We start from the raw sequence: 115,343 nt of genomic DNA, 5'->3' as shown, positions 1-115,343 counted from the left end.
TGTACATTATGTTTCAGGTGGCGCTGGTATTTTTGGTGTACCAGAATATGCCGAAACATTAGTAGAGGTATTAAAGAAATTCAAAATCATTACACATTTTAATTCAAATGTTACTGCTATAAACGGTGATACAAAAACGGTAGAATACGAAACCAAAGCAACTGATGAGACAATTAAACAGAGTCTTTCAACATTAGACGCATCTTGCTACTCTATTGCAACGCATGATGCATCTGCTGAGACAAAAAGAGTTTCTATGCAATTTGATCTTTGTCATGCCGTTCCGCCACAATCGGCACCAGATTTCATTAAAAAAAGTCCGCTTGCAGATACTAATAGTCCTTATGGTTATGTAGAAATCAACAAATACACACTTCAACATTCACGGTTTCCTAATGTATTTGCTTTAGGTGACTGTACAAATGCACCATGTAGTAAGACAGGTGCAGCTATTCGCAAACAAGCTCCAGTAGTGGTTGCTAATTTATTATCAGTGCTAGAGCATCAAAAGCCAGCAGCTACTTATGACGGTTACAGCGCCTGCCCTATTCCTACCCAATACGGTAAACTAATGCTAGCCGAATTTGATTATGACAACAAACCAAAAATGACTTTCCCATTTGATCAGGCAAAACCGAGATGGACAATGTGGAAATTAAAAACTAAAATTTTACCTTGGTTGTATTGGAACAAAATATTAAAAGGAACTGCCTAATTCGTTCATAAGTGAGAAAAAAACTCCCTTGTAACAACATTTGTTTACGAGGGAATTTTCTATCTGCTCTATTCCTTAATTTAATGCTCTCCATATCCTACATCATCCATTTTTCCACTAAAAACTTTATATTGAATGATAAAATAAGTAATTACTAAAACTAACGCAATTGCAAACCAATATACTCCTACCGATAACCCATAATTATCTGCTGCCACATTATAAATAGTTAATGAGGGATTAACAGTATTTGTTGAAGGTAAGACGTTAGGGAAAATCGAAGCGGCTGTCGCTGCAAAACCACCCACGAGAAACAGACTCGAAAACAAAAAGCCTAAACCCTCTTTTTTAAAAGTTCTCACTCTAAATAAGCCAAAAATCCCAGTAAAGCATAATAATGGAAATATCCAAAGTAAAGGGTTTTCAATAAAGTTATGAAAAGGTTCAGGCTCAATTCTATTCCAAATCAATAATGAAATAATAACTAAACCTGATAATACAAAATTAAGTTTAAATACTAACGTTCTTAACTTTGGATTCAAATCTGAATTGGTTTTATATATAATCCAATTTGCACCATGAATCATTAAAGCTATAACACTCACTACGCCTAAAAACAAGGTAAACCAGTCAATAATTCCCAATTGATTTGCTTGTGGGCTAAAAGTGGGGTTCCATAAAGGCAAGAAGAAAAAATGTGCTTCTTGTGTAGAAACACCATTTGTTACCATCCCAAGATTTACGCCCCGAACCACATTTCCTAATGCTACGCCAAAAAATAATGCCAATAGTAAACTCGCTATCCCGAAAGCTTTATCCCAAACAGCTTCCCACATCGGATGATGTATTTGCCCACGCAATTCTAATCCAATTGCCCTAAAAATAAGCAACCATAAAATCATCATTAAAGGCAGATAAAAACCGCTAAAAGAAGAGGCATAAAGTGTGGGAAAAGCAAAAAACAAAACCCCTCCTGCGGCTATTAACCAAACTTCATTAGCATCCCAAAAAGGGCCAATCGCATTAGTTATAGCTTTTTTATCTTTTTCTGTTTTTGCAAAAAACAAATGAATAATTCCTGCTCCAAAATCATAACCGTCTAAAACAATATAAACAGCTAAAATTCCCATTAAAACAACATACCAAAAGAATTCCATACTCATTTATTTTTTTACGGTTTCAGGACCATTTTTAATTATTTTTCCAACCAAAAGCAGAAATAACAAACCTAACAATAGATATAAACCAACAAACCCCAACAAAGTAAATAAAGTATTTCCTGAAGAAACAGTTGGTGAAGCACCTTCTGATGTGCGCAATAGGTTATAAACTAACCAAGGCTGTCTTCCTAATTCTGAGGTGTACCATCCCGTTGTATTAGCTATATAAGGAAATGGCATCATAAAAAATAAGGCCCACAAAATCCATTTGGTTACAAAGAGTTTTTTTCTAAATAACTGAAAAACCGCCAAAGACATTAATCCAATAAAAAGGGTTCCTAAACCTACCATAATATGATAGGCGTAGTACAAGCCAGAAATATTAGTAGGATGTGTTTTTTCGTCAAATTGGTCCAATCCCTTTACAGTTGTATCCCAACTGCCATAAGTCAAAAAACTTAAAACATTAGGAACAGCAATTTTATTATCCAGCTTTTTATCCTTGACATCCGGTTGACCAATTAAGACAATTTCAGCTCCTTTTTCTTCAGTATGAAAAATTCCTTCCATAGCTGCAAAAGTTACAGGTTGGTGTTTAACTACATTCTTAGCTAACAAATCTCCCGTAGGAACGGCAACTATTATACTAGATATTAAACCAAAAATGACTCCTGTTTTTAAAAATAGCCTCCCATAAGATTCATTTCTTTTACTCAAAACATAAAAGGCGCCAATTCCTGCTACCACAAAGGAACTTGTAACTAATGAAGCTGCTTGATTGTGAAGATAAGAAGGCCATAACCAAGGATTGGTAAATAGAGCTCCAAAATTATTGAGAACAAACTTACCGTTAGCCATAATCTCATAGCCTACTGGATTTTGCATCCACGAGTGTGTGGCAATAATTAGGAAGCCACTAGCCCAAGATCCTAAAAAGATAAGCAAGGCGGTCACGAAATGCCATTTATGACCTATTATCTTTTCGCCAAAAAGAAACATTCCCAAAAATGATGATTCTAAAAAGAAGGAAAACATTCCTTCCATGGCCAGTGTCTGTCCAATAATACCTCCTGTCAACTCTGAAAACTTAGCCCAATTAGTTCCAAACTGAAACTCCATTGGAATTCCAGTTACTACTCCCATAGCAAAATTAAGCGCAAATATTCTCATCCAAAAATGAATCGCTTTGTTATATTGTATGTCGTCTGTTTTTAGGAATTTCCATTTAAAGTAAACAATAATTAAGGACAAGCCCATTGTCAATTGTGGAAAAAGATAGTGAAAGGTAATCGTGAATGCGAACTGCATTCTATCATAAAAAAGCATTTCTTCCATACTACTGTAATTTTTTGTAAAGCTATTCGTAAATTTAGCCTATTTAAGTAACCTAGGTCATATATAAACCATTTTATATCCTGATCAATATCATAGTTTATCACAATAATTTGTAATAGCTTTGTTCTTAGTCATTTCTGTGATGAAGCAGTATTTATGTAACAATAGTCACTGTGTAATAGAAATACAAGAATTACCTTTGTGTAAGAATAAAAAAAAACAATGCCATGCAAATAGAACAAATATATACCGGATGTTTAGCACAAGGTGCTTATTATATAACTTCAAACGGGGAGGCTGCCATAATTGACCCACTTCGCGAGACACAACCTTACTTAGATAGATTAGAACGTGATAATGTAAAATTGAAATATATTTTTGAAACCCATTTTCATGCTGATTTCGTTTCAGGTCACGTTGATTTAAGTAAAAATACGGGAGCACCGATTGTTTATGGACCAAATGCAAACCCTGAGTTTGAAGCAATAATTGCGACTGACGGTCAGGAATTTACCATTGGTAAGATTACCATTAGAGCTTTGCATACGCCAGGACATACAATGGAAAGCACCACCTATTTATTGATTGAAGAGAACGGCAAAGAGCACGCTATTTTCTCTGGTGACACTTTATTCATCGGCGATGTAGGAAGACCTGATTTAGCTCAAAAAGCTGCCTCGATGACACAAGAACAATTAGCAGCAATATTATTCCATTCGTTAAGAGATAAAATAATGACTTTATCAGATGACGTCATCGTATATCCAGCTCACGGTGCCGGTAGTGCTTGTGGTAAAAACATGAGTAAGGAAACTGTAGGAACTATTGGTAACCAAAAAGAAACCAATTATGCCTTAAGAGCAAACATGACGGAAGCAGAATTCATCAAAGAAGTGACAGACGGACTATTGCCTCCGCCCGCTTACTTTGGAATGAATGTAGCTATGAATAAACAAGGATATGAAAGCTTCGAAACCGTTTTGAACAATGGTATGAGAGCCATAGATGTAAAAGCTTTTGAAACCGTTGCTGAGGACACAGGAGCTTTAATCTTGGACACTAGAAAAAACGGTGAATTTGCGAAAGGATTTATTCCCCAATCTATAAATATTGGAATAGAAGGCGATTTTGCCCCATGGGTAGGCGCATTGATTGCTGATGTAAAACAACCTATTATTCTTGTTACCGAACTAGGTCAGGAAGAAGAATCCGTTACTCGTTTAAGTCGTGTGGGATTTGATAATCTAATTGGCCATTTGGAAGGTGGATTTGAATCTTGGAAAAAAGCGGGAAAAGAAATTGATACCGTAAATAGAATAACTGCAGATGAATTTGCCACCGAAGTAAAGATTGGCGAAAGCAGAGTGATAGACATTCGCAAAGACAGTGAATATGCTGCAGAACATGTAGACGAAGCCTATAGCAGACCTTTAGCGAACATTAATGAATGGATAAAAGATATAGACCCTAAACAGCCCTTTTTTATTCATTGTGCGGGCGGATACCGAAGTATGATTGCAGCTTCTATATTACAGGCACGTGGTTTTAGAAATTTTTCAGAAATTGAAGGTGGATTTAATGCAATTGCAAAAACTGCCACACCAAAAACAAATTTTGTCTGTCAGAGTAAAACACTCTAATTTACTATAAAAACATTGATATTCAGTTATTTATAACTTAAATTTATGATTCATCAGTCCACTTATTTTTAAATTTTATATTCTTATTATGAAAAAAAACATGGGTTTATTAGATAAGTCAATTAGAGGAATTCTGGCTGCTATCGTCGCGATATTGTATTTTTCAAATGTTATTAGCGGGACTGCTGCTTTAGTATTGGGAGCACTTGCGATTATTTTTTTAATCACAAGTTTTATTAGTTTTTGTCCTTTGTATGCGCCCTTTGGGATAAGCACTCGCAATAAGAAATTAGAGGACAATTAGAAACAATTAACATATGAGTGAAATAGTAAACAAAAATTTAATTTTAAGAGAGAGTCTGGCTTTACAAAGAACCACTTTGGCAAATCAAACTACATTTTTATCTTTTCTACGTACGGCCATGTATTTTGCAGTAGCAGGATTAAGCACTCGAAATGTTTTTCAAATTGAAAATAGTTTATTGATTGAAATTTCGTTCTACACCATCTCCCTTTTTATTTTAATTTTAGGAATCGTGAACTTTTTTAAACATAAAAAGATGATCATTAAAAATAAAAAACACATTGGAGATTATAAATTAGACTATTATGAATAACGAACAATGTTGCGTGGTTTCCTGCGATAAACCATTAGACCAAGACTATTGGGATGCACAATACAAAGCCAAATCTACAGGATGGGATTTAGGACAAGTATCACCCCCAATTAAAGCCTATATTGACACATTAAATAATAAAGGCTGTTGCATACTGATTCCTGGTTGTGGGAATACTTATGAGGCAGAATACCTATTGCAAGAAGGTTTTACAAATATCACTGTTATAGACATTGCACCAACATTGGTCGAAGACATCAAGCAAAAGTTTGCCGCTAATCCAAATATAAAAATAATTCAAGGTGACTTTTTTGAGCACCAAGGAAAATACGATTTGATTATTGAACAGACTTTTTTCTGTGCTTTACCTCCTACGATGCGTCAAAAGTATGTATGGAAAATGCATCAACTTTTAGCCGAAGAAGGAGTTCTTTCAGGACTACTATTCAATAGAACCTTTGAAGTAAGCCCACCTTTTGGCGGAAACAAAGAAGAATACGAAACCCTTTTCAAAGCTGCCTTTAACTTTTTAAAAATGGATGTAGCGCCAAATTCGATAGCTCCAAGAGCGAATTCCGAATTGTTTTTTGAATTTAGGAAAAATTGCAACGTAAAAGTGAATCTATATCAATTTGAAGGCATAACATGTACTGGTTGCATGAATACTGTTTCAGCGAAGTTTGAAGCTTTAAACGATGTCCTAAATGCAAGTATGAATACGAATTTTGCCGAAGTTTTGATAGTAGCAACAAAAGAAATCCCACTAGAAGAATTACAGACTATTGTATCCTATGATGAAAAATATAAAATAAACAAAATATAAAGACAGTCCAAACATGAAAAAAGTACTTTTTACAAATTGGCATGCCATGCGCTGGATTCGTCTAATAATTGGTCTCTTTTTTATACAGCAAGCCATTCAATTTCATGAATTTCTATTAGGTTTTGTGGCTGCATTTTTCTTATTTCAAGCCCTTTTCAACACGGGTTGTGGTCTAAATGGATGTCAAATACCAACATTAAAAAAAAGTAAAAATGAATAGTAGTTTTGATAATATCATAAATTCAGAAAAACCGGTATTGGTTGATTTTTTTGCAAGCTGGTGTGGTCCATGCAAAATGCTAGGTCCCATTTTGAAAGAAGTAAAAGACAATTTGGGAGACCGAATTTCAATCATTAAAATTGATGTGGATAAAAACCAACAAGTGGCTTCTCAGTATCAAGTTCGCGGCGTACCAACCATGATTTTATTCCAAAACGGAAAACAACTATGGAGACAATCTGGCGTATTGCAAAAAGGCGATATCATAAAAGTAATTTTGGAGAAAAGCAATCAATGACAAAAAAAGCAAGAATCATCACAGGATTGGGAATAACTGTAGGCCCGTCGCAGTCTACCTCTATTATCATTTTGTAGGTTGTGCCTTTGGCAGCTGTGCCATAACATCCAAACCGCTAGATGCTACCTTGTACGGAAGTCTTATGTGCGGATTGATCTTAAATATGTTTGTGAAAAAAGTAATCTCAATTACTTTTTTTTTCATCGCATATTAACCAGATGGTTAAACTAAAAAGTTAATTGTAAATGAATACAGAAGAAAAAATATTTAATGCAGCCAGAATCGTATTCCAAAAAAAGGGATTTGCAGGGACTCGCATGCAAGAAATTGCAGACGAAGCAGGCATTAATAAAGCCATGTTGCATTATTGTTTTAAAAACAAGCAACTCCTTTTTGAAGCAGTATTTATGAATGCTTTCAGTCAATTAGCCCCACAAATTAATGCTATTTTTAATTCTGATGAAACTGTTTTTGAGAAGATAACACGATTCACACACAGTTACATTTCATTTGTACTACTCAACCCTTTTTTACCTCCATTTGTGATTCAGGAAATGAATAACAATCCTGAATTTGTAAAAACATTTTTTAAAAATAAAAATACACCCGACCCATCTCAACTTATTGATCAAATAAAAAAAGAGATTGCACTTGGAATAATTAAGCCAGTTAATCCCAAACAGTTGGTTCTGGATATATTCGCTATGACCGTTTTTCCGTTTGCTGCTCAAATGATGGTAAAAGGAATATTACACGTTTCTGATTCTGAATTTAATCAAATGATGGAAGAAAGAAAAACTACAATAGCAGAACAAATTATTAATTCTATAAAAAAATGAAAAAAATAATTCTACTGTTACTTTTAGCATCACCACTATTTTCTGTGGCACAGCAAACTTTGACTCTCGAAGAGTGCTACGCTTTGGCCAATAAGAATTACCCACTAGCCAAACAGAATGAACTATTACAACAAAAATCTAATTTGGATACCGAAGTGCTCAACAAAGCAAAACTACCTAAAATTGATTTGAATGCACAGGCTACTTATCAATCTGATGTAACGGCATTACCTATTAGCTTGCCAAACGTTACTGTCAACCCTCCCAACAAAGATCAGTACCGAGCCACTTTAGACTTCAATCAATTATTGTATAACGGAGGATTGATAGATGCCAGTGCCAAAATCAAAGAAGTACAAACCAAAACCCAACAACAACAAGTAGAAGTGAGTTTATACCAACTAAAAACTAGAATTAATCAACTGTATTTTTCTACTTTATTATTACAAGAGCATGCTAATTTACTTCTGTCCAAAGACGAGCAACTAGATTCTAAAATTAAAGAAGTGAAAGTTGGTGTCAAGTATGGTGCCATTCTTCCTGCTTCTGAAAAAGTATTGGAAGCAGAGAAATTAAAAATAAAACAACAACTTACTGAAATTCGCTTTGATAAAAAAAGAGCAGTCGAAAGTTTGTCTACACTTACCTATTCGACAATCAATGAAAAGGTGATTTTTATAAAACCAACAACAGCAACTGATTTTAATACTGAAAATAATCGTCCCGAATTGAAACTGTTTGACTTACAAAACGAACAAATTAACCTTTCAAAAAATATACTTTCAAAAAACAATTTACCGAAAGTGAATGCCTTTGGCCAAGCCGGTTATGGAAATCCCGGACTCAATATGCTTGACAATTCATTTCAACCTTTCTATGTTGTGGGAGTAAAAGCCAATTGGAATGTTTTTGATTGGAATAAAACCAAAACGGAGCAGCATGCATTATCTATCTCAGAATCGATAGTTTCGACTGAAAAAGAAACTTTTGAACTCAACACTAATTTGCAAATACAGGAAATGGCAAACGAAATCAAGAAAATGGAGGAAGTTATCACTACGGATGCGGAGATAATTGAACTAAGAGAATATGTCGTCAAATCATCTGATTCCCAACTAAAAAATGGAGTTATCACCGCGTCGGAATATTTGGTAGAACTGACAAATTTATTTGAGGCAAAAACAAATGAAAAACTACATCAAATTCAATTGGCTTTAGCCAAGGTAAATTATCAAGTTGTAAAGGGTTTATGACTTGAAAATTCTGTCCTTTTCGGGGCAAATTATCAAGTTGTAAAAGGAGTTTAATGAATTATAAATTTTGAATGTTCCAACTATTGAACTTTCTTAATTCAAATATAAAACAAACATGAAAAAAACACTCTCATTATTAATTCTCTCAAGTTTGTTCTCTTGTAACAACAACGATGACAAAGCAGACGGATATGGTAACTTTGAAGCTCCTGAAATTACGATTTCGGCGGAAGCCAATGGAAAATTAACCTCTTTCCCTATCGAAGAAGGTGCAATTTTAGAGCCAAATACACAAGTTGGATTGGTTGACACCATTCAATTGTATTTGAACAAGCAACAGCTAATCGCTTCACGAAACACGATTTTTTCAAAATCTAAAAATGTATTGTCACAAGATCAGGTTTTACAAGAACAACTGAAAACGACTTTAATTGAGAAAAAAAGAATTGAAAATATGTTTGCCGAAAATGCAGCTACGAAACGACAAGTAGATGAAGTTACTGGGAAAGTAAATGTATTAAAAGAGCAAATAAAAAGTGTAGGAACACAAAATGCCCCTATTACAAATGAGGCAAAATCAATTGATGTTCAAATCGAAAAAATTGAGGATCAAATCTCAAAAAGCAAAATTATCAATCCAATTAAAGGGACTGTGCTGGCCAAATATGCTGAACCAAATGAAATAACAGCCTTTGGAAAACCCTTATACAAAATAGCCGATATATCCGAAATGACATTGCGGGTTTATGTAAGTGAAACCCAATTACCCAAAATAAAAATAGGACAAAACGTTACTGTAAAAATTGATTCTGGAACAAAAATGACAAACTATACGGGAACTATTTCTTGGATATCATCTTCGGCTGAATTTACCCCGAAAATCATTCAAACCAAAGAAGAACGGGTAAACTTAGTTTATGCAGTAAAAGTGAAAGTAAAAAATGACGGCAGTCTTAAAATAGGAATGCCAGCAGAAATGTGGATCAATAAATAAAACAATCAAAATGAATTTAAAAAACAATCATTCAGAAAATAAAGCAGTCCAAACACAACTCCTTTTTTCTACCACAGAAGGGAAAGTAATTTCATTGCAAATCGCCGCAGGAGAACAATTGAAAGAACATCTAAGTAAAGTACCAGCATTACTTGTTTGTGTTTCAGGTAACGCCATTTATAAAGACGAAAAAGAAGCAGTTATCAATTTGAAATCAGGTGATTATGTGAATATAGAACCAGATGTAAAACATAGAATTGACGCCATTGAGGAAAGTAATTTTTTATTGATTAAATAATGAGTATCCAAGTCCAAAATATTTCAAAATCCTATCAAAACAACCTTGCAGTTGACTCCATTACTTTTGAAGTAAAGGAAGGAGAATTATTTGGACTTATAGGTCCTGATGGGGCAGGAAAAACAACATTATTCAGAATACTGACTACGCTCCTACTTGCTAATGAAGGAAACGCAACTGTAGCTGGTTTTGATGTCGTCAAAGATTATAAATCTATTAGAAAAGAAGTGGGGTACATGCCCGGAAAATTCTCCTTGTACCAAGACCTAACCATAGAAGAAAACCTAAATTTTTTCGCTACGATATTTGGCACCACTCTAGAAGAAAATTATGAACTCATCAAAGAAATTTATGTTCAAATTGAGCCTTTTAAAAATCGACGTGCAGGAAAACTTTCGGGTGGAATGAAACAAAAACTAGCATTATGTTGTGCGTTAATTCATAAACCAAAAGTATTATTTCTCGATGAACCTACTACCGGTGTAGACCCCGTTTCTAGAAAAGAATTTTGGGAAATGTTGAAACGCTTGCAACAAAAAGGAATCACCATTCTGGTTTCTACCCCATACATGGACGAAGCCGCTTTGTGCGACAGAATTGCTTTGATACAAAAAGGAAGTATCTTAAAAATTGATAGTCCACAAAAAATCATTGACGACTATGAAAAAACAATTTATGATGTTCAGGCAAAAAACACCTACCAACTTATCGAAGATTTAAAAAATTATTCGACTCAGTATAGTGTTTTTGCCTTTGGGGAATACATTCATTACATCGATAAAAAAACCGATTTTAATCCGATGGAATTAGAAAAATATTTACAAGAAAATGGTCATCAAGATATTGTAATTAAAATTTCAAAAACGACAATTGAGGACGTATTTATGGATTTAACCAACCTAAAACAATAAGTTTTGAACCAAGAAAAAATCATATCTGTAAAAAACCTCAGTAAAGTATTTGGTGATTTCACTGCCGTCAACAAGATCTCATTTGAAGTGAATAAAGGTGAAATTTTTGGTTTTTTAGGAGCCAATGGTGCAGGAAAAACAACCGCCATGAAAATGCTTATTGGGATTTCAAAACCCAGTTCGGGAGAGGCAACTGTGGCAGGTTTTGATGTAAAAACCAATTCGGAAATGGTCAAAAAAAGCATTGGTTATATGAGTCAAAAATTTTCAATGTATGACGATTTAACCATCAAGGAAAACATCACTTTTTTTGGAGGAATATACGGTTTAAGTAAAACACAAATCAAAGAGAAAACTAAGCAATTGATTCAAAAACTACAATTGGAAACAGTGGCGGATAAACTGGTTGGTTCACTGCCTTTAGGTTGGAAGCAAAAACTAGCTTTTTCAGTGGCATTATTACATGAGCCTAAAATCGTTTTTCTGGACGAACCCACCGGAGGTGTTGATCCTATAACCCGAAGACAATTCTGGGAAATGATTTATGCCGAAGCACACAAAGGAACTACATTATTTGTAACCACACATTACATGGATGAAGCTGAGTATTGCGATCGAGTTTCCATTATGGTTGAAGGACATATTGAAGCGCTGGATACACCTGCAAATTTAAAAAAACAGTATAATGTGGACTCTATGAATGAAGTGTTTTTAAAACTAGCGCGGAATATTGAATAAGAACAAAGAAGAAATATTAAAGAGAAGAGAAATAGAAAGTAAAACAAAAAAATGAAACGATTTATCGGTTTTGTAACCAAAGAATTTTACCATATTTTTAGAGATAAACGATCTATGTTTATTCTTTTCGGGATGCCTATTGCCCAAATTATGCTGTTTGGTTTTGCAATTACAAACGAAATAAACAATGTCAATATTGCCATTCTGGACCATTCCAAAGATACCGAAACACAAAAAATAATAAATAAAATCAGCGCTTCCCCCTATTTTCATATCGAACAGGAAATCAGTAGTGAAACGCAAATAGAATCCATATTCAAAAAAGGAAAAGTAAAAGCTGTGTTAGTTTTTCAAAACCATTTCATCAAAGATTTACAGACTAAAAAACAAGCAAAAGTACAAGTAATAACGGATGCTACAGATCCGAACATTGCCAATACAATAACTAACTACATTAATGCCATTTTGCAAAATCACCTACAAGAAGTCAATAGAAACAACCTGCCAACCTACCAAATACAAACTCAAACCCAATTGTATTATAATCCGGAACTAAAGAGTGTTTTTACTTTTGTACCAGGAGTAATGACGGTAATTTTAATGTTGGTTTCGGCCATGATGACTTCCATTTCCATCACACGCGAGAAAGAACTTGGCACCATGGAAGTACTACTGGTCTCTCCGCTAAATCCTTTGCAGGTCATACTAGGAAAAGTATTCCCATATATATTCCTTTCCGTTATTAATGCAATCGTTATTTTGACGTTAGGCGTTTTTGTATTCGGAATGCCTATTCAAGGCAGTCTATTTCTATTGGCATTTGAAAGTATTTTATTCATCATCACAGCATTATCATTAGGAATACTCATTTCAACGGTTTCAGATTCTCAACAAACTGCAATGATGTTGTCTTTAATGGGACTTATGTTGCCCGTTATCATTTTATCAGGGTTTATTTTTCCCATTTCTAGTATGCCCTTGCCCCTGCAAATCATCAGTAATATTATACCTGCTAAGTGGTTTATCATCATTATAAAAGCCATAATGCTTAAAGGAGCATCCATACAAATCATCTGGAAAGAAACATTAATTCTAATAGGAATGACAGTATTTTTCATTGGATTAAGCATCAAAAAATATAAAATAAGATTAGAATAATTTTTAGGAGCTATTTCCTGCTTTACGCTTCAATATTTTCTCTCGTAAAAAAACGAGAGAAAAGGATTTTTACTTCAAACGAAGTTCACTGAACTCCTATAAAAATTACGTGAAGTAATCAGGGCTAAAAAATAAAAAATGAGAACCATATTATTCATCATACAAAAAGAGTTCAGACAAATCTTTAGAAATAAAGCGATGCTGCCTATTATATTTGTTTTGCCGTTTATCCAATTATTGATTTTATCTAATGCGGCTAGCTTTGAGGTGAAAAATATAAAATTTTCCTATGTCGACAGTGACCATTCTGGAGCTTCAAGGGAACTAATTAGTAAATTTCAATCCTCAGACTATTTCGTTATTGTGGATCATTTTCTTTCAAAAAAAGAAGCCAACCTACAAATGCAGAAGGGTAAAGTAGATGTCATATTGGAAATCCCCAATCACTTTGAACGGAATTTATTAACAGACAAAAAATCGACACTTTCAGTAAGTATCAACGCCATTGATGGTGCCGCCGCCGGAATAACAAATGTCTATATCTCACAAATCATAGCTAGTTATAGTCAAAAACTACAAAGCCAATTGTATCAATACAATGAAGGTTCATTTGTACAGCCTCAAAATATCATTACGATTCCTTCTTTCTGGTTTAATAATACTTTAAATTACAAAACCCTTATGGTTCCTGGGATTTTGGTTTTATTAGTTACAATGCTTACTCTTTTCTTATCAGCAATGAATATTGTTCGTGAAAAAGAAATTGGCACCTTGGAACAAATCAATGTTACACCTATCAAGAAGCATCAATTTATCATTGGAAAATTGTTCCCATTTTGGGTTCTGGGCTTACTTATTTTGACCGTAGGATTAATCATTGCCCGATTAGTATTCCATATTCCGATAATTGGGAATATTGGTCTAATCTACTTGTTCACCTCAGTTTATCTGCTGGTCATTTTAGGTATTGGTCTATTCATTTCTAACTATACTGAAACCCAACAACAAGCGATGTTCATAGCTTGGTTTTTTACTGTTATTTTTATTTTAATGAGTGGCTTGTTTACCCCTGTAGAAAGCATGCCTAATTGGGCACAACAAATCACGCTGTTCAACCCAATACGTTATTTTGTTGAAATTATTAGGATGGTGATGCTCAAAGGGGCTGCTTTTTCAGATATTTCAACTCCCTTTTTTATTATTTGTTTTTATGCGGTTGTTATCAATGGATTTGCGGTTTGGAGTTATAAAAAAACCAACTAACAGAAATACTAAATTCCATATAACAGTTTGCTTTGTCTCCAATAATAGCGCTAAAGTAAGTGCTTAGTTTCAACCTGTTTCTTATTCCACTTATGTAAAATTCGTACTAAATCAGCAATTATAATTGGCTTTGGCATATAATCATCCATTCCCACTTCGAAACATTTTTCCTTCTCACCTGTTAATATTCCGGCTGTCATGGCGATAATAGGGATCTTTTCGGCTCCCTTTAACTTTCTAATATCAGATGCGGCATCATAGCCGTTTTTATTTGGCATCTGAATGTCCATCAACACAATGTCTGGTTGCTCCTTGGTGTATTTCTCAATGCCATCATTTCCATCAACCGCTTCTATAATATCACAGTTAGGAATAATTCTTTTTAGCAGTGTTTTGGCTAGAAACATATTAATCTTGTTGTCCTCAACCACTAAAATTTTATTATAGTTTAAAGGAGACAAAGTACTCCAGCTATCGTTATTCCCAGAGCTCCCATTCTCACTTGCTTTGGTTGCTGATTGATTCGATTTTTTGAATTGAACAGTAAAGAAAAAATTACTGCCTTCTCCAAATTTACTTTCCACATTCAGTTTACTTCCCATTAGATCCAAAAGTTGATTTGAAATGGTTAAACCCAATCCGGTGCCGCCAAACTGTCTGCATGTAGAGCTGTCACATTGCATAAAAGATTTAAATATTTTTTCATTATTTGCCTCTTCAATTCCTATACCTGTGTCTCGTACCGAAAAATTTATTGTTGAGTAATATTTATTTGATGTAGGAGTTTCAGTTACATCTAAGGTAATAGTTCCTGAGTAAGTGAATTTTACTGCGTTGCTTATTAAGTTTACCAATACTTGCTTTAACCTAGTGACATCTGCCTGAACAAACTGCGGAATTTGTGGATCTATGTTTAATATCAAATCTATCTTCTTTTCGAGTGTTTGATATTTGAAAAGATCAATTACCTGATTCGATAATTCAAAAAGATCTGTTTCAGAAATCTCTAATTCTAACTTACCTGCCTCAATCTTAGAAAAATCTAAAACTTCATTGACTATATGAATTAATGTATTAGCCGATTCATTGATAGTGGACATATATTCCTCTTGACTTTTATCCAGATTGGAGCCCATTAATAAACCCGTAAAACCAATTATCCCATTTAATGGTGTTCGAATTTCGTGACTCATGTTAGCTAAAAAATCAGTTTTAGCCTTACTTGCGGCCATCGCTTGCTCTTTAGCTTTAATTAATTCCATTTCGATCAATTTCCTTTCCGTAAAATCAACCATTATTATGTGGCATTCCTTAGGATCTTCAGAAATAATTCCCGTAAGCAGTACATAAGTAGGTCTGGTATCTTTAACATTTAGAACTACTTCGCATGATTCCTTAACCCTATCTTTAAAAATTTTATTTAAAAAAATATTGAAAACCGGTTTTGTCTCATCTGAAATAAAAAAACCGAGCCTACTATTGATTAACTTAATTCGTTGTTTACCCAATAATTGCGAACCAGATAAATTTACCGCTATTACATTTCCTTCTTTCGTAAGATTAAAATAGGCTGATGGCAAAAAATCAAACAACTCAATATATTTTTCAGTAGCCATTTCCTTTTGCTCCATGGCAGACAAAAGTTCCTCATTTTGCATTTCCAATTCAATCTGATGTACTTGCAACTCATGAATGAGCTTAACCGCTCTAACCTCAGTTATATTCAACGTCATTCCTAAAGCCTTTTCTTTAAGTCTTTCTTCTGCTTTCTCACGAAGTAGTCGAGCTGCTTTTAATTTGTCTTCTGAATTTTTCATGATTCTGACTGTTATTAAAGTACTATTTGATCATTTTGGGAACTCGATAAAAAACGAACTATTTCTTGCTTTCATCAATCATTACTTTAGCCACTTTAGGTTTATCAACCTGATGAATAAAACATTGTATAATCTTATTGTAATCTGTAAAATAGATATTACTAGTAAAATCAATATAAATTTCAGTCCCATTGGCTATTTTAATGGGAACATTTTCATAGTGAATAAATTCCCGCTGCTGTAATTCTAGGAATTTATTCTTATTAGGCACAATGGCCTTAAAAAATTCTTTATCCCAAATTCGATGTTCATGAAAGTATTCCTTTGGGTAGCCCAAGAGGTCAATCAAATACTTGTTGATGTCTATTATTTTACCAGCATCAGCATCAATAAATAACACCCCTTCATCTATCGATTCAAAAAGCTGGCGGTAGTGCGGCTCTGGAGTAGCTAATAATGCCGCTTTTGATTTTTTCTTATCAGCTATCTCTCTTACTATGCATTGAATAATCTTATTGTTATTTACGGTAAATACATTGCTTACAAACTCGACATTTACAATTTCTCCAGTCGCTGTTTCAAGTGGTAAATTTTCATAACGGATGGAATTCTCTTTCTGCAATTCTAAAAACTTAGCTTTATTAGCCTTTATATCTTTAGACATTCCGATTTCCCAAATTGTTTTTTCCATAAATTGCTCATATGAATAGCCCAGTTTCACAATCAAAAATGGATTAACATCAATAATTTTTCCGTTTTCAGCATTGAGAATAATTATTCCGTCCTTGGCTGATTCAAACAAGCGTAGGTAGCGGTTTTCATAATTAAGAGTCTCTTCTGCCTTTTTAGCTAAGGAAATGTCAATAAATGTGATCACAAGTCCATCTATGCGATCATCCAAAGTACGATAAGGCATGATTTTTACATAAAACCATTTGCCACCTTTAGTTGTAACTTTGGTTTGTATCGAGGTCAAATTCTTAATCACCTCTTGTGCATGCAATTTCAATTCAGGATATTCTAATTCAGTTACCAAATCCGTAAAAGGTCTTCCTACGTCTGAGCTTCTTAGCTTAAAAATTTTGCAAACGGGCTCTGTAAATCTACGAATATTCAAATTCATATCCAAAAACAGAGTGGCTATATCAGTGCTATTAAGCAAATTTTTCATGTCATTATTTGCCAGCTCAAAATCAATTAATTTACTTTGTAGTTCGGCATTTATCGTCTGTAATTCTTCATTTAAGCTCTGCATTTCTTCTTTGGAAGTAGTCAGTTCTTCATTGGTGGATTGCAATTCTTCATTAGTAGATTGCAACTCTTCGTTAGAGGATTTGAGTTCTTCTTGCGAAGTTTGCATTTCTTCGCGGACGATTTGAAGGTCAATATTACTTTGCTTTAGTTCTGCTTCTAATTCTTTTACTTCATCATTTCCTGATTGAATATTTGATTTAATATTTGATATATTGTTTCCAACTGTTTTGGGCAATTCATTAAAAACAATCATAATCATCCCTTTTACCTCAGCGGGGCTTTCGATACATTGAAGTGTAACGTCAACATAAGTAAAACTACCATCGCTACCAATTTTTATCTTAGATAAGACAACTGGTTCAAAAGTTTTTTTAGCTTTTCGAAAAGCACTCGGAAGAACATTCCGCAACCCTTCTCTGGCCATGGCATGAATATTCCAATTTGCCTTTCCTGCAACAGGTTCTAAGTATTTACCAGTTCGGCCCGTAATATATAAAATATCTCCGTTTTCATTGACCATAACGCTAGCAGGTGCAAAGCGTTGAAGTAAAATCTGGTCTGCAAATGTTTGTATATTTTCGGTTATCTTCGGAGTAGGCTCAGTCATAGTTGATTTTCTTTTGCCTCCTGTAAAAGAGCTAGGGAAATCTATAAATTCCCTTAATTTAGAAGTTTTCGTTTTTTTAAAAAATTTCAACCTAGAGTCAATTATCTCAAAATCAGAATTATTTTGTCCTAATGTTTCTGCAGTACCGAGCACCATAATACCACCCGGATTCAAACTATAATTAAACAAAGCCATCATTTTTTTTTGCAATGGCGGCTCCATATATATAAGCATATTACGGCAAGTCAGTATATCTAGTTTAGTAAAAGGAGGATCCTTAATCAAATCATGTGGGGCAAAAATTAACATTTCTCTTATATCAGAATTCACACGAAACCCTCCAACCTCAGATTTGAAATTCTTGTTGATGCGCTCCTCTGATACATCTGCAACAATATTACTTGAAAACAGCCCCTTACGCGCTTTCTCGATAGCGTGTACATCAAGATCAGATGCAAATATTTGTAATGATAATCCCCTGTCATTTTGCATATCGTTCATAATCTCCCTAAACAGGATTGCTAAAGAATAAGCCTCTTCTCCCGTTGAACAAGCAGTCACCCATGCTCTTAGCACATAATTGTCTGGCAATGATTTTATGTATTCAGGAAATATTTCCCCTTTAAGTTTTTGCCAAACCTCCGTGTCCCGAAAAAAACTAGTTACTCCAATCAGCAATTCATTAAAAAGCAGTTCCACCTCACTAGGGTTATTCTGTAAAAACCGAACATATTTATCTAAATCCTCAATTCCATAAATCCCTATGCGTCTCTCTATTCGACGCATTAAAGTGCTTTTTTTGTACATCGAAAAATCATGCCCTGATTGATCTCGTAGCAATATTATAATTTTATCAATGCTACTTTTACTTTTGCTTTCAATTTTTATTTTTTCGGCTGGCAAAAATTTCAAAAAATTAATAAGTTTAGCTGGTAATTCTTCAACCGTAGCGATGATGTCTGCGCTAACTGCACGGATAGCATTAGAAGGCATACTGTCAAATTTAGCTGATGAGGGATCTTGCACCATGACTAACCCATTCTGTTCCTTAATAGCCCTTATACCAAGGGAACCATCAGAGCCCATACCAGAAAGGATAATCCCAACACTATTCTCTTTACGATCTGCAGCAAGGGAACGGAAGAAAATATCTATTGGCAACCGTAGCCCTCTCGTTTCCAAGGGATCAAATAGATGTAATGTGCCATTTAATATGGACAAACTCTTATTTGGAGGAATTACATAAACATGATTTGGTTTCACTTTCAATCGATCACTTGCTTGCAATACTATCATGCCCGTTTTTCGTTGAATCAATTCAGGTAAGACACCTTCATGTGTAGGATCGAGATGCTGGATAATCACAAAAGCCATCCCAGTGTCAATGGGCAAATTTTTAAAAAACAATTCAAATGATTCCAATCCACCTGCAGAAGCTCCAATACCCACAATAGGAAATTTTTCATCTTCTAAATTGGGAACATTACTTTTTGAATGTTCTTTAGAGATCTGATCGTGTTTATTGTTTGTGCTATCTTTTGTAACTATTTTCATACTGTAACTTTGCTTTTGCCCCCTTAATTCATGTAATACGCTTGATTACTAAATGTTTATATCTTAAATGTATTAAAAAAAAAACATATAAATACAAATTTTTTAAAATTACTATAATTTATAAATTACAATATTAGCATTTTTTTATTATTAACTAAAGTACCATTACAACTTTGTAACTAATTAAACATTTCGAAATAGAAGTGATTCAAAATACGATTGCCCTATTAGCTCACGATAAAATGCGGCAGTTTATACTTAGTCTATTATTATTTAAAACTGCACTTTAATTGCATAAAAAACGCCTACTTTTCCAGCCATTTAAACAACATTTTCTCTAATTCAGATTCAATAATAGGCTTAGACAAATAGTCATTCAGTCCCGCCTTTAAACATTTTTCTTTATCATCTGCCATTATACCTGCAGTAATTGCTATAATAGGGATTTCAGCAGAATCCTTTAATTGCCTGATTTCCTGAGTCGCCTCATATCCGTTTTTGTTTGGCATCTGAATATCCATTAAAATAATATCTGGCATCTCTTTTTTATATTGTTCAATAGCCTCGTTACCATCCTTAGCTTCATAGATAATACAATCAGGAACTAGCCTTTTAAGCAGTGTTTTTGCTAAAAGCATATTTATCCTATTGTCCTCAACTATCAGCACCTTTTTATGCCCAAAAACTTGCAAAGTCGTAATCAAATCAGCTCCAAAGCTGTCTGTTTTTGACGTTAAATTTTTATTTACTCTCAGCTTCTTAAAATCAATTTCGAAGAAAAAATCACTTCCTTCACCGTATTTACTGACCAAGTTTAGCTTGCTGTTCATTAATGCCAACAGTTGATTTGAAATGGCTAAGCCCAATCCTGTTCCTCCAAATTTTCGATTGGTTGAATTATCCTCCTGTACAAAAGATTGAAATATTTTAGTGTTGTTACTCCCTTTAATTCCAATGCCGGTATCTTTTACAGAGAATTTTATTTTTGATAATTTATTGTTTTTGTTCGGCAATGCATCGATATCCAATCGTACTATTCCAGTATTTGTAAACTTTAAAGCATTACTTAAAAGATTTACCAAAATTTGTTTTAATCTAACGGAATCCGCGAGGATGAATTGTGGAACAGCTTTATCTAGATGAAGTTCTAGGTCTAGACTTTTTTGCTCTGCTTGATATTTAAACAAATCGATAACCTGATAAGTCAATTTATATAAATCCAGCTCTTCAATATTTAACTCCAATTTACCCGATTCAATTTTTGAAAAGTCTAAAACATCATTTACAATTTCCAATAATGAAGTTGCTGATTCATTAATTGTAGACATATATTCAGATTGGTTTTTTTCTAAGTTTGATTTCATCAACAGATGGGTAAACCCAATAATACCATTAAGTGGAGTTCTAATCTCGTGGCTCATGTTAGCCAGAAAGTCTGTTTTGGCTCTATTAGCTGATTCAGCTTGTTTCCTGCCATCAATAATTTCAATTTCCATCAATTTTCTTTCAGTGATGTCAATAAAACTGATTACGATTTCGGCTAATTCACCTTTCGCATTAAAAAACGGATACCCATTGACCAAAAGCCAGGCAATATCATTGCTTATCGGACGATTTACGCCAACTACGCTATTTTTAATTGATTCCTTTGTGCTGACTATTTTATTTACTGGAAACCTTTCAAGTTCCATCGTAGCGCCATCTTCATTCAAAAACTTCCACTCTGGATCAATAGCTGTTTTGCCTAACATTTGCTCAACTTTTAACCCCAGTAAATCAGCAGCTTTTTGGTTGGTCATGATGATAGAACTATCATAAGAATGAACAACTACTCCAGCATCCAAGTTATTTAATAAACCGCGATATCGTTCTTCACTTTTAAGTAATGCTTCGTCTCCTTTTTTAGCATCGGTTATTTCCCTTGATAAGCAGATAAAATGTGTATCATGGTCCTCGCTTTCTTGCATGGGTGCTATTGATAGCTCAAACCAATGTGTACCTGTTGGTAATTCAATAGTATATTGCCTTCCGGTTGAAAACCCATTTTCTTTTGCTTCACCTATTGCTAATAGGGCCAAATTAGCTGCTTCAGCTGGTAAAATATCAAAAAACGTTTTGCCTATTATATTATTAGAATATATTTCAGGCAGATTATTAAGTCGAGAGTGAAAATTATAAATATGCCCGTCAATTCCAACTTCAAATAATAAATCCGGAATTGCATCAAGAATAGCTTCCATTTTTTCATGAATTTTTTTGAACTCTTCTTCCGCTACTTTCCTTTCTGTAAGATCTAGACCCATACCAAACACACATTTTTTACCTTCATAATCTATGGCGAGTGAATTGATAAAATATGGGGTTTTCTTTTTGTTTTTAGTGTAAAACTGAACTTCAATGCCAGGGAGTTTATTTTCGATACCCGACAATTTATTATTAAAGACACTTTTTATCCTTGTCCTAATTCTTTCTTTTTCTTCAATATCAAAAAGATCTTCGGGATGTATTTTCGCAATTTCAGAACTAGTATAACCAATCATTCGTTCGAAATTTTCATTCCATTTCACAAATTTTCCAGATCCGTCATAGAGGTAGAAAATTCCCGGTAAATTATTTATTATGGTTTCAGAGAGTTGCTTTTCCCTTATAATTTTAGTCTCGGCATTTTTACGGTCCGTAATGTCCGTTATAGTTCCAATATAACCTATTATCTCATTATCTAAATTTTTCTCAGGAATGGCTTGCCCCATTACCCAAGCTATGGTACCATCAGGCCTTATAAAACGGTATTCAGACATTGACTTTTCATTATTGACAGTTGCGTCTTTCCAACCATCGAGAATTATCTCTCTATCTTCATTATGGACCGCATCTAGCCATCCGTTGCCTAAAGCACTATCATATGAAATTCCTGAAATTTGTGTCCAACTAGGATTAACATAGGTCGTATAACCCAAAGGATCTGTGCGAAAAATACCAACAGGTGAAAATTCCGATAGCGTATGATATCTTTTTTCACTTTGAGAAACAGCCTCTTCTGCTTTTTTACTTTGAATCTCCTTTTCAAAAACTTCGAGGGCAAACCCCACATCATTAGTCGCTTCTTCGAGTAAGGCAATTTCTTGATTATCAAAAAAGTTCTTTTCACCCGAATAAAAAGTAAAAATACCGACTAACTTTCCGAACTTTTTTATCGGCAATGACATAAGAGAATGAAATCCAGACGCTAAAGCCGGATCCCTCCATGTTTTCATTAAAATATCATTTTCAATATCATTGCAAACCACATACTTTTCATCTTTGAATACTAAAGCCCCCGGACCATTACCGTTAACTACATCTTGTAAAGACATTGATCTAATAATATCAAAATATCCTGTATCCTTTCCAGCAATCATTACCGGAGTTAATTTTTTAGGATTCCCCGAAATCAAAGCGATCCAGGCCATCTTAAATTCACCTATATTGACTGCTATATTGCAAGCTTCACGATAGAGCGTTTCCTCATCGGTAGTACGAACAATCATTTGATTTATTTGGCTAATAAAAAGATAAAGTCTGTTTGCCTTCCCAATTTTTTCTTCCGCAACTACTCTTTCTGTAATATCACTTATTATACCATGGCAAATAACAGTGCCTTCTGGTTCAACTACGGGCAGTGAATTCACTTCATGCCACACTAATCCTTTAGTAGGATGAAAATAGCGATACCTTCCTTTTAAAGGCACTAAAGTTCTTTTAGTTTTTATGATTTTAGTGGTCACTTCCTCAAGATCATCGGGGTGTATCAATTTAAAAATGATAGTCGCATCTTTTTTTACATCTTCAAAACTAAGACCATAAACTTCTTTTATTGCCTCACTTGCATATGGGTAACAAAGTGATCCGTCCTTATTTTGCCTCATGGAATAAATGAGCCCTGGAGAAGTAGCAGCAATTTTAGCAAACTTGTTTCTTTCATTTATTAACAGTTCATTCGCTAATTTACTTTCTGTTACGTCTCTAAGGTTTGAAATCAAACCATTAAGGTTTTTATCATGAAACATATTTTTTACACTGCCTTCGAGCCACACATAATTACCGTTTTTACACTTCACTTGAAAAAGAAGAGGAATCAGTACTCCTGGAGAAGCAACTATTTTTTGTTTAAGCTCTCGAATATATTCGAAAAAATCTGGATGAAAAAAATCTTTTTCATCTAATTGATCAAATTCTTCGTTCGTCCACCCTGTTAATCTTTCTGACGAAGAGCTCCTAAACAAACTGTTCTTGCTTTCATCCACTAGTGAAATAATACCATCCGTATTTTCTATTAATGCATAAAACCTCTTTTCTCTTTGTTCTAATAAATCTTTTGCTACTTTGCTCTCTGTAACATCTTTTAAATTGACTATTATACCATTAACACTGCTATCATGCAGGAGATTATTCAAGACACCCTCAAGCCAAATATAATTTCCGTTTTTGTGTTTCACTTGGAACAAAATGGGTATCGGCTTGCCTGGATTATCCAATACGACTTGCCTTTTTTGTTGGATATATTCTAAATAATCAGGATGGAAATACTCATCATCCTGAATTACATCAAACTCTTCGTCTGTATATCCGGTCACGCGGAATGAAGAAGCACTGCGAAATATGGCTTTTAGTTTATCATCAACAACCGTAATAATACCATCATTATTTGCAACCAATGCACGAAAGCGCTTCTCGCTCTGTTCCAGTAATTCTTGGGCAAGTTTACTCTCGGTGACATCCCGTAGATTGGCTACTATACCATTCATATTGATATCAGTAAGCAAATTATTCAACATTCCTTTTAACCAGATATAGTTTCCGTTCTTATGTTTTATCTGAAACAAAACTGGGTTTTGGGTGCCGGGATTGTTCAATGTTTTTTGAATAATATCCTGCATGTAGCCCACATAATCCGGATGAAAATATTCTTTATCAGTAATTTTACTAAAATCGATTTCGCTATATCCAGTTATCCTTTCTGACGAGGGGCTGCGAAATAAAGTGTTCAAGTTTTCATCAAGTACTGTAATAATATCTTCGTTGTTTTCAACCAAGGCCCGAAAATATTTTTCATTATGAGTAATAGAATCAAGTACTTTTTTAGTTTCGGTTATATCTTTTACAAAGGCTACATAGTGATTCTCCAAAAGTTTTACAGCTTCAATAGAGCACCATTTCAGCTCTCCTTTTTTTGTAGTAATTTTAAGTTCTTTCTTCCCTACTCCTTTTTGTATTAGATTATAGAATTCTTTAATAGAATCTTTATCTAGCTCGCCTCCTGATAAATCGCCAAATTTCATCTTTAAAATTTCATCCTTTGAATACCCCGTCATAAAAACTGCTGCAGGATTAGCATCTAAATAGTTTCCTTCTTTATCTACAACGAATATGCCATCAGGCGCATTTTCAATATAGTTTTTAAACTTACGATTACTTTCTTCTTCAATTAATTTTAGTTTTAATTCTATTTCTGTTTGTCTTCTTAAATTAAGCTCCTCGTTAATTTGCCTTTTTTCAGTGATATCTTGCGTATTCCCTCTTAATGCAATTACAATTCCTTTTTCATTAACAATTGGATAAACGAGCGCATGAACCCATTTTAATTTATTCTTACCAATTATAGCGTATCCCTCTACCTCGAATGGCTTTTTATCATTTTTACACTCTCTAATTTTATTCAAGAATAAATCTATATCTGTTTTTGAAAACCGTTTTATATATTCTTTAAATAAGTCCTTATTATCCTTTTTCTTTACTTCATAAATCGCATACAATTCATTGGACCAAATCATTTTATGATCAGCAATATTATATTCCCAACTGCCTGTTTTTGATATTTTTTGCGCATTTTCGAGTAGTTCTTCACTTTCTAATAAATCAGCCTCTACCTTTCTAATTTTGCTAATATCTCGTCCTATTGCATAAATAATTTCTTTTGAAGGATCCGCACTTGTTGTCCATTGTATACAAACACTTTCTCCGTTTTTTTTGAGAAATCTGTTTTCAAAATGTAAAGATGAAATTCCTTGACCTAATTGTTTTAGTTCAGCATTTGATTTTGCTACATCATCAGGATGAACTAATTCTATGAAAGGCATGCCCAACAATTCTTGTTTAGTATAACCCAATATTTCTATAAAAGCAGGATTTATTTCTTTAAAAAAACCATCAGTCCCAGCTAAACAGATCAAGTCTAAAGATTCTTTGAAGTAGAAATCTAAATTTGTTGCCGATAGTTCTTTTCTACATAAACGATCGATTTCTAACTCTTGGTCTTTTACAATCTTGAGAAGTTCTTCGTAGCTAGGTTTGGCAAAATTCTTACTCATAAAAACAAACTAATTATTAATAAAATTTTTATGCAACTTAGTATGGTAATGCATAAACTTTTTTTATGATCTGACCTATATAAAGGAAATGTAAATTAAACAAAAGTGGTATTATAAACTTAGCGGTTAATTAATAAAAATGGCACATTCTAAAAATAGAATGAAAAATACAATTTAATTCCCTATTAATCCGCAGATATAAACATAATTAATGAAATTCATAGAGTAAATAAAAATCCTAACTGTTATTGCAGCGATAAATATCCGTTTAAATCAAAAATAAACGATAGACCAATATTCTGATTAAATAATTTCTCACATAAAAAAAATGCTTTCAGTGTTTAATCTCTATTTACATACTTTTAATCGATTAATTGTAAACCTTTGATTTATAATGTATTATAAATATTAAATTTAAAAGAAGAAACACATTCTTTAAGCTAAAAGAAATTTACAAATATTTTATTTACTGATAATCATAATATTTCATTATTATTTCAAATCCTAATTTTACTTTAAAATTCTTAAATAAACACGACATGAAAAAGATTATATTAACATAAGTTTCAGCAATTATAGGAAGTACAACAGGATTTGCTCAGGATCTTGAACAAGACAAAGATCAGGATTGTGACCGCGATCGTTTAATGCATGTCGACGGCGAGGTCATACAAATTAGAGACTGCAATCAAATAAGGTTCAAGAAAAAGCAAGAGGGAAATAGCTTTTAATATTTATGCCGGTTCTCAATATTTCTATCAGGAATATTACAAGTACAATCGTATAGGAAATTAAGAAGGAAAATGGTAACGGACAAAACTAAGAAATAGGTACTACCATTATAGGAATTAATGAAATGAACAAGTTCAAACAGTAGATGTAGAGTTCAGCTTACCTATCAATTACGATTATTTATTTATTTCGAACCTGACCTTCGCTCAAAGCAATTATGGTGGCGAGCATAAAAAACATCTACAGTAATAATAACAATAATAGCTTCCGCGATTTCCAGTGATAATGCATCAGCTAATTTGACGCATAAGCTTTTAAAGGAATTCAACTAATTGTAATTTATCTAAATAGAAAATGTAAAACCTCAGTAAACAATTTTATCAATATTTTAAAATAGACTTCAGAATATAAAAAATTGTTGCTATCGTGCCTGCTACTACCAAAAAGTAAAAATTCATTTCAAATTTAATTTTTATCCTTATACCTTAACTATAAGTATTTTATACAAAAATTTTAAGGTCGTTTACCGTTTGTAGCCCAAGTGTGACATTTGTTACTGTGTAGCCCTTATTGCGAAATTATCTTTGCCTAATAATTAGAAACCTATATTATGAAGAAAATAAATTTAATAGTCCTATTTGGGATAATTTTCATGTCATCAATTAGTTATGGTCAAGATACATTGGCTATTTCTAAAACTGATCTTTGGCAGAAAGTGGCCGATAAAAATTTACAAATTAAGATTGCAGATCAGGAGTTTAAATCGGCACAGGCAGATTACAGACAATCCAACTCTTTATTTTTGCCCAATATTACCGCTTCACACACGGCTATTGCTACTACTAATCCTTTGATGGCTTTTGGATCTAAATTGAATCAGGCTATTTTGACGGCCTCTGATTTTAATCCTGCACTATTAAATAATCCAGATCGAACTACAAACTTTGCCACTAAAATTGAAATTCTGCAACCCATCATCAACATAGACGGATTGTATGGAAGACAGGCAGCAAGAGCAAAGATGAATGCTTTTTCGCTACAAACGGAACGCACCAAAGAGTACTTAGAATTAGAAGTCAATAAATCTTTTATGGAATTGCAACTTGCCTATAAAGCTGTTGCCGTTTTAGAAAAAGCGAATGTAACTGCTGCCGAAAACTTGAAATTAATAGAAAACTATTTTAAACAAGGGATACTTCAAAAAACAGATTTGCTATCTGTACAGGTTCGTGTGAGTGAAATAAAAAACCAATTGCAATATGCAAAAAGTAATGTGCAAAATGCCTCTGATTACTTGGCTTTTTTATTGAATGAAGATCTTGGAGACAAAGTATACAAACCTGCGGAAGCATTAGAAAACACAATTAGCATACAAACAATTAACACTTCCCTTTCAGCAAACAGAAAAGATATTCAAGCGATGGATAAATCTACTGAAGCTTATCAAAAAATGTTGTTATCTAGCAAAATGACTTTCTTGCCTCGTTTAAATGCTTTTGGAAGTTATGAATTGTACGATGACACGCTTTTTGGGACTAACGCAAAAGGATATGTGGTAGGAGCTCAATTATCATGGAATGTATTTGACGGTTATAAATCAATTGGAAAAATGGAAAAAGCGAAAGCGGATTTCCAAAAAGCGGAGATTGAAACACAACAATACAAAGCGAAAAGCCAACTGGAATTGAATAAAGCAAATCGCCAGCTGAATGATGCCGAGAATAAGGTCAATCTTTCTAAGTTGGATTTGGAACAATCACAGGAAGCATACAGAATCAGAAGCAATCGTTTTACACAAGGTTTAGAAAAAACAACAGACTTATTACAAGCTGAAACTCAAATGTTCAAAAAAGAATTGGAATACTTACAAGCTGTTTTTGAATACAATTATACACAACAGTACTTGCAATTTTTAACGAAGTAGGAATTAAGAAGATAGAGTAAAGAATATAGATTAAAGAGCATCGAATAAAGACAAAAAATAATCAAACGAAAAACCATGAAAAAAATAATAACACTAATTTCAATTTCCCTTTTTATTTTAACATCCTGTAATGGAGAGAAAAAAGAAGCGGTTGCTGAATCTCCTGCAATTGCCGTTAAAGTAAGTGGCGTTTCTGAAAATGACAACAGCCCATTTGTAAGTGCAAGCGGAAAAATCGAAGCAGAAAACAGTGCCGATTTGAGTACTAGAATGATGGGGTATGTAACGAAAGTATATGTTCAGATAGGACAAAAAGTAAATGCAGGACAAACATTAGTAAGTATTAACAACTCTGATTTACTGGCCAAAAAAGCGCAAGCAGATGCTAATATTCTTCAAGCAACTGCAGGGTACAATAGCGCTAAAAAAGATTACGATCGTTTTGTTGCTTTGTTCAAACAACAAAGTGCTTCACAAAAAGAATTAGATGACATGACTGCTCGTTATGAAATGGCCAAAGCGGGACTTGAAGGAGCAAAACAAATGCGAAATGAAGTTTTGGCACAGTTTAATTATTCGAATATTACGGCTCCATTCTCTGGTGTTGTGACTAATACTTTTGTAAAAGAAGGTGATATGGCTAATCCTGGAATGCCATTAGTAAGTATTGAAGGTGCATCTAAATTAGAGGTAAGCGCCATGGTTTCTGAAACTGATATTACTAGTATAAAAAAGGGAATGCCTGTTAGCATTTTAGTAAAATCATCTAATGAAAAATTGACGGGTAAAGTAAGTGAAGTGAGTTTGTCTGCAAAAAACACAGGTGGACAATATCTGGTAAAAATAAATTTAGATAAAACGGACAGTTCAGTCTTGTCAGGAATGTTTGTTAATGTACAGTTTCCTGTTGAAAACAAATCGAATACTTCCAAAAGTGATGTGATTTTAGTTCCAGAAAGTGCCCTAGTAAGACAAGGTCAACTTACCGGAATATACACTATAGGAAATGGAAATGTAGCGATCTTAAGATGGTTGCGTACTGGAAAAACTTATGGTAATCAAGTGGAAGTATTGTCTGGATTATCAGCTGATGAAAACTATATTATCTCTGCTGAAGGTAAATTGTTCAACGGAGCGAAGGTAAGTGTTCAGTAAAAAAAGTTTAAAGTTTAAAAGTTCAAAAAAGCAGAACACCTAAACTGAAAATGAATAAAAAAATAGTCCTTAATTCTGCGTGAGGGATAGATGTGAAAATCCTTTATGTTTTTTCTTTAAAAACATAAAGATTGAAACGAATAGCCCGACCCTTGTGGTCACGCCCAAATAAATAAAAAATTATGCAAGAAGGAATTTCAGGTAAAATTGCCAATTTTTTCATCAATTCAAAACTAACTATTTTGATGATGATCGGTTTGATGATCATTGGTGTGTACAGTTCTTTTCTTATTCCAAGAGAAGAAGAGCCACAAATTAATGTTCCGATGGCTGACGTCATGGTGGGTTATCCGGGAGCGAGCCCTACTGAGGTAGAAAGCCGTGTGGCAAAACCGCTAGAGAAAATCATCTCAAATATCAAGGGGGTGGAACATGTGCATACAATGGCAATGAATGGTCAGGCGATGCTTATCGTTCAATTTTATGTAGGTCAGGATGTAGAACGTTCGTATGTGAAGTTATACGACGAACTGGCAAAACACGAAGATATGTTCCCAAAAGGAGTGTACAAACCAATGGTAAAAACACGTTCTATTGATGATGTTCCCATGCTTGGAATCACGCTTTGGAGCGACAAAATGGACGATTTTCAATTGCGCCAAATTGCTGAAGAAGTAACATCTGAAGTAGAAAAAGTAAAAGATGTTGCGATTACCAAAGAAATTGGTGGAAGAAGCCGAGTTTTAAAAGTGATTTTGGACAAAGATAAAATGGCAGAAAATGGCATCGACCCTATGGGTATTATGCAAATGATTCAAGCGAATAACAGCAGTTCTCAATCCGGGAGTTTTGTCAATAACGATGAGGAATATTTGATTACGACAGGGAAGTTCTTAACCTCAGCAGACGATGTAGAAAATCTGGTTGTAGGTGTGAATAAAAACATGCCTGTGTACTTAAAACAAGTGGCAACGGTTCAAGATGGCCCGTCTACCGCAAAAAGTTATGTGTCCTTTGGGTACAGTAAATCAAACGAAAAATACAAAGACGCAAAGTCTGAATATCCTGCCGTAACCATATCTGTAGGGAAGGTAAAAGGTGCAGATGCGATGAAAATATCAGAAAAAATCATTGACAAAGTAGACCATTTAAAAACTACAATGATTCCTAATGATGTACATGTTGAAGTAACCCGTAATTACGGTGAAACGGCATCAGATAAAGTGGGTGAATTATTACTTCACTTGGGTATTGCTATTTTGGCGGTAACGTTCTTAGTGATGCTTGCCATGGGTTGGAGAGGTGGACTAGTTGTTTTCTTCTCAGTTCCTTTGACTTTTGCATTGACATTATTCAGTTATTATATGCTGGATTATACATTGAACCGAATCACACTTTTCGCTTTGGTATTCGTAGTGGGAATTGTCGTCGATGATAGTATTATTATCGCAGAGAATATGCACAGGCATTTCAAGATGAAGCGACTACCATTTAAACAAGCTGCTATTTACGCTATAAATGAAGTAGGAAATCCAACGATTTTAGCAACATTTACGGTTATTGCCGCTATATTACCCATGGCGTTTGTATCTGGAATGATGGGACCTTACATGAGTCCGATGCCTATTGGTGCTTCGATTGCCATGATACTATCACTGTTTGTTGCATTGACTGTTACGCCTTATTTAGGATATCATTTATTACAAGAAAAAGATACGCAAGAACATAAAGAGCATGAAGGACTAGAAACTAGTTTCATCTATAGAATGTACAGCAAGCTAGAGCGTCCTTTACTGGAAAGCAGCATGAAGCGAAGAGTACTTGTGGGAGTGACTGTTTTATTATTGTTTGGTTCTGTTGGTATGTTTTTTACCAAATCCGTATTAGTAAAAATGTTGCCTTTTGATAATAAAAATGAATTTCAAGTAGTGATTGATATGCCTGAAGGAGCCACTCTGGAAAGAACATCAGCCGTTACTAAAGAAATTGCACAGTATTTAACCACAATTCCAGAGGTTGTTGATTATCAAAACTACATTGGAACATCGGCACCAATCACTTTTAACGGATTAGTTCGTCATTATGATTTGCGTGGTGGAAGTAATATGGCTGATATTCAAGTGAATTTATTACACAAAGAAGATCGAAAATTACAAAGTCACGACATTGCTAAAAATGTACGTCCGCAAATTCAGAAAATCGCTAAAAAATATGGTGCGAATGTTAAGATTATCGAAGTCCCGCCAGGACCTCCTGTATTATCTACACTGGTTGCTGAGGTTTACGGTCCAAATTACAAAGACCAAATTAAAGTAGCGCAACAAGTAAAAGATATTCTTCATAAAACGGATGGTATTGTAGATATCGACTGGACTGTAGAGGACAATCAAACAGAATACAAACTAGAAGTTGATAAAGAAAAAGCAATGCTGAACGGGATTGCACCACAACAAATAGTCGGGAATTTGACTTATTTATTGAAAGAATATCCTATTTCTAATTTGTATGCTGAGAATTCTAATGACAATGTAGGTATTGTTCTTTCGCTTGACGATAAAGACAAAACCAGCTTGCAAGACATTCAGAATCTAAAAATAAAAGGAAGCCAAGGGAATATGATTCCGATAAGTGATTTAGTAAAAGTAAAAACAGATACGTTACAAAAAACCATTTATAGAAAAGATCAAAAACGTGTGGTTTATGTTACCGCTGATATGGCTGGAGCATTAGAAAGTCCTGTATATGCCATTCTGGGAATGACGGAGAAATTAGACAAAATGAAAATCCCAAAAGGATACAAAGTCAATGAATTATACATGGACCAACCAACGGATGAAAGTGATTTTACTGTAAAATGGGACGGGGAATGGCAAATTACATTAGAAGTATTCCGTGACTTAGGTGTTGCCTTTCTAGTAGCTATCGTGATCATTTACATGTTGATTGTGGGGTGGTTCCAGAACTTTAAAACACCAATGGTGATGATGTTAGCAATTCCTCTTTCGTTAATCGGGATTGTGTTTGGACACTGGTTGTTAGGTGCTTATTTCACAGCAACTTCTTTCATTGGTATGATTGCCTTGGCAGGAGTTATGGTTAGAAACTCGGTTTTACTAATTGATTTTATCGAAATACGATTGAATGACGGGGTGCAGTTAAAACAAGCGATTATTGAGGCTGGAGCTGTGAGAACCTCTCCTATCCTATTGACAACTGGAGCGGTAGTTATTGGAGCTTCCATTATCTTATTTGATCCACTATTTCAAGGATTGGCGATTTCATTAGTATTTGGAGCCATCGTTTCTACTATTCTAACATTGATTGTAGTGCCGTTGATTTATTATGTGACGGAGAGAAAAAAATGGGAAAAATAAAAATTATTCAAAGTTTAAGGTTTAAAGTTACAGCACTAAAACCTTAAACTTCAAACCTTAAACAAAAAAACAAATGAAACTACTTATCATAACAGCCATCGCGGCATTTGACCAAGACATCAAAAAAATGCTAAAACAGGCAGATGTAAAAACATTTACCTATAAGGAGGTAACTGGATTTAAAGACCTTTCTGAAGAAGCTATAGAAAGTAATTGGTTTGCAACTGACATGAGTTTAAATGAATCTATTTTATATTACGCTTTTGTAAAAACAGAAAATGTCGACCCATTCTTTGCATTAGTAAATGAATTTAATGCTAAACAAGAAAGCTTATCAAATATTCATATTGCAGTATTAAACATAGAAAAATACAATTAATAAAAATCATACAAAATGAAAAATAAAGTCTTTAGAATTGTAGTAGGCTCATTTATTTTAATTAGTTTGCTATTGGCAATATATGTAAATCAAAATTGGTTGTGGTTTACTGCTTTTATAGGAGTCAATTTGATTCAATCAGGATTTACCAAATGGTGTTTATTAGAGACTATTTTAACTAAAATAGGGTTGAAAGACTAATTCCAATTTTTATATAAAATTCAAAACCCGAGCTACTTTTGCAACTCGGGTTTTTTTATGGATTGGAGTGAAGCACAAAGTACAAATTAATTACTAAAGAAAAGGATTACAATCCCTAAACCGAAAAAAGTTGTATATATTTGATTATATATACAAGTTAGCGGTCAGTTGAAACCGAACCTACGCAGAAAAAACTTCGAAAGAGATTGATTTTGTTTAACGCAGGGAAACCGAAAATGTAATCGTGAAAAATATAAACTTGAAATTCAGATTTTTAAAACTTTACAGTATTAATCTGAAATATAAATATTGGAAGTTGAGAATTGAAACTTGAAAAGCAGAAGTTTGACAAAGTTTATGAATTTGAAAATGGAAAATTGAAACTTGGAAATAGGAAAACTTGCTGAAAAAGAAAATAAATGATAAAATTCAACCAAAGAATACTTTTAATCATCTTATCAATATTAGTATGTATTTTAGAATTGACATTACTAGTAAACTTATTTCCACAAACTGGTTTAAGTCGAATTGTCTATATTCCTTTTTGGATTATTATATTTTTGTTTATTACATTATGGCTGACAAAAAACAAAAAACCGCTAAAAAAAGTAGTAATCAATTTGATAATAGTTCACTTAATATTATTTCATCTTATGATTTGGAGTTGGCCTCAATCATCCGCAATACAGAAAAACTTGGTAAAAGAGTTTTATCAAATGGTTTCTACATAAACAACCGAACCGCTAACAGCCACTACAACGGATTTGGGTATTAGAGTTAATGGAAAAATGATTTTGTATTTGGAAGATTTGGCAAATCCGAAAAAAGGGCTTAATTTAATCCCAAACCCGCTGTAGTGGCGGGACGTTAAAGCCAATTTTAAGACACGAATGAATAACTCCAGAAAATCCTTTTATAAATATTTCACAATAAACCAGAATTTATTCAATTCAATAATTAATAATGAATTATTCTTTTCAAATCCGAGAAATTTTAATGACCCTTTTTGATTCTTTACCAAGATATAAATTATGTTCTGATATAGAAAACTGGAGAATTTCTATTTGTTTATTCAAACTCATATCAATGAAAAAATAGACGTAATCACAGGTTTAAAACACTTTGAAAAGAAGAAGTTAGATTTTGAAAGTTCTAAATAAATTTGATGAAAGTTACTATAGTGAAATTGGAAATTATGAATATAAATTAATAGAAATTTATACCTTTTATAATAACTTAGAATATTTCAAAGAAGCATAGAAAATCAACAGCATTGAACTTCAGAGCAAAATGTATGCTGATTATACATTTCTTTACATTGATATAAACAAATATGGAGTTGCATGCGGTTCTATGACAGAAACCTGCCCAGTAATGTGGGGCCATTACGGAAATAATCATTCTGGAGTTTGCTTGAAATTTGACTTTTACAATTAAAAACAAGAACAAAATATTTGTTTAGCAAAAGACGAAAAATTAGAAATTGTCGAAGTCAAGTATACTGATTTACTTTTGGACTTATTCAATTATAATTATGAAGAATTGAAAGGATTAATATTCACAATTTTTAAAATAAAATGCGAAAAATGGGCTTATGAAAAAGAAATTAGATTAGTCAATAATGCTCAAGGATTGCTAAAAATTAACAATAAGTGTATAAAGCAAATAATATTCGGTTGTAAAACTACACCGAAAGACAGATATTCAATTTTTAAGCTTTTAGCTTGTCTGGGTTAAAAGGTTGAGGAATTAATGATTGCCAAAATTCAACCTGATTCATACGAGTTAAAAATAGAAAAAATGACAATGGAAAATATAGCGGGAAGCGGTGTGTTTTTGGAAGAATTAAACGTTAAAAAACCTTTTTAAAAACTGGCTATAACAGCCGTTTCATGCAATTGCGAATTTTGTGGTAAGTTCACGTTTACGTTTCGCACGAAATTCAACCTTTTTTCACCATTAAGGAACGCAAACGCTCCTCATTATCATCTCCCCAATGACCCAAAACTGAAATAACCGGAATCAGTTTTTTTTCCAAAATCAGTGACGGATCAATCTTTAAAAATAACCGTTTAATTATTTTCCTAACAAAACAGAATAGACCTTAAAATAAAGAAAAGGCTACCTTTGTTGCTAGAATTTTTAATGATTAAAAATAAAATATGGCAGCAGAATTGAAAGAGATGTTTAATAAAAAATTCTATGAGCGTTTAGCAACAGCATTTAATACAGCAGATGTAAATTTTAACAGTACCAAATTCATTGATGAAGTAACCGCTGGCTTAGAAAGCAGGTCGTTAAATGAACGATTGCGTTTTACTTCCCTAACACTTAAAAATCACCTTCCGATAGATTTTAAAGAAGCGATACAAATATTAAACAGCGTAATCCCAAACAGTGCAACTGGTTATACTGCACTTGTTTTTCCTGATTATGTTGGGCAATTTGGTATTCATGATTTTGAAACTTCTATGGAAGCATTGGCCTATTACACACAATTTGGTTCCTCTGAATTTGCCATTCGTGAATTTTTGAAACACGATTTTGATAAAACCATCAAAGTGATGAAAGTATGGGCAAATTCTCCCAATCCTCACATAAGAAGACTAGCTTCTGAAGGTTGCAGACCCCGCTTGCCATGGGCAATGGCCATCCCTGAGCTTAAAAAAAATCCTAGCCCTATTCTACCGTTATTGACCAATCTTAAAGGAGATACATCAGAATATGTTAGAAGAAGCGTAGCAAACAATCTTAACGACATTGCCAAAGACAATCCAAAAATCGTTATTGAAATTGCCGCCAACTGGAAAGGACACAGCAAAGAAACAGATGCCATTATAAAACACGGTTGTAGAACATTGTTAAAGCAAGGAAACACTGAAATTTTAAAACACTTTGGACTTGACAGTTCAAATATAGAAATCGCCAATTTTGAAATAGCTACTCTAAAAGTAGCAATTGGAAACTATTTAGAGTTTTCGTTTTCCGTCCAAAATAACAATGAAGAACAACAAACGGTACGACTTGAATATGCGGTTTATTATCTTCGACAAAACGGCCAACTTTCAAAGAAAGTATTTAAAATAAGTGAACGTATTTTTAAAGCAAATCAATCTTCTGATATTAAAAGAAAGCAAAGTTTTAAACTAATTACGACTCGAAAATTTTATGCCGGAACACAGAAACTTTCAATTATCGTAAATGGAGAAGAAAAAAATAGCGCTGAATTTCAGCTTACAGACTAAAAACTCATCTACCTCGCAACTAAATATTAATTATATACGCTACCACCAAAACTAAACCAAGATGAACTTTTTACCTTTTCCAGAAATAAAAACAGAGCGTCTCCTTTTGCGAAAAATAGAAGCATCAGATGCTCCAGTTATCTTATACTTACGATCTGATGAAACTATTAATCAGTTCATCGAAAGACCCGAAAATAGAAAAACAAAAACGCTTGAACAAGCCTTACAATTTATTGCAGCTATAAATGAAGACTTCCAAAACAATAAATCGGTGACTTGGGGAATCGCATATAATAACCAACCCCATATTATTGGCACCATTTGTTTGTGGAGTTTCTCGGAGAATAATACAATTGCTGAAGTGGGTTATGGTTTAAATCCTGAATTTCAAAATAAAGGAATCATGACGGAAGTATTAAAATGTGTTATCGATTTTGGTTTTAATAAATTAAAGCTGAATAAGATAGAAGCATTCACCCATCATAAAAACGAAAATTCTAGAAAACTATTAGAAAAATGTGGTTTGCATTTTATACAAAACCGAAAAGATCAGGATAATGATTCTAACGTTATTTACGAGCTTCTAAATAACTAGAGTTAATCCTTTATCCTTACAATAAGTGATTTAACTCGCTTTTCTAACTCCAAGCAAATCAAAAAAAGTGGAGACAAAAAGAGTTTTACCCTACTTAAATCGCCTTTTAAAACTAATCTCAAGAGTTCTATTTCATACTAATTAAAAAATAGGGCTTTTTAGACTTAAGATTTATTCATTTAAAAAAAATACACAACCACTTTAAAATTAAATATTTACATATAAAAAACTGGGGTTAAATAAAATAATAACAAATAATTAACCAAACACTTGTATATACAAATTAAAAAAGTGTTACATTTGTACCAACAAATAAGAAAAGCTTATTATGAAAATTGAAGATGAAATTAAAAGCACCGTTCCATTAAAGGTTTCAAAAAAAATCATTTTGAATATTTTATATACGCAAAATGTAATTCATGAAAAATTTAATGAAATATTAAAACCCTATGACCTATCCGGAGAGCAATATAATGTGCTGCGAATATTAAGGGGTCAAAAAGGAAATCCAGCTAATATGTGTCTGATACAAGAGCGTATGGTTGCAAAAACTAGTAATACGACTCGATTAGTAGACAAACTACTACTAAAGAACTTAGTGACAAGAAATGTGTGTCCTGAAAACCGCAGAAAAATTGAAGTAGCTATAACACAGAAGGGATTAGACATTTTAACAGAATTAGACCCTAAGATCATTGAACATGAGAATAATTTCTCCAAGAATTTGAATTTCGACGAACTAGAACAATTAAATATATTATTAGAAAAATACAGAAATCAACAAATAAATTAAAATTATGAGTACCTTTTTAGATAACCAAAACTGGCGTTATGCCACAAAGAAATTTGATTCAGCAAAAAAAATATCAGAATCAGATTTAGATTTTCTTAAAGAAGCTGTGCGCTTAAGCGCCTCTTCGTATGGTTTACAACTTTATAAAGTGTTGATCATTGAAAGTTCAGAACTTAAGGCACAATTATTGCCTTCTGCATACGGACAAACACAAATTACAGATGCTTCACATTTATTTGTATTTGCAAGTCAAACTAATGTTGGTGACGCAGAAATTGATGCTTACTTGAAAAATGCAAGCGAAATAAGAGAGCTTCCTATTGAAGCACTTGCAGGTTATGGAAACTTTATGAAAGGAGCTATTAACCCAATGCCAGAAGACCTTAAAAGCATTTGGACTGCAAAACAAACGTATTTAGCTTTAGGAAACTTATTAAATGCAGCGGCTGAGTTAAATATTGATGCAACTCCAATGGAAGGTTTTAACGCAAGCGCTTTCAATGAAATTTTAGGACTAGACAAACTGAACCTAACTGCAGTTGTAATTGCACCAGTAGGATACCGTCATACTGAAGATGACACACAACATCACAAAAAAGTTAGAAAATCAAACGAAGATTTATTTATTACACTATAATTATTAATTAGAATCAATTTTAAAAACAAAAATTAAACAAATGAAAAATTTAAAATCAATTGCATTAGCATTAGTGGTAGTATTATCTACTGTATCGGTATCTGCTCAAACAAAAAAAATAGATGCATCAGCAAGTACAATCAACTGGGTTGGTAAAAAAGTAACGGGACAACATGAAGGTACAGTAAACATTAAAGACGGAGCTCTTGTTTTTAAAGGAGCAAAATTAGTAGGTGGAACTTTTACTGTTGATATGACGTCACTAACTTCAACTGATCTTTCAGGTGAATACCAAGGAAAATTAAACGGTCACTTGAAATCAGAAGATTTCTTCGGAACTGAAAAATTCCCAACGTCTACATTAGTTTTCAAAACTATTGCAACTAAAACAAAAGACGTTTATACTGTTACTGCAGATTTAACAATCAAAGGAAAAACAAATCCAGTTACATTTGATATCGCTGTAAAAGCAAACACTGCTACTACTAAATTTAATATAGACAGAACTAAATATGACATTAAATACGGTTCAGGTAGTTTCTTCGATAACTTAGGAGACAAAGCAATCTCTGATGAATTTGAATTAGCTGTAGCTTTGAAATTCTAATATTTTATAATACCATGTTTACTAATTCACCCAACAAGAAATTGTTGGGTTTTTTATTACTTACATTCAAATAATGTAACAAAAAAGATAAAAAAATTAGATTTTTTTTTAGTTTAATATGTATGAATAACCAAATTACATTTATATCTTTGTAAAATGAAAACAACAATAAACAATACTTGGTGGTGGAACAATTTACGTCAATAGTCGTGAACTAAGCTCCTATAGTATTATCATATATAAATATAAAAGGCTTGTCATGACGACAGGCCTTTTTTTTTATGTCAACATTTTTTGCTCTTCATATCAATAAAAATCTTAAAATTTATTCATTTTGAAACTATTTACACTAAATACAAAATACAAACAAATACTCGCAGACACTATTACTCCTGTCAGTGTTTATTTGAAAATACGTGATAAATTCCCCAATAGCTTATTACTTGAAAGTAGTGACTATCATGGAAGTGATAACAGTTTTTCATATATCTGTTGTAATCCTATAGCTTCGATAAAAATTGAAAATGAAACTATTTTCAAAACCTATCCTGACGGTACCTCAGAAAAAATTATAATTGATAAAAACACGAATGTGCCTGAAGTAATTCAAGAGTTTTCACATCAATTCAAATCAGAAAAAAACGATTTCAAATTTATCAATAATGGTTTGTTTGGATACATTTCTTACGATGCCGTTCGTTATTTTGAAAAAGTGACTGTTGCCAAAAAAGACAATAGCATTTCAATTCCTGATATGTATTATGCCGTGTATCAAAACATCATTGCCATCAACCATTTTAAAAATCAGGCGTATATATTTTGTCATAGTCTCGATGGGAAAAATAACATTTCTGAAATAGAGCAACTATTACAATCCAGAAATATTGCTTCCTATAAATTTACCAAAGAAGGAGAAGGTTTCTCCAACTTGACTGATGACGAATTTAAGCACAATGTGGCTTTGGCCAAAAAACATTGTTTCCGCGGTGATGTTTTCCAATTAGTTTTATCCAGAAGGTTTACTCAAGGATTCAAAGGAGATGAGTTCAACGTTTATAGAGCATTGAGAAGCATCAACCCTTCTCCTTACCTATTCTTCTTTGATTATGGTGATTTCAAAATATTTGGTTCTTCACCAGAAGCTCAAATTATCGTAAAAGACCGCAAAGCCGAAATCCATCCTATAGCAGGAACTTTCAAACGAACTGGTGATGATGAAAAAGATGCAATCCTTGCAAAACAACTATCTGAAGACAAGAAAGAGAATAGTGAACATGTTATGTTAGTCGATTTAGCTAGAAATGATTTGAGCCGAAATGGACATGATGTAAAGGTTGAAAAATACAGAGAAGTGCAATTCTTCTCTCATGTAATTCACTTGGTTTCAAAAGTCACGGGACATTTACATGAAACAGCGACAACCATGCAGGTGGTAGCTGATACTTTTCCTGCTGGAACACTCAGTGGTGCTCCAAAACACAGAGCCATGCAACTGATCGAGGAATATGAAAAAACAAACCGCAATTTTTATGGTGGCGCTATAGGTTTCATGGATTTTGAAGGGAACTTTAACCATGCTATTATGATCAGAACGTTCCTGAGTAAAAATCACCAATTACATTCACAAGCCGGTGCCGGAATCGTAGCCAGTTCAGATGAAGAAAGTGAAATGGAGGAAGTGTATAACAAATTAAGAGCGTTGAATACAGCCTTAGATTTGGCAGAAACAATATAAAAATAATTAAAAGATTTAATAATTTAAGTATTTAAAGATTACACAAAAACTACAACTTTTCCATCTTTAAATCTTTCAATTTTTCAACAAAATAATGAAAAAAATACTAGTCATAGACAATTACGATAGCTTCACATATAATCTAGTTCACTATCTGGAAGATTTAAACTGTGAAGTAACCGTATACAGAAACGATGAATTTGATATCGAAGAAATAGCCATTTTTGATAAGATATTGCTTTCTCCTGGACCAGGAATTCCTGAAGAAGCTGGTTTATTGAAAGAAGTGATTCGGAAATATGCCCCTAGCAAAAGTATCCTTGGTGTATGTCTAGGACAACAGGCCATTGGTGAAGTTTTTGGAGGTACACTTTCTAACCTAGATAAAGTCTATCACGGGGTAGCAACAATGGTAAAAACAGTGGTCGATGACGAATTGTTGTTTGAAGGATTGGGTAATGAATTTGAAGTGGGTCGTTATCATTCTTGGGTGGTAGATACTACTTTACCAGATGTCTTAGAAGCTACTTCTTTTGATGAAAATGGACAGGTGATGTCTTTGAGACACAAAACATTTGACGTTCGTGGAGTACAGTTTCATCCAGAAAGTGTATTAACACCAAACGGAAAGAAAATATTAGAGAACTGGGTTAAAAACTAGTCATAATGTCGAAACCCTTTAGGACCTTCGGCTTTAGACTTTAAGACAAATAATGAAATGAAAAATATATTAAATAGACTCATAAACCATGAAATGCTTTCGAAAGAAGAAGCAAAAAATGTATTGGTCAATATTTCAAACGGGAGCTATAATCCAAGTCAGATTTCAGCATTTTTGACTGTATACATGATGCGTAGCATTAGTATCGAAGAACTTGCCGGTTTTAGAGAAGCCTTATTGGAACTTTGTATTCGTGTCGATTTATCTGCTTACAATGCAATCGATTTATGTGGAACTGGTGGAGATGGAAAAGACACTTTCAACATATCAACTTTAGCTTCTTTTGTGGCGGCTGGAGCGGGAATAAAAGTGGCGAAGCACGGTAACTACGGTGTATCTTCTATCTCTGGTTCAAGCAATGTGATGGAAAAATTAGGGATCAAATTCAGCAATGAGAATGATTTTCTGGAAGAAAGCATTGATAAAGCGGGAATTTGCGTTTTGCATGCCCCCCTATTTCATCCAGCTATGAAAAACGTTGGCCCAATCCGAAAAGAATTAGCGGTAAAAACCTTCTTCAACATGTTAGGACCAATGGTAAATCCATCTTTTCCAAAAAATCAGTTGGTAGGTGTTTTTAATTTAGAAATGGCCAGAATGTATGCTTATTTGTACCAAAATACCGATGTGAATTTTACCATTTTACATTCGCTAGACGGTTATGATGAAATATCTCTCACTAGCCCTACAAAGATTATCACTAGCAGTGTGGAAGGAATGTTATCTCATGAAAGTTTTGATGTTCGCCTTTTATCGCAAAGTGAAATTCAAGGTGGAAAAACCATCGATGAATCGGCACAAATGTTTACTGATATCATTTCTGGAAAAGGAACCGAAGCCCAAAACAATGTGGTTTGTGCCAATGCCGCAATGGCCATCGCAACTGTGACAAAATGTTCTCCTCTAGAAGGATTCGAAAAAGCCAAAGAAAGCTTACTATCTAGAAAAGGATTGAAAGCTTTGAATAAGTTACAAGAGTTGAGCAGATAAATAGAAATTGAAAAATTAAATGATTTAAAAATTTAAAGATTATGACAAAGTCCTTTGAAGAATTTGAAGTTTATAAAAAAGGAAGTCAATTGGCTAAACTGATCTTTAAATTATTAGAGTGTAAAGCTTTTGAAAAAGAATTTGGTTTTCAAAATCAAATAAAAAGAGCTGTCATTTCAATTACAAATAACATTGCCGAAGGATCTGAATATAATAGTAACAAACAATTGATTAAATATTTAAATTCGAAGAATGTGAAATAAGCGCCATCAAAAGCCCATTTTTTAATCCTTTAATTTTTCAATCTTTTAATAAATTAACAATGAACATTTTAGACAAAATAATAGTTGACAAGAAACGAGAAGTCATTCTCAAGAAATCCATCATTCCTGTATCCCAATTGGAAGCTTCTGTTTTTTTCGGAAAAGAAAGCATTTCATTGAGCCAAAATTTAAAGAATAGCACTTCTGGAATTATTGCTGAACACAAACGCCGCTCACCTTCAAAATCTGTAATTAACCATAGTTTTACCGTCGAAGAAGTAGTGCAAGGATACGAAAGTGCCGGAGCTTGTGGCATCTCGGTTTTGACAGATGGGAAATATTTTGGCGGCTCTCTTGATGATTTACTATTGGCAAGAGCCTCAGTAAACATTCCGCTATTGCGAAAAGAGTTTATTGTTGATGAATACCAAATCCTCGAAGCCAAAGCATACGGTGCTGACTTGATTTTGCTTATTGCGGCGGTTTTAACCCGTGCAGAAATTAAATCACTTTCTGAATTTGCTAAAAATTTAGGATTAGAAGTTTTGTTAGAAGTACATAGTGCAGAGGAGCTGGAAAAATCAATTATGCCCACATTAGATATGATTGGTGTCAACAACAGAAACTTGAAAACCTTTGAGGTTAGTTTGGATTTTAGCAAGCAACTTGCGAGTCAAATACCAGACGACTTTGTGAAAATTTCCGAGAGCGGCATTAGTTCAATAGAAGCAATAACCCAATTAAAACCATACGGATACCAGGGTTTCCTTATAGGTGAAAACTTTATGAAAACCGATAATGCCGGCAAAGCGGCAACGGAATTTATTGAGCAGTTAACACATAATTAATTATAAAAAAAGTATTGCAAGCTTGGCGCTTCCGTTGGGTAGCACAAGGTAAAACCTTAAAAACATGAAATTAAAAATCTGCGGCATGAAATATCCCGACAATATAATCGAAGTAGCGGCCCTCCTACCCGATTATATGGGCTTCATCTTTTGGGAAAAATCAGCTCGATATTTTAATGGTGTTATTCCTAAATTGCCTAAATCGATTAAAAAAGTTGGAGTATTTGTAAACGAAAGCATCGACATTGTCGCCGATAAAGTGCAGCTACACGATTTGCAAGCAGTACAATTACACGGAAAAGAATCGGTTGCTTTTTGTGCAGAATTAAAAACCAGATTACCTAAAAAAGTTGAGATCATCAAAGTCTTTTCGATAATCGACAGTTTTGATTTTGAAATTTTAGAACCTTTCGAATCCCTTTGCGATTATTTCCTTTTTGATACAAAAGGAAAACTACCCGGAGGAAACGGAACCACTTTCGATTGGACCGTTTTAGAAAAGTATCCCTCTACTAAACCTTTTTTCCTGAGTGGCGGAATAGGACTAGAGGAAATGCCAGAAGTAAATGAAATTCTAAAAACTAATTTACCCATTTATGCCATTGATGTAAACAGTAAATTCGAAATAGAACCAGGATTAAAAAGCATACAATTATGTGGAGGTATGCAGCAATATATCTCTAAATCTAACAAAATAAAAAACAAATAAAATGTCATACAACGTAAACGAAAAAGGTTACTATGGCGAGTTTGGAGGCGCCTACATCCCAGAAATGTTATATCCTAATGTGGAAGAACTTCGCCAAAACTACCTAAAAATCACAGCTGAGCCTGAGTTTCAAGCTGAATTTGATGCATTGCTAAAAGACTATGTAGGTCGCCCTACTCCTCTTTATTTTGCAGAACGCCTATCAGAAAAATACAATACTAAAATCTATCTGAAAAGAGAAGATTTGTGCCATACCGGAGCGCATAAAATAAACAACACGATTGGACAAATTATATTGGCCAAACGTTTGGGTAAAACCCGTATTATAGCTGAAACGGGGGCCGGTCAACACGGTGTGGCAACAGCTACCGTCTGCGCGTTGATGGGACTGGAGTGTATCGTGTACATGGGAGAAGTGGACATTAAGCGTCAAGCACCAAATGTAGCCCGCATGAAAATGCTGGGCGCCGAGGTTCGTCCAGCGCTTTCTGGTTCGAAAACCTTAAAAGATGCTACGAACGAAGCTATTCGTGATTGGATCAATAATCCCGTGGACACCTATTATATTATTGGTTCTGTAGTAGGACCGCATCCCTATCCAGATATGGTAGCCCGTTTTCAAAGCGTTATTTCTAAGGAAATTAAAGAGCAATTATTGGAAAAAGAAGGACGTGAAAACCCAGATTACGTAATCGCTTGTGTAGGCGGTGGAAGCAATGCAGCAGGTACTTATTATCATTTTCTTGACAATGAAGATGTCAAAATTATAGCAGTGGAAGCCGCAGGAATGGGAGTTGATTCTGGTGAAAGTGCAGCGACTTCAGCCTTGGGAAAAGTGGGCGTTATTCACGGTAGTAAAACATTGTTAATGCAAACCACTGACGGTCAGATCACCGAACCGTATTCCATTTCGGCAGGATTAGATTATCCTGGTGTTGGCCCAATGCATGCTAATCTTTTCAAAACTGGAAGAGCACAATTCATCTCTATCACTGATGAACAAGCAATGAGTTGGGGACTTAAGCTTTCAAAAATGGAAGGCCTAATTCCTGCTATAGAAAGTGCCCATGCCTTTGCAGTTTTGGATGAAATGAAATTCAAACCAGAAGACATTGTAGTCATAAATCTTTCAGGACGTGGAGATAAGGATTTAAATACCTATATTGACTACTTCAAATTATAGAGGATTTTCCCTTTAATAATTTTTGAGGTTTTATCCTGAATTTATTTCAGGGCGTTCCCGATTTCCCTGAAAAAACCAGGGAAATCGGGCGGGCTGTACGCTAAATTCCCGATAAGAAAACGACGGCAAAAGCCTTGTTTTCTAAATCGGGAGATACCGCTTCCATCCCTAACGCAAGTCAAAACAAGAAATTCGGATTTTACAATAAATTTCAAAACAGAAAACATGGAAAAATTATTCGCCTACGGAAACTTAAGAGAGGAAGACATTCAAGAAACCGTTTTTGGAAGATTACTAACAGGAATTCCTGAAACTTTGATGGGATATGCAGTAAAACAGATAAAAATTGAGGAAGAATATGGAATAGAATCTTATCCAATTATTGAGTCAACCGAAAACAAACAAGACACTATCAGTGGAATGGTGTACGAGGTCAGCGTTGAAGAACTGCAACTAGCAGATCGATATGAAGGTAAGCATTACAAAAGAATACAAGTCCAATTGAAATCTAATCAAGCAGCTTGGGCTTTTACGGCAATCACATAAATCAGCAAAAATAAAACCATAAAAAGCAGATTTTAAATCTGATAAAAAATACCCTAATGAACAGAATAAATCAAAAACTTAAAGAGGGCAAAAAGATACTTTCAATCTATTTTTCTGCTGGTTACCCTAATCTTAACGACACGGTACAAATCATTCACGATCTAGAAAAAAATGGCGTTGATATGATTGAGATAGGATTGCCTTTCAGCGATCCATTAGCCGATGGACCAACTATTCAAGCTAGTTCAACTCAAGCCTTGCATAACGGAATGACAACGCAAGTTTTGTTTGACCAACTGAAAGACATTCGTAAAACAGTATCTATTCCTTTGATTATAATGGGCTACTTCAACCCGATGTTGCAATATGGAATAGAGAACTTCTGCAAGAAATGTGCAGAAATCGGTATCGACGGATTGATCATTCCTGACCTGCCAGTTGATGTATATGCCGAAGAATTCAAAGAAACTTTCGAAAAATACGGATTGAAAAACATATTCCTGATTACGCCACAAACTACTGACGAGCGTATCCATTTTATAGACAGCGTTTCTGATGGATTTATTTATATGGTTAGTTCGGCCAGTGTTACAGGCTCTCAATCTGGATTTGGAAGTATTCAGGAAGACTATTTCAAACGCATTGCTACTATGAATCTAAACAATCCACAAGTAATCGGTTTCGGAATCAACAACAAAGAAACTTTCAACCTAGCCACTCAATTTGCCAAAGGCGCCATTATAGGTAGTGCTTTCATCCAGTACTTAACCGAAAACGGAATAGGAAAAATAGAAAAGTTTGTGAAAGCGATTCGATAAACAAAAGTGTTACTGTATAAAAAAAAACGGCGTTTAAGTAATTTAAACGCCGTTTTTTTGTATCACAATTTATATAAAAAAATTAAAATATTGCTAATCATTTTTTCATACATTAGCAAGAGAAAGACAAACTATTTATCACGCAAAGTCAACGATATCAGGGTGCATCGCGGTAATTTTATCAAACGCCAAATCAACTTCCTTTTTGTAGCGAAAACCAATGTAGAATAATAAAAAAGATTGTTTTAAATGAATTATTTGAGAGACCTCATCACGGTTAACAATACAGTTAATTAATCGTTTCAACGATATATTATTTGATAAAAAAACGAAAAGCAAATAAAAATGAAAATACTAACGTCTCTCTTTCAGGCTCTCCTATCGGAGAGAACTCGTGTTAAAGTCGAAAAAACAATTCTCAATATAGCATTGTTGAGTTTTTTGATTCACTTAGTCATTATCTACCTACAGAAATTCAATATTATAGATATCGGGGGAAACTCAGAATTACTAAAAAACCCTATATCAGCAATATACACACCATTTTCCTTTATTCTTATTTATGAAGTTTACCTATTAATTTACTACTTGCCAAAGTCGTTTACAACCTACATAACTAAGCAATATGAAATTATTACCCTTATTATTATTCGAAAATTATTTAAAGATTTATCCTCTTTAGAACTTACTTCTAACTGGTTCGAAATTAAAGGTGACTTAAAGTTTACTTATGATATCGTGGCGTCTCTTTTACTTTTTTATTTAATCTTTCAATTTCAAAAGTATGGAAAGCAAAAATTTGAAGATAAAACAGAGGCAACAGATTTTATTCAACGATTTGTTAAAAAGAAAAAAATAATAGCGGTTCTTTTGTTGCCACTATTTTTCGTAATGGCTTCCTACACGCTTATAAATTGGTTAACCGGCACTCCTATTTCGTCCACCCAGCTACCTATATTAGAAAGTATTAACAATCTCTTTTTTGACCAATTTTTTACGGTATTAATTTTAGTAGATGTAGTTTTACTTTTAATTTCTTTCTTTTACACTGACGAATTTCATAAAATAATGAGGAACTCTGGGTTTATAATTTCAACAATTTTAATCCGAATGTCCTTTGGCGTCAGTGGATTAGTCAACGTAATTTTAATTGTTGCCGCAGTCCTTTTTGGACTAATGATAATTATTATCCACAATAAATATGAAAGAGATATTTTGTCTACCAATGAAAAAATGCAAAAGTTACACAACGACGAAAACGAAACTTAGTTTATAAAACTGCTGCTGCTTATATAGCTGCCAGTTACCGCGATCAATAAAGTGCTCCTCTACAAAATAAACTTGTTGTAAAAGGCCTGTATTCTATCATAAAAATAAATTATAATTATGAATTATCACTTTAGAAAAGCTCAAATGTCTGAAAAAGCTCAAATATGGGAGATTCTACAACAAGCCATACTGCGAAGAAAAGAAGATGGCAGCAATCAATGGCAAGACGGCTATCCAAATCCGGATGTCGTAGAAAATGACATTGAAAAAGGTATCGGTTTTGTTTTACTCGAAGAAAAAACGATCATCGGTTATAGTGCCGTGATCATGAATTACGAACCTGCTTATGGTGATATTGAGGGAAAATGGCTTACGAATAATGAATTTATAGTCATTCATCGTGTAGCAATTTCAGAAAAACACTTGGGTAAAGGTTTGGCAAAAATGATTATCCGTTATGTAGAAGAATTTGCATTACAAAATAACATATACAGCGTAAAAGCCGACACTAATTTCGACAATATCCCAATGATGAAAATTTTTGAAAACCTAGGATATACTTTATGTGGCGAAGTTTATTTTAGAGGAAGTCCTAGAAAAGCATACGAGAAAGTATTGGATAAGTCTTTGTAAATAGAACACGTTATAGCTTCAAAAATCCAATTTATAAAACTCTCGTCTGTCCAAAGTAATAATATGACTATTGCGGTGCAGTAATACTATTTGGTCATCTTTAGAAAAAACACTACTTTTAATTTTATAAAAAGAGAGTCCTATGAAATGGAAATTAAGCCTTTACCTACTTATTGCAATTAGTCTGACAGCGCAGAGCCAAAACAACAAGGAATCCGAATTGATAAAAAAACTGTTAGAAAAAGAATCAGCAACATGGAGAGCTCAGGACAGTAAAGGTCATAGTGAATGCTGGTACATTCAGCCGTATAGCAGGATATTAGTTTCTACACCAAAAGGCGAAACTTTTGATGTCCCCCCAACAGCAATGATTAACAGCAAACCGGAGGCGATGGGAAATGGTGGTTTTGCCATAAACACCAATTACAAAATAAGTATTAACGGAAAAAGTGCTTGGGTGAGTCATGACGAAGAATCAACGGCTACAGATGGTAAAAAAACATTCTCCTACGAAATCAGACTTTTAGAGAAAATAAAAAACAAATGGAAATTAGTAGGTCAATCCATTCATATTTACAAATCAGAATAAGAACGCAGTTTAGCGAAATTTTAAAAAATATCTCAAAAATGCTTTGTAAAACAACAGAAAAAATCTGAGGAGTATTTTCTATTCATAAAAAAAGAGGACTAAAAAGTCCTCTTTTTTATAGTATTACCATGCGTAATAATTTTATACAGTTGCCTCTTCAGCAGCAGGCTCAAATTCCATATGATCTTCAACTTCAGCAGCTACTTCAGGTTTTGAAGCTTTTAGTGCGTTGAATCTTTCCATTTGTTCTAATTCCCCTTCTTCACCAGAGAAATAAGGAAATACATCCATAATAGGTGATTCTGTTATAGCTGGAATACTATAATCTCCCATTGTTCCTTTCATCACGGTAGTTGTGTTATCAAACGCTTCTTTTACATCATTAGCTTGCAATAAGATATACATATTTGTCTTGCGTTCTTTACCACTCTCTTCATCATAAGCTAACAAAGATACTTTTGATTTAAACCAACGATCACAGTTTTCAAAAGGATGAATCTCAGCAAAATTTGCCACTTTTATGTTTGTGATTTTAAATTCTTCACTAATATATGCCGACATTTCTTCATTAATTCTGCTTTCAGCTTCTGTATAAGACAAAGCATCTACCAAATAAGGTTCTGTTGCCATCTTTTGTAGACCAGTATCATCCGTTTTTCTATATTTTATTTTGCATTCGTACCACATAGTCTAATTTGTTTTTAATTAAGGATGTCAAAGATAGATTTTAAAGAAAAAAAAATCCACTATTCATAAAATAGATATTCACAATTTCGAACTGATACCTGTATTGATTACTCATCCCCTTTTGGGGTTTATATTCCACAAACACCAAATATCTTTATCAATCAGACAACAAAGCCGTTACTTCTATTTTCAGGAAATGAAATATCCAAATTAAAAAAAACACTGAAAAAAAAAATCAAGTTATTGCTTTAATCTCTCCTCTGTCGAGATGACAATAAACACAGAAAAGTGATAAATTCAAAAGAGTACAACTTTTCCATTAGCCCTATTTTCTACTCTTTATAAAATTCACTATTTTTACAGTCTAAAATTTATCTGATGCCAAACAAGAAATATAAAATAGCAGTCATTCAATTGAATCTTAACGACGTTGCCGAAAACAACCTTAAAAAATGTATTAGTTGGGTGCGTGATGCAGCAAAACTAGGTGCAGAAGTTATTTCGCTACCTGAATTATATAGCAGTCATTATTTCTGCCAAAGTGAAGATGTTGACAATTTTGCCATTGCAGAACCATTATACAGTACCTCTTTCATTGCTTTTTCCGCCTTGGCAAAAGAACTAGGAGTGGTAATCATTGTTCCTTTCTTCGAAAAAAGGATGGCAGGAATTTATCACAACAGTGCTTACATAATTGACACAGATGGCTCAGAAGCAGGATTATACCGAAAAATGCACATTCCAGATGATCCACATTTTTACGAAAAATTCTATTTCACGCCAGGTGATTTAGGTTTTAAAACAATTCCAACCAAAAAAGGAAAAATAGGAACTTTAATCTGCTGGGATCAGTGGTATCCTGAAGCGGCACGTCTGACGGCACTTCAAGGAGCAGAAGTTTTATTTTACCCAACAGCTATTGGATGGCATCCAGGAGAAAAAGACGAATATGGTGAAAACCAACATGGCGCTTGGATGAGTGTTATGAAAGGGCACGCCGTTGCTAACGGAGTATATGTTGCTGCTGCCAATAGAATTGGACTAGAACAATACTTACCTGATACAGATGGAATTCAATTCTGGGGATCATCGTTTATCGCCGGACCACAAGGAGAAATTTTGGCGCAAGCCTCACACGACAAAGAAGAAATCCTAATTGCCGAAGTTGACTTAGATTTACAAGAAAATGTACGTCAGAACTGGCCGTTCTTTAGAGACAGAAGAATTGATGCTTTTGGTGATATTACTAAAAGAGCAATTGACTAAGTAAGCTGCATATTTAGCTTAGAATCTGTAGAAAAAGGAAAGAAGTTCACCTATATATTTAATGAAGTAGTACTGATTTTTTTTATCAGCGGACCGAATCTCCCTGTTTTAAATAAAAAATGGACTAAAGCGAATTGCTCTGGTCCATTTTTATTTTTTATTAACCCAAAGATTTTCTTAATTCAATTCGGGTTGGTATATTTTAATAGTTCCGTCTCCTTCGCTACTTACAATCACTAAACTTCTTTTCGTCGGACTCTTAGAAGCTGGAATAAATAACAGACCTTCAGGAGCATCAGCTGTCTTTATACTTTGCAAATATTGTGGTGCTGCTGGATTTGTAATATCATAAATCATAACCGTATCAGCTCTTTCAAGACCTACAAACAAAATATTTTTATTTCCCATCTTAGCAACTACAACTGATTCTGGCTCTGAACCTTTGTCATCACTACGACCATCATCATAAGTTCCAAAATCATTAGACCGTTTATCTAAATCATTTTTACTATCAAAAACTAAGCTCCCTGAATCTCCATTCCAAATCGTAAATGAACGACCTCCAAAAGCAAATAATTCTTCATACTTGCCATCATTATTTGCATCACCCATTGTAGTAATTATGTTCAATCTACCCATCTTAGCTTCGGCTTGTAATGTAGTCGCATCTGGAAAAGCAAGAGGATCTAAAGTTAATTTACTCAATCTTTTTACATCAGCATAATCACCATATTCCCTTGCGTCACCTTCGTTAGCTGTAATAAAATAATTAACCCCATTTACAGAATAATTGGCAATTGCATCTGGCATAAACAATCCTTTTACTTTCCATGGACTAAACGTAACTATAGCATCTTTGTCACTAACGTCAATGGCATTTTCAGCTTTACTATAATCTTTAAATCCTAATGGAAAAATTTTAGAAATAGTTTTTGAGACCAAATCTACTTTGGCTACCGCATTATTTTCTTGCAATGTTACCCAAGCTGTTTTTGAATCTGCTGAAATTGTAACATATTCTGGTTCAATATCGGCAGCAAAACTGGCGCCCACTTTCCCGATTCTGAATCCAGCTGTGGTTAAAGCACTTAGTTGTGAACTAAAACTAGTAAAATCTAATGTTGTAACACTATAATTATTAGCAACATCAATGATAGAAATACTTCCATTGGGATCAACAGTGTAGTCGCTATTTGGTTCCCCTTCATTAGCAGTCATAATGTACTTACCGTCAGGAGAAAAAGTGACCATATCAGGCAAAGAACCCACCGATATTTCTTTAATCACAGTATAAGTGGCGGTATCAAAAATAACTACTTTACCCAGACCTTGCTTATTTGGTGTTGCTTCTAATGCTACAGCGAGTTTCCCATTGTAGGTAGCCACACTATTTGACGCTCCATTAAAAGGAGTTAAATCAATGCTCGCAATAAGTTTTGGATTTGATGGATCTGATAGATCGATAACGTCAATTTTATTATTGTCACTATTATTTACTGTAAAAAGCTTTTTTGAAACTTCATCGTAAGCACTTATTTCAGCAGCTCCCTCACCGCCAATAGTTAAAGAGCCAATTTCTTTAAAGCTAGAAGGGTTTTCGTTACTGACTTCTTCAGCTGTTTCTTCCTTTTGCGGGTCTTCATTTGCGCAACTTGACAATAAAAAAATTGTTGCTAATAAAGTCAATCCATACTTTTTCATAATACTACTTTTTAGTTTTTTCAAAAATAATGGGATAGTATCAAAGCAACATTAAAACAGTATTATGGAATGATTAACAAAACTACTCGCGTTAAAAAAATAAAATGACTGAGATAATTTAGTATCAAGCTTTCAAAAACAATTTAAATTTAATCATGAATGTTTACCTTTGTTCTTTATAATCGAAATTAATTATGACTGAAAATAATAGAAGGTTTCCTGCAGAATGGGAAAAACAGCAAGGTATATTACTTTGTTTTCCGCATAACGGAAAAGACTGGCCGGGGAAATACGAAGCCATTCAATGGGCTTTTGTCGAATTTATAAAAAAAGTAGCGATTTATGAGACTGTATTTTTAGTTGTTGCCGATGAGAAACTAAAAGAAAAGGTTACTGAAATGCTAGAAAGAGCACGAGTAAACCTTAATAATCTTTCGTTTATCATTCAAAAAACAAATAGAAGCTGGATGCGTGACTCTGGTCCTATTGTAATTAAAAACGGTGAAATAAGAGAAGCATTAAATTTCAACTTCAATGGTTGGGCCAAATATAAAAATTACCAGCTTGATAAACATGTTCCAGATACCGTAGCTAATTTTCTAGATATACCACTCACTCAAGTGATATATAAAGGAAAACCCGTAATTGTTGAAGGTGGTGCTATTGATTCAAATGGAAAAGGAACTTTGCTTACCTCGGAAGAATGTTTGATGCATTCCGATATTCAGGTTCGTAACCCACATTTCACTAAGGCAGATTACGAAGCCGTTTTCAAGGAATACATGGGAATTACCAATGTAATTTGGTTAGGTGACGGTATTGAAGGCGATGATACGCATGGACACATCGACGATTTATGCCGTTTTATAAATGAAGACACTATCGTTACCATTGTAGAAACAGATCCAAAAGACAATAACTACGCTCCTTTGCAAGATAACTTAAAGCGTTTGCAAAATGCAAAATTGGAAAATGGTAAGTCACCCATTATTGTGGCTTTGCCAATGCCAAAACGCTTGGATTTTGAAGATTTAAGATTACCAGCAAGTTACGCTAATTTTCTTATTTTGAATAAATGTGTTTTGGTTCCCACTTTTAACGATCCTAACGATCGTAAGGCTCTAAATATTCTAGCGGAGTGTTTTCCGGATAGAGAAATTATCGGAATTAGTGCTATCGATTTGATATGGGGTTTTGGAACTTTGCATTGTTTAAGCCAACAAATTCCAGCTTAAAAAGACTAAATATTTTATATAAAAAAACACCAGTGTTGTACTGGTGTTTTTTGTTTATGGTACTGAAAGACCTATTTGTCCTTCGTAAAAGGTATTCTTTGACTATCATTGACAATCATCTCAAATCCATTTTGAACTTCATTAAATTGAAATTTAAGCCCCGCTCTTTTTGATTCGAAAAAGTCCTTACCTATTGGTTCAACACTAAATTTAGGGTAACCCGTTATTTCTACATTAAGAACGCTGTTAGTCTCGCTAAACACAATCTTTATCGGCGCTTTATCATTAGAATAGTTACCTAGATAACCGTCTAAAATAAGATCTTTTTCAATAACACCTTTCGCAGGAGTCCAAATATTATTTCCTTCATTATTATCTGGAAAAGCGTGATCTGGATCTAAGGTAATACTTTCAATTTCTTCAGTAGAGTCATGCTTAAACGACCATACCTTATTTCTTTGCCATACTTCAACCGGTAATTTTACGCGGCTTACTGTTCCACTTTTAGTTTTTACATCTAAAACTATTGGCATAGCCATTTTGTCGAAATTCTCTACAGTAATAATAACACCTTGTTTCGGATCATTTTTCACATATTTGATTGAGTTGATCCCTTGGTCCAATCTCCAGTTATTAACAAACCAACTTCTCCAAAACCAACTTAAATCCTCACCAGATACATTTTCCATTGTTCTAAAAAAGTCGTCCGGAGTAGGATGTTTAAAGGCCCATCGTTCTACATAAGTGCGAAAAGCTAAATCAAAACGATCTTCACCTAATACTTGCTCACGCAAAACAATCAGTGCTGAACTCGGTTTAAAATAACACAAAAGACCAATATTAGCCTCTTTCATATTATCTGGAGAACTCATCATAGTTTCCAATTCCGGTCTAGTGAATGCTTCCGCCATTTTATGAAAATCAACTGCTTCTGATTTGTATTCTCCATTGTTGAAGTCTACTGAACTTAATGAATTGATAAAAGTATTAAAACCTTCATCCATCCATCCAAATAAACGTTCGTTTGAACCCACAATCATAGGAAACCAGTTGTGACCAAACTCATGATCCGTAACTCCCCATAAATCTTCCCCTTTAGATTCCCATCCGCAAAAAACGATTCCCGGATATTCCATTCCGCCTTCATTTCCTGCAACATTTGTCGCAACGGGATAAGAATACTCAAACCATCTTTTTGAATAGTTCTCAATAGAAGCCTTAGTAAATTCTGTAGAACGTCCCCAAGCCCCATCACCAGCACTCTCCACTGGATACGCTGATAATGCTAAAGATTTTTTACCACTTGGTAAATTAATTTTGGCACCGTCTAAAATAAATGCTGCTGAGGAAGCCCAAGACATATCTCTGGCATTTTTTAGCTTATAATGCCACGTTTTAGTAGTAGAAACACTTGCATTTGCTGAAGCGGACACTTCGTCTGCTGTACGTATAAAAACCGTTTTATCACTTTTCTTTGATGCTGCTAATCTACTTTGCTCCAAAGTACTATAAACAACTGTTGGATTTACCAACTCTCCTGAACAAACAACAATATGATTCGATGGTGCGGTAATATTTACGTCAAAATCTCCGTATTCCAGATAAAATTCAGATGCTCCCAAGTAGGGATTAACATTCCATCCTTGTACATCGTCATAGACACACATACGTGGATACCATTGTGCAATGGTGAAAATCTTGCCGTTTTTAGTGTCAAGAACTCCTGTACGGTCTGAGCCTTCTAAAGGGGAAATATAAGAAAATTCTATTTTAATTTTTACAGAATCTCCTTTTGCCTTTAATTCTTGCGGAAGCATAACCTGCATTCTTGTATCCGTAATTACGTATTTAGCATCAACCTCAGTAATCTTACCTTTAGTTGCGCTAATAATCTTAACGGACTTTATTTTATTACCTCCGTCAAATTTTTGTCCTTGTGCTCCATTGCGACTTCCTGTCAAAGGAACGACCGCATTTCCACGTGAATCAGCTTTGAATAAATTTTGTTCTACATTCATCCACACAAAAGACATTTTATCTGGGCTATTATTAGTGTAGGTGATTATATCTGTACCAACAATCTCATTGTTTTGCACATTTAGCTTTGCGGTAAGTACATAATCAGCTCTATTCTGCCAGTATTCAGCACCTGGTTGACCGCTTGCTGACCTTGTAGTTGTACCATTTTTAGTGTAAAAGAACGGTCCAAAAGCATCATGATAATTGTATTTTGAAATTGGGATAGTTCCCGTTGTTGCTGGCGCTTGTTGCGACCAAAGGGATGAAACCCCTAATAATAAAGCCATTTGAAGAATGGCTTTGAACCTAATATTTTTCATGTGTTATTATTTTACAACCAAATTAATAAAAAATAATCGATACTAATATTAAATATGAAGCTTTTCGTTCAAATTTCAGCAAACCTTAATCTAACTCATATTTTCATATGTTTTTAACATGCCTAAACAAATTATAAAATACATTTACAGTTTTAATTTTATATTCAAAAATCATTCGTTTTGACAACAATAATAACTAACTCTCACTTAACCGCAGAAATTAATCACTCTGGAGCGGAACTATTTTCACTTAAAAGCAATAGCAATAATAAAGAATATATCTGGCAAGGAAATCCAGAATTTTGGGGTAAACACTCCCCTATTCTTTTCCCTATTGTGGGAACTTTAAAAGACAATAGCTACACATCTAATTCTATTCAATACCACTTATCCAGACATGGTTTTGCTAGAGATACAGCTTTTGAATTAATTAATAAAAATCAAAATAGTGCTACTTTTTCGATGCAATCAAATGAAGAGACTTTACAAGTATATCCCTTTCATTTTGAACTTCAAATCAGTTATATCCTTGAAAACAAAAATTTAAACATTAATTACAAAGTCATCAATAAGGCCGAATCCAAAATGCCATTTTCCATTGGAGCTCATCCCGCCTTTTCTTTGTCTAGAAATTTCGATAATTATAGTATACAGTTTGAAAAAGAGGAACCTCTTGTTTACAATCTGCTCGAAAATGATCTAATTTCTAATGAAACCAAAATTTTAGCAACGACGAATAGTGCAGTTCCATTAGACTATAAATTATTCGAAAATGATGCTTTAATATTCAAATCCTTACAATCTAATTATCTAACCATACTAGAGACTGGAAACCCACTTCTTAGAGTACGTTATAATAACTTTCCACACCTTGGTATTTGGACAAAAAAAGATGCACCATTTCTTTGTGTCGAACCCTGGTTTGGCTATTCTGATTCTGTTGAAAGTTCCGGAAACCTTATGGAAAAAGAAGGTATTCAAATATTGGACTCCTATAAAATTTTCGAATCAAAATTTAGTATCGAAATTATCTAATCTATATAAGATGTTACAGCTTAATTTTAATCCATTTCCTAATCTCGAAACGAAACGTTTGCTTTTAAGGCGTGTAACTGCTACTGATGTAAAAGAAATACTCGAATTGCGTTCGAATGCTGAAACCATGAAATATATTCCGAGGCCACTCCTAAAAACGGAGGAAGATGCTTTAGACCATATTGCAAATATTGATGCCAAAATAGAAACTCAAGAAGGGATTAATTGGGCCATTACTTTAATGGACAGTCCAAAACTAATTGGAGTAATAGGTCATTATAGAATCAGGCCAGAACATTACAGAGCCGAAGTGGGTTATATGTTACTACCGCAATTTCATGGCAAAGGTATTATTCCAGAAGCCATAAGGGAGGTGGTGAAATTTGGTTTTGAGCATATGAACCTACATTCTATCGAAGCCATTATAGAACCAGCAAATTTAGCCTCGGAAAAAGTACTATTAAAAACTGGTTTCACAAAAGAAGCTCATTTAAAAGAAAACGAGTTTTTTGAAGGCCGCTTTTTAGACACTATTATTTATTCATTATTAAATAGATCATAGCTTTTAATTATAATAAATATGATACAAATATGATACAAATATGATACAATTATAATAGCTGATACTTTATATTTGCACACAAATAAAACAAAAACAATTTTTATATCGATTCCCAATCTTATCATGAAAAAACTTTTCTTTTTACTTGCCATCTTATTTTCAATTCAATCGCAAAGCCAGACCTACATAAAAGTAAATGCTTTAACCACTCTATTGACTGTTCCCAATATAGGAATTGAAACTAGTATTGGTAAAAAATCAACATTTCAACTTGATATACTGGCATCACCATGGAAAACTATCAACGGAAAGCCTAAACAATTTTATACGTTTATACCAGAATACCGTTACCATTTTCATGAAAAAAATAATGGCTTTTATGTTGGAGCACATATTGGAGCCACCAAATTCAATTTCCAGAAATGGAATTATTTGAATACCGATAAATATGAAAAAGGTTTTGGCTATATAATGGGAGCGACGATTGGCTACCAAACTAAAATAAACGACAAGTTCATGTTAGATGTGTTTCTAGGAGGAGGAAATCAACAGGGATTTTACAAAGGGTACTATATTAGCACTGGAGAACGTTATGAAACTGCGAAAAATTATAATAAAAGCGGGGAATGGTTGCCTTATAGAGGCGGAGTTATGGTTTCTTATAAACTGAACTAATCCTAATTTTCAAACTTAGGTTCGGTATTTACATACAATTCTTCGACTTTTTTACGTGCCCATTCCGTTTTGCGTAAAAAAGTCAGACTCGATTTAACACTTGGATTTTCATTAAAACACTTGATATTTATTAATTCGCCCATGGTATCGAATCCATAATGGTTCACTAGTCTTTCCAAAATAACTTTAAGCGTAATTCCGTGAAGAGGGTTTTTTGATTTTGAGTTTTCCATTGTGCAAATATATAAAAATCGAGAAGCAACTAGTTTTTTAATTAATTAATCGAAAAAAAAGCGGATTTACATCCAAGCATATAAAATTTTAGATCGTGACAATTAATGAATAGTCCTTAAGCGATCAACGGTTGAAATTAGAGATAATAATTCGAAACCTATTTTTTCATCGTAATTTACTCTATAAAAAAAGCCATTACCTTTATGAGATAATGACTTTTCTATTTAGAATCTCAGTAATATTTTAGAATCTCATACCTAACCCCATTCCTAAAATTAATGGATTGATAGTAACATCCGCTGGAATACTTAAACCGGCAGCCAAATTAGATCCGTCTACAGTAACATCTGTTTTTAATAATAATTTTTTAGCATCAAGGTTGATGAAAAATTTATCGTTAAGCATCAAATCAAAACCTACTTGAAAAGCATATCCAATATTATTTTTATAAGACACATTTTTCACAGTCGCACCTTGGTCAACACTATAGAAAATAGTATAGTTTAATCCTGCACCAACATAAGGTTTGAAAACTTTTTCTGCAAAAGGATAAAAATGATATTGTGCTGTCAGCGTTGGAGGTAACAGCCATACACTTCCTAAATCCACATTGGCATTTGTTGGTCCACCAACAGCAGAAATATCAGATCCCATCGTATTAACATCGTGTTTCGTTGTAGCAAGAATTAATTCGGTTGCAAAATGCTTTGCAAAAAAATAAGTGAAGTCTAACTCTGGAACAAAGTTATTTGAAATAGCAACATCTCCTCCAATTGTCCCGACTTTTGCACTTTCATCAGGAATTACAGCAATTCCTCTAACACGAACTTGCCATTTTTTAAAATCTTGATTTTTAATACCTTCCTTGTTTTGCGCATTTAATGTCATAAAAGACACTGCCAAAAAGGCAAAAAGTACTTTTTTCATAATGTTTTGGATTTTTAATTATACAAACAAAAGTAGTCTGATACATCGCTTTAGAAGGTGATAAAAATCATGTTCCTAAATTATTTCAGTATAAAATAGCCTATTACTTTAAAACTTTGATTTTTGTTCCTACATTTGTAATCCTATGCTAAAAACAGTCAACATACTTAATAAAAGAGCCCGATACGATTATGAAATAATCGAAAAGTTTACTGCTGGAATTGTTTTAGCAGGAACTGAAATTAAATCAATCCGTTTAGGTAAAGCCAATATTACCGAAAGTTTTTGCGAGTTTAGCGGCACGGAACTTTTTGCTATCAATACCTATATTGAAGAATATACTTTTGGAAACCAATTCAATCATAAAGCAAGAAGCGAACGAAAACTTTTGCTGAACAAGAAAGAATTAAAGAGTTTGGCAAAAAGTGTTCAAGCCAAGGGATTAACAATTGTTCCTTTAAAGTTGTTCACCAATGAAAAAGGCTTGGCTAAGCTCGAAATTGGACTTTGTAGAGGAAAGAAAACGTACGACAAACGAGAATCACTCAAAGAACAAGACACTAAGCGAGATCTTGCTAGAATCAAAAAAGAGTTTTAAAATATAATCAAGGCCAAGATATTTGGCCTTTTTTTACGCCTAATTTAATGACTAAATTTGTCAAGACAATATAAATTCACTTATTTGAAATGAAAAGTTTACTTAAAACCGCCAGAGAAGAAAAAGGACTAAAAACAAGGGAAGTCGCTCAGCTCTTAAGCATTGATCAGGCTTTAGTAAGTAAATTTGAAAGTGGAACCAGAAAACCTACCAAAGAACAAATAACCAAGTTAGCAGCTCTCCTTGAGATTAATTTTGAAACATTAATGACCGTTTGGTTAAAAGAGAAAATAATTCATGAAATCGGTCAAGAGGAATTTGCTTTACAAGCACTCAAAGATGCCGAAGCCGAAATTATAGTGCTAAGAATCTCTTCAGCCAATAAAATTTCGCCTGAACTCCAAAAACTGTTAGATCAAATCGAAACCTTAAAGCTAAAACTGCAAAATTTAAACCCAAACAATTATTCTCAAATTACTCAAATCTTAGAATTAGAATATACATTTGAAAGTAATCGCTTAGAGGGAAATACTTTGACACTTTCAGAAACCGATTTGGTTGTCAATGAAGGCCAAACAATTTCAGGAAAAAACATGCGCGAACACATGGAAGCGCTAAATCATATTGAAGCAATCGCCTTTATCAAAAATATGATTCACAAAAACATTGTTCTTAACGAAAAAGAATTTATCGCCATTCATAGTCTTATTCTAAGAGGAATACTTCCCAAAGAAGCAGGACAATACCGAAAAATTCCATTTACTATAAAAGAAAATAGCTTTACACCCTCAGATCCTTCAATAATTCAAAAAGAAATAGAAGCTCTTTTTAACTGGTATGAAATAAATAAAAGCACTGTACACCCTATAGTTATAGCTACAGAGATGCAGCAACGTATATTAGCTATTTACCCATTCACAAATGCAAATGGCAAGGTTTCCCGATTAATTATGAATCTAGTTTTGATGCAAAATGGCTACGTAATCGCTAATATAAAAGGGGATTCTGAAAGTAGAATGCAATACTACCAAAAGCTGGAAAATGCGCTAATAGGAAAAGATAAAGAAGATATCATACTATTTATTGCCCAAATTGAGAAAGACAATATAGCACGGTATTTAACTCTCCTGTCCCAATAAAAAACCCATTCTTAAGTAGGAATGGGTTTGTATTTAATTTTTATCTTCCAATAGAGGAACGAATCGAAATTCGCCCAATTCGTGTTTCTCAAATTGTGTTTCGTTCTTCCGAATCAACAAAGTCATAATTTGTACATCATCTCCCAATGGGATCACGAGCCTACCTCCTATTTTTAATTGTGCCATCAGAGGTTTTGGTATAAAAGGGGCTCCAGCAGTTACAATAATACTATCAAAGGGAGCGTAACTTGGTAAACCTTTATATCCATCCCCAAAAGAAAGATGTTTAGGACGAATTCCCAACTTGGGCAATAATGACGAAGTCTGCTTAAATAATTCATTTTGACGCTCTACACTAAAAACTTTGGCCCCCATCAAACACAAAACAGCTGTTTGATAACCTGAACCCGTTCCTATTTCTAAAACTTTGTGTTCCTTTTTTATTTCCAATAATTGGGACTGGAAGGCAACAGTGTAGGGCTGCGAAATAGTCTGACCTGCACCAATGGGGAATGCTTTATCTTGATAAGCATAATCTTCAAAACTAGAGTTCAAAAACAAATGTCTCGGGATCTTTTTTATGGCATCTAAAACATTTACATCAGTAATTCCTTTTTGCTGTAAAACATTAACTAATTGATTACGAAGTCCTTGGTGTTTAGCTGTGTCTTTCAAAGTTTATTGTTTTATTTCCACAAAAATAGAAAACAAAATCTAATTTTGATTGTCAAATTTTAATTTTTAAATCATCAAATAATTGTCCCTTATCCTTAAGGGTTTAATCATTTAATTGCTATTTTTGTACAAAGAACATCATTATGCTAAAAATTGGAGTACTAGGTGCTGGTCATCTAGGGAAAATACATTTACGTTTATTACAACAATCTGAAAAATATGAATTAGTTGGCTTTTACGATCCCAATCAAGAGAACGCCGATAGAGTATCTAAGGAATTTGGATATAAACATTTTAGTACAATAGCTACCCTTATCCATGCAGTAGACGTCATAGATATTGTAACCCCTACACTTTCCCATTACAAATGCGCGAAAGTTGCCATCAAATCAGGCAAACATGTTTTTATAGAAAAACCTATTTCAAATACTTTGGCGGAAGCCGAGGAAATCATTGCTTTGGCTAATGAATATAATGTAAAAGGGCAAGTAGGACATGTGGAGCGCTTTAATCCAGCATTTATTGCCACCAAAAACATGATCGACAACCCCATGTTTATTGAAACACATCGTTTGGCAGAATTCAATCCTAGAGGTACGGATGTTCCTGTAGTATTAGATTTAATGATACATGATATTGACGTGATTTTAAGTGTAGTGAAATCTAAAGTAAAAAATATTAGCGCCAGTGGCGTTTCTGTTATCAGCGATACTCCGGATATTGCAAATGCCCGAATCGAATTTGAAAATGGTTGTGTAGCTAATTTAACAGCCAGCCGAATTTCGATGAAAAACATGCGCAAAACACGTTTCTTTCAAAAAGATGCCTACATATCTGTAGATTTCTTGGAAAAAAAATGTGAAGTGGTAAAAATGAAAGATGCGCCAGAAGTTCCTGGCGATTTTGACATGATTTTACAAAATGCAGAAGGTGTAAAAAAACAAATTTATTTTTCTAACCCTGATGTAGAACAAAACAATGCAATCCTTGAAGAATTAGACACTTTTGCTGATGCAATAAATACTAATTCCACTCCTATTGTGACATTGGAACAAGCAACAGAAGCCTTAAGAGTTGCCTACCAAATTATAGATTGTTTTAAAAAATAGAACAACGATTCGGATTTAAAAGTTAAACGAGAAGACTTTAAAATAAAAATACAAATTACATGAAAGTTATAGCAGTAATCGGAGCAGGAACAATGGGCAATGGAATAGCCCACACTTTTGCTCAAAGTGGTTTTACCGTAAAATTAATTGATTTATCAGAAAAGTCTTTGGACAAAGGCATGGCCACAATAGCTGCCAATCTAGATAGGATGGTAACAAAAGGAACCATTACACAAGAGGACAAAGCAAAAACAATAACAAATATTATAACCTATACTGACATCAAAGACGGTGTTGTTGGGGCTGATTTAGTCGTTGAAGCAGCTACAGAAAACATAGAGTTAAAACTTAGCATTTTCAAACAATTGAATGATGCCTGTTCGCATAACACTATTCTTGCTACAAACACTTCTTCGATTTCAATTACTCAAATTGGAGCAGTAGTTGCACATCCAGAACGGGTTATCGGGATGCACTTCATGAATCCGGTGCCTATTATGAAATTAGTAGAAATCATCCGTGGTTACAATACCAGTGACGTGGTGACAAAAACTATCATGGCGCTATCTGAAAAATTAGGAAAAACTCCTGTAGAAGTTAATGACTATCCCGGTTTTGTAGCCAATAGAATTTTGATGCCAATGATCAATGAAGCCATCGAAACTCTATACAATAAAGTAGCTGGCGTATATGAAATTGACACTGTGATGAAACTGGGTATGGGACACCCGATGGGACCTTTACAATTAGCTGATTTTATAGGACTTGATGTATGTTTAGCAATATTAAACGTGATGTATGACGGCTTTAAAAACCCAAAATACGCCCCTTGCCCGTTATTAGTAAATATGGTTCGCGCAGGTAAATTAGGTGTCAAATCTGGTGAAGGTTTCTATGATTATTCAGAAAGCAAAAAAGCAGAAAAGATTTCTAAACAATTTATATAAAAGAGATAGTATTTCGGTTGCAGTTTACGGCTAAAACAGCAACCGAATTCTGAATAATAAATAGTACTAAAATAGATGAATTCAATAATTAAATAAAGAATTTGATCGCTATAAAAAGTGAGTAACTCATCAATAATTAAAAAAGCTCTATCTTGAACAAAAAATTATTGTAAGCTTCAGAAAACATAAATTCAGAATATAACTTCGTAATGATTTTTATTTTTTAACCATAAGAAAACAATAACCACATTTTAAAACTCCTTTACAAAGTCTGACAGAGAGATTTTATATAAAACGGATACTATTATCTCTTTTAGCAACTGTAGATTTAAGTAATATTGAGTACCGTTTGTCTTTCTAGAAAGCATGCCTTTTTGAAACGGAAACAAATTATAGTTAAAGGCAAATTTAAAATAGGTATTATTCTTTTCTCACCTAACATCCATAAGACCAAAGATCAGGTAAATGCCAATTCTATATACACCGACAAATAACACCTAAATCGAACCCAATTCATTAGTGCACCCTCATTTATGAATTTTAAATTCGATACAACCATTCTAAAAAACAACAAATGTCAATAGCTCAAAATTTACTTTCGATAAAAAATAATTTGCCTGAACAAGTTACACTGGTTGCGGTTTCAAAAACAAAGCCCGTTCCTGATCTAATGGAAGCCTATGAGGCTGGTCAACGCATTTTTGGGGAAAACAAAATCCAAGAGATGGCGGAGAAATGGGAACAAATGCCAAAGGATATCCAATGGCATATGATTGGGCACGTTCAAACGAATAAAGTAAAATTTATGGCACCATTTGTGAGCTTAGTTCACGGGGTCGATAGTTTCAAATTATTAAAAGAAATAAATAAACAGGCTGCTAAAAATGAACGCGTTATCGATTGTTTGCTACAGATACATATCGCCGAAGAGGAAACGAAATTTGGTCTTGATGAACTAGAACTTGATTCGCTTATGGAATCAAATGAGTTTCAGGAAATGAAAAACATCCGAATTGTAGGGTTAATGGGAATGGCGACTTTTACGGATAATCAAAACCAAATCAAGAAAGAATTTACCCATCTTAAATCTGTCTTTAATAATCTAAGCAGCAAAAATGAACTGCAGCACTTCTCTACCTTGTCAATGGGGATGTCAGGAGATTTTAAACTCGCCATCGAATGTGGCAGTACCATGGTTAGGATAGGAAGCAGTATCTTTGGCACACGATAATGATTTTTGAACTCTGATCAACAATCGTTGATTAAAATTTAAAAACGGATTACTAAAAACAATAAACTGAATACAAAATTGTACGCAATACTCGACATAGAAACCACAGGAGGACAATTCAACGAAGAAGGAATCACCGAAATCGCCATTTATAAATTTGATGGGCATGAAATAGTGGATCAATTCATTAGTTTGGTCAATCCTGAAATTCCAATTCAACCTTTTGTTGTAAAGCTAACAGGTATTAATAACGCCATGTTAACTTCAGCACCTAAGTTTTTTGAAGTAGCCAAACGCATTATAGAAATGACCAATGATTGTGTTCTTGTTGCTCATAATGCCGATTTTGATTATCGAATATTACGCACTGAATTTAGACGTTTGGGATATGATTTCAACCAAAGAACACTTTGTACAGTTGAATTATCTAAAAGATTATTGCCGGAACAGCCTTCGCACAGTTTAGGAAAATTAGTGCGTGCGTTAGGTATCCCAATGGCGGACAGACATAGAGCCAGCGGCGACGCAATGGCAACTGTAAAATTATTTAAGATGCTTTTGGACAAAGACTTAGAAAAAGAAATTGTCAAAGATCTCATTAAAACAGAAATTCAAAAAGGAATAGCGCCAAAATTACAAGATATCATTGAAAACTTACCTTCTAGAATTGGCACTTATTACATTCATAATGAAGCAGGTAAAATAATTTTTATTGGTAAAAGTAGAAACATTAAAAAAAGGGTAAATCAACATTTCACAGGAATAACAACAAGTGCAAAAAAGATCCAAACTGAAGTTTTTACTGTCACCTATGAAGAAACAGGCACTGAACTAATAGCTCTTTTAAAAGAAACCGAAGAGATTAAAATTAATAGACCCTTATATAACAGAATGTCTCGCAAGAGCAACTATTCATGGGCTATTTATAGTGAAAAAGATGTTGATGGTTTTTTAAATCTAAAATTACAAAAAGCAGACGGCAGAAAAAAAGAGGTATTATCCTATGTAAATGCAATTGAAGGAAAAAATGCTTTGATTCAAATCACTTCTGAGTTTAATTTATGCCAGAAGTTAACTGGGTTGTCTCAATCAAAAACACATTGTTCGAAACATAACATTAACGAATGTGACGGGGCCTGTATAGGCAAAGTTTCAGTTTTAGAATACAATGAACGCGTTAAGTTATTCATTGATAAAAATAGTTTTGACAATACAAATATGGTCATTCTAGACAAAGGCCGTAACATCAATGAGCGTAGTGCCGTTTTGGTTGAAAACGGAGTCTATAAAGGCTACACATTTTATGATTTGAATTATCAGGTACACAATATAGAAATCCTGAAAAACATCATAATTCCTATGCAAAGTAACCGAGATACCCGTAATATAATTCAAGGGCACCTAAGAAAAAATAAAGGCTTTAAGATTATAAAGTTCTAGTGCTAATCAAAAAATTTATTTCTTGTGTATGCATAAAATCAAATCGAAATACAATATTTTCAAACAAAGGGCCCATATCATTATCTATGGTACAAGCACTAAAGCTGGGCGCTATTTTGACTTAATACTTTTAGGACTCATCTTACTGAGTGTACTTTTAGTAATGATGGAAACCGTCACTGAATTTGATTTAAAATACCATGACGAACTCGTTCTCTTGGAATGGATCATTACCGGATTCTTTACCATAGAATATTTTTTACGGATTATTTCAATCAATAGGCCTTGGAAATACATCTTTAGTTTCTATGGTAATATTGATTTACTGGCTATTTTGCCCATGTATTTATCCTTTTTCTTTATAGGTACCAGCATCTTAAGTGTAGTTCGATCACTTCGATTATTACGATTGTTCAAAATTTTGAATCATCCACAGTTTACCAGCCAATCTGTTCAACTAAAAAAGGCAATCAATGCCAGTCGAGGCAAAATTGTAGTTTTCATCTATTTTGTACTTATAATCACCATCATAATCGGTGCGCTAATGTACGTTGTAGAGGGCAAACAAAGCGGCTTTACCAGTATTCCGGCCAGCATATATTGGACCATCGTGACACTAACAACCGTGGGCTATGGAGATATTTCTCCAGTAACTCCCTTAGGACAGTTTATCGCCTCCTTTGTCATGATTTTAGGGTATGGTATCATAGCAGTACCTACAGGAATCGTCACTGCAGAAATAGCCAAAACGGTTCAAAACCTTTCACATCATTCTCAAACTCCGTGTAAAGATTGTGGCTCCGAAGACTATCCTAATAATGCAAACTTTTGCCCTAACTGCGGTAATTCTTTTTAATATAATCTGCTAAAGAAGCAACTTCCAGCTATACACTTCAACCCCTCCTCTTGCCAGTAGTATTTCTAAGACATAAAAGGAGCTTCTAAAAGGCGCTCTTTTATGTCAAGAAATAGTAACTTGCACTCGCCCGGGTTTTTTTTTCTATCTGGGCTAAAATAAATTATGAAATACCTAATTACCATTGTCGGCCCTACAGCCATCGGAAAAACTTCCTTGAGCATCATCGTGGCAAACCATTTCAAATGCGAAATTGTTTCCTGTGATAGTCGTCAGTTTTTCAAGGAAATGACTATTGGAACAGCAGTTCCAAGTACTACAGAACTAGCCGCTGCCCCACATCACTTTATCCAAAACAAATCTATTTTAGGGAATTATACAGTGGGCGATTTCGAAAAAGAGGCCATAGCAAAAATTGATGAACTCTTTCTAACTAATGACTATGTTGTCCTTGTTGGTGGTTCCGGACTGTATGTAAACGCCATCCTAGAAGGTTTTGATGAATTTCCAGAAATAGATCCTGCTGTTCGTGAAAGCGTTAACACTAATTATGAAAAATTAGGAATTACCTATTTACAAGAGCAATTACAAAAACTTGATTTTGACTATTTCAAAACTATAACAAATGAAAACCCACAAACTTTGCAGAACCCGCAACGTATGATGCGTTTTGTAGAAGTGAGTATTGGTTCTGGAAAGCCTTACTCCTCTTTCCTGAATCAGAAAAAAAACAACCGTAGCTTCACTCCTATACTCATTGGACTTGAAGCCGAAAGAAGTATCATGTACAACCGAATCAACCAACGTGTCGATATAATGATGAAAGAAGGACTTTTGGCGGAAGCCAAAGCCTTATATCCAAATAAGGAAATGAACGCCTTACAAACTGTTGGTTATCGAGAACTCTTCAGTTATTTAGACGGAGATCTTACATTAGAATTTGCTATCGAAGAAATCAAGAAAAACACAAGACGATTTGCTAAGCGCCAACTGACTTGGTTCAAAAGAGATGAAAACACAAAATGGTTTGACTTTGAAACTCCATACTTAACTGTTTTTACCTATATAAAATCAATAATTAATAATTCATAATTATTTATATGCCAATAGCCTCAAATTTCACTTCCGTTTTAAGCAAGGACTGGGAAATCAATTTTACACAATGTATGCCCAACGGCTATCTAAAATACACTGATCTCTGCAATATTTTGCAACTGACTGCAGCAGCACATTCTGATATGGGAGGCATTAGCTTTTCGGATATGCAGGAATTTAATCAAGCTTGGGTCTTGAGCAGAATGCGTGTTGAAATTGCGGCATTACCTAAATGGAGAGACATTGTAACGGTGAAAACTTGGATCAACACACTCGAGAACTCCCGATCAGTCCGAGCTTTAGAAATGTATGTAAATGGAGAGAAAATCGTTGGCTCTGAAACTTTTTGGGCAGTTTTTAACACTGAAAGAAGACGTCCAGAAGGATTAGCATTGCCATATGAGCATTTTGAACTGTATCCCGAGCTGAAAGCCACAAAGGAAAGTTTCTCAAAAATAAACATCAACTCCGAGAAGGAAGATGTATTTGAAAAATCAATCTATTTATCTGATTTGGATATCGTAAACCATGTCAACAATGTTAAGTACCTTGAATGGTGTTTGGATCATCTCGAAGTAGATTTGATTCTAAGCCAAAAAATAAGAAGTTTTGAAATGAATTTTTTAAAAGAGTTATCCCTATATGACAAAGTGATAATTCATGAAAACTATTCTGAAGACTCCATCCTTTTTAGCATCACAAAAGAAAATAAAAATTGCTATGCACTGCAGTTAAACCTTTAATAAATACCATAAAAAGAAAACTTGGTAAGCTAAGCTTCTTAAAAAAAAAATCAAAAAAAAGGCTCCGATTTCTCGAAGCCTTTTGTGTTTTTATTTTTCCACTTTGTTTTTAACAACAAGTCTAAATCCCTCACCGTGAATATTAAGAATTTCAACATCCTCATCCAATTTAAGATATTTTCTTAGCTTGGCGATGTATACATCCATACTTCTTGAGGTAAAATAGTTATCGTCTCTCCAAATTTTTGTTAATGCCAATTCTCTTGGCATTAAATCATTTTCATGAAGAATCAACATTTTCAACAATTCATTCTCTTTTGGAGATAACTTAATAGGCTCTTCATCATTAAATGTCAAGAATCTCAATTTTGAGTTAAGATGAAATTTCCCGATATTAAATTCGTGCTGAACCTGTTCCGTTTTAGTATCAGAAGATTTTCTTTGAATAATCGCTTTTATTTTCATCAGTAGAACTTCAGAATCAAAAGGCTTGTTCAAATAATCATCAGCACCAGCCTTATACCCTTTTAAAACATCCTCTTTCATCGATTTTGCAGTAAGAAAGATAATAGGCACTTCGCTATTTTTCTCTCTTATTTCCTTAGCTAGTGTGTATCCATCTTTGTACGGCATCATCACATCCAAGATGCAAAGATCATATGTGTCTTTTTTAAATTTTTCAAAACCTTCCATACCATTTTTTGCAAGAGTAACATCAAAATCATTTAGCATTAAATAATCTTTAAGCACTGCACCAAAATTAAGGTCATCTTCTACTAAAAGTATTTTTTTATTTATATTTTCCATATCTAATTTATTAGTGGTATTTTTATTATGAAGGTACTTCCTTTTCCCTTTTCACTTTCTACGTAAACCTGACCATTATGGTCTTCTACAATTCTTTTTACATAAGCTAAACCTAAACCGTGCCCCTTTACATTATGTATATTACCAGTGTGTTCTCTATAAAATTTTTCAAAAACTCTTTTCTGAGCAATTTTGCTCATTCCCAAGCCTCTGTCTGTAACTTTAATAAGAATCATATCTTTTACGTTTTCTGTAAAAACTTCAATTTCTGGAATGTCTGGAGAATATTTTATCGCATTTTCCAGAACATTTACAATTACATTTGTAAAATGAACTTCATTTATTAAAACCGTTGTTCTTGTGGCGTCAAAATGAGTAGCTATCTTTCCGCCCCTATCTTCCAAGATTAAGTTAACATGTTCGATTGCATCATTTATAACCTCTACTACATCGCTTGATTCCTTTTCGATATCAAGTTCTTTCTTCTCAAGCTTAGAAATTCTTAAAACGTTTTCCACCTGTGCATGCATTCGCTTGTTTTCATCACGAATCATTTGTAGGTATTTGAAAACCTTTTCCTTGTCGTCAATTATTTTCGGATTTTTTATCGCATCTAAGGCCAAATTGATAGTGGCAATAGGTGTTTTAAACTCATGGGTCATATTATTAATGAAATCTGTTTTGATTTCAGAAATTTGACGTTGGCGTATCAGCTGATTCAATGCACTTGTATAAGCCACTAAAATGATTAACGTAAAAATAATCGACAGAATTGTGATACTTACCAATTCAGATAACAAAAACTTCTTCTTGTGCGGAAACGTAACTAATAACTTATATTTTTCATTCCCTTCATTATCGGTAAAAACTGGAATGGAATACGTTGCCTCCTTATCAAAAGTAAATTCATTTGACTTAATCTTGGTAGCTAATCCATTACTGTATATTCCAAACTCAAATTTTGTCTTTACACCATATTCTTCTAATTCTTTTTTAATTAGTTTTTGAAGAATTTCTTTTGAAACTCTTTCTTGGATAGGCATTGCTGCAGCAACATCTTTATACGATATCTCTAATTGCACTTTATCTAAAACATCTAGATTCCCTGATCTTTCAATCGTCACATCCGGAAGTAAGCTTTGTTGTAAATTAGATTTATCTACAGCATTATTATTATAAACTTCAGTTACTCGCTTTGAATTGAAATTCTTAAATTTATCATTATTAAATTTCTTGTTAAATAACGAAGATGAAATATCGTAATCTTCAGATATAATACTATTCGAATACACAATAGTTTTATTCGTTTTTATATTTCTTTGAACGTAATAAAACTCCAGCAAATCCTCTTTTTGAGGAATCTTTCCAGTACTATCTTTAATATGATTGTATTTATCATAAAAACTATATGCTTCTTGCTTTTGGAGTTTATCTGCAACTTTACCAATAACCTGAGTTACATGAAATTTAAATTGCTCGTTATTATTTTTAAACGAAGTATTAAACCAATACACCTGGACAAGAATTATACCTACTAAGGATAAGCTCATCAACAAAACAAGTAATCTAAAAAAAAGTTTATTCATCGGTACAAAATTAGCATTTTAACAGTATGGATGACAATCTATTAACCAAATATTAACATTTAAGACTGATTTTGTTTTATCTTCAAAATTTTAAGAATTTCTTCTGTTTCTTTTTTAGCAATTTCAGAATTAATGTTTTCGATAACGAAATCACTTTTTGAAACACGCTGTTCGTCAGTCCATTGCGAATTTATTCTTTTCATAACTTGTTCACGAGTGACACCATCCCTTTTCATTACTCGTTCAATTCTTGATTCCAATGGCGCAGATATAGTTATTATCCAGTCAAAATTTTTATAATTACCATTTTCAAATAGAATTGCGGCTTCATAAACAACTAAAGGGAATTTTTCATGTTCCAAAAGCCACTGTTTAAAATGCTTTTTTACCGCAGGATGCACAATTGCATTAAGCAGTTCTAACTTATCAGGCTTACCAAAAACAATTTCAGCCAGACTTGCCCTATTCAAAATACCGTTCTCAAAAATTGAGTTGCCAAACGTTTCTTTAATAGCAGTTATGATCTCAGCAGATTGCATTAAGTTTCTCGCCTCGTCATCAGCGATATAAACAGCTAAACCCAAGGATCTAAAATGATTAGCAATGGTGGTTTTTCCACTTCCAATTCCGCCAGTTAAACCGATAATTTTTGTCATATCAAATTTTAAAAAATAATTCTGGAAAAGCATCTTGAGGTTTCTTTTTCAATACAATAACCTTCAAAAATGATTCCATAAAGCCAATTCCATATCCATAAAATTGTTTCCAAACAGCAATCAAAGATAAATAGCCAATTTTAATACTTTTATTCTGGTAGCTGGAAACTAGAAATATGACTAAAAAATATATAAAATACAACTGTAGTAATACGTCAATATTAAAAATCAATAATAATACCGCAAGAACAAATCCGCTAATAAAAACAGACGGGAAAAAGAAAGTTAGTTTATTGTACTTAGGATACCAGCTATTAAGAATTGGACGTGCTTTACCAAATTTATTAACCTGAACCGAAAACTTATCCCAATCAATCCTTCTCTTATGATATACATACGCATTTGGAACCAGTTTGGTTTCAAAACCAAGGTTCCATAGTCGTATCGATAAATCAGGATCTTCACCTGGATGGATATTTCCAAAGCCATTAGATGCTTCAAAAGCTTTTCGAGACAAACCCATATTAAAACTTCTGGGTTGAAATTTATCTATTTTTTCAGAACCTCCTCTAATTCCACCAGTAGTTAAAAAAGATGTCATTGCAAAATTGATTGCCTTTTGTATATCCGAAAAACTATCAAGAGCCTTGTCTGGTCCACCAAAACAGTCTACATAATTTCCCTTCAAAGCTTTTTCAACCTCGGTCAAATAATGCGCTGGAATTATGCAATCAGAATCGAATATGATGAAATAATCCCCTTTGGCTTTTTTCATTCCATAGTTCCTAGAATCTCCCGGGCCTGAATTTTCTTTATAATAGTAAGAAATTTTCAACTTAGCTTCGTATTTATGTACTATGTCCTCACATTTTAATGAAGACCCGTCTTCTACTATCACTATTTCAAAATCTTCTTTATAATCGCTTTTCGACAAACTTTCTAAAAGCTCATCTACTTCATCTGGGCGGTTGTAAACTGGTATAATTAACGAAAAAAACATATTCTTATCAGAGGTATTAATTATAAAATACTGGGCAATTTTTTAACAAAGATATACTTTATCAATAAAAAAACCACCAATTAATAATTGATGGTTTTTTTAAATATTTTGATATAAAAACCCCTTTTATTCAAACATTTCCATGACCTCCTGACTGACTCCCATATTAGAGAATCCTCCGTCATGAAGTAAGTTTTGAAGCGTCACCATTTTTGTTAAATCTGAAAACATGGATACTGTATAATTAGCACAATCCAAGGCGGTCGCATTACCTAACGGTGACATTTTTTCTGAAAAAGCAATAAACCCTCCAAAACCTTTAACTGCCTGACCTGCTTTTGTTGCTGTTGGCGATTGCGAAATTGTATTTACCCTTACTTTTTTATCTCTACCAAAGAAGTACCCAAAGCTACGAGCAATTGACTCTAAATAAGCTTTATTATCAGCCATATCGTTATAATCTGGAAAAACACGTTGCGCAGCCATATAAGATAGCGCTACAATACTTCCCCATTCGTTCATGGCGTCTTTTTTATACAGTACCTGCATCACTTTGTGAAAAGAAACAGCCGATACATTCCATCCTTTTTCCGTATAATCGTAATTTTGATTAGTATAATGATTTCCTTTTCGAACATTCACCGACATACCAATAGAATGTAGAACAAAATCAATCTTTCCTCCCAAAAGTTCAACCGCTTTGTCTACCAAATTTTCTAAATCAGCTACAGATGTTGCGTCAGCAGAAATTACTTGTGAACCGGTTTTTTGTGCTAGTTCATCAATTGACCCCATTCGAATAGAAGCTGGTGCATTCGAAAGGACAAAAACTCCGCCTTCTTCATGAACTCTTTCAGCCGTTTTCCAAGCAATTGAATTTTCATCTAGTGCCCCAAAAATGATTCCTCTTTTTCCTTTTAATAAATTGTACATAATAAATTAATTTAAAATCAATATAAAAAAATGCATCTTAATTTCTAAATGAATAAAACCATTATGAAATTAAGATGCATTATCTAAAATTTTAATCTGCTAAAACCAGATTATACTATACTTGATACATTTACCATTTCATCTGTTTCTGCTTTGTAGTCTATGCCTTCTACATCAAAACCAAATAAATTGTAAAAATCTTTTCTATACCCTTCTAAATCTGAAATTTCAGATAAATTTTCGGTAACCGCTTCATTCCACAACTTCGCTACTTTTTCCTGAACATCAGGGCGCATCTCTAAATCATCAATGCGAATTCGTCCTTTTTCATCTGTAGCAACTTCTGCACCAGAGAAAAGTCTATCCTGATACAAACGTTGAATTTGCTCAATACATCCTTCATGAATTCCTTCTTCTTTCATTATTTTATACAATAACGAAATGTATAATGGAATCACCGGAATCGCAGAGCTAGCCTGAGTAACCAATGCTTTATTTACTGAAACATAAGCTTTTCCATTAATATCAGCTAAGCTATCAGTGATGCTAAAAGCAGTCGCTTCAAGATGATCTTTAGCTCTACCGATAGTCCCTTTTCTATATACGGCCTCAGTTAATGATGGCCCGATATAAGAATAAGCAACTGTTGTAGCTCCTGGAGCCAATAAGTTATCCGCTTTTAAAGCTTCAATCCACATTGACCAGTCTTCACCCCCCATTACAGCAACCGTATTTTCGATGTCCTCATCATTACAAGGTTGTATCGAAATTTCAGAAACTTTTCCAGAATGAAAATCCACCGTTTTATTAGTGAAAACGCCTCCAATAGGTTTCAATACTGAACGGTGCAATACACCAGTTGTTGGATGCATACGAACAGGAGAAGCCAAACTGTAGATGATTAAATCCACTTGTCCCAAATCGCTTTTTATAAGGTCTAACGTTTGTTTTTTTACTTCATTAGAAAAAGCATCACCATTGATACTTTTTGCATATAAACCTGCTTCATGAGCTTCTTTTTCAAAAGCAGCAGAGTTATACCAACCTGGAGAAGCTGTTTTTCCTTCACTAGGAGGTTTTTCAAAAAACACACCAATAGTTGATGCATTAGAACCAAAAGCACTTGTTATTCTTGAAGCTAAACCAAAACCCGTTGAAGCTCCTATAACCAAAACTTTTTTAGCTCCTTCAATAGCTCCTTTTGATTTTACATATTCAATTTGATTTTTAACATTTTGCGCGCATCCGTCAGGATGAGATGTCGTGCAAATAAATCCTCTCATTCTAGGTTCTATTATCATAATATCTAAAATATATTTTTATTTTTTTTTAATGTAAAATGTAATTAAAACGATGACTCTATCTCGTAAAACCTACCATTTTGATTGACAAATATAAACCATTTATTTAGTTCAACAACGCTTTTGCATGATTTAAGGCCGAATCTGAGATGACTGTACCAGATAACATTTGTGCAATTTCAACGACGCGTTCTTCATCAGCTAAAAGTTTCAACTCTGATTGTGTATCATCCCCTATTGTTGATTTAAACACTTTAAAATGGGCATCTCCTTTGGCTGCAATTTGAGGTAAATGTGTGATTGCAAAAATTTGCATATCATGACTCATCTCTTTCATAATCTCTCCCATCTTGATTGCAATCTCTCCAGAAACACCAGTGTCAATTTCATCAAAAATCAAAGTTGGTAATTTTGAATACCGAGCCAGTATCGCTTTTACAGCTAACATAATTCTTGACATTTCTCCTCCAGAAGCCACTTTCTTCAGTAAGCCAAAATCAGTTCCTTTATTCGCTGAAAATAAAAACTGCAATTCATCTTTTCCATTATTGAAATATGTTACCGTTTTATTCGCTTCAATATTAAAACGCACATTAGGCATCCCCAAAGTTGCTAATATCGTTACTAATTTTTCACTTAAAACAGGGATCGAATTAACTCTATTATCATGAATTGTAACCGAAAGGATATCTAACGTAGCTCCTTTTTCTTCAATGGCATTTGTCAGTTTTGAAATATCTGCTTCTATATTCCCCAATTCAAAAACCGAATCTTCTAACTTGGTTTGAATTTGCAACAATTCATCAACAGTAGCAACCTGATGCTTTTTTTGAAGATTATAAATCAGCTGTAATTTCTGACTGATTAAATCCAATTGTTCAGGATCATTGATCAGCTTATCAGAACATCTATTCAGTTCGTCTGTAATGTCATCAAATTCTATGGCTAGACTTGCTGTTCTTTCTAATAAAAAACTATAGTCTGTAGAAAAAGACGCTATTTTTTGCAATGCAACTTTAATTTCTTTTAAATTATTTAGAACACCTATTTGCTCCTCATTAGCAATAGCTAAGGATTTATCAAGCGATTCTTTAATAATCTCAACGTTATTCAATTTCTCAAAATCAACTTCCAGAAGCTCTTGCTCCCCAGACTTCAACTGCGCTTCCATCAATTCGTTTAACAAGAAAGTATTATACTCCTGCTCTTTAGCAGACTCAGCCTGCTTTTTGACAAGAAGGTTCATTTTAGATTTATCTGCTTTGTAGCTTTTTAAAAGTGATTGGTATTCTAAAACCACTTCGTTATTACTACAAACAGCATCTATTATTTTGAACTGTACATTTTCATCTGAAAGTTCTTGTGTTTGTTGTTGTGAGTGGATATCAATGAGGAACAAACCCAGCTCTTGCAAGACCTGAAGATTTACAGGACTATCATTTATAAAAGCTCTTGATTTTCCAGAAGGAAGAATTTCTCGTCGAATGATGGTATCCGGCTCATAATCCAAATCATTAGCCTCAAAAAAAGGAGCTAAATTATATTTCGATATTTCAAAATGAGCTTCAATGATACACTTTTCCTCTTTATTTTTTAAAGATGTTAAGTCCGCTCTTTTCCCTAAAACTAATCCCAAGGCACCTAATATTATCGATTTACCTGCGCCGGTTTCCCCTGTAATAATTGAAAAACCCTTGGAAAAATCAATAGACAATTTTTCTATTAAAGCATAGTTTTTTATCGATAGTGTGGTTATCATCTATATTTTTTTATAATGAAGATTTAAATTTGGTGTTGGATTTTATGGGCAGTCTAATATTTAATCTGTTCCCATTTTCCTGAATTCAAAGGAGAAGTTTTATTCAAACTTTCTATTAAATCAGCTACGCTAATACTTGGACCTCCAGAAAAAACGGAAAGAATTTCATCCGATTTGGCATCAAAAAATACTCGAGTCAAAAAAGCATTGGGTTTTGAAGCATGTAATTTATTCAAATTCAGTAAAGATGATTTTATTTTTTCTTTGGCAGATTTCAGATCTTTTGCCATTAAATCTAAGCCCATGTGATACTCTAAGTTTGTTTTGCGTAATTCTGAAAATGATGGCGATACTATGTCATTTATAAGAAAATACCTGTTCTGGTTTCCGTCAATTTGACTCCAACCTTTATACCCACTTTGCTGCGCTACATTTGAAATATTTTGTGCAACTTCAAAATTTGGATTCCCTGATTCCAGCACAAAGCTGTCATCATCCATACCCAAAATCATATAACTATAAAAAGAAACAACCGAAACCAGATTTGATTCAAATGCAGTAGGGTTGAAAAGTAAGTTTTCAAACTCAGTGTATCTAAAACTAAAATCTTTGTCGTTGTAGTTTAAAACTGGTGAGCTATATGACGAGTTATAAATAGGTCTCGAGGATTGCACTTGAATCGTACATGCAAATTGATCGGAATTATTTGACAATACCGTGATATACATCGAACAATTTACCTTTTCATTCTGCTTGTAATTTTTCCCAGTCCAGTCCGTTTTATTGACAAATTCAGTTAACGAATTTTCCAAAGTTTTAAAAACCTGCTGATTCGCATTGCTTAATTTATCTGAATTTACCGTAACTATACAATTTAACTGTTGCGCTTGTACAAGCCCAAAGGTCAATAGTAAGAAAAAAGTAATTATCTTATTCATGAAAATGCGCTATTACTTTATTTAAGATATCATCAGCAACTGCTTCTTTCGATTTCAGTTCCATCGGTTCTATATTGAAATTCTTATCAATAAAGGTAACTTTATTGGTTGGTTTTCCAAAACCTGCTCCCTGATCTTGCAAAGAATTTAGAACAATCAAATCTAAGTTTTTTTTCTGGATTTTACCCTTTGCATTTTCAATTTCATTTTCGGTCTCCAAAGCAAAACCTATTAAAAATTGCTTTTTCTTTATAATTCCTAAAGAAGCCAAAATATCTTTCGTTTTCTCAAGTTCAATCACAAAATTATCTGGCGCTTTTTTTATCTTTTGCGTAGCCACATGCTTTGGCTTATAATCCGCAACTGCTGCTGCGGCAATCGCAACATCTACTTCATCAAAATACTGATGACAGGCATCATACATTTCCTGACCAGAAACCACATTAATGACCTTAATCAAAGAATGTTCTGCCTTAAAAACGGTAGGTCCAGATACTAAAATCACTGAAGCTCCAAGATTAGCTGCGCTCTTAGCAATATCAAATCCCATTTTTCCAGATGAATGATTTCCTATAAACCGAACAGGATCGATTGCTTCATAGGTAGGACCAGCAGTAATTAGAATTTTTTTCCCTTTTAAAGGCAATCTACTTTCTAAGTCCGCTTCTATAAAAGACACTATATTTTCGGGCTCAGCCATTCTTCCCTCACCAGAGAGACCACTTGCTAATTCTCCACTTTCTGCAGGAATTATGGTATTACCAAATTTTTGTAAAACAGTAAAACTCGCAATTGTTGAAGGATGCTTGTACATATCTAAATCCATTGCAGGTGCAAAATAAACAGCACATTTTGCCGATAGATAGGTTGCAATAAGAAGGTTATCACAAACTCCATTTGCCATTTTTGACAAGGTATTTGCTGTAGCAGGCGCTATAACCATGAGGTCAGCCCATAATCCTAATTCTACATGATTATTCCATCTCTCATTTTCTTGCTCTTTTTCAAAAAAAATGGAATGTACTGGATTTTTAGATAACGTAGATAAGGTGAGCGGGGTTACAAAATCCTTAGAAGCAGGTGTCATTATCACTTGGACATGTGCACCTGCTTTTATGAAAAGTCGTACTAAAGACGCTGTTTTATAGGCGGCAATTCCACCAGAAACTCCTAGTAAAATATTCTTACCGCTTAAAACTGACATATAGTATTATTTAGTTGAATCTCTGTGGTATATTTTACCATCTAACCATTCTTGAACTGCTAAAGCGTGTGGTTTAGGCAATTTTTCATAGAATTTTGAAACCTCAATTTGTTCTTTATTTTCAAAAACTTCTTCAAGACTGTCATTATATGTAGCAAATTCTTCCAATTTTTCAGTCAATTCTTTTTTGATTTCAGAATTGATTTGGTTTGCTCTTTTAGCCATAATGGTTATCGCTTCATACACATTACCAGTAGGTTCTTCAATAACAGTTTTATTATACGTTATTGTATTTACTGGAGCATTCGTCTTTTTTAAATCCATGACTTTATTTATTTAGTAAAATTTTGTAAATCTTTTTCAACACGAGCTAACATTTCAGCAGCTTTCTCTTTATACTTAGAATCGGCGTTAAACTTCATCAGATTTGAATGAGCAGTTAATGCTACATTTAAACGTTCTTCCATTTTTCCCGGAACACTATTAATGGCTAATTGATATGCCGAATCAAACTTATAGAACAAAGCATCCTCTTTGAATGGAGTTCCAGGATAATCAGCTATAAAATTATCTAAAGCCACTAATGCCGATTTGAAATCTGATATTGTATTATATCCTTTGGCATTTTCATATACTTTCATCTCAATTTTTTCAGTCAAAACTCTTACAGCTTCATTAGCTTCGCCCAAATACTCTGAATTTGGATATGTATCTATAAATGCTTGTAATTTGTCGATTGCTTTAAAAGTATCTGTCTGATCAAGACTAAATACTGGAGACAATTTCGAATAACTTTTAGCTCCTAAATAAGCAGCTTCTTGTACTTTTTCGCTTTTTGGGTATCCAGATACAAAACTTTCAAACTGATAACCTGCTAAATAATATTGTTTTGTCTTGTAATAGGATTGTGCAAACATGTAGAATAACTTCTCTGCTTGTGGCTTTCCTCTGTATGCAGGAGCAATTTGTTCAAAAAGACGAATTGCTTTCGTGTAACTTCCGGCATCATATAATTTAGTTCCCATGTCAAACTTAATGGCAACGTCATCTTTTTTTAATGCTTTTTGATATTCACTACATGAACTAAAAAGAATTACGAAAAGCAATAGAGATACAATTTTCTTCATTTTTTTTATTTTTTTATAATCTTTGGATTGCATACAATCCACAAAAAATCATACCACAGTTTCGGTGGCAAATTTAGTTATTAATTTAGCTACTACAAAATATTTCTTCCTTTAAAAAAAAGTCCTGTTTTGCGACGTTATTTGTCAATTTTTTTTACAAATTGGTTTATTCTTTCGCGCAAAGATTCATCAACGCTCACTAATGGTAAACGCACAAAATTCTCCGCTATTCCAAGGGATTGAAACACTTGCTTGATTCCAGCTGGGTTTCCTTGCTCGAAAATCATATCAATACAATCATCGATTACGTATTGAATTTTATAGGCAGCATCGACCTTGCGGTTTAAACCTAATCGAATCATTTCAGAAAATTCTTTTGGAAAACCCTGTCCAATCACAGAAATAACACCAGCACCACCGGCTAAAACCATTGGCAAAGCGATCATATCATCACCAGATATTACTAGAAAACCCTCTGGTTTATTTCTTATCAGCTGCATAGCCTGAACCATATCCCCCGCAGCTTCCTTTATTGCAACAATATTTTTAAAATCATTAGCCAAACGCAAAACTGTTGCCGGTAACATATTACTTGCCGTTCTTCCTGGAACGTTGTACAAAATCACTGGAATTGGTGAAGCTTCGGCAACCATTTTAAAATGCTGATAGATACCTTCTTGTGTAGGCTTATTGTAAAATGGGGAAACTGAAAGTATCGCAACAAAAGGCGAAAAGTCTCTCGTTTTCAACTCTGCAACAATCTTCATTGTGTCATTCCCTCCTACTCCAAGTACTAATGGTAATCTTCCATTATTACTTTCTATAACCGTATCAATAACCAACTCCTTCTCTTGTTGAGTTAAGGTGGCATTTTCTGCTGTTGTTCCTAAGATTACAAGATACTCAATTCCTCCATCCACAGAAAAATTAACGATGCTTTTTAATGCTTCCGTATCTATTGAAAAATCTTCTTTAAATGGGGTTACAAGTGCAACTCCAGTTCCTATTAATGATTGCATGTTAAATTATATTTTATTTAATATTTTTAAGTACCTAAATAATTCATGAGTAAAAGCTTTATAATTCTCAGCATTAGTGTTAATCATCATGTCGTTGAATCTTTTATCAATTGCAGCAAACCCAACTTTAAAATGTGCTTTTGAATTATGCGTTACCACTAATAGAATAGCCTTTTCTACATCATAGTAACTGATCAATAAATCAAATTCCTTTTCGATGAAATCGTTTACGGCCAAATTATTAATTTCAGAATTCCAGTTTAAATGACTCGAACTAAAACTCGCTCGCACGCTGCTTTTATTCTTTTTAAACTTATCTTTATAAACTATGACTGTTATATCCTCTTCTAAAATACCTTTCCCAACAAGTTCCTGTATTAATAATGGAGTTTCTGAAAAATAACTTTGGTCTACCAGTAAACCCACCGTCTTAATACGCCCAGAAACGAAATTGCTTTTTACATTATGCAAACTGTTTTTTAATATTTTTTTTACCGAAAAATCTTTTATAAAACTTAAAAACATACTATTTTTACTCGTTTACAAAATTAAATTAATTAAGTCATATTATAAATGGTAAATCTAAAAAAGTATAACGATGTTTTCAAACTTTTTGTTATATTCTTAACATTATTTTTTATTGTTTCCTGCGGAAATAAAACCCTCACAGTTAGTAAAATTGAAGGAAAGCAGCTTCCGATCACCGAAAAAATAGAACAAGTCACTGAAATAGAATCATTTATAAAACCATATCGTGAACACATAAATAAAGATTTAGATAGCGTATTAGCATATTGCCCCGAGACATTAGACAAAACCACTCGGACATGGCAAACGACTATAGGTAATATGATGGCAGATGTAATACTACGTCGTGGTAACTCTGTTTTTCAAGCCCGGGAAAACAAAACTATAGATATCTGTTTCCTAAACCACGGTGGTATTCGCGATATTCTACCAAAAGGAAATGTAACTGCTCGAAATGCCTATCAAATCATGCCTTTTGAAAACAGTCTTGTCGTTGTTTCATTAAAAGGAGAGCAAGTATTAGAAATTGTCAATTATTTTATAAGAGAAAAACAACCCCATCCACTTTCAGGAATGACTTTTACTATTGATAAAAACGAGGCAAAAAATATTTTTGTTCAAGGTAAAGCACTTGACAATAATAAAATTTATTACGTTAGTACCAATGATTATCTTGCTAACGGTGGTGATAATATGTCTTTTTTCAAAAAAGGAATCCATACCTATGATTTAGATTACAAGTTGAGAAATATATTGATTGATTATTTTAAAGAAACCGACACCATTAGGTCAGTTCAAGACAACAGAATTATTGTTGACTAATTGCTAAAATGCCTTTAGCCCCGATTGAAATGGAAATCCTTTTAATTTTTAAAGAAAAAATTAAAAGATTGTAATGGAAAGCGGGAAACAGCTCCAAAAATAAACAAATGAAAAGAAGAGATTTTATAGAGAAAACTGCGGCTAGCACTGCAATGTTGAGTTTGGGATTATCATTGAGTAGTTTCAGCAAACCCAATGTGAAACAAATCACTATTTTACACACCAACGATGTACACAGTCATATTGATCCTTTTCCTGCCGATGACCCGAGAAACCCAAATATGGGCGGTGTTGCGAGAAGAGCTTCACTGATTGAAACAATCAGAAAAGAAAATCCTAATGTCTTGCTCCTTGATGCGGGCGATATTTTTCAAGGAACCCCTTATTTTAACTATTATGGTGGCGAACTTGAATTTAAATTAATGAGCATGATGCAGTATGACGCCTCTGCAATAGGTAATCATGACTTTGATAACGGTGTTGAAGGATTATATACACAAATGCCATTTGCGAAATTTGAATTCCTATCAGCCAATTATGACTTTAAAAATACCATGATGGATGGTCTGGTAAAACCTTATAAAATTTTCAACAAGAATGGTGTCAAAATTGGTGTCTTTGGCATAGGCATTGAACTAGAAGGTTTAGTTGACAAAAGAAATTATAAAGAAACCGTTTATAATGATCCCGTTGAAGCCTCCCAAGAAATGGTTCGAATATTAAAAAAAGAGCAAAAATGTGATTTGATTATTTGTCTTTCCCATCTGGGTTATAACTATAAGAATGCGCCTAATACTATTTCAGATTTAAAATTAGCCGCTCTTACAGAAGATATCGATCTAATAATAGGTGGACATACACACACTTTTCTCGATAAACCAACAGTAACCAAAAATCGCATTGGTGAAGAGGTCCTTGTAAACCAAGTAGGTTGTTATGGAATTAATCTGGGGCGAATTGATTTCTTCCTTGACCATAACAAAGCAAAATCATCTATGGGCAAATCAATCATGGTCTAGGCTTTCTGCGGTAATCACAAACCTATAAAAAGAGAAACAAACCATGGTATTTAACAACAAACTCATTGGTCTAAGACTGATTATAGTAAAGCCTTCGAAATAAAACTTCTCCAGAAATATTAAAAAAGTTTGCATCAGTGACATCAGTCCAAAAACAAACAACCAAACGAATTTTTTATTAAAAGTTCCTAGATATTGAGATAATATTATTCCGCTGAGCGTTGAAATTAAAATGATTTGAACGACCAAAACCACATAACTTCTTACCAAAACATCTTCTGGGATAGATACTAAATACAAGAAAAAAATCAGAAAAGGGACTGAGGCTAAAACCGAGGGTATGAAATCTTTGAGTTTTATTAACTTGGTGATATAACATATCTGAATTATACGATGAAAAAAAACAGCGACCAAAGCATAAAAAACCATGCTTATCTCGTTTGGAATAAAACACAACCTACCGATCAGTAAAAAAGACATATTGATAAAAAAGAGAGGGTTTCTTATTGTGGAAGAGTACCAATACAAAACCAACAATACAATTACCTCAAGAGGCTTAATCACATACTGAATTCTAGAATCCGCATAAATTTCGGTTACAACCTCAATCAATCCTATTAATAAAAACAAGAGGATTAAGCCTTTTTCTAGATTAGTTTCTTTGCGAAAAACCCTCATTTTCTTTCTTTATAAATTTTCATTGACCAAATTCATGAAATCAGTTTCTGAAAGTATTGGAATATTCAACTTATTGGCTTTCTCTAATTTAGCAGGTCCCATATTATCCCCTGCAACAACATAATCAGTTTTAGAGGATATAGAACTACCTACTTTACCTCCGTTATCTTCGATAGCCCTTTTTAAATCGTCTCTCGAAAATTGCTGAAAAACACCAGAAACCACAAATGTCTTACCTACTAATTTAACCGTAGCATTGGGGTTTATTTTTTCAACAATCTCAAATTGGACACCATAATTTTTTAGCCTTTCAATGATGATTTTATTTTCATTATTTTCGAAAAAATCAATAACACTTTGAGCGATTCGTTCCCCTATTTCATCGACCAAAACTAAATCTATCAGTGTAGCCTGAATCAATGCTTCAATATTCTTATAGTGTTTGGCTAACTTTTTAGCAACCGTCTCTCCTACAAAACGTATTCCCAACGCATACAAAACACGCTCGAATGGAATTTCTTTTGAGTCGGCAACTCCTTTAACCAAATTTTCAGCTGATTTTTGTGCCATTCTTTCCAAAGGAAGAATTTGTTCCAATGTAAGTTCATACAGATCCGCATAATTGTGAACTAATCCATTATTAAAAAGTAACGCCACTGTTTCTCCACCAAGACCTTCTATATCCATCGCTTTTCTAGAAATAAAATGCTGGATTCGTCCTATAATCTGAGGGGGGCAGCCATAAAAATTGGGGCAATAGTGATTTGCTTCTCCTTCTCCTCTTACTAATTCCGTAGTGCATTCAGGACAATGCGTGATGTATTTCGTCGGTTCTGAATTCTCAGCTCGCTTACTCAAATCTACTGCTATAATTTTAGGGATTATCTCTCCCCCTTTTTCTACAAAAACAGTATCTCCAACCCGAATATCGAGTTTTTCGATTTGATCAGCATTGTGCAAGGAAGCTCGTTTTACAATAGTTCCTGCTAATTGTACTGCTTCCAAATTTGCCACGGGCGTAATTGCTCCAGTTCTTCCTACTTGATAGCTTATGGAATTTAATTTTGTGGAAACCTGTTCTGACTTAAATTTATAGGCCATTGCCCAACGCGGAGACTTAGCGGTAAAACCTAATTCATCTTGATAATGAAAGCTGTTTACTTTAACCACTACTCCATCCGTTTCATAAGGTAACTCGTGTCGATGAACATCCCAATAATCTATAAATTGAAAAACTTCATCCAAATTATGTGCTAGCTTAGCTTCTTTAGGTACTTTAAAGCCCCAAGTTCTAGCCGCTTCTAGCCCATCATACTGGGAATTAAATGGCAATTTATTTCCTATTAAAAAATAAAGCAAACAATCTAAAGGTCTTTTGGCCACTTCAGTGCTTTCTTTTAATTTTAAACTGCCCGAAGCTGTATTTCTAGGATTAGAATAAGGTGTTTCACCAATTTCGATTAAATCTTGGTTCATTTTTTCGAAACCTGCAAAAGGCAAAATAATCTCTCCCCTAACGTCAAATTTATCTGGAAAATCTCCTTTTAATTGCAAAGGAACAGATTTTATAGTTTTAATATTGCTCGTCACATCATCCCCTTGAAATCCATCGCCACGGGTAACGGCACGTATAAGTTTACCCTTTTCATACGTAATGCTAATTGATGCGCCATCGTATTTTAACTCACAAGTATATTGCAATTCCACATCCCCCAACACCTTTTGAATGCGTTTTTCCCATTCAGTCAGATCTTCTTTTGAGTAGGAGTTGTCAAGAGAATACATACGGTATTCATGAGCAATAGTTTTGAAGTTCTTCGTAATCGTTCCGCCCACTCTTTGCGTAGGGGAACTTTCATCGTAATATTCCGGATATTGATTTTCTAAGTCTTGAAGTTGCTTTAATTTCGCATCAAAATCATAATCAGATATGGTTGGATTATCCAGAACATAATAATTATAATTATGAAGATTAAGCTCTTCCCTTAATTTTTGAATCGTATTTTGAATGTCCATAGAAAATAAAAATTGGCTACCTTAGTACTTGAAAATCGTGTACTAAAATAGCCAATTAAAAATAAATAACAACTGAATTACGACTCAATAATCGAATTTATTTGCTTGTATAGCTGACCGTCACTCAAGAAAGCACCTTGCTGTATTAATGCAAAAAGGGAACTATTGCGTTCTTCAGAAAACTCTTTTTTACCTACCTTCATTTCGATGGTATCGGTAAACATATTATCACTAAGCCATTGCAGTCCTTCTTTAGTTAAAAAATCAACTTCAGGAACTAATGATTTTAGAACTATAGACTGAACGTGGGTATCGAAACTTTGAAAAAGAAAAATATGACTTTTTGAAAAATGTTCCAAATACTCCGCTCTTGTAAGTACTCCTTCCCACACTAAATCAGAAAAAACATCCAATTCTTGTTCTGCTACTTCTGGCTTTTCGGCTTTTATGGTATCCCATTCCCCTTTATCGATAGCTTGCGTAGCCAAAAATGTGCTAAACTCCTGAGTTAACTCTTCAAATTGCTCTTTTGTTAATCTTGTATATTTCATGTTTGGTTTAATTTTTAGAATTCACAAGACTATAGAATCGAAATCAATTCTATAGTCTTGTGAATTCAACTTTCGTTAATTATAATTTCAACATCTAAGTAACATTGAAATTAGGATTGCAAATTTAAAATTTTTAAACAAAAAAAGCCTTCTTTTTCAAGAAGGCTTTTCAATTTTTATTATTACTCTGGTTTAGAAAATATATCTAATTCCAAATTGCGCTTGCCATCTTGACAATAAACTAGCGTCGTAATTAAATGTTTTAGTTTGTGTTCCATTATAACTATAGGTTGGTGTTTTTGTAGTTTGATCTACAGAAACGCCAATAGGTTGCACAGTTGTAGGAACCTGTACTAATCCCCAATCAGAATTAAGTAAGTTACCTATGTTCAACACATCAACACTAAATTGAATTGTATTTGTTTTATTAGAACTTGAAGAAGGTTTAAAGTTATAATCTTGCATTAATTTTACATCCCATTTTCCTCTCCATGGCGCTAAAGCACCGTAACGCTCTGCATATTGCCCTCTTCTTCCGCTTAAATAATCATCTTGACCGATAAATGCGTCAAATGCTGCTCTTTGCTGTTGTGCTTCAGTAACAGTTCCTGTAAAGGCCATAGTAGCAATCTCGTTAGTTGTAGGAACATAAATTAAATCATTCCCAAAAGCACCATCATTGTTGATATCGCCCCCATATGTATAATTGAAACGTCCACCTTGAGCATATTCGAAGAATGTAGAAAAAGTAGTTGCCCACTTGTCGTTAGCACCATACTTCCATTTTTTTGATGCTACCCCAATAAAACGGTGTGTATCTCCGTATTTAGAGTTTGACAATACAGCATTATTTACATTTCCTAAAGCAGGGTTAAATGCAAAAGCATCACCTGTAATCTCGGCTTCAATAGAGTTAACATCTTTAGAAACCAAATAGTTATAAGCTAAACTAGCAAACAAACCATTATCAAAGTTCTTCTGTAATTTTACAGAAGAATTAACAACATATCCTTTATTAGAATTAGTCATAACATAAGCACCACTGTTTACCCCTTTATCGCCAGAGTTGTAAATAGCTCTACTATCTGCACCTAACAAGGTACCGGTAGGCTCGATTAATCCCCAATTTTGAACATGCACACCATTGATATCTTTATTATAAGATAAATCGATAGTTGCGATATAACCGTTTTCAAACTTGTGATCAATACCCAAACTAGATCTCCATACTTGTGGCCATTCAAAATCTTTATCCATAAGTTGTAAGAAACCATCATCTGATCCACTTACTTGATTTCCTAACCATACAAAAGGAAGTTTTCCTGTGAAAATTCCAGTACCACCTCGAACTTGAGTTGTTTTATCACCTTTAACGTCCCAATTAAATCCTAGTCTTGGAGACCATAGTAATTTATTAGACGGTAAAGTTGTAGAAATTAAAGCCTCATTAGTACGAGTATTTGGATTATAATAAAGAGTGCTATTATCTCTTGAAGCACCATTATCAGTATCGATATATTTCTGAATTAAATCTGATGTATTAAAATACAACGGTTTATCAACTCTTACTCCTAAAGATAATTTAAAGTCATCATTAATACTCCATTCATCTTGCATATAGAAAGCCAATTGACCAACATTTAACTCCGCTAGTTTCCATCCGCCATCAGTACCTGGTTCAATTGAACTCTTTGTATCAAAAGTGTTTTGCGCAGCAGCAATAGCACCAGCATAATATCCATTACTAATATTAGTATCAAATTGAGCTAAAGTAACATCTCCAAAAATATCAAAACCGTACCCCGTTAAATTAAACGAATTTTTAAATTGGTATTTTTCAAATGAAGAACCAAAAGTGAATGCATGATTTCCAGTTACGTAACTTAAGTTATCCGTAATTTGTAACACTTTTTGATCTAATGTATTATTGATTGAAAATGGTTCGTGACCAGCAATAATATAAGCAGAACCATCTTTTACGATATTAATCGCAGGTGCAGGACTAGAAAATGGATTTCTAAAATCATTAAAATGAGTATAACCCGCCTGTAATTTATTCGAAACTGTTTCGCTAAATTTTGAATTTAACTCAATTAAAAACGAATCTAATTTATTATTTATCTGGTAACCAGAATTTTGAAATTGCATTGTATTATTATCTGGTCCTCTACGCTTGATAGCAGTAGGATGTGCAGGCTTATCTTTCGATGCATCTAAAAAATTATAAATAACAGCTAATTTATGATTGTCATTTATATTCCAATCAAATTTAATTATCCCTTTATTTGAATCCGAATTATGAGTAAAACCTTCATATGCTCCAGTATTGTATCCTAACTTACCTAATTCTGTAGACACATGCATTAAATCCGTAGCCAAAACTCTAGATTCATTTACTCCGGTAGTACCGTTGCCATCATTAGCAATAACATTTGAACCTAAGTCACTTCTATTGTCTATTTCATAATTCGCAAAAAAGAACAATTTATTTTTTACGATTGGCCCGCCAATACTAAACCCTGCCTGAGTTTGCTCTAAAGAGGGAACAAAAATTTTCTCTCCGTTGATTTTACTACCAGTTAGATCTTGATTTCTAAAGAAAGCATAAGCAGTTCCATGAAATTCATTCGTACCTGATTTTGTCACTGCATTTACAGAAGCACCCGTAAATCCAGATAATGTAACATCATAAGGAGCAGTCGCAACCTGAATTTGGTCTATTGCATCTAAGGAAATTGGTTGAGAACCAGTTTGTCCACCTGGAGTTGCTGCATCTAATCCAAAAGGATTATTAAAAACAGCTCCATTTAATGAGTAGCTGTTGTATTGATCATTTCTACCGCCAAAAGAACCACCACTTGCTGAAGGCTCTAAACGTGTAAAATCTTCGGCAGATCTAGAGATTGTAGGCAAAGCCGTTAATTCTCTTCTACCAATAGTAGTTTCAGCACCTGTTCTTCCGCTTTGAAAAACTTTGTTTTTCGAACCGGTAATTGTAACTTCGTTTAGTTGCTGACTTTCGTCCTTCAACAAAATGTCTAAGTTGAATGGTTTTCCTAATTCAAGGTAAACTTCATTAAAAACCTGTGTTTGAAACCCAACATAAGTTACAGTAACTTTGTATGGACCTCCAACTCTCATGTTCAACATATTGAATCTCCCATCAGCATTCGATGATGCTGAATAATTAGATCCTGTTGGAGTATGAGTAGCATAAATAGTCGCTCCTGGAAGCGATTCCGAATCTGAACTTTTTACAGTTCCTTTAATACTGGAAGTTGTAGTTTGAGCTACCATTGAGGTAAAACCAAAAACAAAAAACAATAAAACAATAATTTTTTTCATTTCTATGGATATGAGTTTATATCCGCGAAATTAGACAAAAAAAAATCACCCCTGAGGGTGATTTTAATATCTTTTTAACAAATTGTTAACAGAATGTTATTATTCAGCAACAATTTCGTAAGGCAATTCGATAATTACATCTCTGTGTAAACGAACGCTAGCTGCATATTTACCAGTACGTTTAACGATACCGCTAGTGATGAATTTTCTGTCAATTACTTGACCACCTTTTGCTAAAGCATCAGCGATATCAATATTCGTGATTGAACCGAATAATTTTTCTCCACCTGCTTTTGCAGTAATTTTAATTTCGATAGCTTTTAAAGTTTCAGCCAATGCATTTGCATCTGCTACAACTTTTGCTTCTTTGTGCGCTCTTTGTTTTAGGTTTTCAGCTAATACTTTCTTTGCAGAAGATGTTGCTAAATGTGCGTGACCTTGTGGAATTAAAAAATTACGACCATAACCATTTTTCACAGTTACTACATCATCTTTAAATCCTAAATTTTGAACGTCTTGTCTAAGTATAAGTTCCATGTTGTTGTCCTTTTTTATAGAAGTTAGGTTTCATGTTTCAGAAAACCAACAACTGAGTTAAAATATTATTTAAGTAAATCCGCCACGTATGGCATTAAAGCTAGGTGACGTGCTCTTTTCACAGCAACAGAAACTTTTCTTTGGTACTTTAATGAAGTTCCAGTCAAACGACGAGGAAGAATTTTCCCTTGTTCGTTTACAAATTTCAATAAGAAATCAGCATCTTTATAATCAATATATTTGATACCTGATTTTTTGAAACGACAGTACTTTTTAGTTTTGTTAGTTTCTATGTTTAAAGGAGTAAGATATCTGATATCTCCGTCTTTTTTTCCTGAAGCAGATTGTTGTAATGTAGCCATGATTTAAGCTTTTTGAGATTTTAATTTTGTTCTTCTTCTTTCAGCCCAAGAAATAGCATGTTTGTCTAAACTTACAGTTAAGAAACGCATAACTCTTTCGTCACGTCTAAATTCTGTTTCAAAAGCAATAAGAACTTCTGCAGCTACTTTGAATTCGAATAAGTGATAAAAACCACTTTTTTTATTTTGGATTTCGTAAGCCATTTTTTTTAGGCCCCAGTCCTCTTTCGATACCATTTCGGCTCCTCTAGTAGTAAGAAAATCTTCAAATTTGCTTACTGTTTCCTTTACCTGAACATCAGATAAAACGGGATTTAAAATGAAAACAGTTTCATAATGATTCATAAATATTTATTTATTTGTTAATTTGGGTGCAAAAATACTCAATTTTTTTTAATGAGCAATATTTTTTTCTAATTAATCGTTGAACTACAAAAACTCATCGTAATGTTTTGTTAAATTAGAAAATAAACTATATATTTACTATTCCAAATCTTAAATGATATTGTCATGAAACTAAACTGTGTCGTAGTCGATGATAGTTCGATACAACGAATGATCATTGCAAAATTAGTTAATAATCACCCGAATTTACATTTAATAGGCGATTTTTCAAACGCTATTGAAGCTAGAAGCTGCATGTCTATACATAATGTAGACTTAATATTTCTAGATATTGAGATGCCGGTTATTAGTGGATTTGACTTCCTAGATGGATTAAAAATAAAACCACAAATTATCTTTATTACCTCTAAAGCGGAGTATGCGATGAAAGCGTTTGATTATGATGCCACTGATTATCTTCAAAAACCAATAGCAATTGATCGATTTAATGCTTCCGTAAAAAGAGCCATTGACTTATACTTATTAAAGAAAGATACCAAAGAAGAAGAAGGAGAACATATTTTTATCAAAAGTAATTTGAAAAAATTGAAAATTTTTACTTCTAAAATCAAGTGGATTGAAGCTTTTGGTGACTACGTAAGAGTTGTTACTGATGACGATAGCAACCTTGTACTTTCTACAATGAAATCTTTTGAAAACGATTTGTCTAAGAAGAAATTTGTAAGGGTGCACAAGTCATACATCATTAATGTTGACAAAGTAGAACGCTTCAATAGTAAATTTGCAGAAATTGGTGTTACTAAAATACCATTGAGTAGAAACAAAAAAGAAGACCTAGTAAAAGCCCTATCATTTGCATAAAAAACTACTTTTTAATAAAAATCGACATTTACCGAAACTTTAATAGCTCTATATTGAGCAACTGCATCAAAACTATTCAACATTTTCTGAATAGTTTTTTTTGTGCCTGCCACTGAAATATTATGCGGAATTTTAATTATAATAATTCTTATATATTCATTTCTGATTCTGCTAATAGCTGGTTCCTCAGGACCAAGCACTGGCATATTCAAGTTTGAACTCATCACCTGGTAAAGCCACATGGCGCCTTCCTTCAACTTATCAAAATCTCGTTGCTTAAGCGTAAGTTTTATTATCCTAAAATAAGGTGGGTATTTGTAAATCTGCCTATCATATAACTGCTCATTGTACATACCCAGATAATCATTGTTTGTTACTTGCTGTATCGTATTGTGATTCGGATTATAGGTTTGAATAATAACTTTCCCTTGCTTTTCAGAACGTCCTGAACGTCCTGAAACCTGTACCATCATCTGAAAACTTCTTTCAAAGGCTCTAAAATCTGGATGATACAACATATTATCCGCATTCATGATACCTACCAAACTTACATTATCAAAGTCAAGTCCCTTGGCCAGCATTTGGGTTCCAACTAAAATATCGACATCTCTGTTTTTAAAACCTTCAATGATTTTTTCAAATCCAAATTTACCGCGAGTGGTATCCTGATCCATTCTACCAATCTTATTATCAGGAAACAACTCCATCAATTCCTGTTGGATTTGTTCTGTTCCAAAACCCTTAGTCGTCAAATCGACACTAGAACAACTATGGCACCGTGTAGGCTTAGCGATAGAGTAACCACAGTAATGACAGCGCAATTGATTTTTATGTTTATGATAAGTCAAACTTACATCACACTGTTGACAATGCGGAACGTGCCCACAGGTCATACACTCAAGTAAAGGCGAATATCCCCTCCTATTTTGAAATAAAATCACTTGTTCCCCTAATGAAACGGCAGTAGCAATCCCCTCAATTAAAGAGTCACTAAAATGCCCCTTCATTCTCTTGCGAAAATATTTATCTTTTAAATCTACCAGCTCGATTTCAGGCATCATCACTTTGCCATAACGTTCGCTAATTTCTACCAAGCCATATTTATCTGATTTGGCATTAAAATACGTTTCAATACTCGGCGTAGCCGAGCCAAGCAACACTTTTGATTTATGAAAACTAGCCAAAACTATAGCTGCGTCACGAGCATGATATCGTGGTGCGGGATCTACTTGTTTAAAAGTCTGTTCGTGTTCTTCATCGACAATTATAAATCCAAGATCATGGAACGGCAAAAACAAAGCTGACCTTGCTCCTATTATAATTTGTGCTTTCTCAGAGTTTCTCAGCACTTGTGTCCAAACTTCGACACGTTCATTATTATTGTATTTCGAATGAAAAACAGCTACTTTGTTTCCAAAATAAACACTTAACCTTGATACTAATTGTGTTGTAAGGGCAATCTCCGGCAATAAATACAACACTTGCTTACCTGTGGCGAGATATTCTTCAATCAACTTAATGTATATCTCCGTTTTTCCACTTGATGTCACCCCATGTAATAGACAAACTTCTTTCTGGATGAAACTGGTTTTAATCGCATCAAAAGCTTTTTGTTGACCATCACTTAACTGCAACTGCTCTTCTTTTGTTTTATCTGAAAAATTGACTCTATCTTCCTGTATAAAATAATCTTCAAAAATTTCTTTTTCTATCAACGCTTTTACGGTTGCCGGAGTAGAATTAGCAGCCTCTACCAACTTTTTTACGGTAATAGGTTTCTTTTCAGAGGCACTAAGCTGAAAAAAAGTTAACACGATTTCCTTTTGCTTATTGGCACTTTTTAACTTTTCCAACAACTCACCTAATCCTTCATTTGATTGATATTTAGAATGCAAACGAGCGTACCTGACTAACTTGGGTTTATAGCCTTCGAGCATTTCTTCCTGAAGAACCAAAATATTCTTGTCAATCAATTTTTGAATAACAGGAAAAATATTCTTCTTATTTAGAATAGCTACTATTTCTTGTATTTTTAGAGATGATTGCTGTTGTAGCGCCTGATATATCAAATATTCATCGTCAGAAAGTAGACTTTCATCAACAAAAACATCTGTTTTTTGAGAAATTATAGTTTCGCTTTCGAGTAATAACGCGCTAGGCATAGCACCTCGATATACATCACCTATTGCACACATATAATAGGATGCGATCCATTGCCAATGGGCAATCTGAATTTCGGTTACAATAGGCTTTTCATCAAGAATTTGATGAATTTCCTTAGCATCATATAATGTGGGTTGACTTTGATGGATATCAATAACCAATGCAGTGTAAATTTTGCTTTTTCCAAAGGGCACAGCTACACGCATTCCTTTATTGATGTAATTATATTCTGCCTCCGAAACGCTATAAGTGAATGTTTTGGCAAGGGAGAGCGGTAAAATTACTTCGGCAAAAAAAGGCATTCTCTGAGTATTGTGTGAATAAGATTAGTTTTTTTGAAACAGAAATTACTTAACCCTGTACCAATATTGAGTTCTACCTAATAATGCGAATCCAATATATCCGCGAACTTTAAGTTTATCTTTAGATTGTAAAACGATTGTACATTTGTAATGACGGCCATTTTTAGGATCCATGATCTCTCCTGAACTATATTCATTACCGTCCTTAGAAAGTCCTTTTATAATCGTCAATCCAAGAATTGGCTTGTTAGCATCCTCCCCAGAACAGTCTTTGCATAAATCTTTTTTGTGTTCAGTATCAAAAATCTCGATTACCTTTCCATATATTTTTCCCGATTTTTCGTAAATCTCAACGATTGACTTAGCCTGACCGGTTTCATCGTCTATGGTTTTCCATTTCCCAGTTACTCCATTATTTTGCGCATAGAACATTGAAGATATAAGTAATACTGCAACAGTAATAATCTTTTTCATAATTTATTTTTTTTTAGACCCGATAGCAGCTGCATCCTACACATCTTTTTGCGTGTATACAGCTAAAAGCAGGAAATAGCTTCCAATTTTTACCAAACTTAGCATAAAATTAGTGAAACCATTTATATTAAACCAATTTTATTTTTCTTTTTCAAGTTGGTTATTGCCAAATTCAACTCAAAACCAAGGAGCAAAATCATGCAGTTGATCCAAATGTAAAACATCAATATCAATAGCGTTCCTATAGACCCATAGAGCTGATTGTATTGAGAAAATCGCAACACCCAAATTCCAAAGAAATAAGAAATTATTATTGTAAAAATCGTTGTAAACACAGAACCAATAGAAATAAAAGACCTGCTTTTGTCATGTTTAGTTCCAAACTTGAAAAGTATTGATGTTGTCACAAGAATCATTAACAGCAAAAACACATATCGGCCTAATACGATTAAAGGAATTTGGTCGTTTAACACATTGTGAACAGTAAATTTTTGAATAAAAACCTCAAACACTACAATTATAGCTACAGTTAGAATGAGCAAAAAACTCAATATTATAGACATTCCTACTGCTACAAAATATTGCTGAAAAAAACCTCTTTTTACCAAAACGTGCCTCGAATTTTCAAATCCTCCTAAAATGGCATTTAATCCATTTGCCATCAGTAATATAGACAATAAAAAACCTGAAGATAGCAAACCTGAATGGCTATTGTGCAAAATATCATCTACGATATTCTCGATGGCGTAATAGGTGTTTGGCGGAACTCCTTCTGATACAAATTTTAAAAAGTCCTGCTGAAAACCTTCTATTGGAATATATGGAATGAGGTTAAATATAAACAGTGCAAAGGGAAATAATGCCATAAAAAAACTAAATGCAATAGAGCCAGCCCTATTTGACAAAGCGCCTTCAGCAATCCCGATAACGTATAATTCCAATAAATCATAAAGAGATAACCCTTCTAACCACTGCAATTTTACCCCTTTTAGAAAATGGGCCAAATCCCTCAAAATTGGAATTCTTTCGATTCTTTCTTCTATTTCTGCTGACATTGATTACACATTTTCATTAAAGCATTCCTGTTTTCACCGCAAAGTGTGCAGCTTTGCTCGTGAATTAATACAAAGATAATGTAAGTTAAATCGCTTTCAGACTTAAATCCATATTATAAATAGAGTGAGTCAGCGCTCCCGAAGAAATATAGTTGACACCACATTCAGCATAATTTCGTATCGTATCTTCATTGATGTTTCCAGACGATTCAGTTAAACATTTGTCGCCAATTAAAGCAACTGCTTTTCTTGTAGCCTCGTAATCAAAATTATCTAAAAGGATTCTGTAAACCCCTTCACAAACTAAAATTTCTTTGACCTCATCAAGGTCTCTAGCCTCAACAATGATTTTCAGATCCCGATTTTGTTCATGAAGGTACTTTTTAGTTTTGGCAATAGCCAAAGTAATTCCTCCCGCAAAATCAATGTGGTTGTCTTTTAGCATGATCATGTCATATAACGCAAATCGATGATTTTCACCTCCGCCCAGTTTTACCGCCCATTTTTCTGCAACACGAAAACCAGGAGTCGTTTTACGGGTATCTAATATTTTTGTGTTAGTACCTTCTAGTAATTTGACGTAACTGTTGGTTTTTGTAGCAATCGCTGACATACGCTGCATAGAGTTAAGCACCAACCTTTCTGCCTTTAAAATAGATTGTGAACTTCCCGACACATGAAAAACAATATCACCTTGATTAACCGCTGCTCCATCTTCAATAAAAGTTTCAACTTGAAGTTTGGGATCCACATAATTAAAAATCATTTTAGCAAATTCCACTCCAGCAATAATCCCTTCGTCTTTGACCAAAAGTTTTGCCTTCCCCTGAGCCGAAGCTGGAATACAAGCTAAAGAGCTATGATCACCATCGCCTACATCTTCTCGGATAGCATTTGCAATTAAAATTTGTAACTCGTCTTGAAACTGGGCTTCGCTTATCATTTTTACATGGATTTATCTACCGCTAAAGTAGGATATATTTTGTGGATTTGAAAATTTGTTTCTCTAAGGATTCGAGACTTTATGATTATATTCGCTTCTTAAAAAGAAATGTTTCTAAATAAAAGCGAATACATTTTCGATAAAAAAGTAAATAATATATCGTTTTATACAAATGTGCTCTTATAAAATTTTAGTAAGAATATAAAACAAGAGTGAAAATTTAATGAAGATAGCATGACTTTATTATTAAATAAAAAATAGCATTTTATAATTAGCCTAGTAACTGAGGGACCTCCTTTACGGAAATGTAAGAAATAAACATTAATTTAGTACCAAACTGCCGTCCTATGAACCAAAATATCCTTTTTGCTTTGAATCGCCTGAAAGAAAAACTTTGGCTCAGACCATTAATTTTTTGTGTTCTGTCTGTTTTCGGGGCGCTACTAGCCAGCATCGCAGATAGTAATAGTCATCTTAACGAAATAGTACCAAAAATCAAGACTGAATCACTTGAACAACTGTTAAGCACCATTTCAGGGAGCATGTTAGTGATTTCTATTTTTGCTGTAGGCTCCATGATATCTGCATTTTCAGCAGCGAGCAATACAGCCACTCCGCGTTCGTTTAAACTGATTACTGCTGATGATGTTTCTCAAAATGCTCTTTCTGTTTTCATAGGATCTTTTATCTACAGTATTGTAGCAATGGTTGCACTAAAAAATGGTTATTATGGCAAAGCAGGCCACTTCATCTTGTTTCTGTTCACTCTACTCTTTTTTGCTTTAGTAATCGTCACTTTTTTGCGCTGGGTTGAGCGTATTTCAAAGCTTGGGAGGATGGGACATACCATTAAGCTTGTCGAAGATGCCACCACCAATGCCATTAAAATGCGGCTTAAATTCCCCACCTTAAACGGTATTGCAATAAATCCCAATCAAGAGAAAGGCATGGCTATATATAGCGATACTGCAGCCTATGTACAGCAAATAAACATCTCCAAACTCCAAAAAAATGCTGAAACATTGGATGCTATTATCACGGTAAATGCGATTCCCGGAAGTTTTGCAACTTTAGACAAACCGTTATTCTATATCCTTTTAAAAAGCACAGTTTCAGAAATACCCGATTCTAAAGAACTAAAAAAAGCATTTACCATGGGAGATATGCGTTATTTTGATGAAGATCCCCGTTTTGGACTGATTACCTTAAGTGAAATTGCCAGTAGAGCTTTATCCCCTGCAGTCAATGATCCTGGTACAGCCATCCAAATCATAGGAAGCTACGTTCGTTTGTTTTCATTATGGGATAAAACCTCTGCAGATAAAGATCCTGATAGAGATATTTACGATCGGATTGCAGTACCCGAGATTAGTATTGATGATTTATTTATAGATGCCTTTAGACCTATTTCTAGAGACGGTGCTGGAAACATTGAGGTAATGATTCGTCTTCAAAAAGCCTTCAGCTCCATTTCAATAATTGATAATATTGATTTGAAAAAAGCCTCTTTATTACATTCTCAAGAAGCCTTTGCAAGGGCCAAACTAGAAATGAAATATGAAATAGATCTGGAAGTATTAAGAAAAGAATCTTTATTTACCTAACAATTATAAAATCAAAGTTCTAGTTCCAATCACCCTAACTGAATATATCGATGAAAGAAAATAAGAATACTTCCCAAAATAAAAAAAGTCTTTTTTTGCTGAGCCGCGGCAACCGACTACTGTTTTCAAGGGAGATAAAAGGGATAGCAATCAGTTTGTTTCTATTACTTTTCTCGACTGTATCATTTTCACAGGACGATAGCCTCAATAAACAAAATGATTCAGTTAACACTTCGCTAATACGAACGTTCAATAAAAAACTAACTGTAATAGAAGGACAGCGAATTAGTGATTCTATTAAGAGAGTAGCTCTTGAATCACAACTCCTGTCTTTAAAAACGACCGACAACCTAAAAAAGGAAGAGTTGCAAAAACAACTGCAATCTTTAAATGAGAAAGAATCCAAACGTTTGACAGAAAAGAAGGCTCAAATTGATTCTATGCGGCTTACCGCCAAAGGCTATCCTGTAACAGGTTTTTTTAATGATACTTTGTTTACTATATACAGCAAATTGGGAAGCTTTTCAGCAAAAGACAGAGCCGATGCAATTAGCACTAGAATAAAAACCCTTTCGGACCACTATAGCTTTAAAGCTGATTCTTTAAAAATTACTGAGGCTGAAACAACAGTTGATTTAGTTTATGGCGAAAGCATTATTATGAGTGTTTCAGAAAATGATGCGCTCTGGAACAACTCTACTAAATCAGTGCTCGCCAAAAAATACCAAACACTAATTGACGAAGCAGTAGACAACTACCTAAAAGAAACAAGCTTAACAACACTGGCAAAAGAGATTGGGTTAGCCTTGCTCGTTCTAATCATCATGGGTATATTAATCAAATATGTAAGAAAGTTTTTTCTTTGGACGGCCTCTAAAATCAAACATCAGGAAGGCAAACGAATCCATGGAATAAAAATCAGAAATTTCACTCTATTCGATTCCAGCCAACAAGTAAATGCGCTACTTAATATAAACACAATTTTGAAATGGATTTTCATATTGCTACTAGTATATATTGCTCTACCTATTCTTTTTGGAATTTTCCCATGGACCAAGGATTTTGCAGGAACACTTTTTGGTTACATTTTAAATCCCCTGAAAGCAATTATAATTGGATTTTGGAATTACTTACCTAATCTCATTACAATACTGGTTATCATCTTTGTTTTCCGATATGTGCTAAAGGCAATCCGATTCCTTAAAGATGAAATTGAAAAGGGAAATTTGGAGTTATCCGGCTTTTATCCAGATTGGGCTAACCCGACATACCAAATCATTCGGGTTATTGTTTTTGCATTTATGGTAGTGGTGATTTTTCCTTATCTTCCCGGAAGCGATTCACCTATATTTCAAGGAGTGTCCGTTTTTCTAGGGTTCCTATTCACCTTTGGTTCAGCAGGATCTCTATCTAATATTATTGCCGGTTTAATTCTTACTTATATGCGATTATTTAAAATTGGTGATCGAGTGAAAATTGGTGATGTGGTAGGTGATGTTATCGAAAAATCATTATTGGTAACCCGAATCAGAACCATTAAAAACGAAATCATTTCCATTCCTAACTCAACAGTTATGGGCAGTCATACTATAAACTACAGCAGTGATGCACCAGAAAAAGGTCTGATTATCCATTCCACAATAACTATTGGCTATGATGTGCCATGGAAGGATATGCATCAGGCACTAATTGATGCAGCTTCAAAAACAGACTTAGTTCTGCAGGAACCAAAACCATTTGTCTTACAAACCAGTTTGGATGATTTCTATGTATCCTATGAAATTAATGCTTACATAAAAGAGCCCAACAAGCAAGCGGTAATTTACTCGACGCTACACCAAAATATCCAGGATATTTGCAACGAAAGAGGTATTGAAATAATGTCACCACACTATCGTGCTGCCAGAGACGGAAACACTTCAACAATTCCCGCAAATTATCTTGGTAAGGAATATAGAGCTCCCTCTTTTAATGTGAACTTTAAAAGTACCATACAAGATAAGCAGTAAAATCGTCAAGCATGTAATCTGAATTAGACGTAAAAATGCGGCAATAGCTGTGGTATTTTTACGTAAAATATAACCCATAATAAAAACTCCATTTTTTTTAATCTTATAATCCATTATCTTTGCCACCGTTTTAGAGTGAATTGAAAGTTAAAGGATTAAGATTGACCCAAAATCACTTTCTACAAAAAAACAGTTATCGACTAAACCCAACCTATGAAAATATATTTTGCGCTTCTTTTTTCCGCTATACTAAATCTTGGCTACGCTCAAACAGCTAATACTTATTTTGAAAAAATTAGAAATAACGAAGCTGAGCTAACTGCTTTCTTTTCTCAAATGCCTAAAGGGGGTGATTTACACCACCATTACAGTGGATCTATTTATGCAGAGCCTATTTTGGAAGATGCAATAAATGAAGATTTCTACCTGAATACTGCAACCATGCAAGTCCTTAAGGAGAAACCTTTAGACGGGAATTGGGAATTATTTTCAACATTAAAAAGTCAGGGGAAATTAGCGTATTACAAACAACAAATAATGGAGAAATGGTCCGTTAAGGATTATAATAATGTTGATTATCCTTCCGATAAGCTGTTTTTCGAATCCTTTGATAAGTTTAGTCCTGCAATTGTTGGTCACTTTGGAGAAGGCTTACTAGAATTAAAAAATAGAGCCATTAAGGAAAATGTAAGTTATATAGAAACGCAGTTATCTACAATACCTAGCACTATCAATGTCGATGAGCTGACGGATTATAATCAAAAATTGAGGCAATTGGCAGTTAACAAAGATGAAGATGGAATTAACCAACTTCTAGATTCCCTATATAGTACATTACTTCAAAAAGGAGCTCCATCCTATGCGGAAGACTTCAATACTAATTTTGTTGCCAAACTCCACAACAACCTAAAAATTGACGATGCACGTTTTACGATGCGATACCAAAATTTTGTGTTGCGATTTATGGAACCCGTAGATTTATTCAAGAACTTAGTGGTTGCTTTTATTTCTGCAGATAGTAGTCCCCTTATAGCAGGTGTTAATATCGTTTCACCGGAAGATGGCGAAACCTCCATGAGAGATTATTGGTTGCAAATGGTCATGTTTAACTATTGCCATAGCCGCTACCCTACTGTTAAATATTCTATGCATGCGGGCGAACTTACCTTAGGATTAGTACAACCCGAAGATCTTACTTGGCACATTAGAGATGCGGTTTATACTGCGGGAGCATACAGAATTGGTCATGGAGTAGATCTTGCCTATGAGGAAAACCCTTATGAACTCTTGCGTTATATGGCAAAAAACAGCATCGCAATCGAGATTAACTTAGTGAGCAATGAGTTTATTTTAAAAGTAAAAGAGAGCCGTCATCCATTCTCATTGTACAAGGAATTTGGTGTCCCTATTGTAATCAGCACAGATGATGCGGGGATATTGAGAACTAATATGACGGAACAATATGTCTTACTAGCCAAACGATACAAGAACGTTTCATATGCAAACATCAAACAATACGTTTACAACAGTATCTATTACAGTTTTATAAAAGATGAGACGGTTAAAAAACAATTATTAGAAGATCTTGATCTTCGATTCAATGCTTTTGAAGCTAATTTTCCAATAAAATAAAACAGAATGAACATCAAACTTATCGCTATTGGCAAAACCGATAATAAAGCATTACAATCTTTAATTGACGATTACACCAAACGTTTGTCTTTTTACATCAAGTTTGATTTAGATATCATTCCAGATATTAAGAATGTAAAAAACTTATCTGAAAGCCAGCAAAAAGAGAAAGAGGGTGAATTAATCTTGGCAAAACTAACACCTACAGACCAACTTATTTTATTGGACGAAAACGGGAAAAATTTCTCCAGTGTAGGATTTTCAGAGGAATTGCAAAAGAAAATGAATTCAGGTGTAAAGACTTTAGTTTTTGTTATTGGAGGCCCATATGGCTTCTCGGATACAGTTTATGCCAAAGCACAAGGAAAAATTTCACTTTCACTGATGACCTTTTCTCACCAAATGGTGCGTCTGTTTTTTATCGAACAGTTGTATCGCGGTTTCACTATTTTAAAAAACGAACCCTACCATCACCAGTAAAAAAAAGTTTCAGATTTTCTTTATTTAGAGTTTCAAGTTTAGAATATGAAATTTTCAGTAGTTTGTAATTTGATTGAATGAAGGAAAATAATATTTTTCACATAAGAATCAAATGACATTTCTTCATCAAAACACAATTGGTATCTATTTGAATTATCAGCCATTTTTTTAAGATAATTGTCTAGCTCATCTTGTTTCACAATCACATGATCTACTAGAATTTCATTCTTTTTATTAAAAAAAATGCTGATTCCAATTGGCTTCTCTAATTTATAGTACACTTTCGTAAAAGGAATAAAAGCCATATTCTTACCAATACTATCAGCATACGAATAATAATTCTCGGCTTTTTCGTTTTTATGCGCCTTTTCTTTTCGCTTCTTATCTTGCAATTTCATCACTTCAGGGATTACAATTCGCAAAGGCAAACGCTTGTCTATATTGAAGATCCAATTGGTAGTAATGATGCTGTTTTTCCTATTGACTTCAGCCAAAGTATCTTTCTCATTTGTTCTAAAAAAAATATAGATTGGCGAATGATCTTCTATATTACTAACAATAGTTCTATCAGCTTTTGGTAATACTATGTCTTCCTTATTTCCACAAGACATTATAAGAAAAAGAACAATCAGGCTTATATATTTCATCATTATAAATTTATTTTATTAAACAACGTAACAGACTCCATAGCCTCTTTTACATCGTGAACACGTACTATTTTTGCTCCCTTAGTCAAAGCAATTGTATTTAAAACCGTTGTCCCATTTAAAGCTTCAGCTGAACTGATGTCCAAAGATTTCGTAATCATTGATTTTCTTGAAACACCTACCAATAAAGGCAATTCTAGCATTTCGAATAACTCCAATTTTTGAAATACCTCATAATTTTGTTCCAGGTTTTTGGCAAAGCCAAATCCAGGATCGATTATCAAATCATTTATACCCAAACTTCTGGCTTTATGAATTCTCTCTGAAAAGTAGAAAAGCATTTCTTTGACGATATCGTCGTAATTAATCATATTTTGCATCGTTTGCGGCGTTCCGCGCATGTGCATCATTATGTAAGGCACATTAAATTTCGCAACCACTTCCATCATCTTCTCGTCTAACATTCCTGCTGAAATATCATTGATCATTGCCGCACCATTTTTAATACAGGCTTCAGCCACAGCGCTCCTAAAAGTGTCAATGGAAAGTACTGCTTCTGGGTAGTGTTTGAGGATTGACCGCACCACTGGAACTATTCTGTCAAGTTCTTCCTCTTCGCTAACGAAATCGGCATTGGGTTTACTCGAATATCCTCCAATATCAATAAATGTAGCACCATCAAGTAGCATTTTTTCTACTTGAGAAAGAATTTCACTTTCTCCTGATGGTCCGGGCCTATACTTTCCACCATCAAAAAATGAATTGGGGGTTACATTCAAAATTCCCATTACTTTGGGAGTTGCTAAGTCTATCAGTCGGCCTATGCAGTTAATAGTCATTTGTTTACAATTTTATGGGCTTCAAAATTCTACATTCAAAAAAAAATATGCTATTTTTGAGAAAATTTTTAGACAAATATACATCAATAATGAAGAATACTTCTCAAGAATACGATCAGGTAATTGCGATTTGTCGTTCGCTCTTTATCAACAAAATGACTGATTATGGAAGTGCATGGCGCATACTTAGATTGCCTTCATTAACTGATCAAATATTCATAAAAGCACAAAGAATCAGGAGCTTACAGGAAAATGAAGTTCGTAAAGTGAACGAAGATGAAACGGGTGAATTCATTGGAATCATCAATTATTCTATTATGGCTTTAATCCAATTAGAACTTGGAGTAGCAGACCAACCAGATTTAGATGTAGAAAAAGCTACCCTATTTTACGATTCCAAAATCAAAGTTACCAAAGAGTTGATGGAAAATAAAAATCATGATTATGGAGAAGCTTGGCGCGAAATGCGAGTGAGTTCACTAACCGATCTAATTCTGCAAAAACTACTTCGTGTTAAACAAATTGAAGACAATAAAGGAAAAACAATCGTTTCTGAAGGCATCGAGGCTAACTATCAAGATATGATCAATTACGCTATTTTCGCTTTGATCTTAATGGGTTTCGGTAAATAAAATTAAACAAAATATGAAAAATATAATTACTCAATTTTCAAGAATATTCGTTGGCTTACTATTTATTATTTCAGGATTAATTAAACTGAATGATCCAGTAGGTTTTTCTTATAAACTGGATGAATATTTCAGTGAACCTGTTTTCAACCTGCCTTTTCTAGTTCCATTAACTTTAGGACTTGCCTTATTTTTGGTAATAGTAGAAGTGGTATTGGGCGTTATGCTACTCATTGGTTACAAATCAAAATGCACGATTTGGAGCTTATTATTAATGATTGGCTTTTTTACATTTTTAACCTTTTATTCTGCTTATTTTGATGTAGTTAAAGACTGTGGTTGTTTTGGCGATGCATTGCATCTTACCCCTTGGCAATCCTTTACAAAGGATATTATTTTATTATTTTTCATTCTTATTCTGTTCATCAATAAAAAATTAGTAAATCCTTTATTTGCAAATGCTGTCCAAAACATGATTACCTATGCAAGTATAATTCTTTGCATGTTCATGGCAGTTTGGGTACTGAATCACTTGCCAATAATTGACTTTAGAGCCTATAAAGTAGGTGCAAACATCGAAAAAGGAATGGAGATTCCTGAAGGTGCTCCAAAATCAGTAGTTGAAATGATTTTCATATACAATGTAAATGGAGTTGATACAGAATTTACTGAAAAAGACTTAATGGCAATTCCAGAAGGCGCTACTTTTGTGGATAGAAAAGACAAAGTAATTACTGAAGGATATGTTCCTCCTATCCATGATTTTACAATGGTAAAAGAAGATTCAGATTATAAAGAAGAATTACTGCAAGAGCCGAAACTACTACTGTTTGTAACTTACGATTTAGCTACGGCAGAAGAAGCTGGAATGCTAAAATTGGAAAAGCTAAAGCAAGAAGCTAAAGCCAAAGGGTATAAAGTTATAGGAATGACCGCTTCATCTACGAAGTTAATTGCCAAAGCACGAAAAAAATACGGTCTTACTTTCGACTTCTACTTTTGTGACGCAACTACTTTAAAAACTATTGAAAGAGCAAATCCAAGTATAGTTGTTCTTGAAAAAGGAACAATTAAACAGAAAGTGCATTACAATGACATTAAAAAATTAGACCTATAAATAGTCGTAAATCGACACATTATTATCAGAGGATTTAATTTACACTTATGATTACAAGACAGACGACTTTCGACTTAAAAAAGAAATGCTAAAATACTTTCTAAATAAAATTGGCTATGCACTGCTTACTCTATACGGAGTGATTACGGTAATATTTTTCTTGTTTAATGTTTTGCCAGGCGATCCTGCGAGAATGATGTTAGATCAGAATGAAAATTCAGAACAATTAGCTTTGATTAAGAAAAAGTATGGTTTTGACAAACCCATTTCGACACAATATTTATACTATCTCAATGACCTTTCACCTATTTCTATTCATAGCAATAGTGAATCAGATTACACCTATTTAAGTGAGGGGAAATACAATGCGGCTACCCTTTTTAGTATTGGGCAAAATGAACTTGTAATCAAGACACCCTATTTAAGGGAAAGCTTCCAGAAAAGCGGTAAAAAAGTATCTGATATTATTGGAAATACGTTACCCAACACAGCTATACTAGCCCTTTTTGCCATTGTGATCGCCATTGTTTTTGGTGTTATTTTCGGTATCATTTCAGCTTTATACAAAGACACATGGATTGACCGGTTAATTGCATTAATAAGTACTTTAGGAATGAGTATCCCTTCTTTCTTTAGTGCCATTTTATTTGCTTGGCTCTTTGGCTTTGTATTGCAAAAATACACACACTTGAATATGACGGGTAGTTTATACGAGGTGGATGATTTTGGCGAGGGAAGCTACATCCAATGGAAAAACATCATTTTACCAGCAATTGTGCTTGGAATACGTCCATTGGCTGTTGTAATTCAATTGATGCGAAATTCCTTGCTGGAGACTTTCGGACAAGATTATATTCGTACTGCCAGAGCTAAAGGTTTATCTGAATTTAAAATCATCAGAAAGCATGCTTTAAAAAATTCATTAAATCCAGTAGTAACCGCAATTTCTGGATGGTTTGCCTCTATGCTTGCCGGAGCCGTGTTTGTGGAATTTATTTTTGGATGGAATGGATTAGGTAAAGAAATTGTAGAAGCATTAAATAACTTAGACTTGCCTGTCATTATGGGCTCCGTACTTATCATTTCGACCACTTTTGTAGTAATAAACATTCTGGTGGATATTATTTACGCGTATCTGGATCCGAAAATCAGACTCTCATAGTCCCAAAAACGGATATTTTTTGTTTGTTTTAAAAATTAAATTATTAATAGTAAGAAAATAAGGATCAATGTAGACCCAACTACAACGATTTCAATTTCAATTTCATCACTAAAACAGGGCCTTTTGTGATTATGATCCCGTATATTCAAAAAAAAAAAATCTATAATCCTCAATCAAATTGTTTGTTTAACTTTGTTTAAAATATAAAAAATGAAAAAAATATTTGCTTTATTTATAGCATTCGCTACATTTTCTTGTACCAATGCCCAAAAAACTAGCTTTTCAAAAGAAGCATTGTCAGAAACATTATTGACTACTTCTGGAAGTCAGCTTCCGTTTCAAGACGTTTTAAAAAAGCATGAAGGAAAAACAGTCGTAATTGAAGTTTGGGCTTCGTGGTGTGGAGATTGTATAAAAGCTATGCCAAAAATAAAAGAACTTCAAGCGAATAATCCTGATGTTGACTTTGTCTTTATTTCGATGGACAAAACAGCTGAGAAATGGGAAATAGGAATCGATAAACACCAACTTAAAGGTGACCACTATATGGCTAATGACCAAATGAAGGGAGTCTTTGCAAACTCGATCGACCTAGATTGGATACCAAGATACATCATAGTAGATAAAACAGGTAAAATTGCCTTGTACCGCGCAATAGAGACTGATTTTGATAAAATCAACAAGACCTTAAAAAAATTAAAATAAAGAACTAAAAACGAATAACTAAACATAACACTTACTGAAATGAGAAAGAAGATTGTAGCTGGAAACTGGAAAATGAATAAAAATGCAGAGCAAACCGAGGATCTATTAAACGAATTAATAGAAAAAATGCCAACGGAAACTGACGTGCAAGTAATCGTAGCACCTACTTTTGTGAATTTGGCTTCAGCAGTAGACCATTTAGAATTTATTAATATTGATGTAGCAGCTCAAAATGTACATCAAGCTGAAAGTGGTGCTTATACAGGAGAAATATCTGCTGATATGTTAAAAAGTGTTGGAGTCGACATAGTGATCCTTGGACACTCAGAGCGAAGAGCTATCTTTCACGAAACTGACGCATTGATTGCAAGTAAAGTAAACACTGCATTAGAACATGATATGACAGTAATATTTTGTTTTGGTGAAGAGTTGAAAGACCGTCAATCCAAAAACCATTTTAATGTTGTTGAAAATCAATTGCGAGATGGTTTATTTCAAATAGAAGCTAAAGACTGGGATAACATTGTACTGGCATATGAGCCAGTTTGGGCTATTGGGACAGGCGAAACTGCTTCTCCGGAACAAGTACAAGAAATGCATGAATTTATCAGAGAAACAGTTCGTAAAGCTTTTGGAAGCGATATTGCTGAAGATGTTTCTATTCTTTATGGCGGTAGTGTAAAACCAGACAATGCTAAAGAAATCTTCTCTAACCCAGATGTAGACGGAGGTCTTATCGGTGGAGCTGCATTAAAATCAGATGATTTCATAGCAATTGTTAACGCAATTTAAAATTAAAAACTAGTTTAGAAAAAAGCGATAATTCATTTTATCGCTTTTTTTATTTTTATATTATTCCATAAAAGAGAAAGAGTACCTTTGCAAAAAAAATACATATGTCAAATATTTATATTGGTTACCATTTTAACATTGAGCCAAAAGAACTAGGATCGGAAATATTGATTGCTGAACTAGGCGAAAAAGCATTCGAAAGTTTTACTGAAACTGCAACGGGTATATCTGCTTTTGTTCAAAAAGACTTATGGGATGAAACGATTCTAGAGGATATCTATATTCTGCAATCAGAAGAGTTTAAGATTGATTATACTTTTGAAGAAATAGACCAAGTCAACTGGAATGAAGAATGGGAAAAGAATTTTGAACCAATAGATGTAGAAGGAAATTGTCACGTACGTGCTCCTTTTCATCCAAAAACCGATGCGGAATTTGACATTCTTATTGAACCGAAAATGAGTTTTGGAACCGGTCATCATGAGACAACACATATGATGATTCAACATTTACTGGAAACCGATGTTACTGGAATGAAAGCGCTTGATATGGGTTGCGGAACAGCAATTTTAGCAATTCTTGCCGAAATGAAAGGTGCACAACCAATTGATGCCATTGACATTGACAATTGGTGTTATTTGAATTCAATAGAAAATGCAGAACGTAATGATTGCCATCACATCACTGTTTATGAAGGCGATGCAGAACTATTGAAAGGAAAAAAATACGACTTGATTATTGCAAACATTAACCGCAATATTTTATTGAACGACATGCAAAGTTATGTTGATTGTTTGAATCCAAAAGGAACGTTACTTTTAAGTGGTTTTTATGAACAAGACATCCCTTTCATTGATGCATCCTGCACTGAAAAAGGTTTGAAATATGTTAAAAAGTTCGAAAGAAACAATTGGGTTTCATTAAAATACGTAAATTAGTACAATAAAATTGGATTAGCAAAGCTGCTCCATTTCAGAATAAATTTAGCAAAAAAAATTAGAATTATAAAGAGTATAATACTGTATTTAAAACCTACAAAATTTTACTTTTTGTATAATAAAAAACAAGTCAAACTATATTTTTATTTAACTCCCAAAATTATTTAAAGATGAGTACAAAAGAGAAAACAAGAGAGAAGGTCAGTTTAAAAGAGGTGACATCAATAAATAACGAAATTATAGTTTATAATGATGATGTTAATACTTTTGACCACGTCATAAATACCTTAATGCGTGTTTGTGATCATACACCTGAACAAGCAGAGCAATGTTCATTGATAGTCCATTACAATGGAAAATGTACGGTAAAAACGGGTCCACTTGACAAACTAAAACGCCAATGCAGCCAACTGCTTGAAGCGGGACTAAGTGCTGAAATTGTTTAAATTAAAAGAATAATTTCGTTTAAGAGGAATTTTTTTAAAGATAATTTAAAAAATATTCTAATTTATTCTATATTTGAATAAATTAGAATATTTTTTTTATGGAAGAATATGGTAAAATATTAATTATAGCGATGCCGCTTTTTTTGGTATTGATTATAATTGAAAAGATTTATGGGTCATATAAAGGAGAAGACAGTGTCCCCTTAATGGATGGCGTATCAAGCGTTAGTTCCGGTATTACAAATGCTGTAAAAGACGTTTTAGGGCTTAGTATCACCTTCATTTCTTATGACTGGATGGTCTCTAAAATAGGATTATTTACTTTAGAAGCTGATGTGCTTACCTATCTTGTGGCCTTCGTCATTATCGATTTTTATGGCTATTGGAATCATCGTATAGCACACCAAGTTAATTTTTTCTGGAATAAACATGCCGTACATCATAGCAGTGAAGAGTTTAACCTTGCTTGCGCCCTGCGCCAGTCCATATCAACTTTCATAAATCTTTTTACTTTTATATTGATTCCCGCTGCCCTAATAGGTGTTCCGGCCAAAGTCATAATCATAACACTGCCAATTCAATTATTCCTCCAGTTTTGGTACCATACAAAACACATTAAGAAAATGGGGATTCTAGAGAAAATACTAGTCACTCCGTCACATCATCGTGTGCATCATGCCATAAATGCCGAATATATTGATAAAAACCATGGGCAGATATTTATTTTTTGGGATAAATGGTTTGGCACTTTTCAAGAAGAACTAGAAACAGTGCCTCCTGTATTTGGTATAACGAGACCTGCTAGCACCTGGAATCCTATAAAGATTAATTTTCAACATCTTGCGCTATTGATCTCTGATGCTTGGCGCGCTGAAAAATGGAAAGACAAATTGACCATTTGGTTCAAACCAACAGGATGGCGTCCAGAAAATTTTGAAGAAAAATATCCTGTAAATAAAATTACCGATGTCTACAACTTTGAAAAGTACGGTTCCGAAAGTTCTTTAAACCTTACATATTGGTCGATGGTGCAAGCTTTGATTACTTTAGTTATTGTTGCTTTTTTATTCAATAACATAGGCAATATCGGTTTACCTAATATTTTTATTTATGGCTTATTTATCTTTTTAACTATTTACAGTTATACGGAGTTAATGGATAAAAGTAAATATTCAATCTATTGGGAAAGCTTCCGCTTTTTGACCGCTATTAGTGTACTTGCCTATTTTGGAGATTGGTTTGGTCTTAATTCACATTTCCCAATTGTCAATTATTTGATTATCGGTTATTTGTTTATTTCACTAGCCATGAACTTTTATTTTGTGTTTTTTGAGTTCAGAGTAAAAAAAGGAATACTTATTAATTCATAACCAAAATATGAAAAACGAACTGCTATTAAAGAGCTATCTGGGTATAAGCTTATTTTACCTTCTAATTATACTTTTAGGTCAGGAAGAGATTGCTTGGTTCCTAAAGCCATTTTTAATCCCTTTTCTACTGTTAGCAGTATTTTTTAGCGGCAGTTTTCCATCAAAAAAATTCCTTTTGACAGCCTTAACTTTTTCATGGATTGGAGACATTATTCTCCTTTTTGCAGATCGAGACGAACTTTTTTTCATAGTGGGTCTGATTGCCTTTTTAATATCGCATATTGTCTATATATTACTTTTTAATAAACAGTTAAAATACAAAAATCGAAAAAACAAGGCTGTCTTCTGGATTGGTGTTACTGTTATAATCGTGTATTTATTTGTTATGATTTCTATTCTTTTACCAACGTTGGGAGATTTAACGCTGCCTGTTTTTGTTTATGCCTTAGTCATTTCAACCATGCTTTTATTTGCCCTAAAAGGTTTTTTAAACTGGGAAAAGTCGGGAAGTTGGTATATTTTGATAGGCGCGATTGCTTTTGTTAGTTCTGATAGTATTTTGGCTTTCAATAAGTTTTACTCCTCTATTGTAATGAGTTCTTTTCTAATTATGGTCACTTATTTAATTGCTCAATACTTAATTGTAGTAGGGATTTTAAAATTAAATCAAAAAAAATAGCATCCTCTTTTTTAAGAAATGCTATTTTAAATGATGAAAAAGATAGTGTTAATGAGGCAATTTGTCTTTGAACACTCCATATATATAAGTGCCTAATAAAGCTCCAAAAAGAACAATCAGAATACTCCAGAAACCAGCTCCAAGCAAAATAAATATTGGTCCTGGACAAGAACCCACAAGAGCCCAGCCTAGTCCGAAAAAGATCCCTCCAACCCAGTAGCGAATCGATCCCGATTCTTTATCTGCGATCTCAATAGACAGTCCTTTAATGTCTTTTACTTTTCTTCTTTTTATAATTTGGATTCCAATTATTCCTGTACCTATTGCTACCATTATTATTCCATACATATGAAAAGATTGAAACTGGAACATTTCATAAATTCGATACCAAGAAACTGCTTCTGACTTTGTTAATACAATTCCGAAAACAAAACCAACTAATAAATATTTTAATATTTTCATTTTCTAAAAAATTAAAGGGAATATAAAATAAGCCATAATCAAACCACCTATAAAAAAGCCAATTACCGCTTTTAAAGAAGGGACTTGTAAATTACTCAATCCAGAGATAGCGTGTCCCGATGTACATCCACCGGCGTAACGTGTACCAAAACCAATTAGAATACCACCTATCAGAAGTATAAGTATACCTTTAGGAGATTGAAAAACAGGAGTGCCAAAAAGCGCATCAGGAACCAATTTTCCGTTTGGTGCATCAATTCCCAACTGCGCTAATTGTGCAATAGTTTTTGGGTTTATGTCAACATTTGAAGGACTACTCATAAAATGAACCGCCACAAAACCACCTAACATAGCACCTACGACAACAACTAAATTCCATCGTTGTTCTTTCCAGTCAAAGTCAAAAAAAGCAGTACGCTTACCCGCTCCCATTATCGAACACATGGAACGCAAGTTTGATGACATCCCAAAAGTTTTACCGAAATAGATTAGACAAAGCATAATCATTCCAATCAAAAAACCGGATACATACCAAGGCCATGTTTGAAAAATAATCTCCATATTTAATTTTAATTTTGGCAAAAGTAAGGATTCTCTATTTTAAAAATAGAACAAACCAATAACAAATATTGATGACAGCTGCGATAGCCTTCCTAGTTCTGATTATATTTGTAGTAATAAAAAATTAGACTCGCACACCAACTTATACCAATTACATGAAAAAAACAATGCTTTTTATTGCTTCAATATTCTTATTTACTTCTTGTATTAGTACCAAGTCGACTATAAAAAATATTGATGACAATGCACCGCTTCCACAGCTTAGTAAAAACAATACTTTTGTCCTTACAGAATATAGTAAGGATCCAAAATATGGATATGACAAGGATTATCCTATCAATGTTTTCTATTACAGCACGAGGAATGAGACAGTCAATCAAGAACGTTTTTTAAATGCTTTGGCAGGGCCTAAAGGACAAAAAATAACCTTTGTCAAGATAGAAAGCTGCTGCCCGTTTCCTACAAAGAGAAGTGAAATGGGAGCTGGATTCTTAGATGTTTATGAAGTGAAATGGGATGGCATTAAAAAGCCTATCTTATTGTATATGAATATCTATGAAAAGGGCTTTCTAAAAGTGCCCGTTGGTTTTAGTTTAAAGAAAATTAATTAAAAGCACAGTCCCCTAGCCCTGATAGCAGCGAAATCCTTCTTGTTTTTT

The 115,343-nt window shown here is 33.8% G+C and carries 110 protein-coding genes (1 of these 110 running past the window's edge); 70 read left to right on the top strand and 40 right to left on the bottom strand.

All coding sequences use genetic code 11. The features are described 5' to 3' along the window. Nucleotides 1-715, top strand: the 3' portion of a protein-coding gene (locus HJ01_RS10530; protein WP_007138385.1) for an FAD/NAD(P)-binding oxidoreductase. It extends 560 nt beyond the left edge of the window; the window shows 715 of its 1,275 coding nt (coding positions 561-1,275); its start codon lies beyond the left edge, outside the window; its stop codon occupies nt 713-715. 80 nt (nt 716-795) lie between these two features. Here HJ01_RS10530 and cydB read toward each other — a convergent pair whose 3' ends face one another. Continuing rightward, complete coding sequence (gene cydB / locus HJ01_RS10525; RefSeq protein ID WP_007138384.1) at nt 796-1,872, bottom strand: cytochrome d ubiquinol oxidase subunit II; 1,077 nt, start codon at nt 1,870-1,872, stop codon at nt 796-798. A 6-nt stretch (nt 1,873-1,878) separates the two neighbouring features. Beyond that, a complete protein-coding gene (locus HJ01_RS10520; protein WP_007138383.1) occupies nt 1,879-3,210 on the bottom strand; it encodes a cytochrome ubiquinol oxidase subunit I in 1,332 nt (443 codons plus the stop codon). A 227-nt stretch (nt 3,211-3,437) separates the two neighbouring features. Between HJ01_RS10520 and HJ01_RS10515 the strand changes: the two genes are divergently transcribed. From HJ01_RS10515 to HJ01_RS10450, 14 genes are all read left to right on the top strand, one after another. Then, the gene (locus HJ01_RS10515; protein ID WP_007138382.1) at nt 3,438-4,850 is read left to right on the top strand and encodes an MBL fold metallo-hydrolase; all 1,413 of its coding nucleotides are present in this window, start codon (nt 3,438-3,440) and stop codon (nt 4,848-4,850) included. Between the two features lie 88 nt (nt 4,851-4,938). Further along, a complete protein-coding gene (locus tag HJ01_RS10510) occupies nt 4,939-5,154 on the top strand; it encodes a DUF2892 domain-containing protein (protein ID WP_040473852.1) in 216 nt (71 codons plus the stop codon). 13 nt (nt 5,155-5,167) lie between these two features. Continuing rightward, nucleotides 5,168-5,467, top strand: a complete 300-nt coding sequence (locus tag HJ01_RS10505; RefSeq protein ID WP_007138380.1) for a DUF202 domain-containing protein — start codon at nt 5,168-5,170, stop codon at nt 5,465-5,467. After that, nucleotides 5,460-6,290, top strand: coding sequence for a methyltransferase domain-containing protein (locus HJ01_RS10500; protein ID WP_007138379.1), 831 nt, complete (start codon nt 5,460-5,462; stop codon nt 6,288-6,290). The genes HJ01_RS10505 and HJ01_RS10500 overlap by 8 nt, the downstream gene beginning before the upstream one ends. Before the next feature lie 13 nt (nt 6,291-6,303). Then, nucleotides 6,304-6,510 (top strand): hypothetical protein, encoded by a 207-nt coding sequence (locus HJ01_RS10495; RefSeq protein ID WP_007138378.1) that lies wholly within the window; start codon nt 6,304-6,306, stop codon nt 6,508-6,510. After that, nucleotides 6,503-6,808, top strand: coding sequence for a thioredoxin (trxA, locus tag HJ01_RS10490; protein ID WP_007138377.1), 306 nt, complete (start codon nt 6,503-6,505; stop codon nt 6,806-6,808). Before HJ01_RS10495 ends, trxA begins: the two co-directional genes overlap by 8 nt. 245 nt (nt 6,809-7,053) lie before the next feature. Next, complete coding sequence (locus HJ01_RS10485) at nt 7,054-7,647, top strand: TetR/AcrR family transcriptional regulator (protein WP_007138376.1); 594 nt, start codon at nt 7,054-7,056, stop codon at nt 7,645-7,647. Beyond that, a complete protein-coding gene (locus HJ01_RS10480) occupies nt 7,644-8,900 on the top strand; it encodes a TolC family protein (RefSeq protein WP_007138375.1) in 1,257 nt (418 codons plus the stop codon). The genes HJ01_RS10485 and HJ01_RS10480 overlap by 4 nt, the downstream gene beginning before the upstream one ends. A gap of 115 nt (nt 8,901-9,015) precedes the next feature. After that, nucleotides 9,016-9,894 (top strand): HlyD family secretion protein, encoded by an 879-nt coding sequence (locus HJ01_RS10475; protein WP_007138374.1) that lies wholly within the window; start codon nt 9,016-9,018, stop codon nt 9,892-9,894. A gap of 10 nt (nt 9,895-9,904) precedes the next feature. Continuing rightward, nucleotides 9,905-10,192 carry a hypothetical protein gene (locus tag HJ01_RS10470; protein ID WP_007138373.1) on the top strand — a complete coding sequence of 96 codons (288 nt, stop codon included), beginning with the start codon at nt 9,905-9,907 and terminating at the stop codon, nt 10,190-10,192. Then, nucleotides 10,192-11,103: an ABC transporter ATP-binding protein gene (locus tag HJ01_RS10465; RefSeq protein WP_007138372.1), complete on the top strand. Its 912-nt coding sequence runs from the start codon at nt 10,192-10,194 to the stop codon at nt 11,101-11,103. Before HJ01_RS10470 ends, HJ01_RS10465 begins: the two co-directional genes overlap by 1 nt. Nucleotides 11,104-11,106: 3 nt before the next feature. Further along, on the top strand, nt 11,107-11,841 hold the full coding sequence (locus HJ01_RS10460; RefSeq protein ID WP_007138371.1) for an ABC transporter ATP-binding protein: 735 nt from the start codon (nt 11,107-11,109) through the stop codon (nt 11,839-11,841). Between the two features lie 51 nt (nt 11,842-11,892). Continuing rightward, a complete protein-coding gene (locus tag HJ01_RS10455; protein WP_007138370.1) occupies nt 11,893-12,999 on the top strand; it encodes an ABC transporter permease in 1,107 nt (368 codons plus the stop codon). 138 nt (nt 13,000-13,137) lie between these two features. Further along, entirely contained in the window at nt 13,138-14,262 is a 1,125-nt protein-coding gene (locus HJ01_RS10450) for an ABC transporter permease (protein ID WP_007138369.1), read from the top strand. Nucleotides 14,263-14,312: 50 nt separating this feature from the next. On the opposite strand, the gene HJ01_RS10445 is transcribed toward HJ01_RS10450, so the two are convergent. The 3 genes from HJ01_RS10445 to HJ01_RS10435 all read right to left on the bottom strand — a co-directional run bounded on the left by HJ01_RS10445 (nt 14,313) and on the right by HJ01_RS10435 (nt 25,841). After that, a complete protein-coding gene (locus HJ01_RS10445; protein WP_007138368.1) occupies nt 14,313-16,079 on the bottom strand; it encodes an ATP-binding protein in 1,767 nt (588 codons plus the stop codon). Nucleotides 16,080-16,137: 58 nt separating this feature from the next. Continuing rightward, nucleotides 16,138-19,494, bottom strand: a complete 3,357-nt coding sequence (locus HJ01_RS10440) for a chemotaxis protein CheB (protein WP_007138367.1) — start codon at nt 19,492-19,494, stop codon at nt 16,138-16,140. A 305-nt stretch (nt 19,495-19,799) separates the two neighbouring features. Continuing rightward, nucleotides 19,800-25,841 (bottom strand): PAS domain S-box protein, encoded by a 6,042-nt coding sequence (locus HJ01_RS10435; RefSeq protein WP_007138366.1) that lies wholly within the window; start codon nt 25,839-25,841, stop codon nt 19,800-19,802. Nucleotides 25,842-27,183: 1,342 nt separating this feature from the next. On the opposite strand from HJ01_RS10435, the gene HJ01_RS10430 reads away from it, so the two are divergent. The 21 genes from HJ01_RS10430 to trpA all read left to right on the top strand — a co-directional run bounded on the left by HJ01_RS10430 (nt 27,184) and on the right by trpA (nt 47,296). Next, the gene (locus tag HJ01_RS10430) at nt 27,184-28,497 is read left to right on the top strand and encodes a TolC family protein (protein ID WP_007138365.1); all 1,314 of its coding nucleotides are present in this window, start codon (nt 27,184-27,186) and stop codon (nt 28,495-28,497) included. Between the two features lie 75 nt (nt 28,498-28,572). Beyond that, entirely contained in the window at nt 28,573-29,652 is a 1,080-nt protein-coding gene (locus HJ01_RS10425; protein ID WP_007138364.1) for an efflux RND transporter periplasmic adaptor subunit, read from the top strand. Between the two features lie 182 nt (nt 29,653-29,834). Further along, nucleotides 29,835-33,026, top strand: coding sequence for an efflux RND transporter permease subunit (locus HJ01_RS10420; RefSeq protein WP_007138363.1), 3,192 nt, complete (start codon nt 29,835-29,837; stop codon nt 33,024-33,026). 73 nt (nt 33,027-33,099) lie between these two features. Beyond that, nucleotides 33,100-33,405: a hypothetical protein gene (locus HJ01_RS10415; protein WP_007138362.1), complete on the top strand. Its 306-nt coding sequence runs from the start codon at nt 33,100-33,102 to the stop codon at nt 33,403-33,405. 15 nt (nt 33,406-33,420) lie between these two features. Then, nucleotides 33,421-33,606 (top strand): DUF2892 domain-containing protein, encoded by a 186-nt coding sequence (locus HJ01_RS10410; protein ID WP_007138361.1) that lies wholly within the window; start codon nt 33,421-33,423, stop codon nt 33,604-33,606. A 574-nt stretch (nt 33,607-34,180) separates the two neighbouring features. Continuing rightward, nucleotides 34,181-34,381: a hypothetical protein gene (locus HJ01_RS10405; protein WP_007138360.1), complete on the top strand. Its 201-nt coding sequence runs from the start codon at nt 34,181-34,183 to the stop codon at nt 34,379-34,381. A 515-nt stretch (nt 34,382-34,896) separates the two neighbouring features. After that, nucleotides 34,897-35,043 carry a DUF2971 domain-containing protein gene (locus tag HJ01_RS18065; protein WP_007138357.1) on the top strand — a complete coding sequence of 49 codons (147 nt, stop codon included), beginning with the start codon at nt 34,897-34,899 and terminating at the stop codon, nt 35,041-35,043. A gap of 725 nt (nt 35,044-35,768) precedes the next feature. Continuing rightward, entirely contained in the window at nt 35,769-36,851 is a 1,083-nt protein-coding gene (locus HJ01_RS10395) for a hypothetical protein (protein ID WP_007138355.1), read from the top strand. A 61-nt stretch (nt 36,852-36,912) separates the two neighbouring features. Further along, on the top strand, nt 36,913-37,446 hold the full coding sequence (locus HJ01_RS10390) for a GNAT family N-acetyltransferase (protein WP_007138354.1): 534 nt from the start codon (nt 36,913-36,915) through the stop codon (nt 37,444-37,446). 328 nt (nt 37,447-37,774) lie between these two features. Next, nucleotides 37,775-38,239 carry a MarR family winged helix-turn-helix transcriptional regulator gene (locus HJ01_RS10385; protein WP_007138353.1) on the top strand — a complete coding sequence of 155 codons (465 nt, stop codon included), beginning with the start codon at nt 37,775-37,777 and terminating at the stop codon, nt 38,237-38,239. Nucleotides 38,240-38,243: 4 nt separating this feature from the next. Next, on the top strand, nt 38,244-38,876 hold the full coding sequence (locus HJ01_RS10380) for an NAD(P)H-dependent oxidoreductase (protein WP_007138352.1): 633 nt from the start codon (nt 38,244-38,246) through the stop codon (nt 38,874-38,876). 40 nt (nt 38,877-38,916) lie between these two features. Then, nucleotides 38,917-39,483 carry a YceI family protein gene (locus HJ01_RS10375; RefSeq protein WP_007138351.1) on the top strand — a complete coding sequence of 189 codons (567 nt, stop codon included), beginning with the start codon at nt 38,917-38,919 and terminating at the stop codon, nt 39,481-39,483. 334 nt (nt 39,484-39,817) lie between these two features. Next, on the top strand, nt 39,818-41,218 hold the full coding sequence (locus HJ01_RS10370; protein WP_007138350.1) for an anthranilate synthase component I family protein: 1,401 nt from the start codon (nt 39,818-39,820) through the stop codon (nt 41,216-41,218). A 94-nt stretch (nt 41,219-41,312) separates the two neighbouring features. Then, the gene (locus HJ01_RS10365; RefSeq protein ID WP_007138349.1) at nt 41,313-41,879 is read left to right on the top strand and encodes an anthranilate synthase component II; all 567 of its coding nucleotides are present in this window, start codon (nt 41,313-41,315) and stop codon (nt 41,877-41,879) included. Nucleotides 41,880-41,936: 57 nt separating this feature from the next. After that, the gene (gene trpD, locus HJ01_RS10360; protein ID WP_040473849.1) at nt 41,937-42,929 is read left to right on the top strand and encodes an anthranilate phosphoribosyltransferase; all 993 of its coding nucleotides are present in this window, start codon (nt 41,937-41,939) and stop codon (nt 42,927-42,929) included. Between the two features lie 41 nt (nt 42,930-42,970). Further along, nucleotides 42,971-43,192 (top strand): four helix bundle protein, encoded by a 222-nt coding sequence (locus HJ01_RS10355; protein ID WP_007138347.1) that lies wholly within the window; start codon nt 42,971-42,973, stop codon nt 43,190-43,192. Nucleotides 43,193-43,251: 59 nt separating this feature from the next. Then, nucleotides 43,252-44,040, top strand: coding sequence for an indole-3-glycerol phosphate synthase TrpC (gene trpC, locus HJ01_RS10350; RefSeq protein ID WP_007138346.1), 789 nt, complete (start codon nt 43,252-43,254; stop codon nt 44,038-44,040). Between the two features lie 64 nt (nt 44,041-44,104). Continuing rightward, entirely contained in the window at nt 44,105-44,749 is a 645-nt protein-coding gene (locus tag HJ01_RS10345; RefSeq protein WP_040473848.1) for a phosphoribosylanthranilate isomerase, read from the top strand. Nucleotide 44,750: 1 nt separating this feature from the next. Continuing rightward, nucleotides 44,751-45,932, top strand: coding sequence for a tryptophan synthase subunit beta (gene trpB / locus HJ01_RS10340; protein ID WP_007138344.1), 1,182 nt, complete (start codon nt 44,751-44,753; stop codon nt 45,930-45,932). Nucleotides 45,933-46,157: 225 nt separating this feature from the next. Further along, nucleotides 46,158-46,478 carry a gamma-glutamylcyclotransferase family protein gene (locus HJ01_RS10335; protein WP_007138343.1) on the top strand — a complete coding sequence of 107 codons (321 nt, stop codon included), beginning with the start codon at nt 46,158-46,160 and terminating at the stop codon, nt 46,476-46,478. 56 nt (nt 46,479-46,534) lie between these two features. Then, on the top strand, nt 46,535-47,296 hold the full coding sequence (gene trpA / locus HJ01_RS10330) for a tryptophan synthase subunit alpha (RefSeq protein WP_007138341.1): 762 nt from the start codon (nt 46,535-46,537) through the stop codon (nt 47,294-47,296). A 138-nt stretch (nt 47,297-47,434) separates the two neighbouring features. Here trpA and HJ01_RS17655 read toward each other — a convergent pair whose 3' ends face one another. After that, nucleotides 47,435-47,602 carry a hypothetical protein gene (locus tag HJ01_RS17655; RefSeq protein ID WP_007138340.1) on the bottom strand — a complete coding sequence of 56 codons (168 nt, stop codon included), beginning with the start codon at nt 47,600-47,602 and terminating at the stop codon, nt 47,435-47,437. Nucleotides 47,603-47,641: 39 nt separating this feature from the next. On the opposite strand from HJ01_RS17655, the gene HJ01_RS10325 reads away from it, so the two are divergent. The 3 genes from HJ01_RS10325 (at nt 47,642) to HJ01_RS10315 (ending at nt 49,787) form a co-directional block, all read left to right on the top strand. Further along, the gene (locus HJ01_RS10325; RefSeq protein WP_007138339.1) at nt 47,642-48,565 is read left to right on the top strand and encodes a hypothetical protein; all 924 of its coding nucleotides are present in this window, start codon (nt 47,642-47,644) and stop codon (nt 48,563-48,565) included. A 117-nt stretch (nt 48,566-48,682) separates the two neighbouring features. Then, on the top strand, nt 48,683-49,198 hold the full coding sequence (locus HJ01_RS10320; protein ID WP_007138338.1) for a GNAT family N-acetyltransferase: 516 nt from the start codon (nt 48,683-48,685) through the stop codon (nt 49,196-49,198). Nucleotides 49,199-49,340: 142 nt separating this feature from the next. Continuing rightward, nucleotides 49,341-49,787 carry a hypothetical protein gene (locus tag HJ01_RS10315; protein WP_007138337.1) on the top strand — a complete coding sequence of 149 codons (447 nt, stop codon included), beginning with the start codon at nt 49,341-49,343 and terminating at the stop codon, nt 49,785-49,787. Nucleotides 49,788-49,928: 141 nt separating this feature from the next. Here HJ01_RS10315 and HJ01_RS10310 read toward each other — a convergent pair whose 3' ends face one another. After that, nucleotides 49,929-50,474 (bottom strand): DUF4494 domain-containing protein, encoded by a 546-nt coding sequence (locus HJ01_RS10310; protein WP_007138336.1) that lies wholly within the window; start codon nt 50,472-50,474, stop codon nt 49,929-49,931. 378 nt (nt 50,475-50,852) lie between these two features. Between HJ01_RS10310 and HJ01_RS10305 the strand changes: the two genes are divergently transcribed. Further along, complete coding sequence (locus tag HJ01_RS10305) at nt 50,853-51,740, top strand: carbon-nitrogen hydrolase (RefSeq protein WP_007138335.1); 888 nt, start codon at nt 50,853-50,855, stop codon at nt 51,738-51,740. A gap of 177 nt (nt 51,741-51,917) precedes the next feature. Here the strand turns inward: HJ01_RS10305 and HJ01_RS10300 are convergent, their stop codons facing one another. Beyond that, nucleotides 51,918-53,441, bottom strand: a complete 1,524-nt coding sequence (locus tag HJ01_RS10300; protein ID WP_007138334.1) for a choice-of-anchor I family protein — start codon at nt 53,439-53,441, stop codon at nt 51,918-51,920. 194 nt (nt 53,442-53,635) lie between these two features. Between HJ01_RS10300 and HJ01_RS10295 the strand changes: the two genes are divergently transcribed. Continuing rightward, nucleotides 53,636-54,676, top strand: coding sequence for an agmatine/peptidylarginine deiminase (locus HJ01_RS10295; protein WP_007138333.1), 1,041 nt, complete (start codon nt 53,636-53,638; stop codon nt 54,674-54,676). Between the two features lie 71 nt (nt 54,677-54,747). On the opposite strand, the gene HJ01_RS10290 is transcribed toward HJ01_RS10295, so the two are convergent. Next, nucleotides 54,748-57,015 (bottom strand): M1 family metallopeptidase, encoded by a 2,268-nt coding sequence (locus HJ01_RS10290; RefSeq protein WP_007138332.1) that lies wholly within the window; start codon nt 57,013-57,015, stop codon nt 54,748-54,750. A 180-nt stretch (nt 57,016-57,195) separates the two neighbouring features. Here HJ01_RS10290 and HJ01_RS10285 point away from each other — a divergent pair, with 180 nt between their 5' ends. The 3 genes from HJ01_RS10285 to HJ01_RS10275 all read left to right on the top strand — a co-directional run bounded on the left by HJ01_RS10285 (nt 57,196) and on the right by HJ01_RS10275 (nt 59,287). Continuing rightward, nucleotides 57,196-58,050 carry an aldose 1-epimerase family protein gene (locus tag HJ01_RS10285; protein ID WP_007138331.1) on the top strand — a complete coding sequence of 285 codons (855 nt, stop codon included), beginning with the start codon at nt 57,196-57,198 and terminating at the stop codon, nt 58,048-58,050. Between the two features lie 10 nt (nt 58,051-58,060). Further along, a complete protein-coding gene (locus HJ01_RS10280) occupies nt 58,061-58,612 on the top strand; it encodes a GNAT family N-acetyltransferase (RefSeq protein WP_007138330.1) in 552 nt (183 codons plus the stop codon). A gap of 123 nt (nt 58,613-58,735) precedes the next feature. Further along, a complete protein-coding gene (locus HJ01_RS10275; protein ID WP_007138329.1) occupies nt 58,736-59,287 on the top strand; it encodes a DUF3575 domain-containing protein in 552 nt (183 codons plus the stop codon). 2 nt (nt 59,288-59,289) lie between these two features. Here the strand turns inward: HJ01_RS10275 and HJ01_RS10270 are convergent, their stop codons facing one another. Together HJ01_RS10270 and HJ01_RS10265 are read right to left on the bottom strand one after the other, a co-directional pair. Then, nucleotides 59,290-59,520: a VF530 family DNA-binding protein gene (locus HJ01_RS10270; protein ID WP_040473847.1), complete on the bottom strand. Its 231-nt coding sequence runs from the start codon at nt 59,518-59,520 to the stop codon at nt 59,290-59,292. A gap of 244 nt (nt 59,521-59,764) precedes the next feature. Further along, nucleotides 59,765-60,448 carry an OmpW/AlkL family protein gene (locus HJ01_RS10265; RefSeq protein WP_007138327.1) on the bottom strand — a complete coding sequence of 228 codons (684 nt, stop codon included), beginning with the start codon at nt 60,446-60,448 and terminating at the stop codon, nt 59,765-59,767. A gap of 145 nt (nt 60,449-60,593) precedes the next feature. Here HJ01_RS10265 and smpB point away from each other — a divergent pair, with 145 nt between their 5' ends. After that, nucleotides 60,594-61,046 (top strand): SsrA-binding protein SmpB, encoded by a 453-nt coding sequence (smpB, locus tag HJ01_RS10260; protein WP_007138326.1) that lies wholly within the window; start codon nt 60,594-60,596, stop codon nt 61,044-61,046. An 89-nt stretch (nt 61,047-61,135) separates the two neighbouring features. After that, nucleotides 61,136-62,185: a Fic family protein gene (locus HJ01_RS10255; RefSeq protein WP_007138325.1), complete on the top strand. Its 1,050-nt coding sequence runs from the start codon at nt 61,136-61,138 to the stop codon at nt 62,183-62,185. Between the two features lie 33 nt (nt 62,186-62,218). On the opposite strand, the gene HJ01_RS10250 is transcribed toward HJ01_RS10255, so the two are convergent. Beyond that, nucleotides 62,219-62,860: a protein-L-isoaspartate(D-aspartate) O-methyltransferase gene (locus tag HJ01_RS10250; protein ID WP_007138324.1), complete on the bottom strand. Its 642-nt coding sequence runs from the start codon at nt 62,858-62,860 to the stop codon at nt 62,219-62,221. Nucleotides 62,861-63,003: 143 nt separating this feature from the next. Between HJ01_RS10250 and HJ01_RS10245 the strand changes: the two genes are divergently transcribed. The 7 genes from HJ01_RS10245 (at nt 63,004) to HJ01_RS10215 (ending at nt 70,281) form a co-directional block, all read left to right on the top strand. Further along, a complete protein-coding gene (locus HJ01_RS10245) occupies nt 63,004-63,969 on the top strand; it encodes a Gfo/Idh/MocA family protein (RefSeq protein WP_007138323.1) in 966 nt (321 codons plus the stop codon). 59 nt (nt 63,970-64,028) lie between these two features. Beyond that, entirely contained in the window at nt 64,029-64,916 is an 888-nt protein-coding gene (locus tag HJ01_RS10240) for a 3-hydroxyacyl-CoA dehydrogenase family protein (protein WP_007138322.1), read from the top strand. A gap of 574 nt (nt 64,917-65,490) precedes the next feature. Next, nucleotides 65,491-66,147, top strand: coding sequence for a YggS family pyridoxal phosphate-dependent enzyme (locus HJ01_RS10235; RefSeq protein ID WP_007138320.1), 657 nt, complete (start codon nt 65,491-65,493; stop codon nt 66,145-66,147). Between the two features lie 78 nt (nt 66,148-66,225). Next, nucleotides 66,226-67,587, top strand: coding sequence for an exonuclease domain-containing protein (locus HJ01_RS10230; RefSeq protein WP_007138319.1), 1,362 nt, complete (start codon nt 66,226-66,228; stop codon nt 67,585-67,587). Between the two features lie 28 nt (nt 67,588-67,615). Beyond that, the gene (locus HJ01_RS10225) at nt 67,616-68,443 is read left to right on the top strand and encodes an ion transporter (protein WP_040473846.1); all 828 of its coding nucleotides are present in this window, start codon (nt 67,616-67,618) and stop codon (nt 68,441-68,443) included. A gap of 165 nt (nt 68,444-68,608) precedes the next feature. Then, the gene (gene miaA, locus HJ01_RS10220) at nt 68,609-69,535 is read left to right on the top strand and encodes a tRNA (adenosine(37)-N6)-dimethylallyltransferase MiaA (protein ID WP_007138317.1); all 927 of its coding nucleotides are present in this window, start codon (nt 68,609-68,611) and stop codon (nt 69,533-69,535) included. Nucleotides 69,536-69,543: 8 nt separating this feature from the next. Next, nucleotides 69,544-70,281 (top strand): acyl-[acyl-carrier-protein] thioesterase, encoded by a 738-nt coding sequence (locus tag HJ01_RS10215; protein ID WP_007138316.1) that lies wholly within the window; start codon nt 69,544-69,546, stop codon nt 70,279-70,281. A 90-nt stretch (nt 70,282-70,371) separates the two neighbouring features. Here the strand turns inward: HJ01_RS10215 and HJ01_RS10210 are convergent, their stop codons facing one another. The 13 genes from HJ01_RS10210 to HJ01_RS10150 all read right to left on the bottom strand — a co-directional run bounded on the left by HJ01_RS10210 (nt 70,372) and on the right by HJ01_RS10150 (nt 83,136). Beyond that, complete coding sequence (locus HJ01_RS10210) at nt 70,372-71,088, bottom strand: response regulator transcription factor (RefSeq protein WP_007138315.1); 717 nt, start codon at nt 71,086-71,088, stop codon at nt 70,372-70,374. 2 nt (nt 71,089-71,090) lie between these two features. After that, nucleotides 71,091-72,674, bottom strand: coding sequence for a sensor histidine kinase (locus HJ01_RS10205; protein WP_040473845.1), 1,584 nt, complete (start codon nt 72,672-72,674; stop codon nt 71,091-71,093). A gap of 59 nt (nt 72,675-72,733) precedes the next feature. Continuing rightward, the gene (gene coaE / locus HJ01_RS10200; protein ID WP_007138313.1) at nt 72,734-73,330 is read right to left on the bottom strand and encodes a dephospho-CoA kinase; all 597 of its coding nucleotides are present in this window, start codon (nt 73,328-73,330) and stop codon (nt 72,734-72,736) included. A gap of 1 nt (nt 73,331) precedes the next feature. Then, complete coding sequence (locus HJ01_RS10195; RefSeq protein ID WP_007138312.1) at nt 73,332-74,330, bottom strand: glycosyltransferase; 999 nt, start codon at nt 74,328-74,330, stop codon at nt 73,332-73,334. Between the two features lie 126 nt (nt 74,331-74,456). Continuing rightward, nucleotides 74,457-75,263, bottom strand: a complete 807-nt coding sequence (locus tag HJ01_RS10190) for an enoyl-ACP reductase (RefSeq protein ID WP_007138311.1) — start codon at nt 75,261-75,263, stop codon at nt 74,457-74,459. 110 nt (nt 75,264-75,373) lie between these two features. After that, entirely contained in the window at nt 75,374-76,564 is a 1,191-nt protein-coding gene (gene fabV / locus HJ01_RS10185; RefSeq protein ID WP_007138310.1) for an enoyl-ACP reductase FabV, read from the bottom strand. A 106-nt stretch (nt 76,565-76,670) separates the two neighbouring features. Then, nucleotides 76,671-78,323, bottom strand: coding sequence for a DNA repair protein RecN (recN, locus tag HJ01_RS10180; RefSeq protein WP_007138309.1), 1,653 nt, complete (start codon nt 78,321-78,323; stop codon nt 76,671-76,673). Between the two features lie 53 nt (nt 78,324-78,376). Further along, nucleotides 78,377-79,261: a DUF4835 family protein gene (locus tag HJ01_RS10175; RefSeq protein ID WP_007138308.1), complete on the bottom strand. Its 885-nt coding sequence runs from the start codon at nt 79,259-79,261 to the stop codon at nt 78,377-78,379. Further along, nucleotides 79,254-80,465 (bottom strand): bifunctional phosphopantothenoylcysteine decarboxylase/phosphopantothenate--cysteine ligase CoaBC, encoded by a 1,212-nt coding sequence (gene coaBC / locus HJ01_RS10170; protein WP_007138307.1) that lies wholly within the window; start codon nt 80,463-80,465, stop codon nt 79,254-79,256. The genes HJ01_RS10175 and coaBC overlap by 8 nt, the downstream gene beginning before the upstream one ends. Before the next feature lie 6 nt (nt 80,466-80,471). Beyond that, a complete protein-coding gene (locus HJ01_RS10165) occupies nt 80,472-80,789 on the bottom strand; it encodes a DNA-directed RNA polymerase subunit omega (RefSeq protein ID WP_007138306.1) in 318 nt (105 codons plus the stop codon). Between the two features lie 8 nt (nt 80,790-80,797). Next, complete coding sequence (locus HJ01_RS10160; RefSeq protein ID WP_040473910.1) at nt 80,798-81,592, bottom strand: outer membrane protein assembly factor BamD; 795 nt, start codon at nt 81,590-81,592, stop codon at nt 80,798-80,800. Between the two features lie 137 nt (nt 81,593-81,729). Beyond that, a complete protein-coding gene (gene dapA / locus HJ01_RS10155; RefSeq protein ID WP_007138304.1) occupies nt 81,730-82,611 on the bottom strand; it encodes a 4-hydroxy-tetrahydrodipicolinate synthase in 882 nt (293 codons plus the stop codon). A gap of 6 nt (nt 82,612-82,617) precedes the next feature. Continuing rightward, complete coding sequence (locus tag HJ01_RS10150; protein WP_007138303.1) at nt 82,618-83,136, bottom strand: DUF6913 domain-containing protein; 519 nt, start codon at nt 83,134-83,136, stop codon at nt 82,618-82,620. Between the two features lie 48 nt (nt 83,137-83,184). Here HJ01_RS10150 and HJ01_RS10145 point away from each other — a divergent pair, with 48 nt between their 5' ends. Together HJ01_RS10145 and HJ01_RS10140 are read left to right on the top strand one after the other, a co-directional pair. Then, the gene (locus HJ01_RS10145; RefSeq protein ID WP_007138302.1) at nt 83,185-83,961 is read left to right on the top strand and encodes a 5'-nucleotidase C-terminal domain-containing protein; all 777 of its coding nucleotides are present in this window, start codon (nt 83,185-83,187) and stop codon (nt 83,959-83,961) included. 107 nt (nt 83,962-84,068) lie between these two features. Continuing rightward, nucleotides 84,069-84,980: a bifunctional metallophosphatase/5'-nucleotidase gene (locus HJ01_RS10140; protein WP_007138301.1), complete on the top strand. Its 912-nt coding sequence runs from the start codon at nt 84,069-84,071 to the stop codon at nt 84,978-84,980. Here the strand turns inward: HJ01_RS10140 and HJ01_RS10135 are convergent. The 7 genes from HJ01_RS10135 to rpsF all read right to left on the bottom strand — a co-directional run bounded on the left by HJ01_RS10135 (nt 84,966) and on the right by rpsF (nt 92,814). Next, a complete protein-coding gene (locus HJ01_RS10135) occupies nt 84,966-85,658 on the bottom strand; it encodes a hypothetical protein (protein WP_007138300.1) in 693 nt (230 codons plus the stop codon). The genes HJ01_RS10140 and HJ01_RS10135 overlap by 15 nt on opposite strands. 9 nt (nt 85,659-85,667) lie before the next feature. Next, nucleotides 85,668-87,674, bottom strand: a complete 2,007-nt coding sequence (gene ligA / locus HJ01_RS10130) for an NAD-dependent DNA ligase LigA (RefSeq protein ID WP_007138299.1) — start codon at nt 87,672-87,674, stop codon at nt 85,668-85,670. Nucleotides 87,675-87,751: 77 nt separating this feature from the next. After that, nucleotides 87,752-88,225, bottom strand: coding sequence for a DUF6495 family protein (locus tag HJ01_RS10125; RefSeq protein ID WP_007138298.1), 474 nt, complete (start codon nt 88,223-88,225; stop codon nt 87,752-87,754). Nucleotides 88,226-88,417: 192 nt separating this feature from the next. Beyond that, the gene (locus HJ01_RS10120) at nt 88,418-91,570 is read right to left on the bottom strand and encodes a carboxypeptidase regulatory-like domain-containing protein (protein ID WP_007138297.1); all 3,153 of its coding nucleotides are present in this window, start codon (nt 91,568-91,570) and stop codon (nt 88,418-88,420) included. Nucleotides 91,571-91,669: 99 nt separating this feature from the next. Then, complete coding sequence (gene rplI / locus HJ01_RS10115; protein WP_007138296.1) at nt 91,670-92,107, bottom strand: 50S ribosomal protein L9; 438 nt, start codon at nt 92,105-92,107, stop codon at nt 91,670-91,672. 65 nt (nt 92,108-92,172) lie between these two features. Continuing rightward, nucleotides 92,173-92,469, bottom strand: a complete 297-nt coding sequence (rpsR, locus tag HJ01_RS10110; protein WP_007138295.1) for a 30S ribosomal protein S18 — start codon at nt 92,467-92,469, stop codon at nt 92,173-92,175. A 3-nt stretch (nt 92,470-92,472) separates the two neighbouring features. Continuing rightward, nucleotides 92,473-92,814, bottom strand: a complete 342-nt coding sequence (gene rpsF / locus HJ01_RS10105) for a 30S ribosomal protein S6 (RefSeq protein ID WP_007138294.1) — start codon at nt 92,812-92,814, stop codon at nt 92,473-92,475. A 165-nt stretch (nt 92,815-92,979) separates the two neighbouring features. Between rpsF and HJ01_RS10100 the strand changes: the two genes are divergently transcribed. Beyond that, nucleotides 92,980-93,675 (top strand): LytR/AlgR family response regulator transcription factor, encoded by a 696-nt coding sequence (locus HJ01_RS10100; protein WP_007138293.1) that lies wholly within the window; start codon nt 92,980-92,982, stop codon nt 93,673-93,675. A gap of 11 nt (nt 93,676-93,686) precedes the next feature. Here HJ01_RS10100 and priA read toward each other — a convergent pair whose 3' ends face one another. From priA to nadC, 4 genes are all read right to left on the bottom strand, one after another. Next, on the bottom strand, nt 93,687-96,140 hold the full coding sequence (gene priA / locus HJ01_RS10095) for a primosomal protein N' (RefSeq protein WP_007138292.1): 2,454 nt from the start codon (nt 96,138-96,140) through the stop codon (nt 93,687-93,689). Nucleotides 96,141-96,185: 45 nt separating this feature from the next. Continuing rightward, nucleotides 96,186-96,614 carry a DUF2147 domain-containing protein gene (locus tag HJ01_RS10090; protein ID WP_007138291.1) on the bottom strand — a complete coding sequence of 143 codons (429 nt, stop codon included), beginning with the start codon at nt 96,612-96,614 and terminating at the stop codon, nt 96,186-96,188. Nucleotides 96,615-96,736: 122 nt separating this feature from the next. Beyond that, complete coding sequence (locus tag HJ01_RS10085; protein ID WP_007138290.1) at nt 96,737-97,669, bottom strand: YihY/virulence factor BrkB family protein; 933 nt, start codon at nt 97,667-97,669, stop codon at nt 96,737-96,739. Nucleotides 97,670-97,754: 85 nt separating this feature from the next. Further along, a complete protein-coding gene (gene nadC / locus HJ01_RS10080) occupies nt 97,755-98,612 on the bottom strand; it encodes a carboxylating nicotinate-nucleotide diphosphorylase (protein ID WP_007138289.1) in 858 nt (285 codons plus the stop codon). Nucleotides 98,613-98,959: 347 nt separating this feature from the next. Between nadC and HJ01_RS10075 the strand changes: the two genes are divergently transcribed. From HJ01_RS10075 to rlmH, 4 genes are all read left to right on the top strand, one after another. After that, on the top strand, nt 98,960-100,216 hold the full coding sequence (locus HJ01_RS10075) for a DUF2254 domain-containing protein (RefSeq protein WP_007138288.1): 1,257 nt from the start codon (nt 98,960-98,962) through the stop codon (nt 100,214-100,216). 50 nt (nt 100,217-100,266) lie between these two features. Further along, nucleotides 100,267-102,225 carry a mechanosensitive ion channel family protein gene (locus HJ01_RS10070; protein WP_007138287.1) on the top strand — a complete coding sequence of 653 codons (1,959 nt, stop codon included), beginning with the start codon at nt 100,267-100,269 and terminating at the stop codon, nt 102,223-102,225. Between the two features lie 213 nt (nt 102,226-102,438). Then, the gene (locus HJ01_RS10065; protein ID WP_007138286.1) at nt 102,439-103,857 is read left to right on the top strand and encodes an adenosine deaminase; all 1,419 of its coding nucleotides are present in this window, start codon (nt 102,439-102,441) and stop codon (nt 103,855-103,857) included. 6 nt (nt 103,858-103,863) lie between these two features. Further along, nucleotides 103,864-104,337 carry a 23S rRNA (pseudouridine(1915)-N(3))-methyltransferase RlmH gene (gene rlmH, locus HJ01_RS10060; RefSeq protein ID WP_007138285.1) on the top strand — a complete coding sequence of 158 codons (474 nt, stop codon included), beginning with the start codon at nt 103,864-103,866 and terminating at the stop codon, nt 104,335-104,337. Between the two features lie 38 nt (nt 104,338-104,375). On the opposite strand, the gene HJ01_RS10055 is transcribed toward rlmH, so the two are convergent. After that, complete coding sequence (locus HJ01_RS10055) at nt 104,376-104,987, bottom strand: hypothetical protein (RefSeq protein ID WP_007138284.1); 612 nt, start codon at nt 104,985-104,987, stop codon at nt 104,376-104,378. Next, a complete protein-coding gene (gene folP, locus HJ01_RS10050; protein WP_007138283.1) occupies nt 104,987-105,823 on the bottom strand; it encodes a dihydropteroate synthase in 837 nt (278 codons plus the stop codon). Before folP ends, HJ01_RS10055 begins: the two co-directional genes overlap by 1 nt. An 89-nt stretch (nt 105,824-105,912) precedes the next feature. Here folP and HJ01_RS10045 point away from each other — a divergent pair, with 89 nt between their 5' ends. The 9 genes from HJ01_RS10045 to HJ01_RS10005 all read left to right on the top strand — a co-directional run bounded on the left by HJ01_RS10045 (nt 105,913) and on the right by HJ01_RS10005 (nt 113,661). Further along, on the top strand, nt 105,913-106,455 hold the full coding sequence (locus HJ01_RS10045) for a DUF1599 domain-containing protein (RefSeq protein WP_040473907.1): 543 nt from the start codon (nt 105,913-105,915) through the stop codon (nt 106,453-106,455). Between the two features lie 13 nt (nt 106,456-106,468). Beyond that, nucleotides 106,469-107,569 (top strand): BT_3928 family protein, encoded by a 1,101-nt coding sequence (locus HJ01_RS10040; RefSeq protein WP_007138281.1) that lies wholly within the window; start codon nt 106,469-106,471, stop codon nt 107,567-107,569. Nucleotides 107,570-107,654: 85 nt separating this feature from the next. Continuing rightward, entirely contained in the window at nt 107,655-108,731 is a 1,077-nt protein-coding gene (locus HJ01_RS10035; RefSeq protein WP_007138280.1) for an ABC transporter permease, read from the top strand. Nucleotides 108,732-108,941: 210 nt separating this feature from the next. Continuing rightward, nucleotides 108,942-109,436 (top strand): TlpA family protein disulfide reductase, encoded by a 495-nt coding sequence (locus tag HJ01_RS10030; protein ID WP_007138279.1) that lies wholly within the window; start codon nt 108,942-108,944, stop codon nt 109,434-109,436. Nucleotides 109,437-109,475: 39 nt separating this feature from the next. Next, nucleotides 109,476-110,228: a triose-phosphate isomerase gene (gene tpiA / locus HJ01_RS10025; RefSeq protein WP_007138278.1), complete on the top strand. Its 753-nt coding sequence runs from the start codon at nt 109,476-109,478 to the stop codon at nt 110,226-110,228. Between the two features lie 104 nt (nt 110,229-110,332). Then, nucleotides 110,333-111,166, top strand: a complete 834-nt coding sequence (gene prmA / locus HJ01_RS10020) for a 50S ribosomal protein L11 methyltransferase (RefSeq protein WP_007138277.1) — start codon at nt 110,333-110,335, stop codon at nt 111,164-111,166. 170 nt (nt 111,167-111,336) lie between these two features. Next, on the top strand, nt 111,337-111,612 hold the full coding sequence (locus HJ01_RS10015) for an ATP-dependent Clp protease adaptor ClpS (protein WP_040473843.1): 276 nt from the start codon (nt 111,337-111,339) through the stop codon (nt 111,610-111,612). Between the two features lie 98 nt (nt 111,613-111,710). After that, complete coding sequence (locus HJ01_RS10010) at nt 111,711-112,982, top strand: sterol desaturase family protein (protein WP_007138275.1); 1,272 nt, start codon at nt 111,711-111,713, stop codon at nt 112,980-112,982. A 7-nt stretch (nt 112,983-112,989) separates the two neighbouring features. Next, nucleotides 112,990-113,661 (top strand): lysoplasmalogenase, encoded by a 672-nt coding sequence (locus tag HJ01_RS10005; protein WP_007138274.1) that lies wholly within the window; start codon nt 112,990-112,992, stop codon nt 113,659-113,661. A gap of 48 nt (nt 113,662-113,709) precedes the next feature. Here HJ01_RS10005 and HJ01_RS10000 read toward each other — a convergent pair whose 3' ends face one another. Continuing rightward, on the bottom strand, nt 113,710-114,123 hold the full coding sequence (locus tag HJ01_RS10000) for a DUF6691 family protein (RefSeq protein WP_007138273.1): 414 nt from the start codon (nt 114,121-114,123) through the stop codon (nt 113,710-113,712). Between the two features lie 3 nt (nt 114,124-114,126). Next, on the bottom strand, nt 114,127-114,684 hold the full coding sequence (locus HJ01_RS09995; protein WP_040473842.1) for a YeeE/YedE family protein: 558 nt from the start codon (nt 114,682-114,684) through the stop codon (nt 114,127-114,129). Nucleotides 114,685-114,839: 155 nt separating this feature from the next. Here HJ01_RS09995 and HJ01_RS09990 point away from each other — a divergent pair, with 155 nt between their 5' ends. Beyond that, nucleotides 114,840-115,295 (top strand): hypothetical protein, encoded by a 456-nt coding sequence (locus HJ01_RS09990; RefSeq protein ID WP_007138271.1) that lies wholly within the window; start codon nt 114,840-114,842, stop codon nt 115,293-115,295. Nucleotides 115,296-115,343 lie beyond the last annotated feature (48 nt).

Origin of the sequence: Flavobacterium frigoris PS1 (genome assembly GCF_000252125.1) — a bacterium.
In the GTDB taxonomy this organism is placed as follows: domain Bacteria; phylum Bacteroidota; class Bacteroidia; order Flavobacteriales; family Flavobacteriaceae; genus Flavobacterium; species Flavobacterium frigoris_A.
Note: the sequence above shows the minus strand (reverse complement) of the source record. Positions and strands in the feature narration are given on the sequence as shown.

Coding starts and splice junctions, on each gene's coding strand:
- HJ01_RS10235 (WP_007138320.1), top strand. CDS start 65,491: ATGTCAATAGCTCAAAATTTACTTTCGATAAAAAATAATTTGCCTGAA.
- HJ01_RS10215 (WP_007138316.1), top strand. CDS start 69,544: ATGCCAATAGCCTCAAATTTCACTTCCGTTTTAAGCAAGGACTGGGAA.
- HJ01_RS10320 (WP_007138338.1), top strand. CDS start 48,683: ATGAATTATCACTTTAGAAAAGCTCAAATGTCTGAAAAAGCTCAAATA.
- HJ01_RS10275 (WP_007138329.1), top strand. CDS start 58,736: ATGAAAAAACTTTTCTTTTTACTTGCCATCTTATTTTCAATTCAATCG.
- HJ01_RS10325 (WP_007138339.1), top strand. CDS start 47,642: ATGAAAATACTAACGTCTCTCTTTCAGGCTCTCCTATCGGAGAGAACT.
- trpA (WP_007138341.1), top strand. CDS start 46,535: ATGAACAGAATAAATCAAAAACTTAAAGAGGGCAAAAAGATACTTTCA.
- HJ01_RS10390 (WP_007138354.1), top strand. CDS start 36,913: ATGAACTTTTTACCTTTTCCAGAAATAAAAACAGAGCGTCTCCTTTTG.
- HJ01_RS10000 (WP_007138273.1), bottom strand. CDS start 114,123: ATGAAAATATTAAAATATTTATTAGTTGGTTTTGTTTTCGGAATTGTA.
- HJ01_RS10160 (WP_040473910.1), bottom strand. CDS start 81,592: ATGAAGAAAATTGTATCTCTATTGCTTTTCGTAATTCTTTTTAGTTCA.
- HJ01_RS10480 (WP_007138375.1), top strand. CDS start 7,644: ATGAAAAAAATAATTCTACTGTTACTTTTAGCATCACCACTATTTTCT.
- HJ01_RS10015 (WP_040473843.1), top strand. CDS start 111,337: ATGAGTACAAAAGAGAAAACAAGAGAGAAGGTCAGTTTAAAAGAGGTG.
- HJ01_RS10500 (WP_007138379.1), top strand. CDS start 5,460: ATGAATAACGAACAATGTTGCGTGGTTTCCTGCGATAAACCATTAGAC.
- HJ01_RS10045 (WP_040473907.1), top strand. CDS start 105,913: ATGAAGAATACTTCTCAAGAATACGATCAGGTAATTGCGATTTGTCGT.
- coaBC (WP_007138307.1), bottom strand. CDS start 80,465: ATGTCAGTTTTAAGCGGTAAGAATATTTTACTAGGAGTTTCTGGTGGA.
- priA (WP_007138292.1), bottom strand. CDS start 96,140: ATGCCTTTTTTTGCCGAAGTAATTTTACCGCTCTCCCTTGCCAAAACA.
- HJ01_RS10410 (WP_007138361.1), top strand. CDS start 33,421: ATGAAAAATAAAGTCTTTAGAATTGTAGTAGGCTCATTTATTTTAATT.
- HJ01_RS10315 (WP_007138337.1), top strand. CDS start 49,341: ATGAAATGGAAATTAAGCCTTTACCTACTTATTGCAATTAGTCTGACA.
- HJ01_RS10375 (WP_007138351.1), top strand. CDS start 38,917: ATGAAAAATTTAAAATCAATTGCATTAGCATTAGTGGTAGTATTATCT.
- HJ01_RS10055 (WP_007138284.1), bottom strand. CDS start 104,987: ATGATGAAATATATAAGCCTGATTGTTCTTTTTCTTATAATGTCTTGT.
- trpB (WP_007138344.1), top strand. CDS start 44,751: ATGTCATACAACGTAAACGAAAAAGGTTACTATGGCGAGTTTGGAGGC.
- HJ01_RS10300 (WP_007138334.1), bottom strand. CDS start 53,441: ATGAAAAAGTATGGATTGACTTTATTAGCAACAATTTTTTTATTGTCA.
- HJ01_RS10395 (WP_007138355.1), top strand. CDS start 35,769: ATGGCAGCAGAATTGAAAGAGATGTTTAATAAAAAATTCTATGAGCGT.
- HJ01_RS10355 (WP_007138347.1), top strand. CDS start 42,971: ATGACAAAGTCCTTTGAAGAATTTGAAGTTTATAAAAAAGGAAGTCAA.
- trpC (WP_007138346.1), top strand. CDS start 43,252: ATGAACATTTTAGACAAAATAATAGTTGACAAGAAACGAGAAGTCATT.
- HJ01_RS10005 (WP_007138274.1), top strand. CDS start 112,990: ATGAAAAACGAACTGCTATTAAAGAGCTATCTGGGTATAAGCTTATTT.
- HJ01_RS10135 (WP_007138300.1), bottom strand. CDS start 85,658: ATGAGGGTTTTTCGCAAAGAAACTAATCTAGAAAAAGGCTTAATCCTC.
- HJ01_RS10365 (WP_007138349.1), top strand. CDS start 41,313: ATGAAAAAAATACTAGTCATAGACAATTACGATAGCTTCACATATAAT.
- HJ01_RS10120 (WP_007138297.1), bottom strand. CDS start 91,570: ATGAAAAAAATTATTGTTTTATTGTTTTTTGTTTTTGGTTTTACCTCA.
- HJ01_RS10405 (WP_007138360.1), top strand. CDS start 34,181: ATGGCTGACAAAAAACAAAAAACCGCTAAAAAAAGTAGTAATCAATTT.
- HJ01_RS10475 (WP_007138374.1), top strand. CDS start 9,016: ATGAAAAAAACACTCTCATTATTAATTCTCTCAAGTTTGTTCTCTTGT.
- HJ01_RS10090 (WP_007138291.1), bottom strand. CDS start 96,614: ATGAAAAAGATTATTACTGTTGCAGTATTACTTATATCTTCAATGTTC.
- HJ01_RS10075 (WP_007138288.1), top strand. CDS start 98,960: ATGAACCAAAATATCCTTTTTGCTTTGAATCGCCTGAAAGAAAAACTT.
- HJ01_RS10345 (WP_040473848.1), top strand. CDS start 44,105: ATGAAATTAAAAATCTGCGGCATGAAATATCCCGACAATATAATCGAA.
- HJ01_RS10205 (WP_040473845.1), bottom strand. CDS start 72,674: ATGAATAAACTTTTTTTTAGATTACTTGTTTTGTTGATGAGCTTATCC.
- HJ01_RS10035 (WP_007138280.1), top strand. CDS start 107,655: ATGCTAAAATACTTTCTAAATAAAATTGGCTATGCACTGCTTACTCTA.
- HJ01_RS10520 (WP_007138383.1), bottom strand. CDS start 3,210: ATGGAAGAAATGCTTTTTTATGATAGAATGCAGTTCGCATTCACGATT.
- HJ01_RS18065 (WP_007138357.1), top strand. CDS start 34,897: ATGTATGCTGATTATACATTTCTTTACATTGATATAAACAAATATGGA.
- HJ01_RS09995 (WP_040473842.1), bottom strand. CDS start 114,684: ATGGAGATTATTTTTCAAACATGGCCTTGGTATGTATCCGGTTTTTTG.
- ligA (WP_007138299.1), bottom strand. CDS start 87,674: ATGGACATTCAAAATACGATTCAAAAATTAAGGGAAGAGCTTAATCTT.
- HJ01_RS10450 (WP_007138369.1), top strand. CDS start 13,138: ATGAGAACCATATTATTCATCATACAAAAAGAGTTCAGACAAATCTTT.
- HJ01_RS10125 (WP_007138298.1), bottom strand. CDS start 88,225: ATGAAATATACAAGATTAACAAAAGAGCAATTTGAAGAGTTAACTCAG.
- HJ01_RS10470 (WP_007138373.1), top strand. CDS start 9,905: ATGAATTTAAAAAACAATCATTCAGAAAATAAAGCAGTCCAAACACAA.
- HJ01_RS10310 (WP_007138336.1), bottom strand. CDS start 50,474: ATGTGGTACGAATGCAAAATAAAATATAGAAAAACGGATGATACTGGT.
- HJ01_RS10280 (WP_007138330.1), top strand. CDS start 58,061: ATGTTACAGCTTAATTTTAATCCATTTCCTAATCTCGAAACGAAACGT.
- HJ01_RS10495 (WP_007138378.1), top strand. CDS start 6,304: ATGAAAAAAGTACTTTTTACAAATTGGCATGCCATGCGCTGGATTCGT.
- HJ01_RS10100 (WP_007138293.1), top strand. CDS start 92,980: ATGAAACTAAACTGTGTCGTAGTCGATGATAGTTCGATACAACGAATG.
- HJ01_RS10420 (WP_007138363.1), top strand. CDS start 29,835: ATGCAAGAAGGAATTTCAGGTAAAATTGCCAATTTTTTCATCAATTCA.
- HJ01_RS10195 (WP_007138312.1), bottom strand. CDS start 74,330: ATGTTTTTTTCGTTAATTATACCAGTTTACAACCGCCCAGATGAAGTA.
- coaE (WP_007138313.1), bottom strand. CDS start 73,330: ATGACAAAAATTATCGGTTTAACTGGCGGAATTGGAAGTGGAAAAACC.
- HJ01_RS10415 (WP_007138362.1), top strand. CDS start 33,100: ATGAAACTACTTATCATAACAGCCATCGCGGCATTTGACCAAGACATC.
- HJ01_RS10510 (WP_040473852.1), top strand. CDS start 4,939: ATGAAAAAAAACATGGGTTTATTAGATAAGTCAATTAGAGGAATTCTG.
- rplI (WP_007138296.1), bottom strand. CDS start 92,107: ATGGAACTTATACTTAGACAAGACGTTCAAAATTTAGGATTTAAAGAT.
- dapA (WP_007138304.1), bottom strand. CDS start 82,611: ATGCAATCATTAATAGGAACTGGAGTTGCACTTGTAACCCCATTTAAA.
- HJ01_RS10085 (WP_007138290.1), bottom strand. CDS start 97,669: ATGTCAGCAGAAATAGAAGAAAGAATCGAAAGAATTCCAATTTTGAGG.
- HJ01_RS10010 (WP_007138275.1), top strand. CDS start 111,711: ATGGAAGAATATGGTAAAATATTAATTATAGCGATGCCGCTTTTTTTG.
- fabV (WP_007138310.1), bottom strand. CDS start 76,564: ATGATAATAGAACCTAGAATGAGAGGATTTATTTGCACGACATCTCAT.
- HJ01_RS10030 (WP_007138279.1), top strand. CDS start 108,942: ATGAAAAAAATATTTGCTTTATTTATAGCATTCGCTACATTTTCTTGT.
- HJ01_RS10165 (WP_007138306.1), bottom strand. CDS start 80,789: ATGGATTTAAAAAAGACGAATGCTCCAGTAAATACAATAACGTATAAT.
- HJ01_RS10070 (WP_007138287.1), top strand. CDS start 100,267: ATGAAAGAAAATAAGAATACTTCCCAAAATAAAAAAAGTCTTTTTTTG.
- folP (WP_007138283.1), bottom strand. CDS start 105,823: ATGACTATTAACTGCATAGGCCGACTGATAGACTTAGCAACTCCCAAA.
- HJ01_RS10240 (WP_007138322.1), top strand. CDS start 64,029: ATGAAAGTTATAGCAGTAATCGGAGCAGGAACAATGGGCAATGGAATA.
- HJ01_RS10210 (WP_007138315.1), bottom strand. CDS start 71,088: ATGGAAAATATAAATAAAAAAATACTTTTAGTAGAAGATGACCTTAAT.
- HJ01_RS10440 (WP_007138367.1), bottom strand. CDS start 19,494: ATGAAAATAGTTACAAAAGATAGCACAAACAATAAACACGATCAGATC.
- HJ01_RS10265 (WP_007138327.1), bottom strand. CDS start 60,448: ATGAAAAAAGTACTTTTTGCCTTTTTGGCAGTGTCTTTTATGACATTA.
- HJ01_RS10065 (WP_007138286.1), top strand. CDS start 102,439: ATGAAAATATATTTTGCGCTTCTTTTTTCCGCTATACTAAATCTTGGC.
- smpB (WP_007138326.1), top strand. CDS start 60,594: ATGCTAAAAACAGTCAACATACTTAATAAAAGAGCCCGATACGATTAT.
- HJ01_RS10150 (WP_007138303.1), bottom strand. CDS start 83,136: ATGTTTTTAAGTTTTATAAAAGATTTTTCGGTAAAAAAAATATTAAAA.
- HJ01_RS10505 (WP_007138380.1), top strand. CDS start 5,168: ATGAGTGAAATAGTAAACAAAAATTTAATTTTAAGAGAGAGTCTGGCT.
- HJ01_RS10515 (WP_007138382.1), top strand. CDS start 3,438: ATGCAAATAGAACAAATATATACCGGATGTTTAGCACAAGGTGCTTAT.
- cydB (WP_007138384.1), bottom strand. CDS start 1,872: ATGGAATTCTTTTGGTATGTTGTTTTAATGGGAATTTTAGCTGTTTAT.
- HJ01_RS10290 (WP_007138332.1), bottom strand. CDS start 57,015: ATGAAAAATATTAGGTTCAAAGCCATTCTTCAAATGGCTTTATTATTA.
- trpD (WP_040473849.1), top strand. CDS start 41,937: ATGAAAAATATATTAAATAGACTCATAAACCATGAAATGCTTTCGAAA.
- HJ01_RS10435 (WP_007138366.1), bottom strand. CDS start 25,841: ATGAGTAAGAATTTTGCCAAACCTAGCTACGAAGAACTTCTCAAGATT.
- trxA (WP_007138377.1), top strand. CDS start 6,503: ATGAATAGTAGTTTTGATAATATCATAAATTCAGAAAAACCGGTATTG.
- HJ01_RS10425 (WP_007138364.1), top strand. CDS start 28,573: ATGAAAAAAATAATAACACTAATTTCAATTTCCCTTTTTATTTTAACA.
- HJ01_RS10190 (WP_007138311.1), bottom strand. CDS start 75,263: ATGTACAATTTATTAAAAGGAAAAAGAGGAATCATTTTTGGGGCACTA.
- nadC (WP_007138289.1), bottom strand. CDS start 98,612: ATGATAAGCGAAGCCCAGTTTCAAGACGAGTTACAAATTTTAATTGCA.
- HJ01_RS10225 (WP_040473846.1), top strand. CDS start 67,616: ATGCATAAAATCAAATCGAAATACAATATTTTCAAACAAAGGGCCCAT.
- rlmH (WP_007138285.1), top strand. CDS start 103,864: ATGAACATCAAACTTATCGCTATTGGCAAAACCGATAATAAAGCATTA.
- recN (WP_007138309.1), bottom strand. CDS start 78,323: ATGATAACCACACTATCGATAAAAAACTATGCTTTAATAGAAAAATTG.
- HJ01_RS10445 (WP_007138368.1), bottom strand. CDS start 16,079: ATGAAAAATTCAGAAGACAAATTAAAAGCAGCTCGACTACTTCGTGAG.
- HJ01_RS10335 (WP_007138343.1), top strand. CDS start 46,158: ATGGAAAAATTATTCGCCTACGGAAACTTAAGAGAGGAAGACATTCAA.
- tpiA (WP_007138278.1), top strand. CDS start 109,476: ATGAGAAAGAAGATTGTAGCTGGAAACTGGAAAATGAATAAAAATGCA.
- HJ01_RS10145 (WP_007138302.1), top strand. CDS start 83,185: ATGGTAAATCTAAAAAAGTATAACGATGTTTTCAAACTTTTTGTTATA.
- HJ01_RS10385 (WP_007138353.1), top strand. CDS start 37,775: ATGAAAATTGAAGATGAAATTAAAAGCACCGTTCCATTAAAGGTTTCA.
- HJ01_RS10455 (WP_007138370.1), top strand. CDS start 11,893: ATGAAACGATTTATCGGTTTTGTAACCAAAGAATTTTACCATATTTTT.
- HJ01_RS10465 (WP_007138372.1), top strand. CDS start 10,192: ATGAGTATCCAAGTCCAAAATATTTCAAAATCCTATCAAAACAACCTT.
- HJ01_RS09990 (WP_007138271.1), top strand. CDS start 114,840: ATGAAAAAAACAATGCTTTTTATTGCTTCAATATTCTTATTTACTTCT.
- rpsR (WP_007138295.1), bottom strand. CDS start 92,469: ATGGCTACATTACAACAATCTGCTTCAGGAAAAAAAGACGGAGATATC.
- HJ01_RS10295 (WP_007138333.1), top strand. CDS start 53,636: ATGACTGAAAATAATAGAAGGTTTCCTGCAGAATGGGAAAAACAGCAA.
- HJ01_RS10140 (WP_007138301.1), top strand. CDS start 84,069: ATGAAAAGAAGAGATTTTATAGAGAAAACTGCGGCTAGCACTGCAATG.
- HJ01_RS10305 (WP_007138335.1), top strand. CDS start 50,853: ATGCCAAACAAGAAATATAAAATAGCAGTCATTCAATTGAATCTTAAC.
- HJ01_RS10270 (WP_040473847.1), bottom strand. CDS start 59,520: ATGGAAAACTCAAAATCAAAAAACCCTCTTCACGGAATTACGCTTAAA.
- miaA (WP_007138317.1), top strand. CDS start 68,609: ATGAAATACCTAATTACCATTGTCGGCCCTACAGCCATCGGAAAAACT.
- HJ01_RS10485 (WP_007138376.1), top strand. CDS start 7,054: ATGAATACAGAAGAAAAAATATTTAATGCAGCCAGAATCGTATTCCAA.
- prmA (WP_007138277.1), top strand. CDS start 110,333: ATGTCAAATATTTATATTGGTTACCATTTTAACATTGAGCCAAAAGAA.
- HJ01_RS10175 (WP_007138308.1), bottom strand. CDS start 79,261: ATGAATAAGATAATTACTTTTTTCTTACTATTGACCTTTGGGCTTGTA.
- HJ01_RS10430 (WP_007138365.1), top strand. CDS start 27,184: ATGAAGAAAATAAATTTAATAGTCCTATTTGGGATAATTTTCATGTCA.
- rpsF (WP_007138294.1), bottom strand. CDS start 92,814: ATGAATCATTATGAAACTGTTTTCATTTTAAATCCCGTTTTATCTGAT.
- HJ01_RS10245 (WP_007138323.1), top strand. CDS start 63,004: ATGCTAAAAATTGGAGTACTAGGTGCTGGTCATCTAGGGAAAATACAT.
- HJ01_RS10380 (WP_007138352.1), top strand. CDS start 38,244: ATGAGTACCTTTTTAGATAACCAAAACTGGCGTTATGCCACAAAGAAA.
- HJ01_RS10040 (WP_007138281.1), top strand. CDS start 106,469: ATGAAAAATATAATTACTCAATTTTCAAGAATATTCGTTGGCTTACTA.
- HJ01_RS10255 (WP_007138325.1), top strand. CDS start 61,136: ATGAAAAGTTTACTTAAAACCGCCAGAGAAGAAAAAGGACTAAAAACA.